The organism is Pseudomonas aestuarii (assembly GCF_027988105.1).
Lineage (GTDB): Bacteria > Pseudomonadota > Gammaproteobacteria > Pseudomonadales > Pseudomonadaceae > Aquipseudomonas > Aquipseudomonas aestuarii.
In genome coordinates, this window is record NZ_JAQJZJ010000001.1 from 112,178 (window position 1) to 226,216 (window position 114,039).

Consider the following 114,039-nt stretch of genomic DNA (forward strand, 5'->3'; position numbering starts at 1 on the left):
GCGGTAGGCGTTGATCGCGGTTGTAGGTGCTCAGGGTCAGCCAGCAGAACGCCGCCTCCAGCGCGCCGGCTGCGCCCAGGGTGTGGCCGCTCAGCGGCTTGGTCGAGGAACAGGGCACGCCTTGGGGGAACACGGCCTGCACCGCCAGGCTTTCCATCGCGTCGTTGTGCTGGGTGGCGGTGCCGTGCAGGTTCAGGTAGTCGATCTCCTCGGCGGCCAGGCCTGCGGCGGCCAGGGCTTTGCGCATCGCCTGCTGGGCGCCGAGGCCCTGGGGCTCGGGCGCGGAGATGTGGTAGGCATCCGAGCTGGCGCCGCCGCCGAGCAGGGCGATCGGCGCGCCTGCAGCTGCCGCCTCGCCGTGGCTCTGCGGCGCTCTGCTCATGACAAACAACGCCGCCGCTTCGCCGATATTGATGCCCCGGCGATTCACCGAGAACGGATTGCAACGTTCGCCAGCCACCGCTTCCAGCGCGCTGAAACCGTTCAGGGTCAGGCGACACAGGCTGTCCACCCCGCCGCAGAGCACGGCATCGCAGATACCCTGTTGCAGCAGGCGCTGGGCGCTGAGCAGGGCGCGGGCGCTGGAGGTGCAGGCGGTGGACAGGCAGTAGGCCGGGCCGCTCAGGCCGAGCCACTCGGCGAGAAAGATGGCCGGGGCGGCGATCTCCTGTTGGGCATAGCAGTAGTCCGCCGGCAGTGCGCCGTCGTGGACAAACTGGGCAATGCCCTGACTGGCCTCGTGAATGCCCGAGGTACTGGTGCCGAGCACCACGCCGACGCGTGCGGCCCCGTGCTCGGCGATGGCGGCGCGGATCTGCGGCTCGATCTGCAGCGCGGCGGCCAGCAGCAACTGATTGTTGCGGCTCAACGAGGCCTGCATGCCGTCCGGCATTGGCGGTAGCGCGCTACTCACCGCGCCGACCGTCAGGCTGCGGTCGCTGACCCAGCCGTCCTGCGCGCGCATGCCGCTGCTGTCGCCGGCGAACAAGGCATCGGCGACAGCCTGCTTGCCCTGGCCGAGGGCGCAGATCAGCCCGAGGGCGTTGAGGTAGCCGGGCATCAGGGAATCTCCTGGTCGGAGAGCACGTGGACCCGGTAACTCAGGTCGTGTGCGTGGTTCAGGGTGAAATCCAGGGGCGAACGGTAGCTGATTAGCCAGTCGGGGGTAAGCCGGCGCTGACCATCGGCAAGCGCTTGCCAGCTTGCGGGCGCGAAGCTGCTGGCCAAGGCCTCGGTGGGGGTCAGGGCAAACAGCAGGGCGGCGAACAGCTCGAGGGCTTCGCCATTTGGCGGCAGCAGGCCGTCGGCCCGCCAGGCGCCGTCCTGGAACCGTTGGCGCGCCAGGGGCACGCCGAGCGGATCGATCAGCGACCAGCGCAGGGCGGGTCCCTCGGCCTGCACCACCAACCACCAGAATTGTTGCTCGCCGGCCTGCTCGCGCTGGATTTGCAGGGTCGCCGGCAGTGGCGTGGCGAGTATTGGCGGGCCCAAGGGTAGCGGCGTGCGCGCCGCGCAGGCCGTCAGTAGCAGGCCGATACCGAGGAGTACTAGACGCTTCATGGCCGGGGTTGCTCCAGTGGCTTGCGGGCAGCCAGGTTGACCAGGGTTTCGTCACGCTGGCCGCGCGGTTTGGGCCGGCGCAGGCCCCAGCGCTCGAGCAGGCCGAAGTCGGTGGCGCGGCTCCACCACAGGTAGGGGTAAGAGACGTTGCGCTCGGCAAACACGAAGCCCTGATCGCGCAGCATATCGAGGTATTGCGCGGCGCTTTTTTGCACCTGCATCGGATGGCGGAACAGCCAGCGGATCACCCAGGTGTCGATATAGAACCTGGTCGACTCGGCGAACAGCAGCAGGCCGCCGGGCTTGAGCACGCGCCAGAATTCGGCGAGGGCTTGTTGCTGCTCGACCAGGTGGTGGAAGGTCTGGTGGCAAAAGAGCATATCCACGCTGGCATCGTCCAGCTGGATCGCCGCGCAGTCGCTGGCAAGCAGGTGCACGGACAGGCCCTGGCGCTCGGCTTCCTTGGCCGAGCAGGCGAGGCTGTGCGGATCGGCATCCAGGCCGATCAGCTGCGCAGGGGCGAACGCCTCCTGCAGCAGGCGGAAGGATTTGCCCTGGCCGCAACCGGCATCCAGCAGCACCGCGGCGCTGGGCAGTGGCGCGTCGATCAGACCCTTGAGGTCAGCGACCGCCACGCGCAGTACGTGCTGCTCCCAGACCCGGCTCTGCAGGAACCAGAAACCGAAGGCGGTTTCTTCAACGTAATGACTGGCGGGGTTGTTCATCGATGTCCTTATCAGTTGCTGGCACAGAGTTCGGCGAGTACGCGCAGGCGGCGTTTGGGCTCGGCGACATAGGGGTTCTTCTCGTCCCAGGCATAGCCGGCGAGGATCGAACAGATCATGCGGCGAATCTCCACTGACGCGTGCGGGAAATGAATCACGTCCTGGAAGGAGCCGTCGTACCAGCCCTCGACGTAGACCCGGAAGGTGTCGATGCCGCGTTTGAGCGGGACGGCAAAGTCTTCTTCCCAGTCCACCGCCTCGCCGCTCAACTGGCGGTGCAGCAGGCCAGCAGCCATGCTCGCCGAGCGCATGGCGATGGTCACCCCGGAGGAGAACACCGGATCGAGGAATTCCGCGGCGTTGCCGAGCAGGGCGAAGCCCGGCCCATGCAGGCGTTTGACGTTGGCCGAGTAGCCGCCGAGGGCGCGGACCGGGGTATCCCAGACGGCGTTGGCCAGTATGCGGTTGAGGCTGGGGGTTTCTGCCACGAATTGCTTGAGGCAGGCATCCAGGTCGTCTGGCCGGTCGGCATAGCGGCTGGCCGCGGCGACCACTCCGACCGAGCAGCGGCCGTTGCTGAAGGGGATGGTCCAGAACCACACATCCTGCATGGCGGGATGGGTGGTGATGAGGATCTTCTCGCGGTCGAAGCCGCTGTCGGCACTGCGGTCCTCGACATGGGTGAACAGCGCCCGACGTACCGGGAAGCTCGAGGGGATGTCGAGGTCGAGCAGGCGTGGCAGCACGCGGCCGTAACCGCTGGCGTCGAGGACGAAGGTGCACTCCACCTGATAGTCGTGGCCGTCGGCCAGGCGCCGTACCGACAGGCGCGGGCAGGCGCCGCTGAAGTCGGCGGCGACTATTTCTTCCTCGTAGCGGATCTCCACGCCCTGCAGCTCGGCCTGATCGGCCAGCAGCTTGTCGAAATCGGCGCGTTGCACCTGATAGGTCGAACTCTTGCCCGGGGTGAAGCCGTCGCGGAAGTCGAAGTCGTTGTAGCGCTCGCCCCAGGCGAAGGCTGCGCCATGCTTGGTCTGGAAGCCGGCCGCCTGCACCGCCTCGAGCATCCCGGCCTCCTCGAGGAAGTCCAGGCAGTGCGACAGCAGGCTCTCGCCGATCGAGAAGCGTGGGAAGCGCTGGCGCTCCAGCACCAGCACGTCATGGCCGTTGCGCCTGAGCAGGGCACTGGCGATGGCGCCAGAGGGACCGGCGCCGATAACCAGGATCTGGCGTTTTTCGACTTCAACTGACTTCATAGGGGGCTGCGTGCCTCGTTAGCGGCGGTGGTGTTGCGAGTGGGGGTGGCCCAAGGAGACAGCAGGAAGCAGAAGAACAGGCCGAGGCTGATGGCCAGGCCGAAGTTGGCGATGGCCGGGGTCTGGCTGAGCAACAGCAGGCCGAAGGACAGCCAGCTGGTCAGGCCCGCGAGCAGGGTGCCGAGCAGGCTCACCGCCTGGCCGCCGATGTTTTCGCGCATCAGGATCGCGTAGTCGACGCCGATGGCGCTGATCAACAACAGGCCGAACAGGCTGAACAGGGTCAGCGGTTGGCCCAGCCAGCCGAGGCAGGCCAGTGCCGTCAGGGCGGCCAGCAGGGGCAGGCAGACGATGCGCAGGGCGCCGCCGAAACCGAACGGCAGGCACAGCAACAGCACAATGGCCGCACAGGACAGCAGTTTGAGCTGCGCCGCGCTCAGTTGCGTGGCACTGAACAGGCTGTTCAGCTCGCCAAGCCGGTCCACCAGTTGCACGCCGTCGAGCCCGCTGGCGATGCCGTGCAGCGCCGCCGTATCGTTCAGGCCTTGCAGGCTCACAATGCCAGCCACACCAGCGGCACTGTGGCCGAGCCAGAGCGGTCGCCAGGCTTCGCCGAGCGGCCCGGCGAGGGCTTGTTCGAGACGCGGTTGGTCGCTGTTGAGCAGTTGCGCGAGTTCCGTGTTCAGGGCCGCCTCGGGGATGCCGGCGGCCAGCAGCGGCTGCCAGTGTTGCGGCAAGTCTTGCAGCGCCTCGCGCAGTGGCTGCAACTGGCTGGCCGGGGCGACCAGTTGACTGAGGGCGCGGTAACCGAGCAGGGTGCCGTCGGCCACGGCGCCATCCAGCTGCACGCTCAGGGCTGCCTGGCGCTGGAGGAGCTGCTGCTCATCGGCGGCGCGCACCAGAAAGAACTGGCTGGTGGGCTGTTGCCCGGTCAGCTCGGCGATCCGCTGGGCGTCATCGAGCAGTTGCGGTTCTGCGCCCAGCCACTGACGCAGATCGTTCTGCGTCTGCAGTTGCAGCAGGCCGGCGGCGCAGAACAGCAAGAGCACTGCCAGCAGTTTCCAGTTGCCGGTGCGGGCGAGCAGGCGCGCGCGCGCGGCGAGCAGCTTTTCGCTAAGGCGCAGCAGCCCGGGGGCGGGTTGCAGTTGCAGGCCGTCGAGCCAGGCCGGCAACAGGCACACCGCACACAGGTAGGCGGCGATCAGCCCGGCGGCGGAGAACACGGCGATTTGGGTCAGTACCGGGAACGGGGTGAAGCCCAGCGCCAGGTAGCCGATCAGGTTGGTGCCCAGGCTCAGGCTGAGGCCGGGCAGGGTGGCCGCCAGGACGGGCCAGCTGTGCCAGTTGCCCTGATCGCGCACACCGCCCCAGCTTTTACTCAGGTAATGCTGCGGATAGTCGGCGGCCACGCCGATCAGGCTGGCGCCGAGTACCAGGGTCAGTGCGTTGATCTGGCCGAACACCAGCACGCAGGCGGCGCAGCCGGCCAGCAGCGCCACGCCGATGGGCAACAGGCTGACCAGCACGCGCAGGCGGCGGTAGCTGAGCAGCAACAGCAGAAGGATGCCGAGGATCGCGGTGCCACCGATCCAGCTGATTTCGCGGCTCGCCTTGGCCTGGCCGGCGGCGGCATAGAGCAGGCCGCTGGCGGCGAGCAGCTGGCCGCCCTCGGCGGTCACCAGGGTACGCGCGCTGGCCACCTGCGCGGCGATCGCGGGCGGTGCCTGCAGGTCGAATGAGTCGCCCTGGATGCGCGCGCGCAGCAGCGCCCAGGTCAGGCCCTGGTCTTCGACCAGCAGCGCGCCGCTGGCGAGGTCGGTCTGGACCCGCTGATGCGGGTTGAGCGCCTGCTGCGCACGGGCGCCCAGGCCCAGCCAGTCTTGCTCGATGGGCAGCAGGCTGAAGCCGGCGAAGGTGTCGAACAGCTGGGCGGCGCGTTGCTGGATAAAGCTGTCGGGCTGCTCGATCAGCAGTTGCCGGTCTGCTCGTGGCATCAGGGCCAGGCGGCTGGCGCGCAACTGCTGGCGCAGCGCTGCGAGATCGGCCTGCAGGTTCCACTGCACCTGCTCGAAGCGTGCCGATTCAGCCCATTGCTGGCCGAGGCGCTGGACCAGGGCGATGGCCTGCTCGCGCTCGGCATGGCCGACCAGAATCAGCAACTCGCGATTCAGCGGTTCCTGCATGCGCTGCTCGGCCTGCTGCACCAGCTCGTCCCCCGCGCCCTGCGGCAGCAGGGCGAGCATGCTCGCCTGCAACGGTGGGCCGGCGCGCCACTGCCAGGCGCTCAGGGCGAGCAGCGCCAGCAGCAGGGCCAGGAACAGGCGCGGCAGGAGCCGCTGCATGGCCGGGCGTTCAAGGGCCAAAGGCATGGCGCTCCGCTTCGCTCAGCGCGGTGCCGGGCTGGCTCTGCGGCAGGCGCAGCAGGGTGCTGTCACCCTGGGTTTCCGCCAGCTCGATGCGTTCGACCAGGGCGCCGCCCTGGATGTGGATGACGTTGAAAATCTGCTGCAGCAGCCGCGAGCGCGGGGTCAGGTCGAGCTGCCAGGCTTCGGCGTCGCCGCTCAACTGCAGCTCGAAGTCTTCGGCCAGGCCGGCATGGTCGCCCTTGAGCACGGCGAGGAACAGCCGGCTCTGCTGCGCGGCCACGTCCTGCCCGGGTTGTTGCTGCCAGCCTTGGGCGGTGCGCCGGGCGATCCCGCGGTCGTCGATGCGGTAGTCCTGCTGCAGCGGACTGCGCAACTGCCAGAGCAGGCCGTGCTCGCGCGACAGAACGAATTGGCCACGGCTGGTCAGCGGCTGCGGCAGGGAACGCAGGTGTTTTTCCTGGATGAACGGGCCGCGCACCAGCGCCGGTTTGGCCAGTTGGGCGCTGAGCTGGGTGAGGTCGAAGGCCTGTGCCAGGCTGGCGCCGAACAGCGCGAGGGTGGCGGCGCTGGCCCAGAGGGCGCGCCTGGCGGTTCGTGTCCAGCGACTCATGCGAGGGCGTGCTCCACGGCGGCGACCAGAACCCTGGGCGAGGCCAGCTGCATTTCGCGGCTGGCGATGTCCACCGCGACCTGCACGCTGCTGCCGCGGGTCATGCGTTCGCCGGTCTCGGCGTCCGAGATCAGGTAGTGAAGCTTCAGGCGGTTCTCCCACTCGATCAGGTCGGCGCGCACGATGATCTTCTGGCCGAAGCGGGCGCCGCGGATATAGCGGACCTGCAGGTCGATAATCGGCCAGGCATAGCCCGCCGTGAGCATCTGCGTGTAGTTGTGGCCGAGTTTGTCGAGCAGGGCGCAGCGCGCCACTTCGAAATATTTGACGTAGTGGCCGTGCCAGACCACCTCCATCGAATCGACGTCGAAGAAGGGCACGACCATCTCGATCTCGGCCTGCAGTACGCCTTGGCTACGCATACAACCTCCAGTGCTGGCTGCGGATGCGTTGCAGGCACAGGCGCAGTTCGCCTTCCAGGGCGCGGTCTTCGATCACCGGTGGGAAGTCGGCGGCCAGTTGCTCGCGCATGGCCGCCACGGGGGGCGGGAGATCGTTCTTGCCGTCGCGCAGGCGCAGCCACACGCCCTGGTTGGCCGCCAGCAGGGCGGCGGCGGCGACCTGTTCGGTCAGCTCCAGGCTGCGCAGGGCGTCGCGCGCGGCGATGGTGCCCATGCTCACCTTGTCCTGGTTGTGGCACTCGGTGGAGCGCGAGAACACGCTGGCCGGCATGGTGTTCTTCAGTGCCTCGGCGGTCCAGGCGCTGGCACCGATCTGCACGGCCTTGAAGCCGTGGTTGATCATCGCGGTGACCGCTGGCGCGCCAGACAGGTTGCTCGGCAGGCCGTGGTTGTAGCGCGTGTCGACCAGCAGGGCGAGCTGCCGATCGAGCAGGTCGGCGACGTTGCCGACCAGGTTCTTCAGGCTGTCCATGGCGAAGGCGATATGGCCGCCGTAGAAGTGTCCGCCATGCAGTACGCGCTCGGCCTCGGCGTCGATCAGCGGGTTGTCGTTGGCGCTGTTCAGTTCGGTCTCGATGAACTGGCGCAGCAGGCCCAGGCTATCGGCCATGACCCCGAGCACATGCGGTGCGCAGCGCAGCGAGTAGCGGTCCTGCAGGCGGTGCAGGGGCGCGGTCGGCGCATCGATGGCCAGGTCCTGGCGCAGCCAGGCGGCGACTTGCATCTGTCCCGGGTGTGGCTTGGCGGCGAACAGGCGTTCGTCGAAGTGCTCCGGGTTGCCTTCCAGGGCCACCACGTTGAGTGCGGTGATGCGCGTGGCCAGCTTGAGCAGGTACTCGGCGCGGGAAAAGGCCAGGCATGCCAGGGCGGTCATCACCGCCGTGCCGTTCATCAGCGCCAGGGCTTCCTTGGGGCGCAATACCAGCGGCGTCCAGCCCAGTTCGGCGTGCACCTCGGCGGCGCTGCGGCGTTCACCCTGGAACAGCACCTCGCGCTCGCCGCTGAGGGTGGCGGCCACGTAGGACAGCGGGGTCAGGTCGCCGCTGGCACCGACCGAGCCTTCCTCGGGGATCAGCGGCAGCACGTCATGCTCGAGAAAGGCGCGCAGACGGTCCAGCAGCTCCACGCGCACCCCGGATACGCCCTGGCACAGCGACTGCAAGCGCGCGGCCAGGACCGCGCGGGTACTCGCTTCGTCGAGCAATTGGCCGAGGCCGCAGCCGTGGAAGGTGTAGAGGTGGCGCGGCAGCGCCTCGACCTGGTGCAGCGGCACGGCCACCACGCAGGAGTCGCCGTAGCCGGTGGTGACGCCGTAGATCACGCCTTCCTTGTCCAGCAGGGTGTCGAGGAAGCGCGGACCCTTGGCGATCATCTCGCGGTAGCCGGCATCGTCCTGCAACAGCGCCTGGGCGCGGCGCTGGGACAGGGCGTTGATGTTCTCGATACTCAGCGGTTGTTCGCCGAACACCACGGGTTCAGCCAGGTATGTCGTCATCTTGCTTCCAGAACGGGTAGAAGTTGAACCATTGGTGCGGGGCATCCAGGCAGAGTTGGCCGAGGCGCTGTGCGTAACGTTGGACCCAGGTGCGGATCACGGCGTCGCGTTCGCCGCGCTTCCACTGCACTCGGTCGGCGAGGGGCTCGAGCAGCACCTGGTAGCGACCGTCGATCTTCAGGCAGCTCATCAGGTTGAGTGGGCAGCGCAGCAAACCGGCGAGCAGCCAGGGCCCCTGGGGGAAGGCGGCGCTCTGGCCGAGAAAGTCCACCGTGACGCTGCGGGCGCCATGCAGCGGCACGCGGTCGCCGGCAATGGCCAGCCACTCGCCACGCTCCAGGCGTTCGGACAGTTGCAGCATGATTGCCGGGTCCAGTTCACTGACCTGAATCAGGCGCAGGTTACTGGCTCCGGCTTCACCGAGCAGGCGGTTGAACTGCTTGGCATGCTTGGTGTGCACCAGTACGTTCATGCGCACTTTATTGTTCAATTCGGCCAGTGCGCGACAGACTTCCAGGTTGCCCAGGTGGGCGCCGATCAGCATCTGTCCGCGGGCGTCCTGCATCTGCTGGTGCAGGTCATGGCGGTCAACCAGGTCGATGTCCTGCAGACTCAGCCTGTTGTTCCAGACGTCCAGTTTGTCCAGCAGGGAGTCGGCGAAGGCCATGAACTGGCGAAATACCGAGTGGCGGCTGGGCTGCAGTTCGCTGCGCCCGCTCCAGTTGGCCAGGTTGCGCTGGTAGTGCCAGATGCTCCGTCGGGCCTTGCCGCCGAGCAGGAAGAAGTACAGGACGATTGCATAGAGCAGCGGGCTGAGTGCGCGGCGACCGAGCAGGCGTGCGGCCAGGGCGATGAACTTCATCAGCAGGTAGCTGCCGCGCTCTTGCTGCGCGGCCCAGTGCTGGCTGTTTGGCTGCGCGCTCATGCACGCCACCGGCGCCAGAGCAATTGCGGGGCGCGCAGCAGCATGCCGCAGAACAGTTTGGCGTGCATCTTCGAGATCAGCGCGTTGTCGTGCCACAGGCGAAAGTGCGAGAGGCCGTCAGTCGGGTAGTTCACCCGCACCGGCAGCCAGCGCATGGGCTGGTCGCGCCAGAACAGGCGCACCAGGATCTCGGTGTCGAAGTCCATGCGCCGGCCGATGGCCACCGCGTCGAGCAGCGCCAGGGTGGCGGGCAACGGGTAGATGCGAAAGCCGCACATCGAGTCGCGAATGCTCAGCGACAGGCAGTTTATCCACACCCAGACATGGGTCAGGTAGCGCGCGTAGAGGCGGCCTTTCGGCACGCTGGCATCGTAGTGCGGGTAGCCACAGATCAGGGTCTGCGGCTCGGCCTGCGAGGCTTCGAGGAAGATCGCCAGTCCGCTCAGGTCGTGCTGGCCGTCGGCGTCCACCTGCAGAGCGTGGCTGAAGCCCCGTCGCGCCGCTTCGCGCAGGCCGGCGATCACGGCGCCGCCCTTGCCCTGGTTGACGGGCAGGCGCAGCAGGTAGACGTCTGCCTGCGCGGCCAGGCGATCGATGGCCGCGGCGCAGGCCGGGCTGGAGGCATCGTCGACCAGCACGCAGGGCAGCCCGGCGCCACGCAAGGCCTGCACTACCGCCGGCAGGGCGTGTTCGTGGTTGTATACCGGGATCACCGCGCAGGGCTTATGCATGGGCAGCGCCTGCATAGGATGGCTTGAGTGCGGCGCTAGCAGGCCGTTGAAGAACTACCTGCGTTGGCAATACTGCGTTAAAAACGGTCTCGGAATGCTCATTTACAGCCAGTAAACTCCGCTTCCTCGGCCGTTTTTGCCTTGTCTTGCCTGCCTCGCCTACATTTTTCAACGGCCTGCTAGCCATCGCCATTTTGTTGGGTATCGCTGCGCTCAACGCCAACCTACGGGAGCCGCTCATTGCTCAGGCCCCAGCAGAATGCGTCCGGACGAGCAGGCCTTGTCGCCATTGCGGAAGGTGAAGTAGAGCTTGCCGCGGCTGGCGTCGAAGCGTAGCGACAGCTGCAGGGCATCGCCGGGACGCACCAGTTGCTGGAATTTCAACACTTCCATGCCGACGAAGCGCGGCGGCAGTTGCTCGATCAGTTGCCGCGCCAGCTGTTGCGCCCAGTCGATCTGCACCACGCCGGGCAGCACCGGGGTCTGCGGGAAGTGGCCGCTGAAGTGGGCCAGATCCAGCGGCACCTCCAGCTCCAGCTGCCATTCGCCATCGTGCTCCACCGCGCTCAGCGGTTCGACCAGGGTCGGGCGCGGCGCTGCAAGCAGGGCCTCGACCCGGGCCTGGGCCAGCTTGCCCTGGCTGCTGTAGGGCAACTGGCTGAGCAGGCGCCAGCGTCGCGGCAGGGCGATGGCTTCGCAGTGCCCGGCCAGATGCTGGCGCAGGGTGTCGGTGACGCTACGCCGGCCCTGGTTGCGCAGCGCATGCACACCGGCCGGGCTCAAGGCCAGCAGGGCGCCGAGGAAGGCGCGGCCCTGCTGGATCACCCCGAGGCGGGCGTCGCCGACCCAGGCATGGGCCATCAGGGCCTGCTCCAGCATCGGCAGGGAGATGCGTTTTTCTTCCAGCTTGACGATGCGGTCCAGGCGTCCACGCAGGAGGAAACGGCCGTCGCCCAGAAGCTCGACGGCATCGGCAGTCTGCTCGCAGTGGCCGCTCGGCAGGTAGGGCGAGGTGAGCCTGAGCGCCCCCTCGGCGTCGACGCTCAGCTCAATGCCGGCGAACGGCTGCCAGGGCGTATCACCCTGGCGCCAGGCGATGCCGCCGGTTTCCGAGCTGCCGTAGATTTCCGTTGGCCACTGGCCGAGCTGGGCGTGCAACAGCTGCGCGGCCTCGACGGGCAGGGCACCGCCGGAGGAGAACACCCGGCGCAATGGCTGCAGGGCCGTCCAGTCGAGGTTGTCGCCCATGCGTTTCAACAGGGCCGGGCTGGCGACCCAGGCAAACCCGGGCTGCTCCAGGCTGGTGCGTTGCATGTCCTCGGGGAAGGGTTGCGCGCGGCGCAGGAAAGCGCGGCCGGCACACAGTGGCCAGAGCACGCGGAACAACAGGCCATAGATGTGCTGGGCGGCTACGCTGGCGACGATCACCGCGTCGCCCAGGGTCTCGCCCCACAGCTGTTCCAGCGCGGCGACTTCGTTGCTCAGTTGGCGCAGGTTCTTGTCGATCAGCTTGGCCTCGCCGCTGGAACCGGAGGTGCACAGGGTCAGACGGCACTGGTCGAGGTCCAGGGCGTGGGCCTGCAGGGGCGCGGCGGCGCCTGCGGGGTCGAGGGCATCGAGCCACAGGTCGATCCGGCTCGCCAGCTGCAGACGCGTCTGCGCCTGGGCATCGGCGGGGAGCAGCACCTGGACCCCGGCCTGCCAGGCGCCGAGCAGGGCGATTGCCAGGTCGGCGGCGTCTTCCAGGTAGAGCGCCACGCGCTGCACCTGCTGGCCGCGCAACTGTCCCCCCAGGTGCAGGGCACGCCGACACAGCTCGGCGTGGTCGAGGTCCGGGGTAACCTGGCGGCTGGCGTCGGGGGTCAGCAGCAAGCGATCGAGGCCGATCCAGCTCATGCCGCCCGCCTTACGCGCTGGCGCAGCAGCCATTCGCCGGCGAACAGCAGGCCGATCAGGCCGTAGGAAATCAGTCCGGTGTAGAGGGTCCACCAGAACAGCGGCGCCCACAGGGTCAGGGCGGCGCTGATCAGGCCGTTGCCGAGAAAGAACAGCGCCCAGACCTTGGTCACCTGGCGGGTGTAACGGACCGCCACGTCGGGCAGTTCCGGCTCGCGCAGGCGTGCCAGCCGTTCCACCAGTGGCGGGCCGACTTTCAGGCTGACGGCAAACAGGCCGAGCAGCAGCAGGTTGATCAATACCGGGTACCAGCGCAGCAGCGCCGGCTCGCCGGCCAGGCCCAGCAGCAGGCAGAACGCCAGCACCGCGGCGGCCATCCAGCGCCCGCCCGTGCCTTGCTTGCCCAGCAGCAGGCGTGCCAGCCAGAGCCCGCCCAGCAGGGCGGCAAAGAGGCGGGGCGACAGGTGTCCCATGCCGAAATACACGGCAAAGGGATAGGCCAGGCCGACCACGACCAGCAGCAGGCCGAGCAGGCGACTCATGGGCGACTCTTCATTAACTGAGCGGCCATCAGGTGACCGGGTTGACCAGGCGGTACACGGCGTCGACCACATCGCTCACGCTGCGCACCGACTTGAACTCTTCGGCGGCGATTTTCTTGCCGGTCTGCCGCTTGATATGGTCGATCAGGTCGACGGCATCGATGCTGTCGATTTCCAGGTCCTGATAGAGGTTGGCCGTCAGGGTCACGCGCTCGGCGTCCAGTTCGAACAGTTCGACCATCGCGTCGCGCAGGGTGGCGAAGATTTCATCACGGGTTTGCATGTGCTGAGTCCTCAGGCCGTTTGCCGTGCTGCAACGAAGGCCGTCAGGCTGGCCACGTTGGCAAAGTGCTGGCGAGTGTCCTTGGCTTCGGCGTCGATCTTGATGCCGAAGCGCTTCTGGATGGCCAGGCCCAGTTCCAGGGCGTCCACCGAATCCAGCCCCAGGCCTTCGCCGAACAGCGGCAGATCGGCGCCGATGTCGGCGGCTACCATGTCTTCCAGGCCAAGGGCCTCAATGATCAGGTGTTTGATTTCCAGCTGTAAATCGCTCATCTACGGCGAGCTCCTTAATGAAGTGGCGGTGCAAGAATTCGTTGAGTTTACGCGAGGCGATGGGGGCTGCGCCCTGCGCACTGAACAGTTGCGGGTCGATATCTTCGCCCACGCGCAGGCGAATATGGAAACGTCGCGATGGAATGCGGTACCAGGGCTCGGCCTTGGTCAAGGTGGTCGGGGTTACGCTGATCGCCACCGGGGTAACGATGCGCGCGCCGCGTAGCGCGATGGCCGCCGCGCCTCTATGGAATTCGGGTGGCTGCCCCGGTGTGGTGCGCGTGCCTTCGGGGAAGATCACCAGGGTCTGGCCTGCGTGCAGGGCGCCAGCCGCCTCGTCGAGCATGTCCATGCTGCCGCTGTTGCTGATGTACTGGGCGGCGCGAATCGGCCCGCGCATGCAGGGGTTGTCCCACAGGCTCTGCTTGACCACGCAGTTGGCGTCGCGAATGAAGGCGATCAGCACCACCACGTCGATCAGCGACGGGTGGTTGGCAAGCACCAACTGGCCCGGTCGGCCCAGGCGATCGGCGCCTTCCACCTCGTAGGTCAGCACCCCGCTGCGGAACATGAACTGGACGAAAGCCCTGAACACCCAGCTGATCACCCCGCGGGCGCGGTAGCGCTGCGTCGCGGCGTCGCCCGGCAGCAGCCCCAGCACGGGGAAGACCAGTACCCGCAGCAGCACGCCGCCGATGCCGAACAGGGCGAAGCTCAGTGCCGTGGCGATCAGGCGCCACCAGAGGGGCGCGCTGTAGGGGCTCAGGCCTTGTTGTGTGACCAGATCCATTGGCGGTTGTTCCAGTGATGGACGAGGGTCGGCTGCCCGCAGCAGAGCGCACGCAGCAGGTTGAGGGGGTGAGGCCATGCGGCTGTTTGGCCGGCACCGCTACCCAGTTGCAGGTGCCAGTCGTCGCCTGGGGTGAGCAGCAGGGCAACGGCGTAGGGAAAAGGCACGTCGTCGACGTAGGGTGCATACACCGCTGGCGGTGCTTCCTCGGCGATCACCAGCAGCACTGCCGGAGCGCCCTCGCCGAGCAGCATGCTGGCTTCCAGCATGGCGTGTTCGAGGCCATCGCCGGCAGCGGCCACGGCGGTCATCTCGCTGGTGTCGCCACGCAGGATCGACCACTGGCCGATGATGGCGTTGTGCACCGAAAGGCTGAACTGGGTCGGCGACAGGGGTTCGTCGCGCGCCAGGTCGTTGAGGATGGCCAGGGTGCGCGGCGTCTCGCCGTGGCGCGAGGCGAATATCAGGGGCAGGGCCGGGTATGCTTCGGCCAGCGGCCAGGCAACCTGGAACAGCATCCGCGCCAGGCGGCTAAGGCGTCGGCGTTGCATGGCCGGGAGGAAGCTGACATCCGGTTGCTGCTGGCCGTCAGCCACGCGCACCGGTGCCTCGCACCAAGTGCGCCAGTCATCCTTGCTCTCCAGGCCGGGGGCCCAGGCACGCCATTGCTCGATCCTGAAATCCATCACACCAAGCATTTTCCCGGCCCCTGGGGGCGTCCTTGTCAACTGCGGCTGTCCCGCGCGACAGGTTGAAGTGTCGGCGGTGCCATGGCGAAGTGCCCGCATTATCTAGGTCGCCGGCATTCTGCGCAAACGCTGTCGGAGCGCCACTGATGGATGGGCGGACGATTTCAGACGCCGACCTCGCCCTTGTCATGCGCTTTGCATAGAATCCAGGACCAACGAAATCAGGGAGGTTTGTCATGCGGCGTGTGGTATTCAATCAGAAAGGCGGAGTGGGCAAGTCCAGCATTGCCTGCAACCTGGCGGCGGTAAGCGCCTCGCAGGGTTACCGCACGCTGTTGGTCGATCTGGATTCCCAAGCCAATTCCACCCACTACCTCACCGGCCTGACGGGCGATGAGATCCCCATGGGCATCGCCGAATTCTTCAAGCTCAGCCTGACCAGCGGGCCTTTTTCCAAGAAGGGCCGGGTCGATATCTACGAGACACCGTTCGACAACCTGCATGTGATCACGGCTACGGCCGAACTGGCCGATCTGCAGCCCAAGCTGGAGTCGAAACACAAGATCAACAAGCTGCGCAAGTTACTCGATGAACTGGCCGAGGATTACGACCGGGTCTACCTGGATACGCCACCTGCGCTGAATTTCTATACGGTTTCCGCGTTGATCGCCGCTGATCGGGTGCTGATCCCCTTCGATTGTGACAGTTTTTCGCGTCACGCCCTGTACGGCCTGCTGCAGGAAATCGAGGAACTCAAGGAAGACCACAACGAAGGGCTGGAGGTCGAGGGCATCGTGGTCAACCAGTTCCAGCCCCGGGCGACCTTGCCGCAGCAGTTGCTCGATGAACTGATCGCCGAGGGCTTGCCGGTGTTGCCGGTGAACCTGATGAGTTCGGTGCGCATGCGCGAATCGCATCAGGCCTGCACGCCGCTGATCTATCTGGACGCCCGGCACAAGTTGACCCAGCAGTTCGTCGCGCTGCACGACCTGCTCAATGCGGCCGATTGAGCGGGCTGGGTAACCTGCCATCGAGCAAATCCCGGTCAGGTTCAACGGCTAACCCTTGCGGCCCTCAGCAGGGGCTGAGCCCACAAAAAAGGCGCCCGTGGCGCCTTTTTGGCTGTTGTGTTCGGGTGATGGCTATTTAGCGCACGACCAGAATGTCGCAGGGCGCCTTGTGCAGGAAATGCTGGGCCAGGCTGCCGAGCAGTGCCTGGGACAAGGCGCTGCGGCCATGGCTGCCGAGTACCAGCAGCTCGCTGCGGCGGGTTTTCAGCTGTTCCTGCAGTTTGCGCAGGATGCCGCCTTGTTGCACCGAATGGGTCAGGGTCGGGCCATTGGCGGGCAGGTTCTGCGCTTCGTCCAGCAGCAGCTGATCGATCAAGGCGCGCTGGATCTGCAGTTGCTCCTCGACCTGCTTGGCCGTGCCCTTGTCCGGCTCGAACACGTGCAGGGCATGCAGTTCGGCCTGTGCCGGCAGCAGGCGGTAGGCCTGTTCCAGGGCGCTGCAGGCGCAGAGGGAGAAGTCGATGGCGGCGAGGGCGCGCTGGTAGGGTTTGGAGTCGTTGCGCGCCACCAGCAGCAGCGGCACGCTGCAGTTCCGGGCAATGCGGTCCAGGCTGGTGCCAGAGAAGAAATCGTGGCGCTGATGGTGGGCGCCCAGCACCAGCAGGTCGCACGCCAGTTCCTGCACTTGCTGCAGCACCACCTCGGAAGGTTTGCCGGCGATCAGTCGCAGCTCGCTGCCCGCTGGGGCGAACCGGGTCAGGCTGCGATCCAGGGACTGATGGGCCTTGTCGTGCTCCTGGCTGCTCTGGGTGGGGTCGAGCACGTGCAATACCGTCAGCTTGGCTTTGTGCTGCTGCGCCAGTTGGGTGGCGCGGCACAGGGCCATATCGGCCGTGTCGCGCAAATCATGGGCAATGAGGATATTGGTAAACATGGGAAAAATCTCCGGCCGATGGATGTCGGCGATTTATTATCCATCAAGCAATAGACGATCTTTTGACCCAAGACAAGGGCAGACGTCAGCGTGCGCGCAATTGATAGAGGCCGCGACTCTCGGCCACTACCTCACCACTGGCGTCGGTCAACTGCAATTGCAGCAGGTAGTCGGCCTTGCCTTTGGATTGCGCCTCTTGCTGCAGCCGGTCGATCTGCTCGGCATCGAGTCGGGCCTCGACATGGATGTCGGCCACGGCCGGCCGGCGAAAGCGCAGATTCATTTCCTTGATCAGCGGGTAGAAGCGCTGGCTGTCGAAGCTGGTGAGAAACAGTGCGCCACCGGGGATCTCCGCCAGGGTGAAGAGTGCGCCGGCGTACATGCTGCCGATATGGTTCTGGTTACCGGCCAGTGGCATGCACAGGCGCACATACCCCGGCTCGAGCACTTCGGCCCTGAGGCCGCTGCGTTTGACGAAGGCAATCTGTTCTTCGGTGAGCTGACGGGCGATTGCGACGGGCAGGGGCATGGTGGTCGGCCTCAGGTGATTTGCTGATCAGCCTAATGCGTCGCTGGCGGTGCGCAACTGACCGTAACTGTCTCGGTGCTTGACCCTTTCGCTCAGAGTCCTTGGCTCTGCAGCCAGGCCAGTAGCTGTGGCAGGGGCAGGGCGCCGCTCTGGCGGGCGACTTCGCGGCCAGCCTTGAACAGGATCAGGCTGGGGATCGAGCGAATACCCAGCTGGCTGGACAGTTGCGGGTTGGCCTCGCTGTCCAGCTTGCCCAGGCGACAGCGCCCCTGCAGTTGGCTGGCCGCCTGGTAGAAGGTTGGCGCGAAGGCCTTGCAGGGCCCGCACCAGTCGGCCCAGACATCCACCAGCAAGGGTAAATCGCCCTTGAGCTGGCTGGCGAAGTTGGCCTGGGTCAGTTCGAAGGGTGTGCTCGCCACGACTTCATGCTTGCAGCGTCCGCAGCGCGGGGTGTCGCCCAGGCGCTCGGCGGGGATGCGGTTGAGGCCGTTGCAGCTTGGGCAGGGGATCAGCAGGGGGGTGGGCATGAGCGACTCCAGAGACGGGATAGCCCTTATCTGGAGTCGCCAGGTCCACTTATCAAGGCTGATTCCGCAGCCTGGCCTTCAGCTCCATGCAGCCTGCAGTGCCTGTTGCAGGTCGGCCACAATGTCGTCGCTGTGTTCGATGCCGATCGACAGGCGCACCATGTCGCGCGGCACCCCGGCCTTGGCCAGTTCCTCGTCGTTGAGCTGACGGTGGGTGGTGGAAGCCGGATGGCAGGCCAGCGACTTGGCGTCGCCGATGTTGACCAGGCGCACCACCAGTTTGAGCGCATCGATAAAGCGCGCGCCGGCCGCCTGGCCGCCGACGATGCCGAAGGAGAGGATCGAGGCCGGTTTGCCCTGGCAGTATTTTTGTGCCAGGTCATGCTCGGGGTGATCGCTCAGGCCGGCGTACTTGACCCAGGCCACCTGTGGCTGTGCCTTGAGGAATTCAGCCACCTTGAGCGCGTTCTCGCAGTGACGCTCCATGCGCAGGGCGAGGGTTTCCAAGCCTTGCAGGATCAGGAAGGAGTTGAAGGGGGAGATGGCCGCGCCCATGTTGCGCAGCGGCACCACCCGGCAGCGGCCGATGAAGGCGGCCGGGCCGAAGGCCTCGGTGTAGGTCACGCCGTGGTAGGAGGCGTCCGGGGTGTTGAGCAGGGCGAAACGCTCCTGGTGCTGGGCCCAGGGAAAATTGCCGGAGTCGACCACGATGCCGCCGATGCTGGTGCCGTGGCCGCCCATGTACTTGGTCAGCGAGTGCACGACGATGTCGGCGCCGTGTTCGAAGGGGCGGCAGAGTATTGGCGTGGCCACGGTGTTGTCGACGATCAGCGGCACGCCATGGCGGTGGGCCGCATCGGCCAGCGCTTGCAGGTCGATGATGTTGCCGGCCGGGTTGCCGATGGACTCGCAGAACACCGCCTTGGTCTTGTCGTCGATCAGCGCTTCCAGGGCGGCGATGTCGTCGTGGGCGGCGAAGCGCACTTGGATACCCTGGCGCGGCAGGGTGTGGGCGAACAGGTTGTAGGTGCCGCCATACAGCTTGGCCACCGAGACGATGTTGTCGCCGACTTCGGCGATGGTCTGGATGGCGTAGGTAATGGCTGCCATGCCGGAAGCCACGGCCAGTGCGCCGACCCCGTTTTCCAGGGCTGCCACGCGTTTTTCCAGTACGTCGGTGGTGGGGTTCATGATCCGCGTGTAGATGTTGCCGGCGACCTTGAGGTCGAACAGGTCGGCGCCGTGCTGGGTGTCATCGAAGGCGTAGGAGGTGGTCTGGTAGATCGGTACTGCCACGGCCTTGGTTGTCGGGTCGGGGCTGTAGCCGGCGTGGATGGTCAGGGTTTCCAGTTTCATGCGGGCGTTCCTTCAGGGGCGTTTGAAAGAGTCGCAGCATGGGGAAAACGGCCGATCCGGGTCAATCATCTGCAGCAATAAAACTGGCGCGACATCAGGTCAATGGGTGTTGACCTGATGTCGCGCCATCGCTCACACCGGCGTCAACGGCCAGAACCAGGGAATCACGAAGCTGGCCACCACCCAGAGCAGCAGGTTGAGTGGGATGCCGATCTTCATGAAGTCGGTGAAGCGGTAGCCGCCGGCGTTGTAGACGAAGGTGTTGGTCTGGTAGCCGATCGGGGTGGCGAAGCTGGCGCTGGCAGCAAACATCACCGCCACCACGAACGGCCGTGGATCGACGCCCAGGTGCTGGGCCAGGCCGATGGCGATGGGCGTGACCAGTACCGCCACGGCGTTGTTCGAAAGCATCTCGGTGAGGATCGAGGTGAACAGGTAGATGAACGACAGCATCAGCAGTGGCCCGGCCCAGGGCAGCAGGTTCATCATGTTCTGCACCATCAGCGTGACCAAACCGACCTTGTCCATGGCGATGCTGATCGCCAGCATGCCGAAGATCAGGCTGAGGATCTTCCAGTCCACCGCCTTGTAGGCGTCTTCCACGTCCAGGCAACGGGTCGCCAGCACGACCACCGCGCCGATGATCGCCAGGCCCTCGATGGCCATCACGCCGAAGGCGGCGAGGACCATCACCGCCAGCGTGGCAATGATCGCAATCGGTGCCTTGTCGCGGCGGAAGGCGCGCTCCTGCACGGCGTTGAGGCTGATCAGTTCGCCATTGTCGGCGAAGCGTTTGATTTGCGAAGGGGTGCCCTCGACCAGCATCACGTCGCCGAACTGCAATTCGAAGTCGTCCAGGTTGCCCTGGATGTTCTCGTCCTGGCGGTGCACGGCGAGCACGGCGATGCCGTAGCGCGCGGTCAGGTCGAGGTCGCGCATGGGCCGGTGGCTGTAGCGCGAATTGCGCCCGACGATGGCCTCGGCCAGCACCACGTCGTGGCTGCTGATGGTCTCGAAGGCGTCGCCGCGGTTGAACGACAGGTGACCACTCTCGCGCAGTTCCACCACGTTCTTGACCTGGCCGTGCAGCACCAGGCGATCACCGCTGGCGAGCAGGGTGGCGTGATCCGGCTCGGTCAGCTCCTGCTCCTCGCGGAACAGCTTGAGCACCTGCAGGCCGCTGCCGCCATTGAGGTTGGCCTCGGCCAGGGTCTTGCCGACCACCGGCGAGTCGTGCGGCACCAGCAGTTCGGTCATGAAGGTGCGGTCCAGGTCGGGGCGCAATTGCCTGGACAGGGTTTCCCGCTCCGGCAGCAAATGGCGGCCGATGGTCAGCAGGTAGAGCATGCCGACCGTGGCCAGGATCAGCCCAGCGCCGGTGATCTCGAAGATGCCGAAGGGTTCCAGGCCGGCCTTGCGCGCGACGCCGTCGACCAGAATGTTGGTCGAGGTGCCGATCATGGTCAGGGTGCCGCCGAGGATGGTGGCGTAGGACAGCGGGATCAACAGCTTCGACGGCAGGGTGCCGGCACGGCGGGCCAGGGCGATTGCCACCGGGGTGAGGATGGCCACCACCGGGGTGTTATTCAGGCAGGCGGAAATCACCAGGGCGACCAGGGTCAGGCCGGTGAGTACTTTTATCGGGCTGGTGCCGACCAGATCGCCCAGCCAGTTGCCCAGCGCGTCGATGCAGCCGGTGCGCTCCAGGGCCGCCGAGAGCACGAACATGCAGGCGATGGTCACCGGTGCCGAGTTGCTCAGCACGCTGAGCACTTCCTTGGGTTCCAGCAGCTGGGTGACCAGCAGCGCCGCCACGGCAATCGCCGCGACTATGTCCGGGCTCCACTTCTCGCGCACGAAGGCATACAACACCCAGACCAGCAGGGCGCCGACAAACAGCAAGGGCAGGGGTAGCGAATCCCAGAACATGAGCGTCCTTAGCGTGCGAATCGTGTATGAGGTGGCGGGCGCGCTCAAGGGCGGCTGCGCGAGGCGCTGAAGATAAGGGTTGCGGCTTAGAGAGTCTAAGAATGTTTGAGAAGGTTTATATGCCTTTTCGATTTAATAGATAAGGCTGTACCGCCACCCTGACCGCGCACTGTCCCTGTGCCCGCCTGCCATTGGCCGGTTAGGCTCTGGATTTCGAGAAGGGGATGATCGATGCGCCAGTTAGGTATTCTCGGTGGCATGAGCTGGGAGTCCACCGCGAGCTATTACCGCCTGCTCAATCAGGGCGTGCGTGAGCGTCTGGGCGGCCTGCACTCGGCGCCCTTGCTCGTGCATTCGCTGGACTTTGCCGGGATCGCCGCGCTGCAGCAACTGGGCGACTGGGATGCTGCCGGGCGGCAGTTGGCGCTGGCGGCCCAGGGGCTGGAGCGCGCCGGTGCGACGGCGCTGCTGCTGGCGACCAACACCATGCACAAGGTGGCGCCGGCCATCGAGGCGGCGCTGAACATCCCCCTGCTGCATATCGGCGATGCGCTCGGCCAGGCGCTGCAGCGCCAGGGCGTCACGCGCGCGGCCCTGCTCGGTACGCGCTTCACCATGCAGGAGGCGTTCTACCGCGAGCGCCTGGCCGAGCGCTTCGGCATCCAGGTGGTGGTTCCCGCGCCCGCGCAGATGGACGAAATCGATCGGGTCATTTTCGCCGAGCTCTGTCAGGGCCAGTTCCACGACGCTGCCCGTGCCTTCTACCTGGACTGCCTGGCCCAGCTGCATGAGCGGGGCGCCGAAGTGGCGATTCTCGGCTGTACCGAAATCGGCCTGCTGCTCGAGGGCACGTGCGCGGCGCTGCCGATGCTCGACAGCACCGAGCTGCATGTGGCGATGGGCCTGGAGTGGCTGCTGGACGGCGCGCCGGGTGGATGAAGAAGGCGTTATCCACCCGGCGTCGGGCCTTAGCGTGGTTTACGACGAGCAGCTGATGGCCAGGTGCTTGCCCCATTCCGGCGGGCGCTGGGCGTAGCGCTCGAAGCCGGGTTGCTCGTCGAATGGGCGGCTGAGTACGGCGTGCAGTTCGCGCACCGGGGCGTAGTCGCCTTGCTCGGCGGCCTCGATGACTTGCTGGGCCAGGTAATTGCGCAGGATGTACTTGGGGTTGGCCGCGTGCATGCGCGTGCGGCGCTGCTGCTGATCGTCACCATCCTGTCGGCTGCGGGCGCGGTAGTCGCTGGCCCAGGCATCGAAGCCCTGGAGGTCGGTGAAGTCCTCGCGCAGGCGGGCCAGCGACTGTTCGGGTGCGCTGTCGCCCAGTTCGCGGAAGAAGTTGCTGTAGTCCACCGCGCTGTCTTGCATCAGTTGCAGCAGGCGCTGGATCAAGGCGTCGTCGCCGGCGTCGCTACTGAGCCAGCCCAGGCGCCGGCGCATCAGGTCAAGGTAATGGCTCTGGTACAGCGGCAGGAACAGGCTCAGGGTCGCGCGCAGGGCATCGACCTCGACCAGCGGGGTCAATGCCTGGCCGAGGGCGGCGAGGTTCCACTGGGCAATCGGCACCTGGTTGCTGAAGCTGTAGCGGCCCGTGTCGTCGGAGTGGTTGCAGATGTGCTTGCTATCGAAGTCGTCGAGGAAGGCGTAGGGGCCGTAGTCGAAGGTGATGCCGAGGATCGACATGTTGTCGCTGTTCATCACCCCGTGGCAGAAACCATAGGCCTGCCAGTAGGCGATCAGCTCGGCGTTGCGCTCGACCACCTCGCGGAACATCGCCAGGTAGGGTTGCGGCTGCTCCTTGCAGCTGGGGAAGTGGCAGCTCAGCACATGCTCGCCCAGTTGTTTCAGCAGGTCGTGTTGCTGGGTGTAATAGAAGTACTCGAAGTGGCCGAAGCGCACATGGCTCTGCGCCAGGCGCAGGACCATGGCCGCGCTTTCCTGTTTCTCGCGCCAGACCGGGGTGCTCGAGGCGGTGACGCACAGCGCCCGTGAGCTGGGGATGCCGAGGGCATGCAGGTGTTCGCTGGCGAGGAACTCGCGAATCGATGAGCGCAGCACCGCACGGCCATCGCCCATGCGCGAGTAGGGCGTCTGCCCCGCACCCTTGAGGTGCAGGTCCCAGTATTCGCCGGCCTGGTTGACCACCTCGCCGAGGAGCAGGCCGCGGCCGTCGCCCAGGCGCGGGTTGTAGCCGCCGAACTGATGCCCGGAATAGACCATGGCCCGCGGCTCGGCATCGCTCCACAGTGTGTGGCCGGCGAAGAGCTGGGCGAATACCTCGCTCTCGGCTTCACTCGGGTCGAGGTCGAGCAGGGCCATGGCGGCCGGGCTCACCACCACCACGCGCGGCTCGGCAATAGGCTCGGGCAGCACCTGGGTGGAGAAGGCATCGCCCAGTCGGGCGAAGCGATTGTCGAAGGTCAGGTCGGTCAGGCTTTTCAAAGGCGGCTCCTGCAATTCCGAGTATTTTGCTAGGAATTGCAGGCTTGGGGAAGGGGCAGGTCGCTGTCGGGGGCTACAACGGATCGTCGCCGGCGTCGGCGGGCGGCTCCAGCTGGGCTTTGGGGATGGCGAGCTGCTGTTCCTGGCCGCTGAGGTTCTTCACATAGATGTCCAGCTGGCGGAAGGCGATCTCGATGCCATGCTCGCGGAACATGCGGTCAATGGCGCGGTTGATCTCGTCGGTGGCGGCATTGCGATCGCCGAGTTCGCGGACATGCACGCGCAGTTCGTGATCCAGTGTGCTTTCGCCGAACGTCAGGAAGAACACCAGGGGTATGGGGTCGCGCAGTACTCGCGGGTTTTCCTGGGCCGCCTGCAGCAGCAGCTTGTGCACCAGTTCCAGGTCCGAGCCGTAAGCCACGCCGATGGTCAGGGTGATGCGGGTAATGGTGTCATTCAGCGACCAGTTGACCAGTTGGTCGGTAACGAAGGTCTTATTCGGAACGATGATTTCCTTGCGGTCGAAGTCGGTAATGGTGGTGGCACGGATGCGGATCTTGCTGACCGTGCCCGAGAGATTGCCGATGGTCACCACGTCGCCGATGCGCACCGGGCGTTCGAACAGGATGATCAGGCCGGAGATGAAGTTGGCGAAGATTTCCTGCAGGCCGAAGCCGAGGCCGACCGAGAGCGCCGCCACCAGCCACTGCAGCTTGTCCCAACTGACCCCCAGGGTCGACAGGGTGACCACGAAGCCGATGGCGACAATCGCATAGGACAGCAGGGTGGTGGTGGCGTAGGCGCTACCTTGCGCCAGGTGCAGGCGCGACAGCACCAGGACTTCCAGCAGGCCCGGCAGGTTGCGTGCCAGCGCCGCGGTGATGCCGACGATGATCAGCGCGCTGATCAGGTCGCTGAGGCTGATCGGCACCAGGCTGGCGCTTTCGCCGCTGCCGCTGCTGTATTCGTAGAGGTTGATGTTGTCCAGGTAGGCGAATACTGAAATCAGGTCGGCCCAGACCCAGTACAACCCGGCAATGAAGATGCCCAGCAGGGCCAGGCGAATCAGCCGGAGCGACTGCTGGTTGACCTGCTCGATGTCCAGGGTTGGTTCTTCCGCCACCTCGGCACCCTCGCTGCCCTCCTTGGCCTGAGCCTGGCGTTTGACGGTGGCGCGGTGGTAGGCCAGACGCCTGGCGGCGACGCCGAGGCCGCGCACGAAGGCGGCTTCGACGAATAGCCAGATGACCAGCAGGTAAAGTGTGTCGATCAGCCGGTCGCTGAGTTTCAGCGCGGTGTAGTAGTAGCCGAAGCTGACCGCAATGATCAGCGCCAGTGGCAGCAGGCTGAACAGCAGGCCGAGGAATATCCGGAACGCCGAGGCATGCTCGCGGGCCGGGCCACTCAGCAGCAGCTTGTGCAGCATCCAGGCCATCAGGCCGTAACAGCCCAGGACCACGGCAATGCCGATGACATCATCGGCCAGGCTGGCGGGTTGGTGTTCGGCGACGGCGACCACGCCGGCCAGGGCTAGTACCACCATGCCCAGGTAACGAATCTGTCGGTGGAGGAAATTGACCTGTGCGCGCGGCCAGCGGAAATGCAGTTCGGCTACCCCGCCCGGGGAGAGGATTCGGTACACGGTATAGAACACCAGCCAGGCCTGAGCCATTTCAAACAGGGCAGCGCCGAGGTTGGCGTTCTGGCCACGGGCATCCATCTGCAAGGCAAAGCCACACAGCGCCAGGAACAGGGTGCCGGGCAGCGCCAGCAGCATGTTGAGCAGGATCGCCAGGGGCGTGTGCAACTGGCTGTCACGCTTGAAGTGGCCAATGTCCTGATGCAGTTGGTTGAGCTTGTGGTACAGGTAGCTGCGTTTCCACAGCAGTAGGCCGATCAGCAACAGCAGCGGCAGAAACAGCAGCGGCCGCTCGACCAATCCGGCACCCAGCTCGCGCAGGTTGGACCCCCAGGGCAGGTCGGCAATCTGCCGCTCCAGCAAGCGTGGCACGCTTTTGAACCATTCGAGATCCAGTGGCTTGTTGCTGGGGATCCAGAACATCTGCTCATCGAGGGTCGCGCGCAAGGCACCTGCTGTGCTTTGCAGTTGCTTCTGATTGAGCTGCAGGGTGATCGACTCGTTGAGCAGCGCATTGAGCTCACTGTTGATGCGGTTGAGCAGCTCGCGGCGGTTGCTCATCAGTTCGAACAGGGTCGCGCGCAATTGCGGTGTGACGTTTTCTGCGGGCTGCTCGGCGAGCAGTTTTTCGACATAAGCGCTGGGGTTGCTGAGTTGCTCGCGCTGCTGGGTCAGTTCGAACTGGTAGAGGCGAATATCGGCAATTTCGTCAGCCAGTCCTTTGTCCAGCGTCAGCTTGGGCAAGGCCTGCTTCTGCTGGTAGAGGATCTTCGACAGCAGCAGGCTGCCTTGCAGCACGCCAATCTGTTCATCCAGGGCCTGGTCGCTCTGGTTGAGGGCGTCCAGTTGCTGGCGGGTCTGCAGGTTCTGTTGGGTCAGCTGATTGAGGCGTTCGGTGGAGCGCAGCAGGTAGTCGGACAGCTTGAGGTTGCGCGTGCTGACACTGGCCAGGAGCTTGTCGGAGCCGGCTTTCTCTGCCTCCAGCGATTGCTCGGCAACGGTTTTCTCGGACTGAGCGCGGCGTTTCTGGTTGACCAGCGATTGCAGGTCGAGCAACTCCTGCTCCAGGCGCTTGATGCGTTCATCGAGCAAGTCGCGCTGGCTGCTGCCCAGATCCTGCAACAGGCTGTTGCCTGCCAGTTCTTCGCGGCGCAGCAGGGTCTGCGCATTGAGCGCGGCGAGTTCGGCATTGAGCAGGTCACGGCGTTCGGCGGTCAGTGACTTGCCGGCTTCTTTACCGTTTTTCAGGGCATTGTTGATCTCCTGAATCCGCGTCTGGTTGCTGCTGATCTCCCCCTGCGCCCGCTCGGGACGGGTCTGCGCGGTGATGATCAGGCTGTTGGCGTCGATGATTTGCTTCTGCCAGTCGTTCAACTGAACACTGCGTTCGCTGAGCAGTTGCTCCAGTTGCGGAACCGCCGCATTGGCATAGCGCTGGGTAACCGGGGTGGTTTGGCTGGCTTTGAGGCGGGTCAGTTCGTGCTGTGCTTCATTGATCAGTCGCGGCGCGTGCTCGAGTTGCTGTTTGAGAGCGGCCAGGCGTTTCTCGCTGTCGGCCTGCTGGTTCAGCAGCTCAAGGGTTTGCTCCAGGGTCTGCTTGAGCGCCAGCTGCTCGGCTTCCGGCAGTTTGCTCTCGGCCAGGTTTTCCAGGCTGCGCTGCACATCGGCGCGTTGCGGCGACTCGGCTGCGAGGCTCAGGGGCGTACTCAGGCAAAGCCCGAGCAGAAGTACGGCTAAACAGGTACGAAAAAGGGGCATGGTCGCGATCGTGCTGCTCGAAAAGAGGTTGAGTCTAACAGGCTGCTGAAAGGCGCGGCGCAGCAGGTTTGCAGCAGTCGGTCAGAGAAACAACCCCGGTCCTGGACGGCTACCTTCGGGGAATTTGACGCCGACTTTGCGGATCTTGTTCCCCTCCATTGCCGCCACCGTCCAGAGCAGGCCCTGCCACTCGACCTGATCGCCGATCACCGGTTCGCCGCCGATCTGCTGGGCGATAAAGCGACCGAGCGCCTGCTGGCCGTTGATGTCGGCCAGTTTCAGGCCGTATAAGGCGGCAACCGCGCCGAGCTCGGCGTCGCCTTCCAGGACGAAGTCACCGAAGAAACGCAGATCCTGGCCACGCGCGGGCGCCTGGCTGAACAGTTTGCCCAAGCCTGGCAGGTCGTGTTCGTGGCCAACCACGCAGAGCAGGTCGCCAGCTTCGAGGCGGGTGCTGCCCGAGGGGTGGAGCAGTTCCTTGCCGCGAAACAACGCGGCAATGCGCGTGCCCTCGGGCATCTTCAGTTCGCGCAGGGCGGCGCCGATGCACCATTTTTCCGCGCCCAGGCGGTAGATGAACAGCTCCCACTGGCTGGTCGGGTGCACGTCCAGGCCGGCGCGCGACACCGGCACCGGCGCCGATGGCACGGTGACGCGCATTAGCTTGGCCGCCCACGGCAGGCTGGTGCCCTGCAGTAGCAGGGAGACCAGGACGATGAAGAAGGCCACATTGAAGAACAGCTGGGCATTTTCCAGCCCGGCCATCAGCGGGAACACCGCGAGAATGATCGGCACCGCGCCACGCAAGCCCACCCAGGCGATGAAGGCGCGCTCGCGGTCATGGAAGCCTTTGAATGGCAGCAGGCCAATGAAAATCGACAGGGGCCGGGCGAACAGAATCATCCACAGGGCCAGGCCCAGCGCCGGCAGGGCAATCGGCAGCAGTTCATGGGGTGTGACCAGCAGACCGAGGACCAGAAACATGCCGATCTGCGCCAGCCAGGCCAGGCCGTCGAGCATGTGCAGGATACCGTGACGCGAGCGGATCGGCCGATAGCCGAGCAGCAGGCCGCACAGGTAGATGGCCAGAATGCCGCTGCCGCCGACGGCATTGGTGATGGCGAAAATGATCAACCCGCCGCTGACCACCAGCAAGGGATAGAGGCCGTTGGCCAGCTCCATGCGATTGACCAGGTTGAGCAGCAGCCAGCCGCCGCCCAGGCCAAACAGCGCGCCTATGCCGAATTGCTCGAGCAGTTGCAGGAGCAGCGACCAGCTCAAACCATCCTGGCCGCTGCCGAGCATGGCGATCAGGGTTACGGTGAGGAACACCGCCATCGGGTCGTTACTGCCCGATTCGATTTCCAGGGTAGCGCTGACCCGTTCGTTCAGACCCCGCCCGCCAAGCAGGCTGAATACCGCGGCGGCGTCGGTGGAACCGACAATGGCACCGATCAGCAGGCCCTCCATCCAGCTCAGGTTGAACAGCCAGGCGGCGGCCATGCCGGTCAGCCCGGCGGTGATCAGCACCCCCACCGTGGCCAGCGACAAGGAAGGCCACAGGGCTACGCGGAAACTGGAAACGCGGGTGCGCATGCCGCCATCGAGCAGGATGATCGCCAGGGCCAGGTTGCCCACCAGATAGGCCAGTGGGTAGTTGTCGAAGAGGATGCCGCCGGGACCGTCGGTGCCGGCTAACATGCCGACCGCGAGGAAAATCACCAGGATGGGAATGCCGAAGCGCGCGCCAAAGGCGCTGACCAGAATGCTCAAGGCCACCAGCAATGCACCGATCAAGAACAGATTATTGATGGTGCTGGCGTCCAAGGCGGTACTCCGGGCTAAAGGGCGACTGCATCCATATGCATGGTGCGTGCCATGGATTCTAACCGCTGCCCAGGTCTGCCGGTCAAAAAAAACGCCCCGCGACCGCGAGGCGTAGCTTGATTCAGCCGAGGCCGTTTTAGAACCAGGCGTCCTGCATGCCCAGGCAGGTGTCGTCGCGGGCTTCGAGGATCGCCAGGTCGTGGTGGCAGCTCGGCACTTCCCAGGTCAGGAAGTAGCGCGCGGCCTGCAGCTTGCCCTTGTAGAAGTCGGCATCCGCCGGATTGCCGGCCGCCAGGCCCTGCTCGGCCTTGATCGCCTGTTCCAGCCAGCGCCAGCCGATGACCATATGGCCGAAGACTTTCAGGTACAACGCCGAGTTGGCCAGAGCCTGATTGACCTTGCCGCTCATCAGGTCGCCCAGCAGCGCCAGGGTCACCGACGAGAGGCGCGCCAGCAGCTGCTCGAGCGGCTGGCGCAGGGCGTTCAGTGACTCGTATTCGCCGGCCTGCTGACAGGTACCCTGGATCAGCTTGACCAGTTGCTTGAGCGCCGCGCCGCCATTCATCGAGACCTTGCGCCCGAGCAGGTCGAGCGACTGGATGCCGTGGGTGCCTTCGTGGATCGGGTTGAGGCGGTTGTCGCGGTAATACTGCTCCACCGGGTAATCGCGGGTGTAGCCGTGGCCGCCGAGAATCTGAATCGCCAGCTCGTTGGCCTTGAGGCAGAACTCCGAGGGCCAGGATTTGACGATCGGGGTGAGCAGGTCGAGCAGCTCCAGGGCGATACGCCGCTCGTCTTCGGTGGCCAGGGTCTGGGTGTCGTCGAACAGGCGCGCGGCATACAGGCCGAGGTCGAAGGCGCCTTCGACGTAGGCCTTCTGGGTCAGCAGCATGCGTCGCACGTCGGCGTGTTCGACGATCGCGACTTGCGGGCTGCTCGGGTCCTTGCCGTCCGGTTGGCGGCCTTGCGGGCGTTGGCGAGCGTAGTCCAGCGAATACAGGTAGCCGGCATAGCCGAGCATCACCGCGCCCATGCCGACGCCGATCCGCGCCTCGTTCATCATCTGGAACATATAGGACAGGCCGGCGTGCGGCTTGCCCACCAGGTAGCCGACGCACTCGCCGTTATCGCCGAAGTTCAACGCCGTGGAAGTGGTGCCGCGCCAGCCCATCTTGTGGAACAAACCGGCCAGCACCACGTCGTTGCGCTGGCCCAGGCTGCCGTCGTCGCCCACCAGGAACTTCGGCACGATAAACAGCGAGATACCCTTCACCCCGGGCGGGGCGTCCGGCAGCTTGGCCAGCACCATGTGCACGATGTTCTCGCTCAATGGATGGTCGCCGCCGGAGATGAAGATCTTGTTGCCCTTGAGCCGGTAAGTGCCGTCGCCGGCCGGTTCGGCGCGGGTGCGGATATCCGACAGCGATGAGCCGGCGTGCGGCTCGGTCAAGGCCATGGTGCCGAAGAAACGGCCCTCGATCATCGGCTGCAGAAAGCGCTGCTTGTGCTCCTCGCTGCCAAAGGCTTCGATCAGGTTGGCCGCGCCCATGGTCAGGAACGGGTAGGAAGTGGTCGCCGCGTTGGCCGACTGGAAATGCGCGAAGCAGGCCTGGGACAGCAGGTTGGGCAGCTGCATGCCGCCAGCATCGAACTCGCGGGTGGCATTGAGGAAGCCCGCCTCGAGGAAGGCATCCACCGCCGGCTTGACCTCGGGGATCAGCACCGCGGCGCCGTCGACGTATTCCGGCTCGTGCTCGTCGTTCTTGCGGTTGTGCGGGGCGAACAGGTTCTCGGCGATGCTGCGCGCGGTGTCGATGGCCGCATCGAAGGTCTCGCGGCTGTGCTCGGCAAAGCGCTCGCGCTGGGTCAGGGCTTCGGCGTCGAGCACTTCGTAAAGTTCGAAGGCCAGGTTGCGGGAGCTGAGCAGGGACTCGGACATGGGTATACCTCCGGTTTGGATGCGCCGAGTCTAAGCAGCCGCGAGCGGTGCTCCCAGCACTATCAATAAGCGTGATAGCGGGCCGTAGGGCAGGGTTGCAGCGACTCCAGCCTGGATCAATGGCTAAAGCCTCCGGCTACCGGGCCACGAAGCCTTTAGCCAGTTCCGCAGTCAGTTCGGCGGCGCCGATGTGCTTGCAGCCGCTGGTATTCTGTCCGGCCCAGAGTGGCGAAAAATCACCGCTGCCCCGACTTTCCGCCTTGGCGCGCAGGGGCGCGATGGCCGCCGCGGCCAAGGGAAAGCCCGGGGCTGCCGGGCTGAACGGCCCCTGCTCACGGATTAAGCGGTTGACGATGCCCCGCGCCGGGCGGCCGCTGAACAGGTTGGTCAGGGCGGTATGCCGCGCCTGCGGACTGTGCAAGGCGGCGCGGTGGATGGCGCTGGTGCTCGCTTCCGGGCAACAGAGGTAGGCCGTGCCGATCTGCACCCCGGCCGCGCCCAGGGCCATGGCCGCGCGCACGCCTTGGGCATCGGCAATGCCGCCCGCGGCAATCACCGGTAGTCGCACCGCGTCGACCATCTGCGGCAGCAGGGCGAAGGTGCCGCACTGGCGACTCAGGTCCATATCGAGAAAGTGGCCGCGATGACCGCCGGCTTCCAGGCCCTGGGCGATGATCGCATCGACGCCATGCGCCTCTAGCCAGAGCGCTTCCTCGACGGTGGTCGCCGAGCTGAGCACCTTCGCCCCGCAGGCTTTGACGCGGGCCAGCAACTCGGCGCAGGGCAGGCCGAAATGGAAGCTGACCACGGCCGGGCGAAATTCATCCAGCAGATCCGCCATCTCGGCACTGAACGGCTGCCGGCCAGGGCCACTGGCGATACCTGTCGGGTCGATGGCCAGCTCGGCGTAGTAAGGCTGCAGCGCGCTGCGCCAGGCCGCTTCCCGCTGCGCATCGACTGGCGCCGGGGTGTGGCAGAAGAAGTTGAGGTTGAAGGGCTTGGCAGTCTTGGCCGTCAGCGCCGTCAGCTCTGCGCGCAACCCGGCGGCATCGAGCATGGCGCAGGGCAGCGAACCCAGGCCGCCGGCATTCGATATGGTCGCCGCCAGTGCATGATTCTGTGCCCCGGCCATGGGGGCCTGGATCAAGGGCACGTCGATACCCAGCAGGTGTTGCAGTGGCATAAGGTTGCGCTCCATGCGGTTTCGTGGCGTCAGGAGGGGTAACCATAGCCAGTTGCAGCCGGCAGTGGCCAGTGCAAATGCTGGCGGCCTGTTAAACTGTGCGGCCACAGGAGTCCGCCCATGAACTACCGTCACGCCTTCCATGCCGGCAACCATGCCGATGTGTTGAAACACGTTATCTTGAGTCGCCTGATTGCCCTGCTGTCACGCAAGGAGGCGCCCTTCGCCTACCTCGACAGCCACGCAGGCGTGGGCCTCTACGACCTCGCCGGGGACCAGGCCAACCGCACCGGCGAATGGCTGCAGGGCATCGCCCGGCTGTGGCGGGCCGAGGATGTCCCGGATCAACTGGTCGATTACCTGGAAGTGATTCGCGCCATGAACCCCGATGGTGTGCTGCGTCATTACCCCGGCTCGCCGGAACTGGCGCGCATGCTGACGCGCGAGCAGGATCGCCTGCACCTCAACGAAAAACACCCGGAAGACGGCCGCCTGCTCAAGGAAAACATGCACGGCGACCGCCGCGTCGCCGTGCACCTGGGTGAAGGCTGGCACGTGTCACGGGCCTTGCTGCCGACCCGCGAGAAGCGCGTGCTGCTGCTGATCGACCCACCGTTCGAGCAGGCCGATGAGCCGGAGCGCTGCGTGCAGGCGCTGAACGAAGCCATTGGCCGGATGCGCCAGGCGGTGGTGGCGATCTGGTACCCGATCAAGGAACTGGGTCAGCTGCGGCGCTTCTACCGCGACCTGGAGAAGAGCAATGCGCCCAAGCTGCTGCGCATCGAGCTCTATGTGCACCCCGCCGATGACGCGCAGCGCCTGAACGGCTCCGGCCTGGTGATCAGCAATCCGCCCTGGGGCCTGGAGGACGAACTCAAGCAGATCCTGCCCTGGCTGACCACCTTGCTCGGGCAAAGCCAGGCCGGCTGGCGCATGGACTGGCTGATCGAGGAGCAAGCGGCAGGCCCCAAGCCATAAGCTTCAAGTGAAAAGCTCGTAGAGCGGGTGCAAGCCGCCGTGCTTTCTTGAGTTGTGGCGGGTTGCACCCGCCCTACAAGGCTTGCAGCTGCCGGCTACGCCGGCAAGCACACCCCAGTGCCGCCCAGGCCGCAATAGCCGCCGGGGTTCTTGGCCAGGTATTGCTGGTGGTAGGCCTCGGCATAGTAGAAGGGCGGGGCTTCGGCAATTTCGGTGGTGATGGGGCCGAAGCCGGCCTGTTCCAGTTCGGCCTGGAACTGCGCCTGGCTGGCTTTGGCGGCGGCCAGCTGCTCAGGGCTATAGCAGTAGATGGCCGAGCGGTACTGGCTGCCGATGTCGTTGCCCTGGCGCATGCCCTGGGTCGGGTTGTGGGCTTCCCAGAACACCTTCAGCAGCGCCGCGTAACTGGTCTGTTGCGGGTCGAAGACCACCAGCACCGCTTCGGTGTGGCCGGTCAGGCCGGAGCAGGTTTCCTCGTAGGTCGGGTTTGGCGTATGGCCGCCGGCATAGCCGACGGCGGTGGTCCACACGCCCGGTTGCTGCCAAAAACGTCGCTCGGCACCCCAGAAACAGCCGAGGGCGAATACCGCCTGCTGCATGCCGGCCGGGAATGGCCCCTGCAGGGGGTGGCCGTTGACGTAATGGGCGTCCGGAACGGGCAGCGGCGTATCGCGGCCGGGCAGCGCCTGCTCGGCGCTGGGCAGTTCGAGTCGGTGGGCAAGAATTTGCGAACGCAGAACCATGAGCGAACTCCTCAACATAAGCGGGTGTATCGGTAGACCGCGCGCATGCCGCGGCGTTACAGGTCGTGGCCGGAGCCCCGTGAGCGGCTAGCGGCCGGGGTAGCGTTGCAGCCTTGCGATCAGCTCGCTTGCGGCAATCGGCCGGTCGAACAGGTAGCCCTGGCCGATGTCGCAGTGCTGGCGTCGCAGGAAGCTGAGTTGCGCGGCGGTTTCGATGCCTTCGGCGACAACCTTGAGTTTCAGTTTATGCGCCATGGCGATCACTGCCGAGGTGATCTCCATGTCGTCCTGATCATCCGGGATGTCCATGATGAAGCTGCGGTCGATCTTGATCACGTCGATGGGGTATTTCTTCAGGTAGCTGAGCGACGAATAACCGGTGCCGAAGTCGTCCATCGCCAGGCTCAGCCCCAGGCTCTTCAGGCGGCTGAGTTGGTGGCGGGTGTCCTCGGTGGCTTCCAGCAGCAGGCTTTCGGTCAACTCCAGCTCCAGCAAGCTTGGCGCCAGCTGTTCCTCGTGCAGGATCGCGGCGATCGAGCCAACCAGATCGGGGTCGGAGAACTGCTTGGGCGACAGGTTGATCGCTACCTGCAGGTTGCCCAGGCCGGCCGCGGTCAACTGCTTGCTCATGTGGCAGGCTTGGCGCACCACCCATTTGCCGATAGGGATGATCAGCCCGGTTTCCTCGGCCACGCCGATGAACTGGTCCGGCTGGATCATGCCCTTCTCCGGATGGTTCCAGCGCAGCAGCGCCTCCATGCCGGTCAGCTGGCCAGTCTTCAGGCACAGCTTGGGCTGATAGAACACTTGCAGTTCGTTCTGGGTCAGCGCGCGGCGCAGGTTGTTCTCGACGAACAGTATGTAGTCGGCCTCGGCGTTCAGTACCTCGGTGAAGACCTGCAGTTGGTGCTTGCCGTTGGCCTTGGCCTTGTGCAGCGCCAGGCCGGCATGCTTCATCAGGGTTTGTGGGTCCGCCCCGTGTTCAGGGGTACTGGCCACGCCCACCGAGCCGGTGACGCTGATCAATTGATTATCGACGAACAGTGGCTTGTCCAGGATGTGCAGCACCTGGTGGGCCAGCTGTTGCGCGCCCGGCAGGTCAGCGGCATCCAGCAGGATGGCGAATTCGTTGCTGGCGAAGCGCGCCAGCATGCCGCTCGGCGCGAGGCTGTTGCGCAGGCGCCGGGCCAGGCTGATGAGCAACTTGTCGCCGGTCTGATGGCCGAGGCTGTCGTTGATCCGCTTGAAATTGTCGATGTCCACCAGTAGCAGGCAGAACGGCTTGCCGTCGGCACTGGCAAAGCGCTGTTCCAGGGCGCGAATGAAGGCGTAGCGATTACCCAGGCCGGTGAGATTGTCGCTGTAGGCCAGCCGCTCGATGCGTTGCTGGGCCTGCTTGGTTTCGGTGATGTCTTCGTAGATGCCGATGTAGTGGGTCAGGGTGCCGTCATCGGCATGCACCTTGGAGATCGATAATTGACCCCAGTAGGGCGCGAGGTTCTTGCGCCGGCTTTTGAACTCGCCTTGCCAGCTGTTGTGTTCGGACAGGCTGGTGGGGGCATCGAACAGCAGTTCGCCGAGGTTCTCCAGGGCCGGCAGCTCCGACAGGCGACGGCCTTGCACCTCGTCGGAACTGTAGAGGGTGATGGCGGTGAAACTCGGGTTGACGTATTCCACCAGGCCGTCGCGGTCGACCAGGATAAAGGCGCTGGCGCTCTGCTCGACCGCACGCTTGAACAGGTGCAGCTCGCTGGTAGCGCTGCGCCGCTGCTGATGGCTCAGTACCTGGGCGTACTGATCGGCCAGTTCGCCGGCAAAGGCGATTTCGTCGGCCTGCCAGACGCGCCGAGAATCGGTGTGTTCCAGGCACAGTACGCCGACCACCTCACCGCCGACCCGGATACTGGCGTCGAGCATGGTCGTGATGCCCATGGGTTGCAGGTAGCTGTTGCACAGTTCACGGGTACGCGGGTCGTGTAACGCATCCTGGACATCGATCGCGCGGCCGCCTTGCAGTGCCTGCAGGTAGTCGGGGCAGTCGTCGATTGCGATCGGCAGGGCGGTTTCATGGCAGTCGCTGTCGTGGCGAAACAGGGCCGCGGGGACAAGACTGGTGCCATTCAGGTTCCAGATGCTCGCCCGCGCTACCTTATAGAGGCTGCAGGCCGTGCGGGTGATCAGTTCGGCGGCTTCACGCAGCGGATCACTGGTCGTGTAACGCTGGCGCGCCAGGTGCACAATCAGGTTTTGCTGGGCGTGCGAGCGCTGCTGGCGCTCCTGGGCTTCAGCAATTGCAGCGGGCGCAAGTGAATCACTGCTGGCAGCAGTGGCGATGAGGTAGCCACGCAGCAGATGCCGGCCGTGTTGCTTGAACGGCTCGCCCATTTCCATCAGGTAGGTAGGGCCGTGCGCGGTATGCAGGGTGTAATGCACCAGATAATGCGCTTGTTGTACCAGTTGCAGCTGAATGCTGTCATGCAGCCGATGGCGCGCCTCGGGCTCCATCAGGCTGGCATAGGGGGCGTCGAACAGTGCACAGAGTTCGCTGGCGGGAATGCCGAACTGGCGCTCGCAGGCCGGGTCGAGAAACAGCAAGGCCCAGCTGGACTCGTTCAAACGCTCGAAGCGCAGCATGCCCAGCCTCGAGGGTACTGGCAACTGTGTCACAACCTCGGATGCTAACCGGCTCATGGCATCGGGATGGCTTTTCATCAAGCGGCTGGCTTCCAGTATGCTGGCTGAGGCGAGGGTTAGGCCCACTTCACTATGGCGTCGAGTAAGGGTGCATCATGCATATGCGACTGACAAGAAAACTAATTCATACCGTGTGCTTGCTTGGCTGTCTGGTGGTACCGCCGGCGGTGGCCAGCGAACCGGCGGCGGGGCTGAGCAGCGCCGAACAAGCCGGTTATCTGGCCGGCTTGAAGCGCCTGTACCTGAGTCAGGACGAGCGCCAGGTATTGCTCTCGCACTGCAATGCGCTGCTGACCAGCTACGCCCTGCGCGCCGGCTATCAGGTGGGCCAAGCGCAACGTCAGGACCTGCTCTACCAGTTGCAGCTTGGCGCCCCCGGTGAGCTGATACTGCGCGAGGAGATTCGTGGGCAAGGCAGCGACATGGCTGTGCGCAACCAGCGCATTGCGCTGTTCGGAGTCGATCCGTTTATCCGTTACGACTGCCCGTCCAACGGCATCAGTTGCGTGCTGTTCAACCCGGTCGATGGCAGTCCGCTGCTGACCATCGTGCGCGATCACCAGGGCGCCGCCGAACTGGCCAAGGCGCTGAGCTTTCTGATCCGCAAGGTACAGAAGGGCTGAACTTTTGCCGCCGCTGTCAGCTTGAGGCGCTTTGCGCTCGGACATTTGGTCGAGCCGAAACTGGAAAATTCCACCGGTCAGGGCGATGCTTTAAACAGGCCCTTGCCGAGTGGAGTGCATGCCGATGCTGGACGTCAATCCCGACACAGTTTGCCGACTGATTGCCCTCGCCCAGGTGTTTCATGCCAAAGAGGCGGTGGTGATTCCTGAGGAGCCGACCAGCCCCAGCGACGACTGGGCAATGCAGGTGCTCGCCGACCATGCGGATGACGAGGTATTCATCGAGTTCAAGTCGATCATAGATGACCTGGAGCCTGACCAGCAGCAGCAGGTCGTGGCATTGCTCTGGTTGGGGCGCGGCGACGGGACGCTGGAGGACTGGCCGGACCTGCTCGAGCAGGCGCAGGACGACTGGAACCCAAACACCGCCGAGTACCTGATCGCTCATCCCTTCCTCGCCGAGCATCTGCGTGAAGCCCTGGATATGCAGGGTTACGCGTGCGAGTGAGTGATCCGCTTCAGCGCGACTGGCGCAGCAGCCGCAGTAACTGCGCCAGGCTGCGGCTATTGAGCGCGTCCCCAGCTTCCAGCCAGCCACGTCGGGCCTGGTCGATGCCGTAGCTGTGCAGGTCGAAATCGGCCGTGCGATGGGCGTCGGAGGCAATACTCAGGAGCACGCCTTGCGCCTTGGCCAGCCGGCAATAGTGGGCGTTCAGGTCGAGGCGTTGCGGCTGCGCATTCAACTCGAGAAAACAGCCGCGCTGTTGCGCATGCTCGATGATCGCCTCGATATCAAGCGGGTAGCCTTCGCGTTCCTGCAACAGGCGCCCAGTCGGGTGCGCGAGGATAGTGAAGTAGCGCGAGTCCATGGCGCGGCAGATGCGTTGTGTCTGCTTCTGTACGGGCAGCTTGAAGTGGCTGTGCACCGCGCCGACGACGATATCCAGGCGTGCCAGCAGGGCATCGGGCATGTCCAGCGTGCCGTCGGCGAGGATATCGACCTCGATGCCCTTGAGCAGCGTCAGGCTCTGCAGTTCGTCGTTGAGCCGGTCGATTTCGTCCAGTTGGCGACGCAGGCGATCGGCGTCCAGGCCGTGAGCGATGCTCAGGTGTCGCGAATGTTCGGTGATGGCCAGGTATTGCCAGCCGCGCTGCTGGGCCGCCATGGCCATTTCGCGCAGGCTGTTGTGGCCGTCGCTGGCGCGGGTATGGCAATGCAGGTCGCCGCGCAAGTCGTCGAGTTCGATCAGCCTGGGTAGGTCGCCGTGTTCGGCGGCGGCGATCTCGCCGGTGTCCTCGCGCAGTTCGGGGGGGATCCAGGGCAGGCCCAGGGCCTGGTAGATGTCTGCTTCTTGGCGCCCGGCCAGCTGCTTGCCGTTGCGGTACAGGCCGTACTCGTTGAGTTTGCAGCCTTGCGCCTGGGCTCGACGGCGCAGGGCGATGCCGTGGGCCTTGCTGCCGGTGAAGTACTGCAGGGCTGCACCAAAACTGGCGGCGGCGACGATACGCAGGTCAACCGGCATGCCGCCACGCAGGCGCAGGCTGGCGCGGGTCGTTCCGGCGGCCATGACCTTTTCGATGGCGGGGTAGCGCAGTGCGTCGGCCATTGGCCGAGAGTCTTGTGGGTCAGCCTGCAGCAGGATATCCAGGTCGCCGACGGTGTCGCGCCGGCGCCGGTAGCTGCCGGCGATGACGGCGGCCTCGACCGTTTTCAGGCCGCGCAGGTAGTCCAGCAGTGGTTCGGCCTGGGCGGTGGCCTGCGGCAACAGATAGCGTTGCTCGGCGCTGGTCTTGGCGCTCACGGCTTGCTGCAAACGGTCGGTCAGGCGCGGGCCGAAGCCGCTCAGCTGCCGCACCCGGTCGTCCGCCAGGGCCTGCTGCAGGCTTGTCAGTGAGTCGACGGCCAGTTCCTGATACAGCTGGCGCACCCGCTTGGGGCCAATGCCGGGCAGGTGCAGCAACTCGCCCAGCCCCGCCGGGACTTCGCGCTGCAGGCGTTGCAGCAGCGCGCAATCGCCCGTGCGGACGATTTCGTCGATTTTCTCCGACAGGTCGTGACCGATGCCCGCTAGCTTGGGCAGCGCGCTGCCGCTGGCGATCTGCTCGGCGAACGACAGGTTCTGGCTGCGTACCGTGCGCGCCGCATTGCGATAGGCGCGGATGCGAAACGGGTTGGCGGCCTCCATCTCCAGCAGGTCGGCAATCTCCTCGAAGATCTGCGCGATGCGCTGGTTGTCGACCGCCGTGGCAGGCGGCCGGACAGGGGCGGCGCGGTGGCGAGGCATGCTCGGGTTCCCTTGACCCAGGCGGCGCTATTACGGCTGCTGTTCGGCTTCCAGCCAACCCTGGCAGGTTGCCAGCCGAGCCAGGTCGTGCAGGCCGTCGGCCAGTACGCCGAGCAGGTCGTCGGCGGCGATGATGCCGACCAATACGCCCCGTTCATTGACCACCGGCAGGCGGCGCACGCCGCCGAGGCGCATCTTGGCGATGACGTCGAAGACATCCTCCTGTTCTTGTACCGTGATCAGCTCGCGCCGCTGGAAGTCGCCGACGGCCATGCGGCTCAGATCGCTCTCGTCGTTGGCGACCAGGTCGAGCACGATATCGCGGTCGGTGATGATGCCCACCGGAATGACATCGCCCTCGTCCGTGGGCTCGACCAGTACCAGGTCGCCGACATGGTAGTCGCGCATCAGCCGCGCGGCGGCGGCAACCGAGTCGGTGGGGGACACCGCGACTATTTCGCGGCAGCAGTATTGGCCAATGGCCATGGTGTCACCTCCTTGCATGCGTGCATGAACCTGTTGCTGGAGTTACCGCGGCTGCGATGCGTTCACCATGGGCTCGTGCTTGGCCGGAGATTTTGATCTGCATCAGTTTGCAGTGAATCGGATTGACCACCCCCGGTCTTGGCGGATGAAAGGAGGCGGGTGGCGATATTGCTATAGCGAGAGTCGTCGCTAAGCCAGAAGCTGCGTGCAACCCGAAACGGGGGCAGCGGTCAAAAAAAACCCCGCCAAACAGGGCGGGGTTGAGGTACGAGCGTGGCGTGCTCGAAAATTGTCGCGAATTGCCGCTCAGTCTTACAGCAGCATGGTGCGGATATCTGCCAGCACATCACCGAGGCGCTTGGTAAAGCGTGCGGCAGCTGCGCCGTTGATCACCCGGTGGTCGTAGGACAGCGACAGCGGCAGCATCAGCTTGGGCTGGAAGGCCTTGCCGTCCCAGACCGGCTGGATGGTGGCCTTGCTCACACCGAGAATCGCCACTTCCGGCGCATTGACGATCGGCGTGAAGCCGGTGCCGCCAATGTGGCCGAGGCTGGAGATGGTGAAGCAGGCGCCCTGCATGTCATCGGCGGCGAGCTTCTTGGTGCGGGCCTTTTCCGCCAGTGCGGCGGCTTCGGCGGCCAGTTGCAGCAGGCTCTTCTGGTCGACGTTCTTGATTACCGGCACCAGCAGGCCGTCCGGGGTGTCCACGGCGAAGCCGATGTTCACGTATTTCTTGCGGATGATTGCCTTGCCGCTCGGTGCCAACGAGCTGTTGAAGTCCGGCAGTTCCTTGAGCAGGAAGGCGCAGGCCTTGAGCAGCAGCGGCAGCACGGTGAGCTTGACTCCGGCCTTCTCGGCCACGGCTTTCTGCGCGACGCGGAAGGCCTCCAGCTCGGTGATGTCAGCCGAATCGAACTGGGTCACATGCGGCACATTGAGCCAGCTGCGGTGCAGGTTGGCGGCGCCGACCTGCATCAGCCGGGTCATGGCCACTTCTTCGATTTCGCCGAAGCGGCTGAAATCCACCACTGGGATCGGCGGGATGCCGGCGCCGCCGGTGGCGCCAGCGGGCGCCTCCTTGGCCTTCTGCATCATCGCCTTGACGTGAACTTGCACGTCTTCCTTGAGGATCCGGCCTTTAGGGCCGCTGCCGGGTACGGCAGACAGTTCGACGCCGAAGTCGCGTGCCAGCTGGCGTACGGCCGGACCGGCATGCACCCTGCTGCCTGGCGAGGCCACCGGGGCGGTCACCTGTGCTGCGGCCGCCGCCAGCTTGGCGATGGCGTTGACTTCGGCGACTACCGCCGGGTCGGCGCCGGCGGGGGTTTTATGCATCTCCGTCGATGGCGCTGGCGTTGGTGCTGGAGCAGCAGTAGCTGCTGTTCCCGCCACTTTCAGCTTGAGAATCAGGTCGCCGGTGCCAACGTCGGCGTCCAGCTTGACCACGACACTTTCCACCACACCGGCAACCGGCGAGGGGATTTCCATGCTGGCCTTGTCGGACTCCAGGGTGATCAGCGACTGGTCGGCTTCGACCGTGTCGCCGGCCTTGACCAGGATCTCGATGACCTTGGCCTTGCCAGCCGAGCCGATGTCCGGGACATAGATGTCCTGCACGGACGCCTCTGCCGGTGCTGCCGGTGCCGCTGCAGCTGGCGCCGGGGCGGCTGCCTTGGGGGCTTCGGCAGGTGCGGGGGCGGCTGCGGCCGGAGCCGCTGCGGCGTCGCTGGCGCCTTCGACTTCCAGCTCGAGCAACTCGTCGCCTTCTTTCAGGCGGTCGCCGAGTTTGACTTTCAGGCTCTTGATCACCCCGGCTTTCGGCGCCGGGATTTCCATGCTGGCCTTGTCCGATTCGAGGGTCAGCAGGCTCTGGTCGGCTTCGATGCGATCGCCAACCTTGACGAACAGCTCGATGACTTCGCCTTCACCACTGCCGATATCGGGTACGCGGATTAATTCGCTCACAGTGCGTCTCCTTAGCAGTTCAGTGGGTTGATTTTTTCCGGGTTGATGCCGAACTTGGCGATGGCCTCGGCCACCACTTTAGGTTCGATATCACCACGGTCGGCGAGGGCTTCGAGGGCGGCGAGGACCACCCAGTTGCGATCCACTTCGAAGAAGTGACGCAGTTTCTTGCGGCTGTCGCTACGGCCGAAACCGTCGGTGCCCAGGACCTTGTATTCCTTGCTCGGCACCCACTGGCGGATCTGGTCGGCGAACAGCTTCATGTAGTCGGTGCTGGCAATGATCGGGCCTTGGCGGCCAGTCAGGCACTGCTCGACATACGACAGCTTGGGCTTCTGCTCGGGATGCAGGCGGTTGTTGCGCTCCACGGCCAGGCCGTCGCGACGCAGTTCGTTGAAGCTGGTGACGCTCCACACATCGGAACCGACGTTGAACTCTTCACGGAGGATCTTCGCCGCCTCGCGCACTTCGCGCAGGATGGTGCCGGAGCCGAGCAGCTGCACGTGATGGGCGGCTTCCTTCTTGTCCTCTTCGAGCAGGTACATGCCCTTGACGATGCCTTCCTCGACACCTGCAGGCATGGCCGGCTGCTGATAGGACTCGTTCATCACGGTGATGTAGTAGAAGACGTCCTGCTGCTCTTCGGTCATCTTCTTCATGCCGTCCTGGATGATCACCGCCAGCTCATAGCCGTAGGTTGGATCAAAGGTTCGGCAGTTGGGAATGGTCGAGGCCATGATGTGGCTGTGACCATCTTCGTGCTGCAGGCCTTCGCCGTTGAGCGTGGTGCGCCCTGCGGTGCCGCCAATCAGGAAGCCACGGGTGCGGCTGTCGCCAGCGGCCCAGGCCAGGTCGCCGATACGCTGGAAGCCGAACATCGAATAGAAGATGTAGAACGGCAGCATCGGCTGGTTATGGCAGCTGTAACTGGTACCGGCGGCGATAAAGGAACTCATGGCACCGGCTTCGTTGATGCCTTCTTCGAGGATTTGACCCTTCTTGTCCTCGCGGTAGAACATCACCTGGTCTTTATCCACCGGCTCGTAGAGCTGGCCGACCGAGGAGTAGATGCCGAGCTGGCGGAACATGCCTTCCATGCCGAAGGTACGCGCTTCGTCCGGGATGATCGGCACGATACGCTGGCCGATGTCCTTGTCCTTGACCAGTTGCGCGAGGATGCGCACGAAGGCCATGGTGGTGGAGATTTCGCGGTCGCCCGAGCCGTCGAGGATGGCTTTGAGGGTCTCCAGCGGCGGTGTCGGGATGCTGAAGCTCTTGGCGCGGCGCTGTGGCACGAAACCGCCCAGCGCTGTACGGCGCTCGCTCAGGTAGCGCGCTTCTGCGCTGCCTTCTTCCGGCTTGATGAACGGCAGGCTTTCCAGTTCGCCATTTTTCACCGGAATGTCGAAGCGATCGCGGAACTGCTTGAGGCTGTCGACATCGACCTTCTTGGTGTTGTGCGCGGTGTTCTTCGCTTCACCCGCACCGGTGCCATAACCCTTGACGGTCTTGGCCAGGATCACGGTCGGCTGTTCTTTGTGGTTGACCGCCTGGTGGTAGGCCGCATAGACCTTGTAGGGGTCGTGACCGCCACGGTTGAGCTTCCAGATCTCGTCGTCGGAGAGGTCCTTGACCATCTCTTTCAGCTCGGGGCTGTTGAAGAAGTGCTCACGGACGAACGCGCCGTCCTTGGCCTTGTAGTTCTGGTACTCGCCGTCGATCACTTCGTCCATGCGGCGCTGCAGGATGCCGTCGACATCCTTGGCCAGCAGTGGGTCCCAGAAGCGACCCCAGACCACCTTGTTGACGTTCCAGCCACCACCACGGAACACGCCTTCGAGTTCCTGGATGATCTTGCCGTTGCCGCGTACCGGGCCATCAAGGCGCTGCAGGTTGCAGTTGATGACGAAGATCAGGTTGTCGAGTTTCTCGCGGCCAGCCAGCGAGATCGCGCCGAGGGATTCCGGTTCGTCGCATTCGCCGTCGCCGAGGAAGCACCAGACTTTCTGCTTGCCGGCCGGGATAAAGCCGCGCGCTTCCAGGTACTTCATGAAGCGTGCCTGGTAGATCGCCTGGATCGGACCCAGGCCCATGGACACGGTGGGGAACTGCCAGAAGTCCGGCATCAGCCAGGGGTGTGGGTAGGACGACAGGCCCTTGCCATCGACTTCCTGGCGGAAGTTGTTCATCTGGTCTTCAGTGATGCGGCCTTCCATGAAGGCGCGGGCGTAAACGCCAGGCGAGGCATGGCCCTGGAAGAAGACCAGGTCGCCGCCGTGCTCCTCGGTCGGGGCCTGGAAGAAGTAGTTGAAACCGATGTCATACAGCGTGGCCGAGGAGGCGAAGCTGGAGATATGACCACCTAGGTCGGAATCCTTCAGGTTGGTGCGCATCACCATGGCCAGGGCATTCCAGCGTACCAGCGAGCGAATGCGGCGTTCCATGAACAGGTCGCCAGGCATGCGTGCTTCGTGGGTTACCGGGATGGTGTTGCGGTACGGCGTGGTGATCGCATAGGGCAACTGGGAACCACTGCGGGTGGCCAGTTCGCCCAAGCGAGTCATCAGATAATGGGCGCGGTCTTCGCCTTCCTTGTCGAGAACAGACTCAAGGGCGTCCAGCCATTCCTGGGTTTCGACGGGATCGAGGTCTTGCATGGCTTGCTCCAGGGCGGAAAGGCTTCCAGAATCGGAGGCCAGGATTCGTGACCGGCTTTGTGGGCGGGCACGTGAATTCTTGGATGTACCGGGGATAGGACCGGCTCCGTGTAGTTTTACTACATATCGACGCCGATTTCAGCCCTTTGGATACAATCTTTCGTAGCAAAACTACAATTTATTTGTCTGTTTGTTGCGCGCGCCGCGTCAAGCGAGAGGGTTTCCGGCTTTGTGCGTGTCACTTGCAGTCCGCCAAAAAGGATAGACCATGAGCCTGCCCGCGTTGGCTTCTTTGCCTGCCACTCTTGCCCCCCTGGCCCTGCGTGCCGAACAGTCCTTGCAGGCGGCTTTCGCCGAGTGCTGCGCTGCTGCCGTAGCCGACTTTGCCGCCTGGCCGAGCGCGCGTCGTGAGGTGCTCCGGCGCGTGGCGGCGGCCAGCGATTTCGTCGTCGAGCAAGCCCAGCGTGACCCGCAGATGTTCCTCGGCTTGGCCGCCTGCGGCGAATTGGAACGCCCGCTGCAGGCCGGCGAGCTGCGTGGGCAGCTGGCGGCCGCGTTGCTCGATTGCGCCGATGAAGAGGATCTGGGCCGGCGCCTGCGGCGTTTTCGCAATCGCCAGCAGGTGCGCATCATCTGGCGCGACGTCAGTCGCCAGGCCGACTTGATCGAAACCTGCCGCGACCTTTCGGAGCTGGCCGACGCCTGCATCGATCTGGCCTATCACTGGCTCTATCCTCGGCATTGCACGCAGTTCGGCACGCCCATCGGCCGGCGCAGTGGTCAGGCGCAGCACATGGTGGTGCTCGGCATGGGCAAGCTGGGTGCCTTCGAGCTGAACCTGTCATCGGACATCGACTTGATCTTCGGCTACCCGGAGGGCGGCGAGACCGAAGGGGTCAAGCGTCCGCTGGACAACCAGGAGTTCTTCATTCGCCTCGGTCAGCGCCTGATCAAGGCGCTGGACGTGATCACCGTCGACGGTTTCGTCTTTCGCACCGACATGCGCCTGCGCCCCTATGGCTCCTCGGGTTCGCTGGTGTTCAGCTTCAACGCGCTGGAGCAGTACTACCAGGATCAGGGCCGCGACTGGGAGCGCTACGCCATGATCAAGGCGCGGGTGGTCGGCGGCGACCCGGTCGCCGGGGCGCAGTTGCTGGAGATGCTGCGGCCATTCGTCTATCGGCGTTACCTGGATTTTTCCGCGATCGAGGCGCTGCGCACTATGAAGCAGCTGATCCAGCAGGAAGTGCGGCGCAAGGGCATGGCCGAGAACATCAAGCTCGGTGCCGGCGGTATTCGTGAGGTGGAGTTCATCGCCCAGGCCTTCCAGTTGATCCATGGCGGTCGCGACCTGAGCCTGCAACAGCGGCCGTTGCTCAAGGTATTGACGACACTGGAGGGGCAGGGCTATCTGCCGGCCGCGGTAGTCGACGAATTGCGCCAGGGCTACGAGTTCCTGCGCTACACCGAGCATGCCCTGCAGGCGATCGGCGACCGGCAGACGCAGATGCTGCCCGATAACGATCAGGATCGCGCGCGCGTGGCCTTTATGCTTGGCTTCGATGACTGGCAGGCGTTTCACCAGCAATTGATGCACTGGCGTGGTCGGGTCGACTGGCATTTCCGCCAGGTGATCGCCGATCCGGATGAGGATGCCACAACCGCCGAGGATGAAGTGGTCGGCGGCGAGTGGCTGCCGCTGTGGGGCGATCTCCAGGACGAGGCAGCGGCCTGCCGGCAACTGGCCGAAGCGGGGTTCGCCGAGGCGCAGTCGGCCTGGCGACGCCTTGCCGGCTTGCGCAACGGCAATCAGGTGCGGGCCATGCAGCGTCTAGGCCGTGAGCGCCTGGATGCCTTCATGCCGCGGCTGCTGGCGCAGGCGGTGGAGCACGACAACCCGGATCTGGTCCTGGAGCGGGTGCTGCCGCTAATCGAGGCGGTGGCGCGGCGCTCGGCCTACCTGGTGCTGCTGACGGAAAATCCCGGCGCCTTGCAGCGCCTGCTGACCCTGTGCGCCGCCAGCCCCTGGATCGCCGAACAGATTACCCGTTTTCCTCTATTGCTCGACGAGTTGCTCAACGAGGGGCGGCTGTTCAAGCCGCCGCTGGCGCCGGAGCTGGCCGCCGAGCTGCGTGAGCGGCTGATGCGCATCCCCGAGGATGACCTCGAGCAGCAGATGGAGGCGCTGCGCCACTTCAAGCTGGCTCACCGCTTGCGCGTGGCCGCGTCGGAAATCGCCGGCAGCCTGCCGCTGATGAAGGTCAGCGATTACCTGACCTGGCTGGCCGAGGCGATCCTCGATCAGGTGCTGGCCCTGGCCTGGCGGCATACCACCAGTAAATACGGGGTGCCGCAGCGTGTCGATGGCAGTCCCTGCGATCCGGACTTCATCATCGTCGGTTACGGCAAGGTCGGCGGCATCGAGCTGGGGCATGGCTCGGACCTGGATCTGGTGTTCATCCACGATGGCGATCCTCAAGCCGAGACCCTTGGCGCCAAGCCGATCGACGGCGCGCAGTTCTTCAATCGCCTGGGCCAGCGCATCATCCACCTGCTGACCACCCAGACCAACTCCGGCCAGCTCTACGAGGTCGACATGCGCCTGCGCCCCTCGGGGGTGGCGGGTCTGCTGGTCAGCTCGCTGGGCGCCTTCCAGCGCTATCAGGAAAACGAAGCCTGGACCTGGGAGCACCAGGCCCTGGTCCGCGCCCGCGTGCTGGTCGGTTGCTCGCGGGTCGGCAAGGCGTTCGAGGCGGTGCGCGCGGCGGTACTCGGTCGTGAGCGTGACCTCGATCGGCTGCGCACCGAGGTCAGCGAGATGCGCGCGAAGATGCGTGACAACCTCGGCACCCGGGCTACGGCTGCCGGTACCGCGGCGAATGCCTTCGAGGCCGCGGTCTGCTTCGACCTCAAGCAGGATGCCGGTGGTATCGTCGATATTGAATTTATGGTGCAATACGCGGCCTTGGCTTGGTCGCGACAATATCCCGAGCTGTTGGAGTTCACCGATAACATCCGCATCCTGGAAGGTCTGGAGCGTCTTGGCTTGTTGACCGCCGAGCAGGCCCACCTGCTGCAAGAGGCCTACAAGGTCTACCGCGCGGCGGCCCATCGCCAGGCACTGCAAAAGCAGCCCGGGGTGGTAGGCGGCGATCAGTTCCAGGAGCAAAGACGCAGCGTGCTGCGCATCTGGCGGGAGCTGGGGTTGAACTGAATGGTGTATAGGCTGGCCGGCGCGCAGCGCACCGGCGACTAAGTACGAATCGAATTTGAGGAGCAGGCAACTATGTCGATGGCCGATCGTGATGGCGTGATTTGGTATGACGGCAAACTGGTGCCGTGGCGTGATGCGACCACCCATGTGCTGACCCACACCCTGCATTACGGCATGGGTGTATTCGAAGGCGTGCGTGCCTACGACACCCCGGACGGCGCGGCAATCTTCCGCCTGCAGGCGCACACCGATCGCCTGTTCGACTCGGCGCACATCATGAACATGCAGATCCCGTTCAGCAAAGACGAGATCAACGAGGCGACCCGCGCCGCGGTGCGCGAGAATAACCTGGAAAGCGCCTATATCCGCCCGATGGTGTTCTACGGATCGGAAGGCATGGGCCTGCGTGCCAGTGGCCTGAAGGTGCATGTCATAGTCGCGGCCTGGAACTGGGGCGCCTACATGGGCGACGAAGCCCTGCAGGTCGGCATCAAGGTGCGCACCAGCTCCTTCACTCGCCACCATGTCAACATCTCGATGACGCGGGCCAAGGCCAACGGCAACTACATCAACTCGATGCTGGCCCTGCAGGAAGCCATCTCCGGCGGCGCCGACGAGGCCATGCTGCTGGATACCGAAGGCTATGTGGCCGAAGGCTCGGGCGAGAATATCTTCCTGGTCAAGAACGGCGTGGTTTACACGCCGGAAGTGACTTCCTGTCTCAACGGCATCACCCGCAGCACCATCCTGACCCTGGCCGCCGAGCTGGGCATCCCGGTGATCGAGAAGCGCATCACCCGCGACGAGGTGTACATCGCCGACGAGGCCTTCTTCACCGGCACCGCCGCCGAAGTCACGCCGATCCGCAACGTCGATGACCGCCAGATCGGCGCCGGCCGCCGTGGCCCGGTGACCGAGAAACTGCAAAAAGCCTATTTCGACCTGGTGGCCGGCAAGACCAGCAACCATGCCGAATGGCGCACGCTGGTTAAATAAGCAGCAAGCCGCAAGTAGCAAGCTGCAAGCGCCCCGGCTGCTTTAGCTTGCAGCTTGCAGCTTGCGGCGTGAGGCTGCCCCTATGAATATTCTGATTGTCGGCCCCAGCTGGGTCGGTGACATGGTGATGGCGCAGACGCTGTTCCAGTGCCTGCAACAGCGTCATCCTGGCTGCGCGATCGACGTGCTGGCGCCCGAGTGGAGCCGGCCGATTCTCGAGCGCATGCCAGAAGTGCGTCGGGCCCTGAGCTTTCCGCTCGGCCACGGCGTGTTGCAACTGGCGACCCGGCGCAAGATCGGCAAATCCCTGGCAGGTCAATACGATCAGGCGATTCTGTTGCCCAATTCGCTGAAGTCGGCGCTGGTGCCGTTCTTCGCCGGTATTGCCACGCGCACCGGCTGGAAGGGCGAGATGCGCTATGGCCTGCTCAACGATGTGCGCATCCTGGATAAAGAACGCTACCCGCTGATGATCGAGCGCTTCATGGCGCTGGCTTATGAACCGGGTGTCGAGCTGACCAGGCCTTATCCGCGGCCGTCCCTGCATATCGACGCAAGCAGTCGCGCGGCGGCGCTGGCCAAGTTCGGCCTGAGCCTGGATCGGCCGGTGCTGGCGCTCTGTCCAGGCGCCGAGTTCGGCGAGGCCAAGCGCTGGCCGAGCGAGCATTACGCCCAGGTCGCCGAGGCGAAGATCCGCAGCGGCTGGCAGGTCTGGCTGTTTGGCTCGAAAAACGATCACCCGGTGGGGGAAGAAATCCGCTTGCGGCTGATCCCCGGGCTGCGCGAGGAAGCGGTCAATCTGGCTGGCGAGACCAGCCTGGCCGAAGCCATCGACCTGCTGTCCTGTGCCGGCGCCGTGGTCTCCAACGACTCGGGCTTGATGCATGTGGCCGCCGCGCTCAATCGTCCGCTGGTGGCGGTCTACGGCTCCACGTCGCCGCAGTTCACCCCGCCGCTGGCCGAACAGGTGGAGATCGTCCGGCTGGGCATCGAATGCAGTCCCTGCTTCGACCGCACCTGTCGCTTCGGTCATTACAACTGCCTGCGTGAGTTGCCAGCGCAGCCGGTGCTGCAGGCGCTGGACCGCCTGGTGGCCGATCCGGTCGAGGTCGAATAGTTTGCGTGTATTGCTGATCAAGACGTCTTCGCTGGGCGATGTCATTCACACCCTGCCGGCGCTCACCGACGCGGCGCGGGCGATTCCCGGTATCCAGTTCGACTGGGTGGTGGAAGAGGGCTTCGCCGAGATTCCGGCCTGGCACCCGGCGGTGGCCCAGGTCATCCCGGTGGCGATCCGCCGTTGGCGCCAGCACCTCTGGCAGACCCTGAAAAATGGCGAGTGGCGCCGCTTCAAGGCGCGCCTGGGTGAAACCCGTTACGACCTGGTGATCGACGCCCAGGGCCTGCTGAAAAGCGCCTGGCTGAGCCGTTACGTCAAGGCGCCGGTGGCTGGCTTGGCGGCGGACTCCGCGCGCGAGCCGATCGCCAGTCGCTTCTATGCCCGCCGTTACAGTGTGCCGCGCGAGCAGCACGCGCTGGAGCGGGTGCGTCAGTTGTTCGCCCAGGCGCTGGGCTACCCGCTGCCGACGGGTATTGGCGACTACGGACTGAATCGCGCGCGCCTGGCCGGTGCGGTGGAGCAGCCTTATCTGCTGTTCCTGCACGGCACCACGTGGGCGAGCAAGCATTGGCCGGAAGCCTGCTGGCGCGAACTGGCCGAACACATGAATGCGCTCGGCTGGGCGGTGCGCCTGCCGTGGGGTAATGCGGTCGAGAAGGCGCGCGCCGAGCGCATCGTCGCCGGCCTGGACAAGGCCGCATTGCTGCCCAAATTGAATCTGGCCGGTGTGGCCAAGGTCATCGCCGGTGCCCGCGCTTGCGTGGCGGTCGACACTGGGCTCGGTCACCTGGCTGCGGCCCTCGATGTCCCGACCATCTCGCTCTACGGGCCGACCTTGCCGGGGCGGGTAGGGGCCTATGGCCGCTCCCAGGTTCACCTGTGCGCCACGGGCCCGGGTGCCGGTTCGGGTGACCGCCACACGCCCTGCTTCGAGACGCTGTTGGCGGAGCGGGTGGTCGGCGAGTTGCAGGCGTTGCTGCTGGTCGAGGCAGCCGTCTGATGCGGGTCATTTTCCCCGGGTTGCAGCCGGGCTACGCAATTGAAGGGCACGCCTGATGCAATTGGCTTTTATCCTCTACAAGTATTTCCCCTATGGCGGCTTGCAGCGCGATTTCCTGCGCATCGCGCTGGAGTGCCAGCAGCGCGGTCATGCGATCCGCGTGTATACGCCGATCTGGGAAGGCGATGTGCCCGAAGGTTTCGAGGTGGTGGTGGTGCCGGTCAAGGCGCTGTTCAACCACAAGCGCAACGAGAAACTCACCGCCTGGGTCGAGGCCGACCTGGCCAGGCGTCCGGTCGACCGGGTAATCGGCTTCAACAAGATGCCCGGGCTGGATGTGTATTACGCCGCCGACGGTTGCTTCGAGGACAAGGCGCAGACCCTGCGCAACCCGATCTACCGCAAGTGGGGTCGCTACAAGCATTTCGCCGATTACGAGCGAGCGGTGTTCGCTCCTGAGTCGAAAACCGAAATCCTGATGATCTCCGAGGTGCAGCAGCCGTTGTTCATCAAGCACTACCAGACCCCGCTGCAGCGCTTTCACCTGCTGCCGCCGGGCATCGCCCCAGACCGTCGCGCGCCGGCCAATGCCGCCGAGATCCGCGCCGCCTTCCGCCGCGAATTCCAGTTGGCCGATGACGACCTGCTGCTGGTGCAGATCGGTTCCGGGTTCAAGACCAAGGGCCTTGATCGCAGCCTGAAAGCCGTCGCCGCCCTGCCACGCGAACTGCGCCAGCGTACCCGGCTGATCGTCATCGGCCAGGACGATCCCAAGGCGTTCCTGCTGCAGATCAAGACCCTGGGGATCTCCGAGCAGGTGCAGATCCTCAAGGGGCGCAGCGATATCCCGCGTTTCCTGCTCGGCGCCGACCTGCTGATCCATCCGGCCTACAACGAAAACACCGGCACCGTGCTGCTCGAAGCGCTGGTAGCCGGTCTGCCGGTACTGGTGACCGATGTCTGCGGTTACGCCCATTACATTCGCGATGCGGATGCCGGGCGCGTGTTGCCCAGCCCGTTCGAGCAGGAGCGGCTCAATCGCCTGCTGGCCGAGATGCTCGACGACGGGGTGCGCCGCGGCGAGTGGCGGCGCAACGGCCTAGCCTACGCCGACTGTGCCGACCTCTATTCCATGCCGCACAAGGCCGCCGATGTGATCCTGGCGGAGCACCCATGAAGTTGCTGCTCAGCGAACCATTCAAGACCCTGTGGGCCGGCAAGGACGCCTTTGCCGAAGTGGAGGCCTTGCAAGGCCAGGTCTACCGCGAGCTGGAGGGCCGCCGCACCCTGCGCACCGAGGTGGCCGGGCGTGGCTACTTCGTCAAGATCCATCGTGGCGTCGGCTGGCGCGAGATCGCCAAGAACCTGCTGACCGCCAAGCTGCCGGTGCTCGGCGCCGGTCAGGAGTGGCGGGCGATCCAGCGCTTGCAGGAAGCCGGCGTGGCGACCATGACCGCGGTGGCCTATGGCGAGCGCGGCAGCAACCCGGCACGGCAGCATTCCTTTATCGTCACCGAGGAGCTGGCGCCCACCGTCAGCCTGGAAGACTTCAGCCTCGACTGGCCGCAGAACCCGCCCGCGCCCGCGCTGAAGCGCACGCTGATTGCCGAAGTGGCGCGGATGACCGGCCGTATGCACCGCGCCGGGGTCAACCACCGCGACTGCTATATCTGCCACTTCCTGTTGCACACCGACAAGCCGGTTACTGCGAGCGATTTACGCCTGTCACTGATCGACCTGCACCGCGCGCAGATCCATGCCAGGCTGCCGCTGCGCTGGCGCAACAAGGACCTGGCGGGCCTGTACTTCTCGGCCCTGAATATCGGCCTGAGCCAGCGCGACAAGTTGCGCTTTCTCAAGGGTTATTTTTCCGCCCTGCAGGACCCGCAAAGCCAGAGCGCGCCGTCGCTGCGGCAGATTCTGCGCGACGAGGCGCCGTCGCTGGCCTGGCTGCAACGCAAGGCGGACAAGTTGCTGGCCCGCTATGCGCGCAAATATGCCCCAGGTGCCGCTCATGAGTGAGTGGCGACTGAGCGAGCAGGCGTCGCCGCGGGTGGCGGCGGCTTTTGCCGATCTGGAGGCGGTGTTCGCCCTGCAAGGCGAGCGCATCACCCATGACCCGCTGTCCGAGGTGCTGCGCGTCGAGTACGAGGGCGTGCGCTACTACGTCAAGCGCTATCACGGCGCCGGCAAGGGGCTACGCCGCTTCATCGGGCGGCCACGGGTCAAGGCCGAGTGGCAAAACCTCAAGTATTTTGCCAAATGGGGAATCGCCACCGCGCCCATCGTCGCCTACGGGCTGGAGCGCAAGGCAGGCGCCTTCGTTCGCGGCGCCCTGATTACCCGCGAGCTGCTCGCCACCGAGGACATGGCGCAGTTGGCACAACGCGATGCAGGCTGCCTGCGCGACCCTAGCTGGGTGGCGCGGGTCAGCCAGCAGCTGGCCGCAGCGACCCGAACCCTGCATGACCATCACTTCACCCATAACGACCTGAAGTGGCGCAACTTGCTGGTCAACGATCAGGCCGAACTGTTTCTCATCGACTGTCCGACGGGCGCCTTCTGGTGGGGGCCGTTGTTGCGCCATCGCATCGTCAAGGACCTGGCCTGTCTGGACAAGGTGGCCAAGTACAAGTTGTCGCGCACTCAGCGCCTGCGTTTTTATCTACAGTACCGCGGGCGGCAGCACCTGAACGCGGCGGACAAGCGCCGCGTGCGGCAGATCGTTCACTATTTCGAAGGTCGCGAATGAAGGATTTTATCGCTGGACAGGATCGTGCGCTGCTCGAGCGGCATGGCCTGGCCAGCTATGACGCGCTCTGGGCGCTCCAGCTGGAAGCGGTGGACGAACCGAACACCGAGCGCGGCGGCTGGAGCAGTGTCTATCGCCTGGACTTGGGCGAGGCCGCGTTCTACCTCAAGCGCCAGAGCAATCACTTGACCCGCCGGCTGACCTGTCCGCTGGGTGAGCCGACCTTTGCCCGTGAATTTCGCAATATCAAGCGTTACCAGCGCCTGGGGATTCCGGCGTTGCAGGCGGCGTTTTTCGCCGAGCGGCGGGTGGCCGGCGAGCGCCGGGCGATTTTGCTGACCCGCGCCCTGGATGGCTGGCAGGATCTGGAGGCGCTGCTGGAGGGTTGGCAGCAGCGCGCCGAAAGCGAGCGCGCGGGCATTCTGCGCAGCTGCGGGGCACTGGCGCGACGCCTGCACGACGCCGGGCAGATGCATGGCTGCTTCTACCCCAAGCATATATTTCTCAGGCAAAACGCCGACGCCTTCAGCGCGCAATTGATCGACCTGGAAAAGACCCGGCCGCTGCTGTTCGGCGAGCGGGATCGGATCAAGGACCTGGAGCCGCTGCTGCGCCGCGCCAGCCTCTGGAGCGAGAGCGAAGTGCGCCAGTTGCTGGCCGCCTACCTGGGCGCGGACGCCGATGTCGAACACTGGTGGCAACGCCTCGGCAGCCGCCGGCGCAACAAGGAGGCGCGCCGTTGACCCTCGCTGAACTGAGTCGCAGTGGCCGCAGCCCGCAGTTGCCGCTGTCTATCGAACTGGCGGACGCTGCCGGCCCGGCCAACCTGGTGCTGCAGCGCCTGCTGCGCGTGCTGCCCGGGCAGCGCTATGTCGGCGTGGCCGAATGGCGCGGGCGCAAGGTGCTGGCCAAGTTGCTGGTCGGCGGCAAGGCGGCGCGCGCCTTCCAGCGCGAACTGCACGGCGCCCGCCTGCTCGCCGGGCAGGGCCTGCCGACGCCGTTGCTGCTGGCCGATGGCCTACGCGAAGGCGAGGGCGGCTGGCTGCTGTTCGAATACCTCGATAACGCCGAGAGCCTGGGGGATGCCTGGCGCGCGGTCGAGGGGCAACCGTTGCTGTCCGCTGAGCAGCAGGCCGTGCTTGGCGAGGCCCTGGCGCTGGTGGCCCGACTGCACAGCCAGGGCCTGTGGCAGGACGACCTGCACCTGGACAATCTGCTGCGACATAACGGCCAGCTATTTATCATCGATGGTGGCGGCGTGCGCGGCGAAACGCCCGGCCAGCCGCTGTCGCGCGACAAGGTGTTGGAGAACCTCGGGGTGTTCTTCGCCCAGCTGCCGGTCGAGCTGGAGTCGTTCATCGAGGAGTTGCTGGTGCATTACCTGCTGGCCAACGGCGAACATGCCCTGCTGGTGGAGACCTTGCTCAAGGATATTGACAAGGTTCGCCGCTGGCGCCTGCGCGACTACCTGCGCAAGATCGGCCGCGACTGCAGCCTGTTCAGCGCGCGCCGCGGTGCCTCGGTCCTGCGGGTGGTGCGGCGCCGGGATGAGAGCCGCTTGGCGCCCTTGCTGGCCGATCCGGATGCAGCCATCGCCGCCGGTCAAGCGCTCAAGCTCGGTGGCACCTCCACGGTGGCGCGGGTCGAGCAGGCTGGCCGCCAGTTGGTGGTCAAGCGCTACAACATCAAGGGATTCGCCCATTGGCTCAAGCGTTTCTGGCGGCCGAGCCGGGCCTGGCACAGCTGGGTGGAGGGCAATCGCCTGGACTTTCTCGGTATCGCCACGCCCAAGCCCCTGGCCCTGCTGGAGCTGCGCAGCCTGTGGCTGCGGCGGCGGGCTTATCTGATTACCGAATACGCCGCCGGTGAGGATATAATCGCGCGCTTCAAACCCTGCCTGGACGCGCCGGGGCAGGCCGGTTCGCCGCCCGAAGCCGAGCTCCAGGCCCTGGATCTGCTGTTCGCGGCCCTGCTGCGCGAGCGCATCAGCCATGGCGATTTCAAGGGCAGCAACCTGCTCTGGCAGAACGGTCGCTGGGTTTTGATTGATCTGGATGCCATGCAGCAACACCTGAGTGCGCACAGTTTCGCCCGGGCCTATGCCCGCGACCGCGCCCGCTTTCTGCGCAACTGGCCGGCCGATTCAAGGCTGTTCCAGCTGCTCGACGAACGTTTACCGCAGGTGCCCGGCACCTGCCCCGAATAGAGGTTTTCACCTGTGGCACTGACGATTCTTGGCCTGTCCGGCGCTCTCAGTCACGATCCTTCCGCCGCCCTGTATATCGACGGCAAGTTGATCGCGGCCGCCGAAGAAGAGCGCTTCGTGCGCGACAAGCACGCGAAGAACCGCATGCCCTACGAGTCGGCCAAGTTCTGTTTGGAGCAGGCCGGGATCAAACCGAGCGACGTCGACGTGGTGGCGATTCCCTTCGCCCCCATCAGCCTGTTCGGCGAGGCGCGCTGGAAGTATGCCAAGCGCTATTGGTACGCCCCGGACCGTGCCCTCGATGCGATCCTGATGGGCAATCGCCGCTACAAGCGCTACCGCAACAAGATCGTCTGGTGCCTGGAGCAACTCGGCTTCGACCCGAAGCAGATCAAGATCGAGCCGGTCGAGCACCACCTGGCCCACGCCTCCAGCGCCTACCACTGCTCGGGCTTCAAGGAGAAGACCGCGATCCTCGGTATCGACGGCAAGGGTGAGTACGCCACCACCTTCTTCGGCTACGGCGAGAACGGCAAGATTCACAAGATCAAGGAGTTCTTCGACCCGGATTCGCTCGGCGGCCTGTATGGCGCGATCACCGAGTTCCTCGGCTTCGAGATGCTCGACGGCGAGTTCAAGGTCATGGGCATGGCGCCCTACGGCGACGCCAGCAAATACGATTTCTCGCGCCTGGCTACCTTCGACAATGGCGAGTTGATCATCAACACCGAATACGCCAACGTCATCGGCCTGCGCCGCTATAAAGAGAAGGGCAAGGGCTTCTACTTCTCGCCCAAGCTGATCGAGTGGCTGGGGCCCAAGCGCGAAGGCGACATCGCCGACGACCCCTACATCCATTACGCGGCCAGCATGCAGGCGCTGTTCGAGAAGCTGGCGCTGCAGATGATGGATTACTACCTCGGCGACATCCTCAAGGAAACCGGCAAGATCGCCTTCGCTGGCGGCTGTGCGCTGAACGTCAAGCTCAACCAGAAGATCATCGCCCGCGACGAGGTCAAGGAGCTGTTCGTCCAGCCGGCCTCCGGCGACGCCGGCACCGCCGTCGGCGCCGCGGCCTATGTGTCGCATGCCCGCGGCGTGCCGGTGGAGAAGATGGAGCACGTTTATCTCGGTCCGTCCTTCTCCAACGAAGAGGTGATCGCCGCCTGCGCCAAGCACCCGAGCAAACCGCTGTTCAAGCAGATCGACAACATGCCGCAGCGCATCGCCGAGATCATGGTCGCGGGCAACCCGGTGGCCTGGTTCCAGGGGCGCATGGAGTTCGGCCCGCGCGCCCTTGGCGGCCGTTCGATCGTCGGTTGCCCGAGCATTCCCGGGGTGGCCAACCGGATCAACGAGCAGATCAAGTTCCGCGAACGCTGGCGGCCCTTCTGCCCGTCGATGCTCGACACCGTCGGCCCGCAGATGCTCAAGGTCGACCACCCGAGCCCGTTCATGACCTTCACCTTCGAAGTCAACGAGGAGTGGAAGAGCCGCGTCAGCGAAGTGGTCCACGAAGACGGCACCTCGCGCGCCCAGGTGCTCAAGCGCGAATACAACCCGCGCTACTACGACATGATGCTCGAACTGGAAAAACTCACCGGCAACGGCGTGTCGCTGAACACCTCACTGAACCGCCGCGGCGAACCGATGATCTGCTCGCCCACCGACGCCTTGAACATGTTCTATGGCTCGGATCTGCAGTACCTGATCATGGAAGATATTCTGGTGGTGAAGGACGGCATGGATTGGCATGAGCAGGCCTGAGCCACGCGTCCTGCAACTCTGTCACGGCTATGACGGGCCTTTCCTCGACTGCGCCCGGCAGTATGCGGCGCTGTTCGCCGGCACTGAATACAAGGTGACGACCGTCTACCTGACCGGCGCGCCCAGTGCAGAGGTGGAGGCGGGTTCGGCTTCCGATGAAGTGATTTTTCTCGACTACTCGAGCCGCGAGGTTCGCGGCCTCAAGCTGAAAGCGATTCGCGATATCAGGCGAATCCTCGCAGGTCGCGATTTCAAATTCTGCATCGCTCACCGCTTCAAACCGATCTACATCAGTTTGCTCGCCTGCAAACTGCCGGTGATCGGCGTGCACCATGCCTTTGGTGTATATGGCCGCCTATCGCGTCGCCTGTTTATCAACTGCTTCAGGCAGCGCCTGTTGCTGCTCGCTGTATCCAACGCAGTGCGCGACGAGATGCGCGGTCACCTGCCTGGCTGGGCGCCCGAACGCATCGAAACCCTGTACAACCGCATCGATGTGGAGGCGGTACAAGCCGAACAAGTTAGTCGCGAGACTGCCCGTGAAGCCCTCGAGTTGCCGCAGGACGCCTGGGTCGTCGGCAATGTCGGTCGCCTGCATCCGGACAAGGACCAGGCCACCCTGATCCGCGGCTTCGCCCGAGCCTTGCCGCAGTTGCCAGCCGGCAGCCTGCTGGTGATCATGGGCAGCGGTCGCCTGGAGGCTGAGTTAAAGGCGCTGGCTGTGGAGCTGGGTGTGGTCGCGTCGGTGCGTTTTCTCGGCCAGGTGCCGCAGGGGCGACGCTACTTCAAGGCTTTCGATGCCTTCGTCCTGAGCTCCGATCATGAGCCCTTCGGTATGGTGCTGCTTGAGGCCATGGCCGCGGGCGTGCCGCTGGTCTGCAGCGATTGCGGCGGTGGGCGGGAAGTGGTGGAGGGAGTCGGGCGGTTGTTTCCGTGGGGCGATGCCGAGGCGCTTGCCTGCGAGTTGCAGTCCCTTGCCAAGGCCGAATCGCAGGTGCAGCCAGCGTTGCTGCGATTGCGCGAAACCTTCACCGATGAGGCTGTCAGATCCCGTTTCTGGGGTTTCTGTCGAGGACTATAGCTGTGCGTAACCCGCCGAGCATCATCTTGTTGATCCCTTATTTCGGCCGGTGGCCGTTCTGGATGCCTTTTTTCATCGAAAGCTGTCGATGCAATCCGGATATCGACTGGTTGTTGATCGGTGATTGCGCGGAACTCGATGATCTGCCGGACAATGTCCGTCAGCAGCGTATCGGCTTTGAGGACTACTGCCGTTTTGTCTCTTCGCGCTTGGGTTTTCTGTTCGCTCCGACAAATCCCTACAAGCTCTGCGACCTCAAGCCTGCTCTGGGGTTCATCCATTATTCTGAAATTCAGGGGTATGACTTCTGGGGGTTCAGTGATCTCGACCTGATCTATGGCGACTTACGGGCCTATTTCACCGCGGAGAAACTGCACCGCTTTAAGTTCTTTTCCACTCACGAACGCCGCGTCTCAGGCCATCTGTGTTTGCTGCGCAACGAGAAACCATTGCGCGAGTTGTTCTGGAGAATCCGCGATTTCCAACGGCGGCTTCAGGATCAGAGAAACCATGCCCTAGACGAGGGCGGCTTTACCCGACTGTTCCTGTGGCGCAAGAACTTCCCCAGGCCATTGTTCAAATTGGTAGGTTGGTTCAATCCTAGGAGGCGAGTGGCCGAGTTCAAGGAGGCGTTCAGTACGCCCAACACGCCACGACTGTGGCGGGACGGGACACGAGCGTTTCCTTCGTATTGGGTGTGGCGAAATGGTGTTTTGCGCAATGCCAAGGATGGGGCGATGACGTTCCCCTACCTGCATTTTTTGGGGTGGAAGAAGAGCGAATGGCATGCTCTGTCCGTGCCGCCAGATGAAAACTCGGCATCTTTGGCAGCATCACATTGCTGGCGGGTCGATGCCCAGGGTTTCCACGCGCTGGGTGCCGATAACATTGAACGCTGAAGCATCCTGGCAGGTGAAAGCCCGGCAGTTGGATCGCTATCGCTGGCGCTTGCTGCGTGAGCATCATGCGCTGCCGGGAGCGACCCTGCGCTTCGTTCGGGATGCATTGCACGACCTGCTGTTCGGTGTGCGAGCCCGCCTGCTCTTGCCCACGGCTGGGCCCACGGCTGAGCCCTGCGACATTCTCCTCTTGCAGGGGGCACCTAAGGTCATCGCCTTGAAACGCAAGAAACTGCTGATCGAGACCCTGCGCAATAAGGGCTATCAGCTGGTTGAAAGCGCTCAGGAAGAGCCGCGTGCGGTGATCGCCCTAGGCTTACTCACTCGTCCCCCGCAAGCGGTACCGCTGCGTTATTTCGGCTATGCCGCCTACGCCGAATGGTTGGTGGCCAAACATGAGCCCCGGCTGCTGCTCAACGATCGCAACGGCAGCCTGTTCAGCCCGTTCTTGCGCTTGTCGCTGAACCGGCGCGGAGTTCCTCTGGTGCATCTGGCCCATGCCTCGACGGTGGAGAGTTCGCGTCGATTGGGGATGAACGACTACGACTATTACTTCCTGTTCGGGCAAAGCTCGCTGGAGGCACTGCAGGCGCGCGCGTTGCGCTTCGGTAGCTCGCAGGCCGTGCTGTCCGGTTCGCATATGATCGATGCGGCGTACGACCTGCCGCCCGCTGATCCGGCGCTGCGTTGCCTGCTTATCCTCGGAGTGGGGCCAGACCGGGAAAAGGAACCGGGTTATCAGAAGACCTATGCCCTCTTGCGTGACTGGGCGGCCGACAATCCGCAATACCGTGTGCTGATCAAGGCGCACCCGCGTAGTGAGGTGCCTTACTGGCAGGACGCGGCCTCGAAGCTGGAAAACTTGCATGTATTGCCACGTGAATGCGGTCTCGCGGAGGCGCTCGAAATGGCCTCGCTGGTGGTTAATATCATGTCCAATGCCGTGATTGAGGCTGCCTTGGCCCGTCGGCCGGTTCTTTTCGTCAATGCAGGCGAAGATCGGGATATTTTTTCGCAGGAAGCCTACTTTGGTGCACGGATCAGAACCGGCGATGAGTTGGCCAGTCAGGTTGCTGCGATCAACGAAAACTATCCACAGCATGTTCGACAGTCGAAGGCTTTCGCCGAATACCACCTCGCTCATGGTGTGCATGGACTCGAGCGGACATGCGAACTCTTGGAACGTCTTGTGCTGAATAACCGGATTGAGGGTGTGCGGCTGTGTGGAACTACTGAACATGATTCATTCGATTAAGTTGGTGGGTGCAATGCAGATGTCATGCTTCGAGGGTGCCTTTGTCATCAACCTGGACAGCAGACCCGATCGCTGGGCCAGGATGGAGGCCAATCTCGCCGCGGTAGGCATCACGGCCGAGCGCTTTCCCGCCGTTGGCGTGGCAGACCTTGGGCCAGACCAACCACCGCTGGCGTTGCGGGCGTTTCTTCAACGGGTCGATGGGCCGCGTCCCACGGCAGAACACAAGTTGCTAACGACCTGGGCGTGCATGCACAGTCATTTGGCGATAATCAAACAGGCTCAGCAGCTTGGATTGTCTGCCGTGCTAATTCTGGAGGATGACTGCGAGTTCGAGCCCTACACATCGGTGGTGCTCAAGCGTGCCTGCGAGCAGTTGCAGCATCGATCTTGGGATGTTTGCTACTTGGGCGGGACACTAAAGAAGGGCGGGGTGCACAAGGCGGTGTCGGCAAACTTGCTGGCAGTGAGTCGGGTGCGGCTGGCCCATGCATACATCGTCAACAGCAGTGTCTACGACCGGATCCTGGATGAGGCCCCGGCGTCGGGACTGCCAATCGACTGGTACTACTCCGAAAGGCTATTGCCCAGTATCAACGCCTATATGGTCAGGCCGCTGCTGGCTCAACAACGGCTGATGGATGTCAGCGATATCGAGCAGGTCGAACGAAAACCGAAAATTAAAACACGTCAGGCTTTGCAGCGCTGGCTCGCCATATTGCGTTATGGCCGTCCTGATCTTTGATCACTGCTGGGAATTACGCCGTTTATTGCTGCCGGGTTGGGGTGTTTGAGGCAGCGCATTCTCATGATCCGGCCGGCTGTTGCCAAAGGAGAGCAGAATATGATCAAAGAAAAATATCCAGCCGGAAGCGACAATGTCGGTGTCGAACTCAATGCCTGGTTGTGGCCTGCAGGACTTGGCAGACGCAAGTGGCGAGCTCAGGCTCAGTTGTGTTTCAAGCTGGCAGTTCCCGCCGGCTATGCGGAAGCTGATTGCAGCCGGTCCGCAAGTTATTTCCAGAAAACTTGGTCAGTTGATATGTGGGGAGATTATTCAATCGCGGATGCGGAGTCCTTACGGTCGAATTAGTCAACTGAGGCAGGAGTTCGCGGGTGGCGGGCAGCGGTTGTTCAATGAAGGTTCGCAAGTCTTTGTTATTTATAAAGGATAATTCCCATGATTCCGCGGAAAATCCATTACTGCTGGTTCGGTGGTAAGCCTTTGCCCTTGCAGGCACGTCGTTGCCTGGCTTCGTGGTCCTATTTGTTGCCGGACTATGAGGTCGTGCGTTGGGATGAGCATAGCTTCGACCCATCCAGTCATCCGTTCACTGCGGCGGCTTATCAGGCTGGGCGCTACGCCTTTGTGTCCGATTATGTGCGCATGCTGGCCTTGCAGCAGGGCGGTATCTATATGGATGTGGACGTGGAAGTGTGTGGCCGGTTCGATGCACTTCTGGGGCTCGAGTTGTTCATAGGCTTGGAGGATTGTCAGCGATTTTCCACCTCAGTAATTGGTGTGCAGGCCGGGCATTGGCTGCCGCGCAGCATGCTGTCCTACTATGATGGAGCCGTGTTTGATTGCTCGCGCTTGTCTGCATTGGTCAATGTTAATGAGGTAAGCCGCTTGCTCTTGGCGTGCGGTTTTAGCGGTGAGGGGGGCAGTGAGCAGCTTGGGCTGGAGAGGACCTTGGCGATCGGGGTGTTCGCCGATGCGCAGAATCAGTCGTTGTCCGGAGTGCAGCCGATAGCCAGGCACTTGTATGCAGGTAGTTGGCGGGTGCGCGAGAAGAAAAGCAAACTAAGCAATGCGTGGTACAGGCTGCGCAAGTTGCCGGAGCAATTATCCGCGGTATTTTATCTCTGTGCTTTTCGGTTGGCTATATTGGTGCGCAGGTTGACTGGTTAACGTAATAAGAGGATGTGCCGCTTTGGGGCCGGGGCGGAGTTGCTCATTAGCCTGTGTGTTTGCAGTGGAAGCGTGATGCAAGGCTATTAAGTGACTGGGTGGTCTCTGGTGAGCGCCGAGTTTTTTAGGGTGGTAGCGTGTCGAAGTCAAATTCATGGTTAAAGATTATGAATCTTCTTTGCCGCTATAGTGGAGGGCTATAAGGTTTATGCCAGGCAGGGTGATGAGTATTCTGAAAGACCCATATTGGAAACGTTGGGTTAGGCGGCATGGTTGCAAGTTCAGGGTGGCGCTTAGTGCACTGCCTAGGGACGTATTGGTTAGCTTGGAGCCTGGAGTGTCTATCGCCGATGTTGAAATACAGGCGAAAAAGTTAATCGTTGGGCATAGTACGTATGTCAGGAGTGGCGGTGTGCTGGCTCAGGTCGACTCAATTGGTCGTTACTGCTCCATTGGGATAAACGTAACAGTTGGCCTGGCGCGAGACTTGCACCCCATTCACTGGGTGACTACCCATCCTATTGCTCAGTTTAGTGGGTGCGTGAAGCACCGGGCAGCATCAACGGTTGTGTCGATAGGTCATGATGTATGGGTGGGGCGCGACGCTCTCATCATGTCAGGGGTGAAGGTTGGAACAGGCGCGGTAGTTGCTGCAGGTGCTGTTGTTGTAAAGGATATTCCGCCTTACGCAATTGTCGGTGGCAATCCTGCGCAAATCATCAAGTATCGGTTTAGTGAGGAAATGATTGCCAAGTTGCTCGCGTCGCAATGGTGGGATATTCATTACGATATATTGATTTCGCTTTCGATGGATGACCCTGATAGGTTTCTTGAGTCGCTTAATGGGTTGAGTGGGCAGGGCTGTAACTATCCACGGATCGAGGTTAGTCGTGCGCAATGCCGTTACATTAGCGGATAGTTATGCTCGGTTTTTTGCTCGATTAAGGTGCGTTTCTAGTGTTTCTTGCTTGCAGTTTTCACGGCTTCTGGGTTGTTTGGCTGTATTGAATGTGGTGATGTGATTTTGGCCAGGGCTGGCAGTTCTGCTGCCATTGTGGTTCTCTAGAAATAATGAGTTAAATTTGCTGGATTTTATAATATCCAGATGCTCGTAGTGTCGCGTGTGTTCGATGATCCGGTTGGGGCTTGTTGCGTTAACTGTATATTTTGTAAAGTTTGAGAAGCTTTTTGAACGGGAAGTCAGTGAGCTTCTTCCTGTTAAGATAGCTTTCAAGGTGTTTCAGGTTGCGTTTTGTATGCCATGCACTGAGCGGCAAAACATTGCGCTTCAAGTCGAGGAAGTCTATCAGTCCAAAGCTGTCGTCAGGCAGAAGCAGGATATTTCCGAGATGCAGGGAGCGGAAGTAAATCTTTTTCCTGTGCAGGGTCCTTATAAAGATAGCGAGGCGCGGGAGTAAGTCGTTGAAGGCTTCGGGCGACGCGGTGTACAGGCTCTCCAGCGAAGTACCAGGTAAGGGCCTGTACAGGCAGCCACTCAGGCCCGACTTTGGGTCAAGCCAGAATGTCTCGGTAACGGTCGGCGTCGCTATACCCAAGGCGTTTAATAGATGTGCATTGCGAGCAAAATGCTTGGCAGCCGGCCGCAGGCGAGCTAATAGGGGATGGCGACGGGTGTGAAAAATTTTCAGAAAGTATCCATCGGGCAGCGCGAGCACCTTGGGGCCGCGCGCATCCTTTTCCAGTACCTCACCGCTGCTCAGCCAGCTTTCCAGTTCCTGCGCTGTTACAATCCGCATCTTGTCTCTCTAGCCAGTCGTACGAGGCTCGCCTAATGGCCAACTCCGCACAGCAATCCAGTTTGAAGGTCTACCTGCGATTGCTGAAGTATGTCGTCCCCTATTGGGGCGCTTTCGCCGTTAGCATCATCGGTTTTCTGCTATTTGCCTCAAGTCAGCCGATGCTGGCGCATATGCTCAAGCTGTTTTTGGACGGTTTGCAGAACCCTGAGCACGCTACCTTGCTCGGGGTGCCGATGATCTTTGGCGTGCCGCTGTTGATTGTACTCATTGCGCTCTATCAGGGCATAGGTTCATTTCTGGGCAATTATTACCTGGCCAAGGTGGCCCGCGGCGTGGTTCACGATCTGCGTTGCGCCTTGTTCGACAATCTGCTGACCCTGCCCAACCGCTATTTTGACAGTCACAATTCCGGCCACCTGATCTCGCGCATCACCTATAACGTGACCATGGTCACCGGCGCCGCGACCGATGCGATCAAGGTGGTGATTCGCGAGGGACTGACGGTCGTGTTTCTGTTCGGTTATCTGTTGTACATGAACTGGAAGTTGACCCTGGTGCTGCTCAGCATTCTGCCGGTGATCGGTCTGATGGTGGGGTCGGCAAGCAAGAAGTTCCGCAAGCAAAGCAAGAAGATCCAAGAGGCGATGGGGGATGTCACCCATGTCGCCTCCGAAACCATTCAGGGCTATCGGGTGGTACGCAGTTTCGGCGGTGAAGCCTACGAGCAGCAGCGCTTTCATCGCTCCAGCGCCGACAATATGAACAAGTCGCTGAAAATGACCCGCACTCAAGCGGTCTATACCCCGATGCTGCAGTTGGTGATTTTCAGCGCCATGGCGGTGTTGATGTATCTGGTGCTTTACATGCGCGGCGATGCGTCGGTCGGCGAGTTGGTTGCCTACATCACCGCCGCCGGCTTGCTGCCCAAGCCGATTCGCCAGCTTTCCGAGGTCAGTGCGACTATCCAGAAAGGCCTGGCTGCTGCCGACAGCATCTTCGAGCAGCTCGACGAAGCGCCCGAGGTCGACCACGGCACTGTCGAGCTTGAGCGGGTCAGTGGTCGTCTGGAAGTACGCAATCTTAGCTTCCAGTACCCGGGCGCCGAGAAGCAGGTGCTCAGCGATATTTCCTTCAGCGCCGAGCCCGGGCAGATGATCGCGCTGGTCGGTCGCTCCGGCAGTGGCAAGTCGACCCTGGCCAGCCTGATTCCGCGCTTCTATCACCATGAGAGCGGACAAATTCTGCTCGACGGCGTGGATGTCGAAGACTACAAGTTGCGCAATCTGCGCCGGCATATCGCCCTGGTGACTCAGCAGGTGACCCTGTTCAACGACAGTGTGGCCAATAACATTGCATACGGCGACTTGGTCGATGCGCCGCGTGAGGCAATTGAGCAGGCGGTCGAGGCGGCCTACGCCAAGGAATTCATCGACAAGCTGGCGCAGGGGCTGGACACCGAGGTCGGCGAGAATGGCGTGCTGCTCTCCGGCGGCCAGCGGCAGCGTCTGGCAATTGCCCGGGCACTGCTCAAGGACGCGCCGATTCTGGTGCTGGATGAGGCGACGTCGGCCCTCGATACCGAATCCGAGCGGCATATTCAGGCGGCCCTGGACAGGGTGATGAAGGGGCGTACCACGCTGGTCATTGCCCACCGCTTGTCGACTATCGAGAAAGCCGATCTGATTCTGGTGATGGACCAAGGGCGGATCGTCGAGCGTGGCACCCATACCAGTCTGCTCGAGCAGAATGGTTTCTATGCGCGCTTGCATGCGCTGGGGCTGGATGAAAGCGCGCCATTGGATATCGCCTGATAAACTACGCGCCCGCTACTTGAGGCCATCGGAGTTCACATGAAGTTGTCCATGCCCCGTTTTGACCAGGCCGCCGTATTGGTGGTTGGTGATGTCATGCTCGACCGCTACTGGCATGGCGGCACCTCGCGGATTTCGCCGGAGGCGCCGGTGCCGGTGGTCAAGGTCGAGCAGATCGAAGATCGTCCGGGCGGCGCCGCCAACGTGGCGTTGAACATTGCGGCCCTCGGAGCGCCGGCGCTGTTGGTCGGCGTGACCGGCAGCGACGAAGCCGCCGACAGTCTGGGCGCCAGCCTGGCAGCCGTGGGGGTGACAACCCGCTTTCAGCGCATCGCCAGCCAGCCAACCATCGTCAAATTGCGGGTCATGAGCCGGCATCAGCAGCTGCTGCGCATGGACTTCGAACAGCCTTTCAGTACCGATGCCGCGGCATTGGCGGTCGAGGTCGAGGCGTTGCTCGCCGGGGTCAGGGTGCTGGTGCTGTCCGACTACGGCAAGGGCGCGCTGAAGAATCATCAGGTCCTGATCCAGGCGGCGCTGGCCAAGGGCGTTGTGGTGCTGGCCGACCCCAAGGGCAAGGATTTCTCGATTTATCGAGGTGCTAGCCTGATCACGCCGAACCTCAACGAGTTCGAGACCATCGTCGGCCATTGCGTCGACGAGGCCGAACTGGTGGCCAAGGGCGCCCGAATGATGCGTGAACTGGAGCTGGGCGCGCTGCTGATTACCCGGGGCGAGCACGGCATGACCCTGCTGCGTCCCGAGCATGCGGCGCTGCACCTGCCGGCGCGCGCCCGTGAAGTCTTCGATGTCACCGGTGCCGGCGATACGGTGATCTCGACCCTGGCGGCGTCCCTGGCTGCCGGCGAGGAACTGCCCCAGGCCGTGGCCTTGGCCAACCTGGCCGCCGGTATCGTGGTCGGCAAGCTGGGTACTGCCGCCATCAGTGCGCCGGAACTGCGCCGGGCGATCCAGCGCGAGGCCGGTTCCGAGCGCGGCGTGCTGAGCCCGGATCAGCTGTTGCTGGCCATCGAGGACGCCCGCGCCCATGGCGAGAAGATCGTCTTCACCAACGGTTGTTTCGACATTCTGCATGCCGGCCATGTGGCTTATCTGGAGCAGGCCCGTGCCCAGGGTGACCGCCTGGTGCTGGCGGTCAACGACGACGCCTCGGTCAGTCGCCTGAAAGGCCCCGGTCGACCGATCAATTCGGTGGATCGGCGCATGGCCGTGCTCGCCGGCCTCGGCGCGGTGGATTGGGTGGTGAGCTTCAGCGAAGACACCCCGGAGAATCTGCTGCGCGAGGTCAAGCCGGACGTGCTGGTCAAGGGTGGCGACTACGGCATCGATCAGGTGGTCGGTGCCGACATCGTCAGCGCCTACGGTGGCGAAGTCCGCGTGCTGGGCCTGGTGGAAAACAGCTCGACCACCGCCATCGTCGAGAAAATCCGCAGGACCTGAGTCGAGTGCAGGCCGTTCAGCCCTGCTGGGCGGCATCCAGCTTGGCTGGCGCAGTCGGCGCTCGCGGCTTCGCCGCAGGTTTGGCCGGTGCGGCGCTGAGGCTTTGCTGGCTCAGCCAGTCCTTCCAGCGAATGCGTTCGTCGCGTACCAGCCAGCCATCCTGCGGCGCGAAGCTCTCTGCCAGCCACAGGCCACGGGTGCTGGCGGCCTTCAATACACCTTTTTTGAGTGTCAGCAGTTCGGCGGTTGGCCGTCCTTGATTCAGCGGTATCAGGTACAGGTCCGGTCGGCTGCGGTCGAGGCGGGCGACCAGCTTGCCGTCTTCCAGGCGTTCGTCGACGTGGAACAGGCTGAGCTGCCTGGCCTCTTTGGGTAGCTCCAGACGCAGGTCGTAGACCAGTTGCAATGAGGCCGTGGGCACATGCACATAGGCGCGCGGCCTTTCCAGCAGGGTCAGGTTGGCGGATTGCACCGGCCGCGCCGCGCCGGACAGTGGGCTGAGTTGAAAGTGCAGGGTCTCGCGGTAGCGCAAGGCACCCTGATAGGGCGAGGGTAGCCAGGTTTCGCCAAAGCGACCACTCAGCCAGCCTTCCGGGGTTTCCAGCAGGCACTCTTCGGCGACCTCCTGAATGGCGGTGAGCAGCGGCAGATGGAGTTCGTGGGCGGGCACGTAGCCGGAGATCAACTTGAGTACCACGTCGCCGCGGTCCAGACGCCGTTGGCGCACCAGTATCCAATACTCCCGACCTTGCCAGCTCAGGGTCAGGCGTACCGAAACGCCCAGGTTGGCCAGCTCAACGGCGAAGCGTTGGCTGTCGCTCACCTCGATCACGCGCCGGCGTTCAAGCATCTCGTTGAAGTTCAGGGGGCGGCCCAGGCTGCGGTAGGCGAGGCCATCCGCGCTGGCTTCGACGAACAGGGGCAGGGTCTTGAAGGTGCCGGGGTCTTGGCGGCTAAGCGTGCGCGACATCTCGGCTCCTCTAGGGTTCGGGGCGGGCAGCGCGTCAGGCCGATAGGGTCAGGCCTCGATCGAGCTGCCGGGCGTGGTCGCAGGGGGTGGTTACTTGCGGCTCAAGCTGTTCGAGCATTTACGCGCAGTGCGTCATGGGCGTCAGGCGATATCCTGAATGACCGCCGCCGCAGTCGCGACATTATGGGCCAGGTGTTGCGCGTTGATGGTGCCGACGATCGCGCAGCTCACCGCCGGGTGGGCGAAAATCAGCTCAAAGCTGGCCCGTACCGGATCTTCCCCCGGGGCCAGGCAGGCATGCCCGCTGGCCAGGGCTTTCTTGATCAGGATGCCTTTGCCGTGTTGCTCAGCGTAGTCCAGTACCGGCAGTTCGCCCTGTTCATTGAGGTTATAGGTGACCATCGCGCAGTCGCCTTGCTCGAGAGCCAGCAGGCCGCCCTCGACGGTTTTGCCGGACAGGCCGAAGCCGCAAATCTTGCCTTCACGCTTGAGCTCGGCGAGGGTCTCGTAGACCCCGCTGTCATGCAGGATGGAGAGATCATTGCCATCGGAATGTACCAGCACGAGATCGATGAAGTCGGTTTCCAGGCGCTTGAGGCTGCGTTCCACCGAGACGCGGGTATGGGCCGGGGAGAAGTCGAAACTGGAATGGCCGTTGACGAACTCTTCGCCGACCTTGCTGACGATCACCCACTGTTGGCGTTGGCCGCGCAGTAACGGGCCGAGGCGGCTTTCGCTGCTGCCGTAGGCCGGGGCGGTGTCGATCAGGTTGATCCCCAGGTCATGGGCCTGGGCGAGCAGCTCAAGTACCGCCGCGTCGTCCGGAATGGTGAAGCCGTTGGGGTACTTCACGCCCTGGTCGCGGCCGATCTTCACCGTGCCGAGGCCCAATGGCGAGACTAGCAGCCCGGTCGAACCGAGCGGGCGGTGCAGGTTGTGCAGGGTATGCAAGGCGTGCACTAGAACAATTCCTCCCAGGCTGGGCGCGCTATGGCCGGACGAGGCAGGGCCGGGAGCGGCGCATGGATGGCGGGTTGGATGCCGTCACGGTCGAGCGCCGCCAGTACGCGGTCAGCAAAGTCCGGGGCTAATGCCAGTTTAGTCGGCCAGCCGACCAGGAGCGGCCCTTGCTCGGCAAGAAAGGCGTTGTCCGGGCGCACCAAGCCGGACTGCGCGGGCTCGGCGCGGTCGACGCGCAGGGTTGCCCAGCGCGCGCTGGAGAGATCGACCCAGGGCAGCAGGGCGCCGATTTCCTGCTGCGCGGCCTGGATCTGCGCGGCGGCGTCGCGGGTCACGCCTTGCGCTTCGGCAATGTCGCCGCCGAGGTACCAGACCCACTCGCCATCGGCTGCCGGATGAGTGGTGACGGTGACCCGCGGCTTAGGTCCGCCGCCGAGGCAGTGGGCATACAGCGGTTTCAGGGTCGGCCCCTTGACCAGCACCATATGCAGCGGCCGCAGTTGCTGCGCCGGCTGACTGAGGCCCAGGGCGGCGAGCAGTTCGGCGTTGCCGCGACCGGCGCTGAGCACGATGCGTTGCGCGCGGATCTCGCGGCCGTCGACGATCAGGCCGACCAGCTGACCCTGCTCGTGCAGTGGTGCGATGGACTCGGCGGCCAACAGGCCGTCCGCGGCCAATTCGGCCAGGCGCGCGATCAGGCTGGGCACGTCGAGCACCAGTTCGGCCAGGCGGTAGACCTTGCCCTTGAATTTCGGGTGTTGCAGGGCGGGCGGCAGTTGCTCGCCCTTGACTTGGTCGACGCGGCCGCGCACCGCCTTGCTGGCGAAGAAGCTGGTGATGTTGCCGGCCAGGCTGCCGGGCGACCACAGGTAATGGGCATCGGACAGCAGGCGCACGCCGCTCAGATCCAGCTCGCCGCTGCCAGCCAGCGCTTCGCGCCAGCGTCGCGGCATGTCGGCGATGGCTTCCGAGGCACCGGTGAGGGCGCCGTGCAGGGCGTACTTGGCGCCGCCGTGGATGATGCCTTGCGATTTGACGCTCTGCCCGCCGCCCAGGCTGGCGGTTTCCACCAGCAGGGTGGCAAAACCCTGGCGGCGCAGGCGCGCATTCAGCCAGAGGCCGGCGATACCACCGCCGACGATCAGAATGTCAGTGCTCAGAGCCTGGGACATGCGAGGGCCTCATTGAAGATCAGGCCCGCAGTATAACGGCAAGTGCTGGTGCCGGGCTGCCAGGCACCAGCGCCAGCTCAATGGCCGACGCTGTGCGAGAACAATTGAATCACCACCACGCCGCAGATGATCAGGACCATGCCGAGCATGGCCGGCAGGTCGAGGCGCTGCTGGTAGAGGAGCGCGGCGGCAATGCTCACCAGCACGATGCCCAGGCCTGCCCAGACGGCGTAGGCAACGCCGACCGGAATGGTTTTGACCACCAGGCTGAGCATCCAGAAGGAAAGGGCGTAGCCGACCACCACCAACAGCAGGGGTAGCGGTTTGTTGAAGCCGTCCAGTGCCTTCATCGAGGTGGTCGCAATGACCTCGGCGGTGATGGCGACAGCGAGATAGAGATAGCCGCTCATGGTGTGCCTCCTGTTTGATCTGTCGGCCAGTCTAGTCATTGAGCTGATGGGGTAAAGTGATTACCTATCTGGTTTGGAGATTGGTTATGCAGTGGAGTCTGGAGCAAATCCGCCTGTTCGTCAGTGTGGCCGAGGGCCAGTCGTTTTCTGCCGTGGCCCGGCAGATGAATCGCGCGCAGTCGGCGGTGAGCAATGCCATCGCCCTGTTGGAAGCCGATCTCGGGGTACTGCTGTTCGAGCGCAGCAGTGGCCGCCAGCCACGCCTGACGGCCGCCGGTGGGTCGCTACTGGAAGAAGCGCGCGAGGTGCTGCGCCAGTGCGAACGCCTGCAAGGCCGGGCGCTGGGGCTGGTGCGCGGTGAGGAAGTGTGTCTGCGTCTGGCCCAGGACGAGGCCATGCCCTATCAGCCGGTACTCGACAGCCTCGAGGCCCTGGCCCAAGCCTTTCCGCTGCTGGAGGTGCAACTGGCCAGCGGCGCCCAGGGCGATGTCGCGCGCAAGCTGCTGGAGCGCCGCGCCGACCTCGGGCTGCTGTTTCACCACGAGCAGATGCCTGAAGCCCTGGAGCGCCAGCGACTGGGCACTATCGAGATGGTCACGGTGTGCGGTGCCGGGCATGCACTGGCTGGGACGGGGCATGTCGACCGACGCGAGTTGGCGCGCCACCGGCAATTGCTGATGGCGCCGCAGGACAGTCTCTATCCGGGCGGCGAGCAGATCAGCCCCTCGGTCTGGCGCACCGACAGCTTCTACGCCATGGCCGAGTTGTTGATGCGCAACCTCGGCTGGGCCTGGTTGCCGCGCCATGTGGTGCAGTACCCGACCTATCAGGGTCAATTGGTCGAATTGCGCAGCGACTGGACCCCGCCGCCGCTGGTGGTGGAGTTGGTCTGTCGCCGTGATGAAGCCCCGGGGCCGGCGGCGCTCTGGCTGGCCGACTGTTTTGCCGAGCGCCTGCAAGCCATCGGCTGATTGCCGGCGGCCGCTCTGCTAAGCTGCGCGCCCATGAATAGACACCTCTACACCCTGCTGCTGCATCTCGCTCTGCCCCTGGTCGCCGGGCGTCTGGCCTGGCGCGCGTGGCGCGCACCGGCGTATGCCAAACGCATTGGCGAGCGCTTCGCCCTCGGCTTGCCGCCCCTGCAAACCGGGGGCATCTGGCTGCATGCCGTGTCGGTGGGCGAGAGCATTGCCGCCGCGCCGCTGATTCGCCAGCTGCTGACGCGCTACCCGCAGCTGCCGATCACCATCACCTGCATGACGCCGACCGGCTCCGAGCGGATTCAGGCCATGTTCGCCGGGCCCGACTATGCCGGACGCGTGCAGCACTGCTACCTGCCCTATGACTTGCCGTGGGCTGCGGCGCGCTTTCTCGACCGCGCGCAGCCTCGGCTGGCGGTGGTCATGGAGACCGAGTTGTGGCCCAACCACATCCACCAATGTGCCCGCCGCGGCATTCCCGTGGCCCTGGCCAATGCGCGGCTGTCCGAGCGTTCGGCGCGCGGTTATGCGCGCTTCGCCAAGCTGACCGCGCCGATGCTGGCCGAGTTGAGCCTGATTGCGGTGCAGACCAGCGCCGAGGCCGAGCGCTTTCGCCGTCTGGGTGCCCGGCCCGAGTGCGTCGAGGTGACCGGCTCGATCAAGTTCGATCTGAGAATCGACCCCGCGTTGCTTGTGCGCGCCGCCGAGTTGCGCGAGCAGTGGGGCGCCGTGCAGCGGCCGGTGTGGATCGCCGCCAGCACCCACGCCGGTGAGGATGAGATCGTCCTGGCCGCGCACCGCGTGCTACTCGAGCGGTGGCCCGAGGCCCTGTTGATTCTGGTGCCGCGGCATCCGGAACGCTTCGACTCGGTCTACGAACTGTGCCAGCGCCAAGGCTTCGCCACGCGCCGACGCGCCAGTGGCGAGGTTGTGGCGACGAGCGATCAGGTGTTGCTCGGCGACACCATGGGCGAGTTGCTGTTTCTCTATGCCCTGGCCGATCTGGCTTTCGTCGGTGGCAGCCTGGTGGGCAATGGCGGGCATAACCTGCTGGAGCCGGCGGCGCTGGGCAAGCCGGTACTCAGCGGCCCGCACCTGTTCAATTTTCTCGAGATCGCCGCGCAGTTGCGTGAGGCCGGCGCGCTGCTCGAAGTGGCGGATGCCGGGGGCCTGGCGCACCGGGTCGATCAGCTGTGGCGCGAGCCTGCCCTGGCGCAGGCCATGCGCGAGGCGGGCCAGGCGGTCATGCAGGCCAACCAGGGCGCGCTGGCACGCTTGCTGGCGGGATTGGCGCGCTTGTTCCAGCCCGGAACCTGATGCGCATGGCGCAGCCTGCGCGGTAGGCGCATTTCAGCTGGCTCTGCGCGCCACCACTCAGCCGGCGGTACCCACAAAAAAGCCCGACTCGCGTCGGGCTTTTTGCTGAACAGGACGGCTCAATCCGAGCGACTCAATCCGTGCGACTCAACGTGAGCCGCTCAATAATCCAGAGTGCCGCGCAACTGCGCTTCGGCGGCCTCGGCCAGGTCGGGTGGCAGGAAGTCCTTGTCTGGGTCGTAGTCCGACTTGAGGTATTGCTCGAGGGCTTCCAGGTCGGCCGGGCTCAGGGTGCCAGCGGCCTGCTTGAGGCGCAGGTTGTTGAGAATGTAGTCGTAGCGCGCATCGTTATAGGTGCGCACCGAACTGTACAGTTGGCGCTGGGAATCGAGCACGTCGACGATGTTGCGGGTGCCGACCTGGTAGCCGATTTCCGTGGCCTCCAGGGCGCTCTGGTTGGAGATGATCGACTGTTTGCGCGCCTGCACGGTTTCCACGTCGGTGTTCACCGCGCGGTGCAGGTTGCGGGTGCTTTGCACCACCTGACGGCGCAGGCTTTCGCGCAGCTGCTCGCTCTGGGTCAGGCGCTGGTAGGCCTCGCGCACCTGGGAGCTGGTCAGGCCGCCGCTGTAGAGCGGGATATTCAGCTGCAGGCCGATCGAGCGCTGTTCGGCATCGCTGCTGAAGGTCGTGGGGCTGGCGCCACTATTGGTGAAACCGAGGCTGTCGTTATCGCCTCTCTGGTAGCTGGCTACCGCGTCCAGGGTCGGCGCATGCCCGGCCTTGCGCTGGCGCAGGGTTTCTTCGGCGGCGCTCACCGCATAATTGCTGGCTTGCAGGTTGAGATTTTGCGCGGCGGCGGTATCGACCCAGGCCTTGGCGTCGTTCGGCGTCGGCGCCAGGATCGGCAGGCTATGTTTGATTCCCTCGAGCGCGACATATTCGCGGTTGGTCAGGGTGATCAGTGCCTGGAAGGCATCCTCGACCTGGCGCTGGGCAATGATCCGGTTGGCCCGTGCCGTATCGAAGCCGGCCTGTGCCTCAAGCACGTCGGTCTTGTCCGACAGGCCGACGTCGAAACGTTCGTTGGCCTGATCGAGTTGGCGTTTGAAGGCCGCTTCTTCGGCCTTGGTCGAGGCCAGGGTGTCCTGGGCGCGCAGCACCGCGAAGTAGCTTTCCGCACTCTGCAGGATCAGGCTCTGTTCGATCGCGGACAGTTCCAGCGCGGCCTGCTCGCTACTGTCTTCGGCGGCCTGCAGTTGGAACCAGCGGTCTGCGCGGAACAGTGGCTGGCTGAGGCTGGCTTGGTACACCGTGCCGCTGCGGGAAATCGATTGCGATCCGTTCGAGGTATCCACATCTGTCCGGGTGTCGCTCATGTTGGCACCGGCCGAGAGGTTCGGCAGCAAGCCGGAACGTGCCTGTGGCACCACTTCGCGGCGGGCCTGGTAGTCGGCGCGGGCGGCCGCCAGGTCGGCGTTGTTGTTGGCGGCTTCCTGATAGACCGTGACGAGGTTCGTTTTGGTGGACAGCGGGGCCTGTTCAGCCCAGGCCATGCCAGCGGAAGCAGCAGCCACAGCAAGCGTCAGGGAGAGTCTGCGCAACATGAGGAGATCCTGAATTTGGCGGTAATGGGCAAGGCTAAGGGGCGCTGCCAAGAGGGTCAAGGCATGCTTAATGTGCCTGAGTGTAGTTTGCAACAAGCTATGTTGCCTGTGCGCAACAATCTGCTTGACTGGGAGGGCGTCGTCACTATCCGACGCGCGGGTCAGGCTTTTTTGACTCCCCGGTTGGTTTTATTGCGGTGTCTTGATTAGACTGGCCGGGTTCTTGTCGGGGTGCCCCATTTGCGGGGCTGAGATTGGCAGCTGCCGGATCCCGTTGAACCTGATCAGGTTAAGGCCTGCGTAGGGAACAAGATGGCCTCGCCAGCCCCTCGGCGAGTGCTCTCGGCACCACTGGCGGTGCACTCCGTACGCTCATCCGTCTCAGGTTCGCTCCGACATATCGTCCCAGGAGAGCACCAGCCGATGAGCACACAAGAAAAAAATCTCGACACCAGCAATCTGAGTGATTCTGCTCAGGTCGACCAGCAGTCGATCCAGCCGTTTCCGCGCTCGCAGAAGATCTACGTGCAAGGCTCGCGTGCGGACATCCGCGTGCCGATGCGCGAGATCAGCCTCGACATCACCCCGACCGAGTTCGGTGGCGAGATCAATGCGCCGGTGCTGGTCTATGACACCTCCGGCCCTTACACCGACCCGAACGTCACCATCGATGTGCGCCAGGGCCTGGGCGATGTGCGCTCGGCCTGGATCGACGACCGCGGCGATACTGAACTGCTCGACGGCCTGTCCTCGCACTTCGGCCAGGAGCGCCTGGTCAATCCCGAGCTGACCAAGATGCGCTTCGCCCATGTGCGCAACCCGCGCCGGGCCAAGGCCGGCAAGAACGTCAGCCAGATGCACTACGCGCGTCAGGGCATCATTACCCCGGAGATGGAATACGTCGCCATCCGCGAGAACCTCAAGCTGCAGGAAGCCCGCGCCGCCGGTCTGCTTGACCAGCAGCACGCCGGCCACAGCTTCGGCGCCTCAGTGCCGAAGGAGATCAGCGCCGAGTTCGTCCGCGAGGAAATCGCCCGCGGTCGCGCCATCATTCCCGCCAACATCAACCACACCGAGCTGGAGCCGATGATCATCGGCCGCAACTTCCTGGTGAAGATCAACGGCAACATCGGCAACTCGGCGCTGGGTTCCTCGATCGAGGAAGAAGTGGCCAAGCTGACCTGGGGTATCCGCTGGGGTTCGGACACCGTGATGGACCTGTCCACCGGCAAGCACATCCATGAAACCCGCGAGTGGATCATCCGCAACTCGCCGGTGCCGATCGGTACCGTGCCGATCTACCAGGCGCTGGAGAAGGTCAACGGGGTGGCCGAAGACCTGACCTGGGAGCTGTTCCGCGACACCCTGATCGAGCAGGCCGAGCAGGGCGTGGACTACTTCACCATCCACGCCGGCGTGCTGTTGCGCTACGTGCCGCTGACTGCCAAGCGCGTCACCGGTATCGTCAGCCGCGGCGGCTCGATCATGGCCAAGTGGTGCCTGGCGCATCACCAGGAGAATTTCCTCTACACCCACTTCGACGACATCTGCCAGATCATGAAGGCCTACGACGTCAGCTTCTCGCTGGGCGATGGCCTGCGTCCGGGTTCGATTGCCGACGCCAACGACGCGGCGCAGTTCGGCGAACTGGAAACCCTCGGCGAGCTGACCAAGATCGCCTGGAAGCACGACGTGCAGTGCATGATCGAAGGCCCCGGTCACGTGCCGATGCAGCTGATCAAGGAGAACATGGACAAGCAGCTGGAGTGCTGCGACGAGGCGCCGTTCTACACCCTCGGCCCGCTGACCACCGACATCGCGCCGGGCTACGACCACATCACCAGCGGCATCGGTGCGGCGATGATCGGCTGGTTCGGCTGCGCCATGCTCTGCTACGTCACGCCCAAGGAACACCTGGGCCTGCCGAACAAGGATGACGTCAAGACCGGGATCATCACCTACAAGATCGCCGCCCACGCCGCCGACCTGGCCAAGGGTCATCCGGGAGCGCAGATTCGTGACAACGCCTTGTCCAAGGCGCGTTTCGAGTTCCGCTGGGAAGACCAGTTCAACCTCGGCCTGGACCCGGATACCGCGCGCAGCTACCACGACGAGACCCTGCCCAAGGATTCGGCCAAGGTCGCGCACTTCTGCTCCATGTGCGGACCGAAGTTCTGCTCGATGAAGATCACCCAGGAAGTGCGCGACTACGCCAAGGTCAATGGCCTGACCGACGAGCAGAAGGCCATCGAGGCTGGCTTCAAGGAGCAGTCCGGGCGCTTCAAGGACGAAGGCTCGGTGATCTACAAGCAGGTCTGACCGCGTTGCCCGACGCCAGGAGCAAGCTTGCTCCTGGCGTTCCCTATTCAGCTCTTTGAGACCTTGCCCCTAGTGAACACCCCCAGTAGTTACTCACCGCATGTGCCGGTCTCGACCGCTCAGCGGGTGTTTGGCGCGCGCGACATGTTTTCCCTGTGGTTTTCCCTCGGGATCGGCCTGATGGTGCTGCAGCTTGGCGCCTTGCTGGCGCCGGGCCTGGGCCTGAGCGGCGCGTTGCTGGCAATCGCCTGTGGCACCGCCGTCGGTGTGCTGTTGTTGGGTGCGGTCGCGGTAATCGGCAGCGATACCGGGCTGTCGTCCATGGCGGCACTGAAGCTCAGCCTGGGCAGCAAGGGGGCCGTGGTGCCGGCGGTGCTCAACCTATTGCAGCTGGTCGGTTGGGGTGCATTCGAGATCATCGTCATGCGCGATGCTGCCAGCGTGTTGGCGGTGCGGGCCTTCGGCGAGGGCAGCCTGTGGAACAGTCCAGGCCTGTGGACCTTGTTGTTTGGCGCGCTGGCGACGCTGCTGGCGGTAGCCGGCCCGCTGACCTTCGTGCGCCGGATCCTGCGCAAATGGGGGATCTGGTTGCTGCTCGGTGCCTGCCTCTGGTTGACCTGGAACCTGTTCGACAAGGCCGATCTCGCGGTGTTGTGGGCGCGCCGCGGTGATGGTTCGATGCCGTTCGCCCTGGGCTTCGACATTGCGATTGCCATGCCGCTGTCCTGGCTGCCGCTGATTGCCGACTACTCGCGCTTCGGCAAGGCGGCCGGCCGGGTGTTCGGCGGCACCGCGCTGGGCTTCTTCGTCGGCAACTTCTGGCTGATGAGTCTGGGCGTGGCCTACACCCTGGCCTTTGCCGACAATGGCGAAGTCAACGCCTTGCTGTTGGCCCTGGCGGGCGCCGGTTTGGGTATTCCGTTGCTGCTGATCCTGCTCGACGAGTCGGAGAACGCCTTTGCCGACATCCATTCGGCAGCGGTATCCGTCGGTATTCTGTTGCCGTTCAAGGTCGAACTGCTGGCGTTGGCGATTGGTGCGCTGTGCACCCTGATCGCCTGGTTCGCACCGCTGGCCGAGTACCAGAACTTCCTGTTGCTGATTGGCTCGGTGTTCGCCCCGCTGTTCGGCGTGGTGCTGGTCGATCATTTCATCCTGCGCCGTCGCCGGGCAGAGCTGGCGCCGCGCCTGGCGTTGCGCTGGGATACGCTGCTGGCCTGGGCTTGCGGCGCGAGCATCTATCACGTGCTGGCGAATTTCTGGCCCGATATCGGGGCGACCCTGCCGGCGTTGTTGCTGGCCGGGGGGCTGCAGTTGCTCTTCGCTGCCTTCAGTCGCCGGCAGGAAAGTATTGCGGTTTGAGGATTCCCTGGAGCTGGCTGTAGGGAATCGTCAGCTGCGGATGGCCGCTGGAGTAGGGCGCAATGCTGTAGACGTTGTATTTCAGCAGCATTGCGGCCTGGCCAAGGGCAACGTTCTCGGTGTGCTCGAACGGCCAGTTGCGGCTGTACTCGGGGTCCTGGTCCAGTTGGTTGGCGGCCAGCCAGCGCTGGTGGGCCTGGCTGGCAAGGTTCCAGAATGCGGTTGTCTGCCCGGGCACTAGCATGTCCTGCAGGCTCAGGGCCTGTTGCCGGGTGCGGTCGTAGTTGATGAAGCCGCGCCCGGGCATGCCGTGTGCCCCGCCCGTGGACAGGTAGCTGGACAATTCGATGACCACCAGTTGGTCATGTTGTTCGCGCACCTTGGCTTGCAGGTAGGTATTCCAGCCGCGCTTGGCGCCGTGCAGAAAGTCCGATTCGTAGGATTGCAGCGAAGCGGGCAGGGGCGCGTCCGGCGAATCATTGGTCATCTGCAGCAGGCGCTGTTCGATCAATGCGCTGAGTGGCGGTTCGTCGGGAAAAATCAGGGTGTCAATGTTGACCAGCGGGCAGGCCTGGCCCTGGCAGTCGGGCTGAATGTGCTCCCAGGCGACACGCTGCACCGGCAGTGGGTCAGTGCCTGGCAGCAGGCTCTGACAGGCGCTTAGCAGGAGGCAAAGACTGAGGGTGACGAGTTTTTTTCGTGCAAACATTGAGTTCTGCGCCAGACGGAGAGAGGGTAGGGTCGCGGGGTTGGACTGCCGGTTGTCCCAGTGGTTCGCCAGGGTAACCCGTCGCGGAGCGCTGCATGATCCCAGCCAGCGCCTAATCTGCAAAGAGGCTGCGCAAGGCTGGATGCAGGGGTAGGATGCGCGAAAGCCCAGATTATCGGATTGAGTGAGACGTGGATGACCGACACCTTTAAACCCGGCCCGGATGCGGTGCAGATTATCGAGCGAGAAGCCTGTTTCCGCGGGTTTTACAGCCTCGATCGCCTGCGTCTGCGCCATCTGCAGTTTTCTGGCGAAATGGGGCCGCCCCTCAGTCGTGAGCTGTTTATCCGCCACGATGCCGTATGCGTGTTGCCCTATGACCCGCAGCGCGATGAGGTGGTGCTGATCGAACAGTTCCGTGTCGGCGCCATGGGCAAATCCGCCAGCCCCTGGCTGCTGGAATTGGTCGCGGGGCTGATCGATACTGATGAGCAGCCGGAAGAAGTGGCGCTGCGCGAGGCGGTGGAGGAGGCCGACCTGGCCCTGACCTCGCTGTGGCCGATTAGCGAATACTTTCCTTCGCCCGGTGGTTCGGACGAGCGTGTCTACCTCTACCTCGGGCGTTGCACTAGCGTGGGGGCCGGGGGCGTGCATGGTCTGGCCGAGGAGGGTGAGGACATTCGGGTGCATGTCCTGCCACTGGAAGATGCCCTGGACGCGGTCAAGGATGGGCGAATCAACAATGCGGCGAGCATCATCGCCTTGCAGTGGCTGGCGCTAAACCGCGCCGAAGTTAGGGGGTTATGGTCGTGAACCTGCTGCGTGAGCGCTACCGGGTCGATTTGATCGAGCTGCAGGCGAGCTGTGAAGCCAACTACGCACGCTTGATGCGCCTGCTGCCGGACATGCGCGTGGCATCCTGTGCGCGGCGGGTCGCCCTGAGTCAGGGCGAGCACCTGCTCGGCGTGCTGACCCTGGAAGTGCTGGAAACCTGCCCCTATACCTCGACCGTACGGGTGCGCCAGGAGCACAGCCTGCCCTGGTTGCCGGTGCCGCAACTGGAAGTGCGGGTGTACCACGATGCGCGCATGGCCGAGGTGATTGGCGCCCAGAACGCCCGGCGTTTTCGCAGCATCTACCCCTATCCGAATGCCGCCATGCATCAGCCGGATGAAAAGTCCCAGCTCAACCTGTTTCTCGGTGAGTGGCTGAGTCATTGCCTAGCCTGTGGCCATGAGCTGGAACCGGTGTTTTAACGCTGCGGCAAGCACTAACAGACCGTTGAAAAATGTAGGCGAGGCGGGCAAGACCAGAACCAGGTGTCCCCGCAAAAAAAGCCGAGTCCGTCTTTAACCCAGTATTGCCAGCGCAGTTAGCTTTACAGCGGCCTGCTCAGGCACAAGCTTAATCAACAACCTGATTGCGACCTCCCCCCTGTCTGGCTTCGCCTTGCAGCTGCTTTTATGTGATCCATGCCCACTTCACGGGTTTACCGCTGGCCGGACTAGCCACCATAATCCACTCTATTCCGCTCAAGGAGACGGCCTTGCCGAGCGAGCTCAATTCCGCTGCTGATTCCTCGGTCCTGCTGGTGCAGCTGTCCGACAGCCATCTATTTGCCGAAGCGGCCGGCAAGCTACTGGGCCTGGATACCCAGGACAGCCTGCAGCAGGTAATCGAGCGGGTGCTGCAAGAGCAGCCGCAGATCGACCTGATGCTCGCCAGTGGCGATCTGTCGCAAGACGGTAGCCTGGCGTCCTACCAGCGCTTTCGGCAGATGACCGCGGCGCTGGCGGCGCCGGCCCGCTGGTTTCCCGGTAACCATGACGACGTCCAGGCCATGCAGCTGGCCTGCGTCAATAGCGATCTGCTGGAGCCGGTGATCGACCTGGGTAATTGGCGCATCATCCTGCTCGACTCGTCGATTCCCGGCGCCGTGCCGGGCTATCTGGGCGAGCAACAGTTGGCCCTGCTGGAGCGTGCGCTGAGCGAGGCGCCGGAGCGGCATCACCTGATTTGTCTGCACCATCATCCGGTGTCCATTGGCTGTCGCTGGATGGAGCCCATCGGCTTGCGCAATCCCAAGGCGCTCTTCGCCGTGCTGGAGCGCTTCAGTCAGGTGCGTGCAGTGCTCTGGGGGCACATCCATCAGGAGTTCGATCAAGTGCACAAAGGCCTGCGCCTGCTGGCGTCGCCCTCCACCTGTGTGCAGTTCGCCCCGGGCAGCGAAGAATTCCAGGTCGACACCACGGCGCCCGGCTACCGCTGGCTGCGTCTGCATGCCGACGGCCGGCTGGATACCGGCGTGTCGCGGGTAACCGGGATCGACTTCGAGGTGGATTACACGGTGAAAGGCTATTAGCCGCAGGCTGCAAGCAAGCGCTGGCAGGGCATGCGCACGTACTTGCAGCTTGCAGCCTGATGCTTGGCACTAGTAGCCTCCCGCTCCATGACCACATCTATTCTCTATCTCCACGGCCTCAACAGCTCGCCGGCCTCGCTCAAGGCCAGCCAGCTGGCGCGCGCCATGACGCGCCTGGGTTTGGCCGCGCAACTGCAGGTGCCGGCGCTGGAGCATCATCCGCGCCGGGCGATTGCCCAGCTCGAGGCACTGATCGCCGAACTCGGCCGGCCCGTGCTGGTCGGCAGCTCCCTGGGCGGCTACTATGCGACCCACTTGGCCGAGCGCCATGGCTTGCGCGCGCTGTTGATCAATCCGGCAGTGCGTCCGCATCTGCGCTTCGATGGCTACCTGGGTCCGCAGCACAACTATTACAGCGGTGAAACCTGGGAACTGACGGCCGATCATGTGCTGGCCCTGGCCGAACTGGACGTGCCTCCGCCGCAAGACCCCGCGCGTTACCAGGTGTGGCTGCAGACTGCCGACGAAACCCTCGACTACCGGGATGCCCAAGCCTATTACCGCGCCTGCGCGCTGCGCATCCAGGCCGGTGGCGATCATGGCTTTCAGGGGTTTGCCGCGCGCTTGCCCGCGCTCTTTGCCTTCGCCGGCATTGCGCCCCAATTGTGGCGCGATACCGACTTTTCCGACCTTTAATCACGACCAGAGAGCCCATGGCCAGTTACAACGCAGACGCCATCGAAGTCCTTTCCGGCCTGGATCCGGTGCGCAAGCGCCCGGGCATGTACACCGACACCAGCCGACCCAACCATCTGGCCCAGGAAGTCATCGACAACAGCGTCGACGAGGCCCTGGCCGGGCATGCTACTTCGATCCAGGTGATCCTCCATGAGGACAATTCCCTGGAAGTGCTGGACGACGGTCGCGGCATGCCGGTGGATATTCACCCCGAGGAGGGCGTCTCGGGGGTCGAGCTGATCCTCACCAAACTGCACGCCGGCGGCAAGTTCTCCAACAAGAACTACCAGTTCTCCGGCGGCTTGCACGGCGTCGGCATATCCGTGGTCAACGCCCTGTCGACCCGCGTCGAAGTGCGGGTCAAACGCGATGGCAACGAATACCGCATGACCTTTGCCGATGGCTTCAAGGCCAGCGATCTGGCGGTGATCGGTACGGTCGGCAAGCGCAACACCGGCACCAGTGTGCATTTCTGGGCGGACACCAAGTATTTCGACTCCCCCAAGTACTCGGTCAGCCGCCTCAAGCATGTGCTCAAGGCCAAGGCCGTGCTCTGTCCGGGGCTGCACGTCAGCTTCGAGGACAAGGCCAGTGGCGAGCGGGTGGAATGGCTGTACGAGGAGGGGCTGCGCTCCTATCTGGTGGATGCGGTCAGCGAGTTCGAGCGTCTGCCGCTCGAGCCGTTCTGCGGCAGCCTCAGCGGCAATAAAGAGGCGGTCGACTGGGCGCTGCTGTGGCTGCCAGAAGGCGGCGATACGGTGCAGGAAAGCTACGTCAACCTGATCCCCACGGCCCAGGGCGGCACCCATGTCAACGGCCTGCGCCAGGGCCTGCTGGACGCCATGCGCGAGTTCTGCGAGTTCCGCAGCCTGCTGCCGCGCGGGGTCAAGCTGGCACCGGAAGACATCTGGGAGCGCATCGCCTTCGTCCTGTCGACCAAGATGCAGGATGCGCAGTTCTCCGGCCAGACCAAGGAGCGCCTGTCCTCACGCGAGGCCGCGGCCTTCGTCTCCGGGGTGGTCAAGGACGCCTTCAGCCTGTGGCTCAATGCCCACCCGGAACTCGGTCAGCAGCTTGCCGAACTGGCGATCAACAACGCCAACCGCCGCCTCAAGGCCGGCAAGAAGGTCGAGCGCAAGCGCATCACCCAGGGTCCGGCGCTGCCCGGCAAGCTGGCTGACTGCGCCGGTCAGGACCCGATGCGCTCCGAACTGTTCCTGGTCGAGGGCGATTCCGCCGGCGGCAGCGCCAAGCAGGCGCGCGACAAGGAGTTCCAGGCGATCCTGCCGTTGCGCGGCAAGATCCTCAATACCTGGGAGGTGGATGTCGGCGAAGTGCTGGCCTCCCAGGAAGTGCACAACATCGCCGTGGCCATCGGCATCGACCCCGGTTCCAACGACCTGACTCAGTTGCGCTACGGCAAGATCTGCATCCTCGCCGACGCCGACTCCGACGGTCTGCACATTGCCACCCTGCTGTGCGCGCTGTTCGTCCAGCATTTTCGTCCGCTGGTGGATGCCGGACACATCTACGTGGCCATGCCGCCGCTGTACCGCATCGACCTGGGCAAGGAGATCTTCTATGCCCTGGACGACGCCGAGCGCGACGGCATCCTCGACCGTCTGGTCGCCGAGAAACGCCGCGGCAAACCGCAGGTCACCCGCTTCAAGGGCCTCGGCGAGATGAACCCACCGCAGCTGCGCGAAACCACCATGGACCCCAATACCCGGCGCCTGGTGCAGCTGACCCTGGCGGATTTCCCAGGCACCCAGGAACTCATGGACATGCTGCTGGCGAAGAAGCGTGCCGGCGACCGCAAGTCCTGGCTGGAGTCGAAGGGCAACCTGGCCGAGGTGCTGCTTTGATGCGGCAACTGGCGGCCGCCCTGTTGCTGGTCGCCGCCCCGGTATGGGCCCAGACCCAGGCCCTGGAAGAGCTGGCCCTGGTCAGCGAGCACCCGATCAATGGCATCGCCGCCGGCAACCTGTCGGGGCTGGCTTGGTGTGGCGAGGCGCTCTGGGCCGTTTCCGATCGCGAGGATGACCGGCTCTATCGCCTGGCTGGCGGTGACGCCGACTGGCAGGCCGAGGCCGAACGCTTTGTCGCGCCGCCCCCGCCCTCGACCGCGTTGCCCTGGGGCCTGCGCATGCGCACCCTGGTCGCCGGTCTGCTGCGTGGCGGCAACCTGGATTTCGAAGGCCTGTCCTGCGATGCCGTCGGCAATCGCTACCTGGTCAGCGAGGCGCGCGCCGCCGTATTGCAGATCCCTCCCGCAGGGTCGCCACAGTGGCTGGCGCTGCCCGAGGGCATGGTGCGCCAGGCGCGTGCCAGCAGCATGCTCTGGCACTTCAATGCGCTGCTCGAGGGAGTGGCGATCGATTCCGCCGGCGAGCGCCTGTGGTTGGCGGCCGAACGCCAGCGCCGCGGCCTGCTGGCGCTGCACAAGCGCGGTTCGAGCTGGCACTGCAGCGCTGGTTGCGTGCTGATGAGCGAAGGCGGGAGTGAGCCAGCACCAGCGCAGTTGGGCGGTGAGCTGCAACCCCGGGACTTTTCCGCCGTGGTGCTGCACAAGGAGAAACTCTTCACCCTCGAGCGTCAGGCCCATCGCATCTGTCGGCGCAATCTGAACGATGGCGCTGTCGAGCGCTGCTGGTCGTTCGCCGCCGAAGCCTTGACCGATGCGCGGCGTTATCCGCCGCCCTATGGCTTGGCCGAGGCGCTGTGGATCGACGAGCAGGGGGCCTGGGTCGGCAGCGACAACGGTCGGCACACCCGGGCCGATGGCGAGCAGCGCCCGGTCGTCTGGCGCTTCGCCGCACCCAAGGGCGGCTGGGGTCGTCGTCGGTGAGCACGCAAGCGGCGGGTCGGCGAGTCGGCCGGGTGATGCTGGTGCTGGCCTGGGGTGCCGCGCTGCTGCTGGCCACGCACTTCTTCGGCAAATGGGAGGAGCGGCGCAACAATCCCAACCAGGCGCCGCAGTCGGTGCATGGCGATGGCTATATCGAGGTGCGCCTGCTGAGCAGTCGCGGTGGTCATTATCTGCTGGCTGGCCAGATCAACGGCAACGGTGTGACCCTGCTGCTCGATACCGGCGCCACAGCCGTCGCGGTGCCAGCGGCCCTGGCCGAGCGCCTCGCTCTTGCGCGTGGTGCGCCGGTGCAGATTCGTACTGCCAATGGCACCGTCACCGGCTACCGGACCCGGTTGGCCAGTCTGCAGCTCGGCGAGATCCAGTTGCGCGACGTTGCCGCCCTGATCACTCCGGGCTTGGACGGCGACGAGGTGCTGCTGGGCATGAGTGCCCTGAAACAACTCGATTTTACCCAGCGCGACGGCACCCTGGTGCTGCGCCAGTCGACTTCGCAACAATCCACTTTGCAATGAGGCACGCATGAGCGAACCCCTCGATTTGAGCCTGGACGGTGTTGAACGCCGCTCCCTTGCCGACTTCACCGAGCAGGCTTATCTCAATTATTCGATGTACGTGATCATGGATCGCGCCCTGCCGCATATCGGCGACGGCCTCAAGCCGGTGCAGCGGCGGATCATCTACGCCATGAGCGAACTGGGCCTGGACGCCGACTCCAAGCACAAGAAGTCGGCGCGTACCGTCGGCGACGTGCTCGGCAAGTTCCACCCCCATGGCGACAGCGCCTGCTACGAAGCCATGGTGCTGATGGCCCAGTCGTTCAGCTATCGCTATACCCTGGTCGACGGCCAGGGCAACTGGGGTGCGCCGGATGATCCCAAGTCCTTCGCCGCCATGCGTTACACCGAGGCGCGCCTGTCACGCTACGCCGAGGTGCTGCTGACCGAGCTGGGCCAGGGCACCGTGGATTGGGTGCCGAATTTCGACGGCACCCTCAACGAGCCGGCGACCCTGCCGGCACGCCTGCCCAATATCCTGTTGAACGGCACCACCGGCATCGCCGTGGGCATGGCCACCGACGTGCCGCCGCACAACCTGCGCGAAGTGGCCACGGCCTGCATCCGTCTGCTCGATCAGCCGGACGCCACGGTCGAGCAGCTCTGCGAGCATGTGCTGGGTCCGGATTACCCGACCGAGGCGGAAATCATCACCCCGCGCGCAGACTTGCTGAAACTCTACGAAACCGGCAAGGGCTCGGTGCGCATGCGCGCCGTCTATCGTGTCGAGGATGGCGATATCGTGGTCACCGCGCTGCCGCATCAGGTCTCCGGGGCCAAGGTGCTGGAGCAGATCGCCGGGCAGATGCAGGCGAAGAAGCTGCCGATGGTCGCCGATCTGCGCGACGAGTCGGACCACGAACACCCGTGCCGCATCGTCATCATCCCGCGCTCCAATCGGGTCGATGCCGATGAGCTGATGCAGCACCTGTTCGCCACCACCGAGCTGGAATCGAGCTACCGGGTCAATACCAACGTCATCGGCCTGGATGGCAAGCCGCAGGTGAAGAACCTGCGCAGCCTACTGACCGAGTGGCTGCAGTACCGGGTGGGCACGGTGCGCCGGCGCCTGCAGTTCCGTCTGGACAAGGTCGAGCATCGCCTGCACCTGCTGGAAGGTCGCCTGATCGCCTTCCTCAACCTGGATGAAGTGATTCATATCATCCGCACCGAGGATCAGCCCAAGCCGGTGCTGATGGAGCGCTTCGGTCTTACCGACGTGCAGGCCGAATATATCCTGGAAACCCGCCTGCGCCAGTTGGCGCGGCTGGAAGAGATGCAGATTCGCGGCGAGCAGGACGCCCTGGCCAAGGAGCGCGCCAAGTTGCTGGCCCTGCTTGGCAGCGAAGCCAAGCTGAAGAAGCTGGTGCGCGATGAAATCATCAAGGACGCGGAAACCTACGGCGACGACCGCCGTTCGCCGATCGTCGCCCGCGCCGAAGCCAAGGCGCTGTCGGAAACCGAGCTGATGCCGACCGAACCGGTCACCGTGGTGATCTCGGAGAAAGGCTGGGTGCGTTGCGGCAAGGGCCATGACATCGATGCCACGGGCCTGTCGTACAAGGCCGGCGACGGCTTCAAGACCGCCGCGCCGGGACGCTCGAACCAGTACGCGGTGTTTATCGATTCGACCGGCAGGAGTTATTCGCTGGCGGCGCATTCGCTGCCGTCGGCGCGCGGCCAGGGCGAGCCACTGACCGGGCGCCTGACGCCGCCACCGGGGGCGACCTTCGAGTGCGTGTTGCTGCCGGACGACAGCGCCCTCTATGTGGTCGCCTCGGATGCCGGCTACGGCTTCGTGGTCAAGGGCGAGGACCTGCAAGCCAAGAATAAGGCCGGCAAGGCGTTGCTCAGTCTGCCTGCAGGCGCCAAGGTGCTGGCGCCCAAGCCGCTGTCCAGTCGCGAACAGGACTGGCTGGCCGCCGTGACCACCGAGGGCCGGCTGCTGCTGTTTCCGGTGCGCGATTTGCCGCAACTGGGCAAGGGCAAGGGCAACAAGATCATCGGCATCCCCGGCGAGCGGGTTGCCAGTCGCGAGGAATACCTCACCGACCTGGCCGTGTTGCCGAGCGGCGCGACCTTGGTGTTGCAGGCTGGCAAGCGTACCTTATCGCTCAAGGCAGATGACCTAGAGCACTACAAGGGTGAACGGGGTCGCCGTGGCAACAAGCTGCCGCGTGGCTTTCAGCGGGTCGATGCGCTGCTGGTGGAACAGCAAGGTTAACGGGCGGAGGGCTGGATGGAAGGGGGCGCACGGGGCGCAGGCTTGCACTGGACGGTAGCGGATGGCCTGCCGGCGCACCTGTGCGTGGACGGTGCCTGGCTGCTGCAGGCGCCCAAGCCTGACCTTGAGGCCGTCTGGTACAGCCAGCGGCAACTGCCAGCGCAGGTGCAGGTGCAGGTCGCCGTGGCCGCCTGGGACAGCAGCCTGCTGGCGCTGCTGCGTCGCCTGCAGCGCCTGGCCGTGGCGCGGGACGTGGAGCTGCGCTGGCAAGGCCTGCCGGACGGTGTCGAGCGGCTGTTGCAGATGGCCGCTCAGCCGTCGACCCAGGCCCAGGAGCCGCCGGCCCCCGCTTATGGTCCGGTGACCCGCCTGGGGTTGCTGTTGCTCGGCGTGCTGGCCAGTGTCGGTCAGGCCTGCCGCTTCCTCGGTGAGGTGCTGCTGGCCCTCGGGCGTCAGCTGCGCGGCCGCGGACGCATGCGCCGGGGTGATTTCTGGCTGGCCCTGCAGCAGTGCGGGCCGGGCGCGCTGCCGATAGTGGCGCTGATCGCCATTCTGGTCGGCCTGATTCTGGCCTTTGTCGGCGCTGCCCAGTTGCAGGCCTTCGGTGCCCAGTTGTACATCGCCAATATGGTGGCCATCGGCATGACCCGCGAGATGGGCGCGCTGATGACCGCGGTGATCATGGCCGGGCGCACCGGGGCGGCCTACGCGGCGGAGCTGGGCAGCATGCAGGCCAACGAGGAGATCGACGCACTGAAGACCTTCGGCTTCCCGCCGCTGGAATTCCTGGTTCTGCCGCGGTTGCTGGCGCTGGTGCTGAGCATGCCGCTGCTCTGCGTGTTCGCCGATGCGCTGGGCATTCTCGGCGGTTTCGTCATCGGCTCCGGTCTGTTCGATATTTCCGCACAGCTCTACCTCAAGCAGAGCCTGGAGATGCTCAGCCTCGGCGATTTCCTGGTGGGCATCGGCAAGAGCCTGGTGTTCGCCGTCCTGATCGGCCTGATCGGCTGCCACTACGGCCTGGCCTGCGGGCGCAATGCGCAAGCGGTGGGGCAGGCGACGACCCGGGCGGTGGTCAGCATCATCGTCGCGCTGGTGGTCAGTGACGCCCTGATTACCCTGATCTGCACCCGGCTGGGGGTCTGAAATGAGCGATGCGCTGTTGGTCGCCGAGGATCTGAGTGCCGGCTACGGCAGCCTGGTGATCCAGCACGACCTGAATTTCGCCATCCGCCGTGGCGAGGTGTTTGTCATCATGGGTGCCAGCGGTTGTGGCAAAAGCACGCTGTTGCGTCACCTGATCGGCCTGCAGGCGCCACTGGCCGGGCGGGTGCTGTTCGATGGCGAGGATTTCTGGGCGGGCGACGAGGACAGGCGCGCCGCCTTGCAGCAGCACTTCGGCGTGCTCTACCAGAATGGCGCCTTGTGGGGTTCAATGACCCTGCGGGAAAATATCTGCCTGCCGCTGGCCGCCTACCGACAGCATCTGCAGCCGGCCGAACTGGCCGAGCTGGCGGCGTTGAAGCTGGCTTTGGTCGGGCTGGCCGGCTGCGACGAGCTGTATCCGTCGCAACTGTCCGGGGGCATGCGCAAGCGCGCTGCTCTGGCCAGGGCACTGGCGCTGGATCCGCAGGTGTTGTTCTTTGATGAGCCGTCGGCCGGTCTCGATCCGATCAGTTCGCAGTCCCTCGACGCCTTGATCCTGCAGTTGCGCGATAGCCTGGGTTCGAGCATCGTGCTGGTGACCCATGAGCTGCCGAGCATCCAGGCGGTGGCCGACCGTTGTCTGTTCCTCGATAATCAGAGCCACACCCAGATTGCCCTGGGCACCCTGCAGGAATTGCTGGCCGACGGGCCGGAGCAGGTGCAGTGCTTTCTGCGTCGGAGTGACCCGGCTCACAGCATGGAGACGGCATGAGCGAAGCGCGCAAACCCTTTTTGATTGGCGCCTTCCTGCTCGGCGGCCTGGCCCTGCTGGCCGCGGGTCTGCTGCTGCTGTCGCGCGACAGCTGGTTCAGTCAACCCAACGAATACGCGGTGTATTTTACCGGTGCGCTGGACGGCCTGGATGTCGGTGCCGATGTCACCTACCGCGGGGTCAAGGTCGGCACGGTGCGCGAGATCCGCCTGTCCTACGACGCCGAGCTCAAGGATGTGGTGATGCCGGTGGTGCTGCGCATCAATACGCCGGAGCGGCAGCAGACCAGCGCCCGAGGTTTCGACCAGTTCATCGATCAACTGGTCGAACGTGGTCTGCGTGCCCAGCTGCAGACGCCCAGTCTGCTGACCGGCAAGGCGATAGTCGCGCTGGACATGTTTCCGGACCAGGCCGGCTATGTGCGCACACCGCACGAGCTGGATCTGCCGACCATTCCCAGTGTGCCCTCGCGTATCGATGAAATTGCCGATGTGCTGCGCGAGTTGGCGGGCAGCCTGCGCGAATTGCCGTTGCAGGAGATGGTTGTCTCGGCCACGCGGACCCTGCAATCGCTGGAGAAACTGACCAGCTCCCCGGAATTGCAACAGGGCCTGGTGAGCATGAGTCAGATGCTGGTTAAGCTCGATCGTCTGAGTGGTCGCCTGGAGCAGCAACTGCCGCCGATCATGGACAATGTTCAGCAGGGCAGCGTGGCCCTGCGTGATGCCGTGGGCGAAATCCGTCGCGCGGCGCAGAATGCCGCGCAGGCGTTACAGCAGATCAATGACCTGGCGGCTGACAGTCGCCGCAGTCTCGGTCCGGAATCCGAGGTACAGTACGAGGCATTGCGCGCCCTGCAGGAGCTCAGTCGGGCAGGAAAAGCCCTGCAACGCACCCTGGAAGGGCTCGATCAGCAGCCCCAATCGCTCATATTTGGCAAATCAAGGTAATGTTTTCATGAGATTGTTGCGTTTCTCGCCGCCGTTATTGCTTCTCGCGGCTTTGACCCTGTCAGGCTGTGCTGCACTGCAATCGCCGACCCAGTTCTATCGGCTCGAACAGGGCAATCCAGCGCTGCCGCACAACGATAAAGGGCCGGCGCTACTGCTCGGCCCGCTCAAGCTTGCGGATTATCTGCAGCGCGAGAATCTGGTACAGCGCGAGCTGGATGACAGCCTCACGCTCACTCAGAAGATCCGCTGGGCCGGTAGTCTGCAGGACGATGTCGGCCAATTGCTGCTGCGTCAACTGGCCGGACAGCTCGATACCAGCCGTGTTGCGCTGTATCCGGATCGCGTCGGTTTCTCCAGTGAGGTACAGGTTGTACTGAGCATCAGCCGTCTGGACTCGGGCGTGCAGCAGCCGGCGGTACTTGAAGCGCAGTGGCGCCTGCTCGATGCCGCCGGGGTGCAACGTAGCAGTCGGGTTGTGCGCCTGCAGGCCAAGCACACGGGGGCGGTGATCGATCAGGTGCGCGCACAGAGTGCCCTGCTGCAGCAGCTGGCTGGGGAGTTGGCGAGTGCGATCAGGTCCATGCCGGTCGCCCAGGCAGTTGCCCCGCGCAAGCCGGTGGTCGCTGCGCCGGCGAAGCGACCGGAGAAAAAACCACTGACCCCGCTGCTCGAGCCGGCCAAGCAAGTGGAAGTCTTTCGTTTCTAAGCCTGCGCTGCGGGTCGGGAGCTGTGACGAGACTCGACCGGTGGCGATACTCAGAGGCTGTGAACATATCGATCGCCGTAGCGAGACCATCTCCAGGCGGCCGCAGTAGGCGAGAGTTTTTTCACAGCCTCTCAGTGCTGGTGGTGTTCGTGCATATGCGCCAGCTGCCGCTCCAGCAGTGACGGATAGGGTTCCAGCAGGCGCTCCACGCAGCAGGCACCCTCCGGGCTGGCGATAGTGCGGATGCGCGCGCGCTGACGTACCAGCGCATCATCACCCACGCGTCGCTCAAGCAGCAGCAGGTTACGGCTGTGCTGGGACAGGGCCAGGGCATCCTGGGCCGTCTCGCTGAGCAGCAGCTCGCCCTGGCTCAGGTCGAGCAGGTCTTCACCCCGGGTCAGGCCCAATTGCAGCTGCAGGGTGATGCCGCTGTCGGCAACCTCGATTTGCAAGGCGTGGCCGAGTGCGCGCATCAGTTCGCCGCAGCAGATGGCATGAGTCAGGTAATCCTCGCCACTGTCCTGGCGATGGAACAGCATCAGGCTGCTGCCGTCGCTGAGGGTGTGCAATTCGCCTTGATAGAGTGCCGAGGCCTGGTTCAGGCAGTCACGATAGCGCTGCAGCAGATCCAGCAGGCGCGCACGTGGCAAGCGGCGGAGCTGCTCCTGGGCGCCCAGTTGAATGGCCAGCACGGCGCTCTGTTGTGGAACACTGGCGGTCAGCGTGGGAATCGCGGCCGACTCATCGCCGTGGTCACGCAGGTCGGCGAAGGGGTCATCATCGTGCGGCTGGCCGAGTGCGCTGTCATCGTTATCCTGGTTGGCGTCGTCAAAGCGCTCGTCGTGCAGGTCGCGTACCTCGAAGGTCGGCTCATCGTCATCGTCATCGCCGAAGTCGTGCTCATCGTCTTCGTCGTCGAGGTCCTCGGGCGCTGGTTCAGGCTCTGGTTTCTCTGGCACCAGGCGCTTTTGCAGTTGGCGCGCCAGATCGCCGATCTCGTCCTGGCGGCCGGCACCGGGCGCCGGGTCATCCGGGTCGCGCAACCAGATGCGCAGCTGCAGCAGCGGGGTGGAAATATGGCGGCCCAGGCGCATGCTCAGGGACAAGGCCAGTGCCAGCAGAATCAGGCTGAGGATGCCCATGCTCTGCAAGCTGATGGTCATCGGTTGCTGGAATTGACGCATATCCAGGCTGATGAGCAATTGGCCGGCGATCACCTCCTGAAAGGTGATCGGGGTCGAGTACAGGCCCTCGGTCTCGCCGAGCATAGTCTTGCTTGGGCGCGAACCCGCTTCGGCGAGTACGCGGTTATCCACGCTGTAAATCGCGGCGTGAGCCACCAGCGGGTTTTTCACCAGGTTGTTCAGCAGCACGCTGAGGCTGAGGATGTCATTGGACACCAGCAGTTCGGTGGCTGAAGTGGCCGTCTGGGTGATCAGGCTGGTGCCCAGGGCTTCGGCCTGCTGCTCCATCGCATACTTGAACTGCATGCCGATCACCCAGGCGTAGATCACCAGCGCCAGGGCCACGAGCAGCAGGCTATGGCTGGCGATGCGCAGGGCCAGGGGCACGCGGCGTTGGCGCAGGGCCTGGAACAGCAGCAGGAAGAAATTATCGGGTTTGACGGGGGCGGGCCGGTTCACAGAGCTCGGCTCTTATCGACTGTAGGTGCGGCGCAGTATAGCGAGCGCTATGCATAGGGCAAAGCGCCGTGCGTGTCCGTATGGTCACGAAAATGGGTAGAATGTGCGGCTTTTCAGCAGGCTTGCTCTGCTGTTGACCATTAACCGAGCCCCGGAGGGTGCGCCTTGCGCGAAATCGTCCTGATTAATATTACCGGCGAAGACCGTCCCGGTCTGACTGCCGCCATCACCGGTGTGCTGGCCCAAGGCGGGGTGAATATCCTCGATATCGGCCAGGCGGTGATCCACGACACCCTGTCTTTCGGCATTCTGGTTGAGATTCCGCCTACCGAACAGGGCTCCTCGGTACTCAAGGACCTGCTGTTCGCCGCCTACAAACTCGAGCAACAGGTGCGCTTCACGCCGGTGTCCGAGGCGGATTACCAGCAGTGGGTCGGTGGTCAGGGCAAGGCGCGGCATATCGTCACCCTGTTGACCCGCAAGGTCACCGCCGAGCAATTGCAGCGGGTCAGCGCCATTACCGCCAAGTACGACTTGAACATCGACCATATCGATCGTCTGTCCGGGCGCATGCCGCTGGATATGCCGGACGAGCAGGGCAAGGGCTGCATCGAGTTTTCCGTACGTGGCGAACCGGCCGACCCGGCGGGGCTGCGCGCCGAGTTCCTCAGCGTGGCCCAGGAATTGAATGTCGACATCGCCTTCCAGCGCGATTCGCTGTTCCGGCGTAATCGCCGGCTGGCGGTATTCGACATGGACTCGACGCTGATCGAAGCCGAGGTGATAGACGAGTTGGCCAAGGCCGCGGGAGTCGGCGAGCAGGTGTCGGCCATCACCGAGCGGGCGATGCGCGGCGAGCTGGATTTCGCCGCCAGCTTCCGCGAGCGCCTGGCCCTGCTCAAGGGGCTGCCGGAAACCGTGCTGGCCGATATCGGCGCCTCGCTGCGCCTGACCGAGGGCGCCGAGACCCTGTTCGGCGAATTGCGCCGCCTGGGCTACAAGACCGCGATCCTGTCCGGCGGCTTCAGCTATTTTGCCAAGCAGCTGCAGGCCAAACTGGGCATCGACTACGTGTTCGCCAACGAGCTGCAGATCGTCGATGGCCTGGTCACCGGGGTGGCGGTCGAGCCGATCGTCGACGCCCAGCGCAAGGCCGACCTGCTGCGCGAACTGGCGGAAAAACAGGGGCTGCGCCTGGAGCAGACCATCGCCGTTGGTGATGGCGCCAACGACCTGCCGATGCTGGCCATCGCCGGCCTGGGTGTGGCCTTTCGGGCCAAGCCGCTGGTCAAGCAGTCGGCCAAGCAGGCCATCTCGACCCTGGGCCTGGATGGCATCCTCTATCTGCTTGGCTTCCGCGATCGCGACGGCTTGGAGTGATAAGCCGATAAGGCGCGTTGGATCGGCTAGGGCTTGAGAGAAGTGGCGGATGAGGACTGAGGTTGTGCCGGCCTCGATGGCGGGGCACGATCCCTCATCCCTCATCCCTCATCCCTCATCCCTCATCCCTCATCCCTCACTCCCCGCTATTCGTCGCCCGCCGAGAAGTCGTAATCCATCGACTGGCTGGGGCCTTGCAGGTAGTAACCCTGAATGTAATTGACCCCGGCCTGCCAGAGCGTGGCCAGCACACTGGCGCTCTCGATAAAGGGCACTATGGTCAGCTTGGCCTGGGCGTGCAGGCTGGCCAGCAGGGTTTTCAGCGCTTCCTGGCTTTCTGGGGTCGACAGGTCCTGGGAGAAGGAGCCGTCGATCTTGACGAAATCGATGTGCAGGTGCTTGAGGGTGTTGAAGGGGTTGATCGCACAGCCGAACTGACTGAGCGCCACCTTGCAGTGCAGTTCGTTCAAGCCCAGGGTCAGTGCCTTGGCCTGCTTGAGGTAGGCGATGGCATCCGGTTCGCTGAACTGGAAGACCAGTGCGTCCGAGGGCAGGCGCGCGGCTTTCAGGGCCACGCTGAGCCATGCCAGCAGGGTCTGATCCTGCAGGCTGGCGCTCGACAGGTGGACGAACAGGTGGGTGTTGTGGCCCTTGTTGCGGTGGTCGGCGAGCAACTTGATCGAGTTGAGAATCACCCAACGGTCGATTTTCTCGCCCAGACCAGCCTGTTTCGCCGCGTTGAGAAACTCGTGCGGCGGCACTTCTTCGCCTTGTGGGCTAAGCATGCGCAGCAAGACTTCATAGTATTCATGGCTGTCGCCGCGCAGGCTGATGATCGGCTGGAACAGCAGGCGGAAGCTGTTGTGCTCCAATGCCTGTTGGACCATGGCGACTATGTTGCCGCGGCTGGCCGCCGCGGCCAGTTCATCGCCAGGGTTGAACAGCTTGAGGGCGTTACCCGGGTCCAGTTCGTCGGCGCAGCGCTGGGCGCGGTCGACCACTTGCTGGGCTTTCGGGGTTTTCTCGTTGAGACCGGCGACGCCTATCGACAGGGTGCTCTGTGCCGTGCGGCCGTTGACATCGAACAGGGTGCTTTCGACCTTTTTCAGCAGGCTCGCCAGGCCGGCTTCGGCTTGCTCCGGGGTCTTGCCGGGCTGCAGGACGGTGAATACATCATCGCCAAAGCGCGCCAGTTGCGCTTCGTGGGTAAAGTGATCGCGCAGCAGGTTGGCCAGGTCGGTGAGCAGCAAGTCGATGCCCGCCAGGCCAACTTCTGCCAGCAGGCTGGCATAACGGTCGATGCGGATATAGGCCAGGCTGGCCGGCTGGCCGGCATTCACCGCGCGCTCGGCGGCGCTGTCCATCAGGCCGAGGAAATGGTTGCGGTTGTACAGGCCGGTGACCAGATCCTGGCTGCTGATTTCGCGGAGTTTTTCTTCCAGCTCGGCGTTGCCGCTTTCTACCTGGATTACCACCTGAATACAGGGTTCGCCATCGTAGGTGGCCGGCGAGAAACTCATGCGCACCGGGAAGGTCTGGCCGCAGGCCTGCACACCGGTACAGGCCAGCTCGGCGTCGCCTTCGGCGCTCTGGTAGTTCTTCAGGAAATCCTTGAAGTTGCTTTGCTCGGCACTGGCAATCAGGTCGATCATCGGCATGCCTTCCAGCTCATCGCCATCCTGATAAGCAAAAAGCTCGAGGTAGGCGCGGTTGGCATAGATATGCATGCCGTCATGCACGTAGGCGATGGCATCGACCGAGCTGTCGAGCAGCAACTGGCAGCGTTTCTCCGCCTCGCGCAGGGCCACTTCGGCGGCGCGCCGGGCACGGCGCTCTTCGAGGTTGGCCAGTTCGCGTTTGGCCACCAGCACCAGGCGCTCGTCTTCGCCTTGCGGCAGCGCATCCTGGGCGCCCAGGGTCAGGGCTTGGGTGATGCTGTCGGAGTCGTTGTCGGCGAGCAGCTGGATGACGGGGATATCTTTTGCCTGGCGGCGAATGGCGTTGATCGCTTCGCCCGGATCGAGGGATTCGCTACTGGGCGCACAGATCAACAGATCCCAGCTCTGCTGCAAGGCCTCGGCCAAGTCATCGCTGGAAGTCAGGCGATGCACGCGCGTAGCACGGCCGGCGTTGCGGAACAGGCTGACGAGACGCTCGGCCTCGTTCTGCGAGTCTTCAAGAATCAGCAGTCGAATGGTTTTTTTTTCGATGGCCATATCAGGAGTCAAATATGTGGCGAACGGGGGCGAAAAGGCGACAAATTTTGATGTGCCGGCAATCTACAGCGACTTCCATAGTGAGTCAAAGTCTTCCTCCCCCCCTGCGCCGTGGCTGCCATGGGCTGTGACGGGCTTCCCGGTCTCGCTGGGGTTCTCTTCGACACTGCGGTATTCGAACTGATTGAAACTGCCGGTGCTGGTTTTTCGCTGGCTGAGCACGGCGCGACGTTCGGTGCCATTGAGGTTGATCATCACCTTGTTGCCTTCCTGGAAGGGCAGGCGTGGGGTGATCAGGGTCGCCGGTCGGGAGATCGCGCTGATTGCCGGCAGTAGCAGCGTGCGCAGGTAAAGGCTGTTGTGTTCGGCCTTGCGCAGTAACTGCAAACCGCAAGGTTGTGCATGCGGGGCGATCAGTTCGATGCCCATCTGCGTGCCGCCACCGCGTACCTGGCGGATCCAGCGCACCACCGCGATACTCCAACCCTGCTCTGGCGAATCCTGCACGCCGAGCAGTTCACCGGCTTGCAGTTGGCTCGGCACCTCTTTGGGCCAGGACAGGCAGTAGCCGCCCGGGCTGTGGTTGACGATCGGCAGGGCGAAGGTCGGGTAGCTCTCTACCTCGGCGGACTCTGCGTGCGCCTCTTGATGAGTGGGTTTGCCGTACTCGATTTCCTCCATGGGCAATCGAGTGTCCCAGTTGCCGTTCTTCTCGGTGTCAAAGGCTGTCCCCCAGACATCTGGAGCGCCAGCCGTTGCACCACTGGCAGGGTTGAATAGCGCTGTTTTGGTTGCGCTCGGCTGTTGCAGGATCTCGTTGAAGGGGCGCTCATTCGCCAGGAAAAAATGCAGTGCGCTCATGCCAATGCACAGGGTCAAGGTGCCCTGGCCATGGGTGCGATTGAAGGTCCGCTCGGAGATGTCGCCCCAGGCGGCGCTCAGGTGTTGCAGCATATCCAGGCTGAACCCTTCGGGTACCAGCAGGCGCGACTGGCCAGCGTTTTCAGCAGGCAGCAGCAGGTACTCCTCGATCGCATCGACCAGTGGATGTGGGTCGATACCGAGCGCGCTATGCAGTTCTTTATCCTGAAACAGCGAGGTATAGCGCGGCGGGCCATCCACTTGCGGGGCCACCGCAAACAGGCTCGAGGGCGCATCGCCGGCTTGCAGGCTGACCAGCGCGCTCCAGGGCTCGAGTACTTCGGCGAGGCGTGCAATGCCGTTCTGGCGCATCTGGTTACAGCGGGCGCAGCCGAGCAGCAAGGCGACCACATAGCTCTGCTCGGTGCTCAAGCCTTGAGTGTGGCGGGCCAGTGGATCGCGGATCGCGAGTTTGTGCAGGCGCCGCTCACGGGCGATCTGGTAGATCTGGTGCAACTCCAGCCAGAGCCCTTCAGGCACGGGGCAATACAATTGGCTGGCGCGAATCAAGGGGCCGCAGAGGCTGTGGGTGGCACGCTGCAGGGCGATGCTCAGCAGTTGGTTGCGTTCGTTGGCGTTTTGCGAAGCCAGGCTCGCGATGATCAGTTTGTAACCGACGGCCAGGTGGTTTTGCAGGGCCTGGCAGAGGTTGGCGACTTTGCGTGGGCGTTCATCGAGGACAATCGCCTGGTTGAGGAAATGCCGCTCCAGGTGTTTGCAGACGAAGTAAACCTCCGGGCGCAGCAGCTCCAGGAGTTGCAAGCGATTATCCGAGGCGGTGCGCAACTGGTTGAGCTCGACCAGGGCCTGGTATAGCTGACGCGCGGTTTCGCCGATATTGGCTTTCGGCAGGTTGGCAATCCAGCGCTTGAGGTCGCGCGGGCTGGCATCGCAGAAAGACAGGCTTGGCTTTTGCGGTATGGGGACGCGGAGCAGTAGGTGGGAAGTCTGTTTATCCATCTAGCTTGGATACTCCAACGCCCTGAGCTCAGGCGAGTCATTCTCTTGATGATCAATGTTGCGAACATTAGCAGTATCTGGCGGTGACCGCAGCCTTGCAAACCCAGGGTTGCTGGAGTGGCATGCCGCTGCCCGCCCGGTCGGCGGCACAACCGACAGCGCCTTGCCCGCGACCGGGCAAGGTACGGATCAGCCGGCCTGGCTATTGCCGATGCGTTGGCCCATCTGCACGCTGCTGTTGGCGCCCAGCGCTTCTGCCCAGCGCACCTGGTCGGGGCCGAACAAGACGACAGCCGTCGAGCCCAGCTTGAAGCGACCCAGTTCCGCACCCTTGTCCAGGACAATAGGCGCGCGCGCCGCTTCGTCATAGCGGACGGTTTTCAGGTGGCGCTTGGGTGGCGTGACCAAGCCGGCCCAGACGGTTTCGATCGAGGCGACTATCATCGCGCCGACCAGTACCACGGCCATGGGCCCGCGCTCGGTGTCGAACAGGCAGACGACCCGCTCGTTGCGGGCGAACAGCTCTGGAACATTTTCCGCGGTGTTCTGGTTGACCGAGAACAGGCGGCCGGGCACGTAGACCATTTCCCGCAGGGTGCCGGCCAGCGGCATGTGCACACGGTGGTAGTCCTTGGGGGACAGGTAAATGGTCGCGAATTCTCCGCCCATGAACGGGCTGGCGAGTTCGCTGTCGCCACCAAGCAATTCGAGCACGCTGAAGCTGTGGCCCTTGGCCTGGAATATCCGGCCGTGCTCGATCTTGCCCAGTTGGCTGACGGCGCCGTCGGCCGGGCAGAGGATCGCGCCAGGGGTGGCGTCGAGTGGACGCGCGCCTTCTTTCAGGGCACGGGTGAAGAACGCGTTGAAGTGTTCGAAGGCGGTTGCGTCTTCGACCTGGGCCTCGCTCATGTCGACCTGGTAGCGCTTGACGAACCAGGTGATCAGGCGGTTCTTGAACCAGCCCGTGCGGCATTCGGCAGCGCAGCCGATCAGGCGCGACAGCAGGTGGTGCGGCAGCAGGTACTGGCTGAGGATGAACAGGCGATCTTTCATGGGTGTTCCTTGAGGATTCGACGGCATGCGGATGGCAGCGACTCGCTGGCTCAGCGTTCGACTGGGGTGTCAGGATGGTTGCCCCACTCGCCCCAGGAGCCGGCGTAGGCCTTGACCCGCGGATAGCCGAGCGCCTTGGCCACCAGGTAGGTGAAGCCGGAGCGGTGGTGGGTCTGGCAGTGGGTGATGATTTCCTTGTCCGGGCTGATGCCGAGGCTGGCGAGTAGCGCGGGCATGTCCTGGCGGATGCGCAAGGCGCGGGCGGGATCCATGCCGGCCGTCCACTCGAAGTTGACTGCGCCAGGGATGTGCCCGGCCTTGGCGGCAAAGGCTTTTTCGCCGCGATACTCGGCGGGCGAGCGGGCATCCCAGATCGCCAGGTCGGCGGCGCCGAGGCGGCTTTGCAGGTATTCGCGGCTGGCGGTCGGACGGTCATCGAGCGTTAGCTTGAGCGTGCCGGTGCACGCGGCGGGTTGCTCGCTGCTCAGCGGGCGATCCTCGGCCAGCCAGGCCTGCAGGCCGCCGTCGAGGTAGTGGTAGTGGCTGTGGCCGATCACATCCAGCAACCAGATGAAGCGCCCGGCCCAGCCACCGCCTTCATCGTCATAGACCACATAGACGGCGCCCGGATGATGGCCCAGTTCGGCGAAGAGCTGTTCGAGTTGCGCGAGTTCTGGAAGCAGGCCGGGAGCCGGAGGCTGGCCCAGCTGGGTGCGTTTGGGATCGACGAAGCGCGCGCCGGGGATATGGCCGGCGGCATAGCGCGCCGCGCTGGTCAGGTCGACCAGAATCAGGTCGGGCGCATCCAGGCGTTCGGCCAGTTCGGCCGGTTCGATAACCAATGGCATCGCAGCGAAGGCAGTCATGCGGGGCCTCTTCATTCATGGGGAAAGGGGCGGATTGTAACGGAAAGCTTAACGCTCACGTTTGGCAAAACTGTCCAGGGCTCGTTGAATACATTGCGCGGTTTTACCGAAGGCTTGCACGCTGGTATCGCTGAGCGCGGCGCCGGCCTGGTCGGCGACGATGACCATCACCACGCGATCGTTACTGGCCAGCGAGCGGATCAGCAGGTGCTCGCTGGGGAATAGCGCCTTCAGCGAGCCTGGCAGCAGGGCCGAAAACTGCGCGATATTGGCCGGCGTCAGGCGCAGCTGTGCCGGAGCCTTGAGCAGGCGCCGCAGCACCTGGCTCTGCTGTGGGTCGATGGTGAGGGTGCTGGCCGACTTGTCCAGGCCGCTCTGTTGCTGCGCTCGCAGGCGGCCGTTGCTAGGGTCGGGCAGAAGCAGTAGTACCCGCGACATGCCGCAGGCCTGCAGGGCTTGAGTGGCGCCGGTGGTGAGTTGGTCGAGGTTTTGGAATGCACTCGGCTGGACAAGCAATTGTGCGCAGTGTTGGCGCCATCCATTGTCTGCAGGCTTCGGCATCGCCACTGGGGCGCGGGTGTTGCCATGCAAGCGCCGCGCATCCCAGGGCCAGAGCAGGGCTTGGGCGGGGTGCCAGAGTTCTGCCGTGGTCTGCTGGCGCGCACTCTGCGCCGCGTACTGGTGGATGTGTTGCTGCACATCGCTCAGCGGCAGCTGCAGGTAGAGCCCGCTGAGGAGCTGCCAGCGCAGGCTGTGTGGGCTGTTCCACGCCTGGTGGGCGGACAGCGCCAGGCCGTTGGCCAGCAGGATGCTGTTGGCTGGCTGGGTCAGCCAGCGCCGCAGAGGGGTATCGGCATCGAGCATGTGCTGTTGGTGCAGAGGGTGCTGATTGTCGCGCGCGATGTGCAGGGCCTTGACCAGTTGGCGGCGATCTTCCACCAGCAGGCGGTAGCCTTGGATCACCCAGTCGGGCAGGCGCCAGCGCTCGGCCAATGCCTGGCACAGGGCGAGCAGGGGCACGCCGAGAAGATCCTGTTCGACCTTGGTCGCCGGCTCGGCGTGGGCCAGTACGCGTTGTTCCCATTGCTCGAACAGCTCGGGATAGGCCGCCAATAGCGACCAGATCGGCGCGAGAAACAATAGGCTGCCCCAGTGGATTTCCTGCCAGAGGCGCGCCAGGCGTGCGCTGAACAAACCACTGGCCTGCTGCGCCGCGTGCTGGCTGATCAGCTGGATCTGCCGCAGCGCCAGGGGGATTTCGGCGAGAGGGCGAGCGGGTTGGCGTTTCACCAGCTCAAGGGCGCGCTGCAGTCCGAGTCGACTGAGAGCGCTTTCCAGGCTTTCGGCGGGGGCGCTGAAGCTACCGCCTTGTCGATTGGCCTCGCGTAGAACGCATAATGCCAAAGCTGGGCTGGCCTGCATTAATTCTGCTATGTCACGCAGCGAGCGACGGCTGTCGGACAGGGCGCGACAGGCATTCAGGTGGTGGTCGGCAGGCACCGGCAACAATTGCTTGTCCAGCCGATCGAGCCAGTCTTCGAGGGTGCGCGGTAGGGGTTTCGAGGTGGGCATCTGTGCTTAGCCATGCTGGCTTTTAGACTTGACTGGCTATAGTCTCGCGCATTAGTTCCGATAAATAGAAGGGTTGTTTTGCATAACCCTCACTACAGGCTCGCGCAAGTTTCCTCTTTATGGCAAAAATCATTGGCATCATCGTTGTAATTGCTAGCGTGCTCGGCGGCTTTATTCTGTCCGGCGGCCAGTTCATGGCGCTGGTGCATCCATTTGAAGTCTTGATCATTGGCGGCGCCGCGCTGGGGGCTTTTCTGCAGGCCAATCCGGGCAGCATGTTCATGCGCGTGTTCAAGAAGTCCTTGAGTATGTTCAGCTCGCGTTTCAGTCACGCCTACTACCTGGAAGTGCTGAAACTGATATACGAAATCCTCAACAAGAGCCGCCGCGAGGGCATGATGGCGATCGAGGCCGACATCGAGGAGCCTTCGGCCAGTCCGATTTTCAGCAAGTATCCGGGCATCCTCAAAGACGAGCGGATGACGGCCTATATCTGCGATTACCTGCGCATCATGTCCTCCGGCAATATGGCGCCGCATGAGCTGGAAGGCTTGTTCGATATGGAAATCGCCAGCCTCAAGGAAGAGCTCGAGCATCCCGCGCATGCCGTGGCCAAGGTCGCCGACGCCATGCCGGCCATGGGTATCGTGGCGGCTGTGCTGGGGATCGTGATCACCATGTCGGTACTCGCCGAGGCCGACAACGCGGCCATCGGTGAGAAGGTCGGCACTGCGCTGGTCGGTACCTTCCTGGGTATTCTCGCGTCCTATGGCTTCTTCGGGCCGTTGTCCGGGGCGCTGGAGCATGACGCCAAGGAAGAGATCAATGTATTCGAGGCGATCAAGGCCGGTCTGGTCGCTTCGGCCTCCGGCATGCCACCCTCGCTGGCCGTCGAATTCGCGCGCAAGGTGCTCTACCCGGCCCATCGCCCGAGTTTTGCCGAGCTCGAGCAGGCGATGCGCGGAAACTAACGGAAAATGGACAACAATCAGCCGATCATCGTCAAGCGGGTCAAGAAGACCGCTGCTGGCCACCATGGCGGGGCCTGGAAAATCGCCTTTGCCGACTTCGCCACGGCGATGATGGCGTTCTTTCTGGTGATGTGGCTGATGTCCGTGGCTACCCCCGAGCAAAAGAAGCTGATTTCCGGTTATTTCAAGGATCCGATCGGCTTTTCCGAAAGCGCCAGTCCCTTCGTCATCGACCTCGGCGGCTCGCCGACGCCGGCACCGGACCGCACCCTCAACCAGCCGATCGATGACCAGACCGAAGGCGAACAGCGCGAGATCGAACCGGCCCAGCCAGCCCCTGCCCCTGATGAGGCCGACGCCAAGGCCGAGGAGCTGGAGCAAGAGCGACTCGAGTTGCTGCTGCAGGAGTTGCAGAGCAAGGTCGAGGAAAATCCGCAGTTGCAGCGCTTCAAGGATCAGATCCTGTTCGAGATCACCCAGGATGGCTTGCGCATCCAGATCATGGACGCCGAGAACCGGCCGATGTTCGATAGCGGCAGTGCGCGCCTGCAGCCACAATTCGAGGACATCCTGCTGGCCCTGGCTGACACCATCAAGGCGGTACCGAACAAAATCAGCATCAGTGGTCATACCGATGCCAAGCCGTTTGCCACTGATGGCGAGTTCGGCAATTGGGAGCTCTCCGCGAATCGGGCCAATGCCGCTCGACGCGCCTTGATCGCCGGCGGTTATGACGAGGCGCAGGTGGCTCGGGTAGTGGGGTATGCGTCGTCGGCGTTGTACGATCGAGACGATCCATTGAATCCGGTCAACCGGCGTATCGATATCGTCGTGTTGACGAAAAAGGCCCAGCGCGAGATCGAAGGCGAGCAGGATGGCGCCGTCGAGGTCGCGCCTGAAGTGCCAGGCGGCGCGGCGGTACCTGATGTGCCGCCACTCATCCCGGATCCGGCTGGCCCGGATGAATTGCGTGAACGCTTGAATATTTTCGAAGACGGGGTGTTGCAGCTCGATCAGCCGAACGAATGATTTGCTACTGGTACGCTTCAGGCCGCGAATGATCGCGGCCTGGTCGTATCAGTAATCGGCTTCGGGCAGGCTGGCCAGGATTTGCCGGTAGCTGGCCATCCGTTGCGGCTGGATGCGGCCGTCTTCCAGTGCCTTGAGCAGGGCGCAACCCGGTTCGCGGTCATGCTTGCAATCGCGGAAACGGCATTGCCCGATCAGCTCACCGAATTCGATAAAGCCGGCCTCGACGTCATCGCGGCTCACGTGCACCAGGCCAAACTCACGAATCCCTGGGGAGTCGATCAACTCGCCGCCGCCTGGGAAGTGGAACAGGCGTGCCGTGGTGGTGGTGTGAGTACCTAGGCCGGAAAGCTCCGAAAGCGGACCTACGCGGGTGTCGACATCCGGTAGCAGGGTGTTGACCAGCGATGACTTGCCGACCCCCGACTGGCCGACGAAGACGCTGACGTTGCCATCGAGCTGTTGCTTGAGCTGCTCCATGCCATCGCCCTGATGCGCCGATACTTCCAGTAGCGGGTAACCCAGCTGGCGGTAAACGTCGAGCATGGCGTTTAGCGCGATGCCATTTTGCTCGTCGATCAGATCGGCCTTGTTCAGCAGCAGCAGCGGTCGGATGCCGGCGTGCTCGGCGGCCACCAGGTAGCGGTCGATCAGGTTGGCATGGGGTTCGGGCAGCGGGGCGAAGACGATCACGATCAGGTCAACGTTGGCCGCCACCGGTTTCAACTGGCCGCGGGTGTCCGGGCGGCAGAGTTCAGTGCTGCGTGGCAGCTGCGCAACAATGACCCCAATGCCCTGATTGCCGGCACGCCAGACCACGCGATCGCCGGTGACCATGGCTGGCAGGTTGGCGCGCAGGTGGCAGCGAAACACCTGGCCGGCCAGTTCGCCGTCTGTGGCTTCGACTTCGACCTGGACGCCAAAGTGGGCGATGACCAGGCCGAGCTGTTCCGGCCCGAGGTCGCCACCCTCCAGGATTTGCACGGCCTGCGACTCGCGCTTGGCCGCACGGGCGGCTCGCTCGCCCTGAATTTTGTCGATGCGCCAGCTTTGCCGGCGGTTGAGTTGGCGTTTGGCCATGAAGGTTCCGAGGTTGACTTGCGGTGAAATCCGCCAGCGAGTCTAGCACGTGGCACATGCAGACTCGCGCTGCGGGTTAGACTGCGGTGCAGTGGCGATAGGCAGACAGAGGCGATAAATGGTTGCGCGTGTACGGATGATGGGGCGAGTGGCCGGCCGCTATCCGGCCCTGCTGGCGTTGTTGGCGCAGCTATGCGCGGCGCTGGTGGTGGGCGGGGTGATCGTTGTGGCGCAGCAGTACTCGAGCTGGCGCCCCAGCGGCCTGGCCGCCGGTTTGATCCTGGGGTTGTTGGCGGCGAGTGTTGGTCGCGGGTTCGGTTTGTCGTCTTGGTGGTGGTGGCTGAACTTGGCGTTCGTCCCGGCGTTGCTGCTGTTCAGCGGTGCGGCGCTGCCGTCCTGGGTGTTTCTTGCCGGCTTCCTGCTGCTATTGCTGTGCAACTGGAACAGCGTCGGTGAGCGGGTGCCGCTGTATCTGACCGGGGCGCGCAGTCGTCAGCAGCTGGCCGAGTTACTCGTCCGGCAAGCCGTCGATTTCCGTTTCGTCGATCTCGGCTGTGGCCCGGCAGGAGCCTTGCTTTGGCTGGCGCGGCGCTTTCCCCAGGCGCAGTTTGTCGGAGTGGAGACCGCGCCCTTGCCGTTTGCCATTGCCTGGCTGCGCGCATTGCCGCAGCACAACTGCCGGATTCGCTATGAGAATCTCTGGCGCACCGAGCTGGGGCAATTCGATGTGGTCTATTGCTTTCTCTCGCCCGCGCCGATGGCGGCGCTCTGGGCCAGGGCCGTGGCGCAAATGGCCGTCGGTGCCTGGCTGATCAGCAACAGCTTCGAGGTGCCCGGGGTGCCGGCCGATCAGCAAGTCGAACTGCATGACTGGCGCGACTCGCGCCTGCTGTTATGGCAGATGCCGGGCGTTGGTCGGAGCTGATTGGCCGTGGCCAGGGCAAGTCGCCAGGTTTGCATGCGGGTTTATTCGCTAAACTGCCGGTATCAGCCGAGGAGTACAGCATGCAAAACCCGCAGAATCTGATCTGGATCGACCTGGAAATGACCGGGCTCGATCCAGAAAAGGACGTGATCATTGAAATGGCCACGATCATTACCGATAGCGACCTCAATATCCTGGCCGAGGGCCCGGTGATTGCCGTGCATCAGAGTGACGAGGCGCTAGCCGGCATGGATGAATGGAACACCCGCACCCATGGCGAAAGCGGCCTGGTCAAGCGCGTGCGCGAGAGCAGGATCAGCCAGGCCGAGGCCGAGGCGCAGACCATTGCCTTTCTCGAGCAGTGGGTGGCCAAGGGCCAGTCGCCGATCTGCGGTAACAGCATCGGTCAGGATCGGCGTTTTCTCTATCGTTACATGCCGGATCTGGAAGCGTATTTCCACTACCGCTACCTGGATGTCTCGACCCTGAAGATCCTCGCCGAGCGCTGGGCGCCGAAACTCAAGGAGGGCTTCCAGAAGAAAGCCAGCCACCAGGCGCTTGACGATATTCGCGAGTCCATCGCCGAGCTCAAGTACTACCGCGAGCACTTCATCAAGGCTTGAGCCTTGGGTTTAGGGGGCGCGCCGTTCGGCGTGGCGCGCCAGCGCCCATTCGACATGCTCGCGCACCAGCGCCGAGGGGTGGTCGCGGCGCGCCTCGAGCGCCTCGAGCACCGGGATACTCGAGGGGGCATTGCCCAGGCCGACCGCCAGGTTACGTAGCCAGCGCTCGTAGCCGGCGCGGCGCAACGGCGAGCCTTCGGTGCGACTGAGAAATTCTTCTTCGCTCCAACGGAACAGCGCGGCCAGCTCGGCGTTGTCCAGTTGATGGCGCGGCTGGAAGTCGCCCTGCTCGGTGGGGCGGGCAAAGCGGTTCCACGGGCAGACCAGCTGACAGTCGTCGCAGCCGAACACGCGGTTGCCGATCGGTGCGCGCAGCTCCACGGGGATCGAGCCTTTCAGTTCGATGGTCAGGTAGGAAATGCAGCGCCGTGCATCCAGCAGGTAAGGGCCGACAAAGGCCCCGGTCGGGCAGATGTCCAGGCACGCGCTGCAGCGCCCGCAATGTTCGCTGGCGTGCGGCGCGTCGACCGGCAGGGGCAGGTCGACGAACAGCTCACCCAGGAAGAAATAGCTGCCGGCCTTGCGGTTGAGCACCAGGGTGTTCTTGCCGATCCAGCCGAGCCCGGCCTGTTCGGCGATGGCTTTTTCCAGTACCGGGGCACTGTCGACAAAGGCGCGATAACCGAAGGGACCGACCTGTTGCTGGATGCGCTCGGCCAGCTGCTGCAGGCGCTTGCGAATCAGCTTGTGGTAATCGCGCCCCAGGGCGTAGCGCGAGACATAGGCCTTCTCCGGCTCGCCCAGGCGCTGGGCCATTTGCGTGTCGCCGGGCAGGTAATCCATGCGCAGCGACACCACCCGCAAGGTGCCGGGTACCAGCTGGTCGGGATGCGAGCGTTTGCTGCCGTGGGCGGCCATGTAGTCCATCTCGCCCTGGTAGCCGGCGTCCAGCCAGCGTTGCAGGTGCGCCTCGTGCTCGCCCAGCTCCAGCCCGGCGATGCCGACCTGTTGAAAGCCCAGCTCGCGGCCCCAGTCCTTGATCGATTGGGCGAGGGCGGCGAGGTCGAGTGCGGCAGTTGTCATATGGGGCGGGTAACCGGGGCGGAGGTGAGTATAATTCTGCCAGACATCGGAGCCGACGCATGCCGCAATCGCCAGACAATCTTCCCCTCGCCCTGTATAGCGCCGCTCAGGTGCGCGAACTGGATGCCCGCCTGATCGCCGCCGGTACCCCCGGTTTCGAGCTGATGAGCCGCGCTGCTCATGCCATCTGGCGGGCGCTGCGTCGCCGTTGGCCGGACGCCGGGGCGCTGTCGGTCCTGGCCGGCTGCGGCAACAATGCCGGTGACGGTTACCTGGTGGCCGCTCTGGCGTTGCGTGCCGGCTGGCGCGTGCAACTGTTGGCGGTGGGCGATCCGGCGCAGCTGCGGGGCGATGCAGCGCTGGCGCGCGATGAGGCGCAGGCCGCTGGCGTGACGATCCAGCCCTGGAGCGAGTGCGCCGCGCTGAGTGGCGTTGTGCTCGATGCGCTGCTTGGCACCGGTCTGAACGGCGCGGTGCGTGAACCCTATGCCCGGGCGATCCGCCTGCTCAACGCCAGTGGCCTGCCGGTTCTGGCGGTGGATATTCCCTCGGGCCTGTGCGCCGATCGTGGTCAGGTGCTGGGCGTGGCGGTGCGTGCGCAGCTGACAGTGACCCTGATCGGCCTGAAGCTGGGGCTGTTCACCGGGGTGGCGCCCGATTGGGTGGGCGAGCTGGTATTCGATGACCTGCAGGCCGACCCGGCGCTGGTTGCTCGGCAGGCGTGCGTGGCGCAACGCCTGGCCGGGGCGAATGTGCCGCGCTTGCCGGCGCGACCGCGCGGCGTGCACAAGGGCCAGCTGGGTCATGTGCTGGTGGTTGGCGGTGATCGCGGCTTGGCCGGCGCCGCCCTGTTGGCGGCGCAGAGCGCGTTGCGCAGCGGCGCCGGGATGGTGTCCCTGGCCACCCGAGGCGAACATCTGGCCGCGGCGCAGGCGCGCATCCCCGAGGTGATGGGCTTTGCCGTGGCCTCGGCCAATCAGTTGCGGTCGCTCGGCGCTGCGGCCAGTGTCTGGGTGGTCGGGCCGGGCCTGGGCCAGGGGGCCTGGGGTCGCAGCCTGTTGTCGCTGGCGGCAATCACCGACGCGCCACAGGTGTGGGATGCCGATGCCCTGAACCTGATGGCCGCTGGTGTGGTCAAGATGCCGGGCGGTGGTGTGATCACCCCGCATCCAGGCGAAGCCGCGCGCTTGCTGGGTATCAGTAGCGCCGCTGTGCAGGCAGATCGTCCGGCAGCGGCGCTGGCCTTGGCCCGGCGCTATCAGGCGGTGTGTGTGCTCAAGGGCGCGGGCACACTGCTGGCCGATCCAGCTGGGCAGCTGTTGCTCTGTGATCGCGGCCATCCGGCAATGGCCGGCGCCGGCCTGGGCGATGTGCTGGCGGGCCTGATTGGTGCGCTGCTGGCGCAGGGCTTGCCGGTGCTGGCGGCGGCCAGTCTGGCCGTCTGGCTGCATGCGAGCGCGGGTGAACGTCTGGCCGAACAGGGCTGTGGGTTGGCGGCGAGCGATCTGTGCGCCGTCATTCGTCAATTGTTGCTGGAGCAGTCAGCTTGACCGAACTAGAGCTGTATGCCGCCGATGAAGCGGCGATGTTGAACCTGGGCGCGCGCATCGCCCGGGTGACTGGCGGGCGTGGGGTGATCTATCTGCATGGCGACCTGGGTGCCGGAAAAACCACCCTGTCGCGCGGGATCATTCGCGGTCTTGGCCATGTCGGGGCGGTCAAGAGTCCGACCTTCACCCTGGTCGAGCCTTACGAAATCGATGCGGTGCGCGTGTTCCATTTCGACCTGTATCGCCTGGTCGATCCGGAGGAACTGGAGTACCTGGGGATACGCGACTACTTCGAGGGTGATGCCTTGTGCCTGGTCGAGTGGCCAGAGCGCGGTGCAGGCGTTTTGCCAAAGGCCGACATGGACATTACCATTACCGCGCAAGCGCCCGGTCGCGCCCTGCATCTGCAGGCGCAAGGCGTACGCGGCAAAACCTGGTGTGCCGCTTTGGCCGCTGGAGCATGATCAAAACAAAATGGGGTCGGGTATGCGCATAGGCGCGCGTTTCATCGCGGTTGGAGTGGTACTGGCGGCGCTGGCTGTCGAGGTGTTTGCCGCTTCGGATGTGCGCAGCGTCAGGCTGTGGCGTGCGCCGGACAACACGCGGCTGGTATTCGACCTGTCCGGTCCGGTGCAGCACAGTGTCTTTACCCTCACGGCACCGAATCGCATCGTCATCGATGTCAGCGGCGCCAAGCTGGTGACTGGCTTCGATAACCTGGCGCTGACTAATACCCCCATTACCGGGGTGCGTTCGGCGCAACGCACGCCAGAAGATCTGCGCGTGGTGATCGATTTGTCGGCGCAGGTCACACCGAAGAGTTTTGTCCTGGCGCCCAACCAGCAATACGGCCATCGCCTGGTGGTTGATCTGTTCGATCAGGAGTCGGGTGCGGCCCCCAGCCTGCCCGTGACGCAGGTTGCCAGTGCGCCGCCGCTACCGGTCACGCCGACCCAGACGCCGTCCAAGTGGACGCCGTTGCCCAGTGGCAAGCGCGATATCGTCATCGCCATCGATGCCGGTCACGGCGGCGAAGATCCAGGCGCGTTGTCTCCGGTCAAGGGTTTGTTCGAGAAGCACGTGACCCTGGCAATTGCCAAGGAGCTGCTGCGCCAGGTCAATGCCGAGAAAGGCTATCGCGGTGAGTTGGTGCGTACCGGCGACTATTTCATCCCATTGCGCAAGCGCACCGACATCGCGCGCAAGAAAGGTGCCGATCTGTTCGTTTCGATTCATGCCGATGCGGCGCCGCGGGCGGCGGCCTTTGGCGCGTCGGTGTATGCCCTGTCGGATCGCGGCGCCACCTCGGAGACGGCGCGCTGGCTGGCCGACTCGGAGAACCAGTCGGACCTGATCGGCGGCGCCGGCAATGTCAGTCTGGACGATAAGGACCGTATGCTGGCCGGGGTATTGCTGGATCTGTCGATGACCGCCTCGCTGTCGTCCAGCCTGAATGTCGGCAACAAGGTCCTGAACAATATGGGGCGGATCACCCCGCTGCATAAGCGTCGGGTCGAGCAGGCGGGTTTCATGGTACTCAAATCGCCGGATATGCCGTCTATCCTGGTCGAAACCGGTTTCATCTCCAACCCTAATGAGGGGCGCAAGCTGGCCAGTGTCGGCCATCAGCAGGCGCTGGCACGCTCTATCGTGACCGGCGTGCGGCAGTTCTTTCAGCAAAACCCGCCGCCCGGCAGCTACGTCGCCTGGCAGCGTGATAACGGCAAGATCGCCCAGGGACCGCGCGAGCACGTGGTCAGCTCCGGTGAGAGCCTGGCGTTGATTGCGCTACGTTATCAGGTCAGCTTGGGCGCTCTGCGCAGTGCCAACTCGCTGCGCTCCGACGTGATCAAGGTCGGCCAGACCCTGCAGATTCCAAGCACCGCACTGGCGGCTCAACCATGAGTAACGAAGCGCGTATCCAGTTGCTGAGTCCGCGGCTGGCCAACCAGATCGCCGCCGGCGAGGTGGTCGAGCGGCCCGCTTCGGTGATCAAGGAGCTGCTCGAGAACAGCCTGGACTCCGGCGCCCGCCGCATCGACGTGGATGTCGAGCAGGGTGGGGTCAAGCTGCTACGGGTGCGTGACGACGGTGGTGGCATCGCCCCGGACGATCTGCCGTTGGCGTTGGCCCGGCATGCCACCAGCAAGATCCGTGAGCTTGAAGACCTCGAGCAGGTGATGAGCCTGGGCTTTCGTGGCGAGGCGCTGGCTTCGATCAGTTCGGTCGCACGCCTGACCCTGACTTCGCGCACGGCGGACGCCGAGCAGGCCTGGCAGGTGGAAACCGAAGGCCGCGATATGCAGCCACGCGTGCAGCCGGCCGCGCATCCGGTTGGCACCTCGGTGGAGGTGCGCGACCTGTTCTTCAATACCCCGGCGCGGCGCAAGTTTCTCAAGACCGAGAAGACCGAATTCGATCACCTGCAGGAAGTCATCAAGCGCTTGGCGCTGGCGCGTTTCGATGTGGCTTTCCATTTGCGCCATAACGGCAAGACCCTGCTGGGGTTGCATGAGGCGCATGACGATGTCAGTCGTGCGCGGCGGGTGGCTTCAGTCTGTGGGGCGGCCTTCCTCGAGCAGGCGCTGCCCATCGAGGTCGAGCGCAATGGCCTGCGTCTGTGGGGCTGGGTTGGCTTGCCGACCTTCTCGCGCAGCCAGGCAGACCTGCAGTATTTCTACGTCAACGGCCGCACGGTGCGCGACAAGCTGGTCGCCCATGCGGTGCGTCAGGCCTATCGCGATGTGCTGTTCAATGGCCGTCATCCGACCTTTGTGCTGTTCCTGGAGATCGACCCCTCAGTGGTCGATGTCAACGTACACCCGACCAAGCACGAAGTGCGCTTTCGCGACGGACGCATGGTCCATGACTTTCTTTACGGCACCCTGCATCGCGCCTTGGGCGATGTGCGTCCGGAAGACCAGCTGGCGGCACCGGCCGCTGTGAGCGGCATGCTGGCCCCGGTTGGGCAGGCGGCCGGTGAATTCGGTGCCCAGGGCGAGATCGGTTTGGCGGCCAGTTTGCTCGAGCCGGCGCCGGGCGAGTCGATCTGGCGCTCGCCGGGAGCTGGCTATCAGGGGCAGCGACCGCAGGCCGGAGTGCCGGCTGCCGAGGTGCAGGGGGCCTACCGCGAGTATTTCGCGCCGCTGAGCGTGACGCCGGCAAGCCTGCCCGAGGCGCAGGGCGATGTGCCGCCGCTCGGTTATGCCATCGCCCAGCTCAAGGGGGTGTATATCCTCGCCGAGAACGTGCAGGGGCTGGTGCTGGTCGACATGCATGCGGCGCACGAGCGGATCACCTATGAGCGGCTAAAGGTCGCCATGGCCAGCGAGGGGCTGCGCGGGCAGCCATTGCTGGTGCCCGAATCCCTTGCCGTCAGTCAGCGTGAGGCGGATTGCGCCGAGGAACATGCGGCCTGGTTCCAGCGTCTGGGTTTCGAGTTGCAGCGTCTGGGGCCGGAAAGTCTGGCTATCCGGCAGATTCCTGCGCTGCTCAAGCAGGCCGAGGCCAATCGATTGGTGGCGGATGTGTTGTCCGACCTGCTCGAGTACGGCACCAGTGACCGGATTCAGGCCCACCTCAACGAGCTGCTTGGCACCATGGCCTGTCATGGCGCGGTGCGTGCCAATCGACGCCTGAGCCTGCCGGAAATGAACGCCCTGCTGCGCGACATGGAGCAGACGGAGCGCAGCGGTCAGTGTAATCATGGTCGACCGACCTGGACCCAGCTGGCTATGGACGACCTGGATAAGCTGTTCCTGCGTGGTCGCTGACCTGGCTGCGGGCGATTGGCGCTCGCGCCATACCGAGAAGCATTGACGATGTCCGAACGCCTGCCGCCGGCAATTTTCCTGATGGGGCCTACCGCCGCCGGCAAGACCGATCTGGCCCTCGAGCTGACGCGGGTGCTGCCGTGTGAACTGATCAGTGTCGATTCGGCCTTGATCTATCGCGGCATGGACATCGGCACCGCCAAGCCCGACAAGGCCACTCTTGCCGAGTTTCCCCATCGTCTGATCGACATCCGCGACCCGGCCGAAAGCTACTCGGCGGCGGAGTTTCGTGCCGACGCCCTGGCGGCGATGGCCGAGATCAGCGCGCGTGGGCGCATCCCGCTGCTGGTCGGCGGCACCATGCTGTATTACAAGGCGTTGCTCGAAGGTTTGGCCGATATGCCAAGTGCCGACCCGCAGGTGCGTGCCGAGTTGGCGGCGCGTGCCCAGGTCGAAGGCTGGGATGCCCTGCATCGCGAGCTGCAAGCGGTCGATCCGGAGTCTGCAGCGCGCATCCATCCCAATGACCCGCAACGGCTGGTTCGGGCGCTGGAAGTGCACCGAGTCAGCGGTTTGAGCATGACCGCGCATCGCCAGCGCCAGGCTGAGCAAAATCATGTATTGGGCGCCTCAGGTGCGGGACAATTCCCCTATACTGTCGCGCACTTGGCTATCGCTCCGGCGCAGCGCCAGCTGTTGCATGCGCGAATTGCACAACGATTTCAGTTGATGTTGGAACAGGGCTTTGTCGGCGAGGTCGAACGCCTGCGTCAGAGAAGTGACCTGCACCTGGGATTACCGTCTATACGAGCGGTGGGTTATCGCCAGGTGTGGGATTTTCTGGACGGTAACCTGAGCGAGGCGCAGATGCGCGAGCGCGGCATCATCGCCACGCGTCAGCTGGCCAAGAGGCAGTTTACCTGGT

97 protein-coding genes and 1 riboswitch (2 of these 98 only partly in view) are annotated in these 114,039 nt (G+C 64.1%); of the genes, 50 read left to right on the forward strand and 47 right to left on the reverse strand.

Features of this window, described 5'->3' with window-relative positions; translation table 11 throughout:
- From PH586_RS00525 to PH586_RS00600, 16 genes are all read right to left on the reverse strand, one after another.
- Positions 1–1,060, reverse strand: the 5' portion of a protein-coding gene (locus PH586_RS00525; protein ID WP_271345817.1) for a beta-ketoacyl-[acyl-carrier-protein] synthase family protein. Its footprint begins 155 nt before the window's first position; 1,060 of the gene's 1,215 nt are visible here — the first part of the coding sequence; the start codon lies at positions 1,058–1,060; its stop codon lies off the left edge, out of view.
- Positions 1,060–1,560, reverse strand: a complete 501-nt coding sequence (locus PH586_RS00530) for a hypothetical protein (RefSeq protein ID WP_271345818.1) — start codon at positions 1,558–1,560, stop codon at positions 1,060–1,062. The genes PH586_RS00525 and PH586_RS00530 overlap by 1 nt, the downstream gene beginning before the upstream one ends.
- Entirely contained in the window at positions 1,557–2,285 is a 729-nt protein-coding gene (locus PH586_RS00535; RefSeq protein ID WP_271345819.1) for a class I SAM-dependent methyltransferase, read from the reverse strand. The genes PH586_RS00530 and PH586_RS00535 overlap by 4 nt, the downstream gene beginning before the upstream one ends.
- Positions 2,286–2,296: 11 nt before the next feature.
- Entirely contained in the window at positions 2,297–3,541 is a 1,245-nt protein-coding gene (locus PH586_RS00540) for an NAD(P)/FAD-dependent oxidoreductase (protein WP_271345820.1), read from the reverse strand.
- A complete protein-coding gene (locus PH586_RS00545) occupies positions 3,538–5,910 on the reverse strand; it encodes an MMPL family transporter (RefSeq protein WP_271345821.1) in 2,373 nt (790 codons plus the stop codon). The genes PH586_RS00540 and PH586_RS00545 overlap by 4 nt, the downstream gene beginning before the upstream one ends.
- Positions 5,894–6,517: an outer membrane lipoprotein carrier protein LolA gene (locus tag PH586_RS00550; RefSeq protein ID WP_271345822.1), complete on the reverse strand. Its 624-nt coding sequence runs from the start codon at positions 6,515–6,517 to the stop codon at positions 5,894–5,896. Before PH586_RS00550 ends, PH586_RS00545 begins: the two co-directional genes overlap by 17 nt.
- A complete protein-coding gene (locus PH586_RS00555) occupies positions 6,514–6,939 on the reverse strand; it encodes an acyl-CoA thioesterase (protein ID WP_271345823.1) in 426 nt (141 codons plus the stop codon). The genes PH586_RS00550 and PH586_RS00555 overlap by 4 nt, the downstream gene beginning before the upstream one ends.
- Positions 6,932–8,473 (reverse strand): HAL/PAL/TAL family ammonia-lyase, encoded by a 1,542-nt coding sequence (locus tag PH586_RS00560; protein ID WP_271345824.1) that lies wholly within the window; start codon positions 8,471–8,473, stop codon positions 6,932–6,934. The genes PH586_RS00555 and PH586_RS00560 overlap by 8 nt, the downstream gene beginning before the upstream one ends.
- A complete protein-coding gene (locus PH586_RS00565; RefSeq protein ID WP_271345825.1) occupies positions 8,454–9,398 on the reverse strand; it encodes an LpxL/LpxP family acyltransferase in 945 nt (314 codons plus the stop codon). The genes PH586_RS00560 and PH586_RS00565 overlap by 20 nt, the downstream gene beginning before the upstream one ends.
- Positions 9,395–10,129, reverse strand: a complete 735-nt coding sequence (locus PH586_RS00570; RefSeq protein WP_271345826.1) for a glycosyltransferase family 2 protein — start codon at positions 10,127–10,129, stop codon at positions 9,395–9,397. Before PH586_RS00570 ends, PH586_RS00565 begins: the two co-directional genes overlap by 4 nt.
- 237 nt (positions 10,130–10,366) lie before the next feature.
- On the reverse strand, positions 10,367–12,025 hold the full coding sequence (locus tag PH586_RS00575; RefSeq protein WP_271345827.1) for an acyl-CoA synthetase family protein: 1,659 nt from the start codon (positions 12,023–12,025) through the stop codon (positions 10,367–10,369).
- Positions 12,022–12,567: a COG4648 family protein gene (locus tag PH586_RS00580; protein ID WP_271345828.1), complete on the reverse strand. Its 546-nt coding sequence runs from the start codon at positions 12,565–12,567 to the stop codon at positions 12,022–12,024. The genes PH586_RS00575 and PH586_RS00580 overlap by 4 nt, the downstream gene beginning before the upstream one ends.
- 28 nt (positions 12,568–12,595) lie before the next feature.
- A complete protein-coding gene (locus PH586_RS00585; RefSeq protein ID WP_271345829.1) occupies positions 12,596–12,850 on the reverse strand; it encodes an acyl carrier protein in 255 nt (84 codons plus the stop codon).
- Between the two features lie 11 nt (positions 12,851–12,861).
- A complete protein-coding gene (locus tag PH586_RS00590; protein ID WP_238040343.1) occupies positions 12,862–13,122 on the reverse strand; it encodes a phosphopantetheine-binding protein in 261 nt (86 codons plus the stop codon).
- A complete protein-coding gene (locus tag PH586_RS00595) occupies positions 13,082–13,912 on the reverse strand; it encodes a lysophospholipid acyltransferase family protein (protein ID WP_271345830.1) in 831 nt (276 codons plus the stop codon). Before PH586_RS00595 ends, PH586_RS00590 begins: the two co-directional genes overlap by 41 nt.
- Entirely contained in the window at positions 13,885–14,598 is a 714-nt protein-coding gene (locus PH586_RS00600) for a beta-ketoacyl synthase chain length factor (protein ID WP_408636746.1), read from the reverse strand. The genes PH586_RS00595 and PH586_RS00600 overlap by 28 nt, the downstream gene beginning before the upstream one ends.
- Before the next feature lie 239 nt (positions 14,599–14,837).
- Here PH586_RS00600 and PH586_RS00605 point away from each other — a divergent pair, with 239 nt between their 5' ends.
- On the forward strand, positions 14,838–15,611 hold the full coding sequence (locus tag PH586_RS00605; protein ID WP_271345832.1) for a ParA family protein: 774 nt from the start codon (positions 14,838–14,840) through the stop codon (positions 15,609–15,611).
- A 136-nt stretch (positions 15,612–15,747) separates the two neighbouring features.
- Here PH586_RS00605 and PH586_RS00610 read toward each other — a convergent pair whose 3' ends face one another.
- The 5 genes from PH586_RS00610 to PH586_RS00630 all read right to left on the reverse strand — a co-directional run bounded on the left by PH586_RS00610 (position 15,748) and on the right by PH586_RS00630 (position 20,886).
- Positions 15,748–16,545, reverse strand: coding sequence for a universal stress protein (locus PH586_RS00610; RefSeq protein WP_271345833.1), 798 nt, complete (start codon positions 16,543–16,545; stop codon positions 15,748–15,750).
- A gap of 85 nt (positions 16,546–16,630) precedes the next feature.
- Entirely contained in the window at positions 16,631–17,074 is a 444-nt protein-coding gene (locus PH586_RS00615) for a YiiD C-terminal domain-containing protein (protein WP_271345834.1), read from the reverse strand.
- 92 nt (positions 17,075–17,166) lie between these two features.
- Positions 17,167–17,601: a thioredoxin TrxC gene (gene trxC, locus PH586_RS00620; RefSeq protein WP_271345835.1), complete on the reverse strand. Its 435-nt coding sequence runs from the start codon at positions 17,599–17,601 to the stop codon at positions 17,167–17,169.
- Between the two features lie 78 nt (positions 17,602–17,679).
- Positions 17,680–18,957 (reverse strand): bifunctional O-acetylhomoserine aminocarboxypropyltransferase/cysteine synthase, encoded by a 1,278-nt coding sequence (locus tag PH586_RS00625; protein WP_271345836.1) that lies wholly within the window; start codon positions 18,955–18,957, stop codon positions 17,680–17,682.
- A gap of 132 nt (positions 18,958–19,089) precedes the next feature.
- On the reverse strand, positions 19,090–20,886 hold the full coding sequence (locus PH586_RS00630) for an SLC13 family permease (RefSeq protein ID WP_271345837.1): 1,797 nt from the start codon (positions 20,884–20,886) through the stop codon (positions 19,090–19,092).
- Between the two features lie 231 nt (positions 20,887–21,117).
- Between PH586_RS00630 and PH586_RS00635 the strand changes: the two genes are divergently transcribed.
- The gene (locus PH586_RS00635) at positions 21,118–21,825 is read left to right on the forward strand and encodes an aspartate/glutamate racemase family protein (RefSeq protein WP_271345838.1); all 708 of its coding nucleotides are present in this window, start codon (positions 21,118–21,120) and stop codon (positions 21,823–21,825) included.
- A 39-nt stretch (positions 21,826–21,864) separates the two neighbouring features.
- Here the strand turns inward: PH586_RS00635 and selO are convergent, their stop codons facing one another.
- From selO to PH586_RS00660, 5 genes are all read right to left on the reverse strand, one after another.
- Complete coding sequence (gene selO, locus PH586_RS00640; protein ID WP_271345839.1) at positions 21,865–23,325, reverse strand: protein adenylyltransferase SelO; 1,461 nt, start codon at positions 23,323–23,325, stop codon at positions 21,865–21,867.
- Positions 23,326–23,398: 73 nt separating this feature from the next.
- On the reverse strand, positions 23,399–26,722 hold the full coding sequence (mscK, locus tag PH586_RS00645) for a mechanosensitive channel MscK (RefSeq protein ID WP_271345840.1): 3,324 nt from the start codon (positions 26,720–26,722) through the stop codon (positions 23,399–23,401).
- Positions 26,723–26,803: 81 nt separating this feature from the next.
- On the reverse strand, positions 26,804–28,549 hold the full coding sequence (locus PH586_RS00650; protein ID WP_271345841.1) for a potassium/proton antiporter: 1,746 nt from the start codon (positions 28,547–28,549) through the stop codon (positions 26,804–26,806).
- 136 nt (positions 28,550–28,685) lie between these two features.
- The gene (locus tag PH586_RS00655) at positions 28,686–30,488 is read right to left on the reverse strand and encodes an acyl-CoA dehydrogenase (protein ID WP_271345842.1); all 1,803 of its coding nucleotides are present in this window, start codon (positions 30,486–30,488) and stop codon (positions 28,686–28,688) included.
- A 136-nt stretch (positions 30,489–30,624) separates the two neighbouring features.
- Entirely contained in the window at positions 30,625–31,671 is a 1,047-nt protein-coding gene (locus PH586_RS00660) for an NAD(P)H-dependent flavin oxidoreductase (RefSeq protein ID WP_271345843.1), read from the reverse strand.
- A gap of 120 nt (positions 31,672–31,791) precedes the next feature.
- On the opposite strand from PH586_RS00660, the gene PH586_RS00665 reads away from it, so the two are divergent.
- Positions 31,792–32,649 (forward strand): 23S rRNA (adenine(2030)-N(6))-methyltransferase RlmJ, encoded by an 858-nt coding sequence (locus tag PH586_RS00665; RefSeq protein WP_271345844.1) that lies wholly within the window; start codon positions 31,792–31,794, stop codon positions 32,647–32,649.
- A 95-nt stretch (positions 32,650–32,744) separates the two neighbouring features.
- Here the strand turns inward: PH586_RS00665 and msrA are convergent, their stop codons facing one another.
- Together msrA and PH586_RS00675 are read right to left on the reverse strand one after the other, a co-directional pair.
- Complete coding sequence (msrA, locus tag PH586_RS00670) at positions 32,745–33,392, reverse strand: peptide-methionine (S)-S-oxide reductase MsrA (RefSeq protein ID WP_271345845.1); 648 nt, start codon at positions 33,390–33,392, stop codon at positions 32,745–32,747.
- Positions 33,393–33,479: 87 nt separating this feature from the next.
- Positions 33,480–36,104, reverse strand: coding sequence for a putative bifunctional diguanylate cyclase/phosphodiesterase (locus tag PH586_RS00675; RefSeq protein WP_271345846.1), 2,625 nt, complete (start codon positions 36,102–36,104; stop codon positions 33,480–33,482).
- A gap of 77 nt (positions 36,105–36,181) precedes the next feature.
- On the opposite strand from PH586_RS00675, the gene PH586_RS00680 reads away from it, so the two are divergent.
- Together PH586_RS00680 and PH586_RS00685 are read left to right on the forward strand one after the other, a co-directional pair.
- A complete protein-coding gene (locus tag PH586_RS00680; RefSeq protein ID WP_271345847.1) occupies positions 36,182–36,709 on the forward strand; it encodes a hypothetical protein in 528 nt (175 codons plus the stop codon).
- 124 nt (positions 36,710–36,833) lie between these two features.
- Entirely contained in the window at positions 36,834–37,217 is a 384-nt protein-coding gene (locus PH586_RS00685) for a DUF3775 domain-containing protein (protein ID WP_271345848.1), read from the forward strand.
- A 10-nt stretch (positions 37,218–37,227) separates the two neighbouring features.
- Here PH586_RS00685 and polX read toward each other — a convergent pair whose 3' ends face one another.
- The 4 genes from polX to aceE form a co-directional block, all read right to left on the reverse strand.
- Positions 37,228–38,994 carry a DNA polymerase/3'-5' exonuclease PolX gene (gene polX, locus PH586_RS00690; RefSeq protein ID WP_271345849.1) on the reverse strand — a complete coding sequence of 589 codons (1,767 nt, stop codon included), beginning with the start codon at positions 38,992–38,994 and terminating at the stop codon, positions 37,228–37,230.
- A gap of 30 nt (positions 38,995–39,024) precedes the next feature.
- Positions 39,025–39,480: a CBS domain-containing protein gene (locus PH586_RS00695; protein ID WP_271345850.1), complete on the reverse strand. Its 456-nt coding sequence runs from the start codon at positions 39,478–39,480 to the stop codon at positions 39,025–39,027.
- Positions 39,481–39,792: 312 nt separating this feature from the next.
- Entirely contained in the window at positions 39,793–41,445 is a 1,653-nt protein-coding gene (aceF, locus tag PH586_RS00700; protein WP_271345851.1) for a dihydrolipoyllysine-residue acetyltransferase, read from the reverse strand.
- Between the two features lie 11 nt (positions 41,446–41,456).
- Positions 41,457–44,102 carry a pyruvate dehydrogenase (acetyl-transferring), homodimeric type gene (gene aceE / locus PH586_RS00705; protein WP_271345852.1) on the reverse strand — a complete coding sequence of 882 codons (2,646 nt, stop codon included), beginning with the start codon at positions 44,100–44,102 and terminating at the stop codon, positions 41,457–41,459.
- A 268-nt stretch (positions 44,103–44,370) separates the two neighbouring features.
- Between aceE and glnE the strand changes: the two genes are divergently transcribed.
- The 17 genes from glnE to PH586_RS00790 all read left to right on the forward strand — a co-directional run bounded on the left by glnE (position 44,371) and on the right by PH586_RS00790 (position 63,223).
- Positions 44,371–47,316 (forward strand): bifunctional [glutamate--ammonia ligase]-adenylyl-L-tyrosine phosphorylase/[glutamate--ammonia-ligase] adenylyltransferase, encoded by a 2,946-nt coding sequence (gene glnE / locus PH586_RS00710; RefSeq protein WP_271345853.1) that lies wholly within the window; start codon positions 44,371–44,373, stop codon positions 47,314–47,316.
- A 72-nt stretch (positions 47,317–47,388) separates the two neighbouring features.
- A complete protein-coding gene (locus PH586_RS00715; protein WP_271345854.1) occupies positions 47,389–48,312 on the forward strand; it encodes a branched-chain amino acid transaminase in 924 nt (307 codons plus the stop codon).
- 82 nt (positions 48,313–48,394) lie between these two features.
- Positions 48,395–49,429 (forward strand): lipopolysaccharide heptosyltransferase II, encoded by a 1,035-nt coding sequence (gene waaF / locus PH586_RS00720; protein WP_271345855.1) that lies wholly within the window; start codon positions 48,395–48,397, stop codon positions 49,427–49,429.
- Between the two features lies 1 nt (position 49,430).
- Positions 49,431–50,432 carry a lipopolysaccharide heptosyltransferase I gene (gene waaC / locus PH586_RS00725; protein WP_271345856.1) on the forward strand — a complete coding sequence of 334 codons (1,002 nt, stop codon included), beginning with the start codon at positions 49,431–49,433 and terminating at the stop codon, positions 50,430–50,432.
- Between the two features lie 55 nt (positions 50,433–50,487).
- Positions 50,488–51,609 (forward strand): glycosyltransferase family 4 protein, encoded by a 1,122-nt coding sequence (locus PH586_RS00730; protein ID WP_271345857.1) that lies wholly within the window; start codon positions 50,488–50,490, stop codon positions 51,607–51,609.
- The gene (gene rfaP / locus PH586_RS00735; RefSeq protein WP_271345858.1) at positions 51,606–52,454 is read left to right on the forward strand and encodes a lipopolysaccharide core heptose(I) kinase RfaP; all 849 of its coding nucleotides are present in this window, start codon (positions 51,606–51,608) and stop codon (positions 52,452–52,454) included. Before PH586_RS00730 ends, rfaP begins: the two co-directional genes overlap by 4 nt.
- Positions 52,447–53,184 carry a lipopolysaccharide kinase InaA family protein gene (locus tag PH586_RS00740; RefSeq protein ID WP_271345859.1) on the forward strand — a complete coding sequence of 246 codons (738 nt, stop codon included), beginning with the start codon at positions 52,447–52,449 and terminating at the stop codon, positions 53,182–53,184. Before rfaP ends, PH586_RS00740 begins: the two co-directional genes overlap by 8 nt.
- Positions 53,181–53,927, forward strand: coding sequence for a lipopolysaccharide kinase InaA family protein (locus tag PH586_RS00745; protein WP_271345860.1), 747 nt, complete (start codon positions 53,181–53,183; stop codon positions 53,925–53,927). The genes PH586_RS00740 and PH586_RS00745 overlap by 4 nt, the downstream gene beginning before the upstream one ends.
- Positions 53,924–55,390: a lipopolysaccharide kinase InaA family protein gene (locus PH586_RS00750; RefSeq protein ID WP_271345861.1), complete on the forward strand. Its 1,467-nt coding sequence runs from the start codon at positions 53,924–53,926 to the stop codon at positions 55,388–55,390. Before PH586_RS00745 ends, PH586_RS00750 begins: the two co-directional genes overlap by 4 nt.
- Before the next feature lie 12 nt (positions 55,391–55,402).
- Complete coding sequence (locus PH586_RS00755) at positions 55,403–57,157, forward strand: carbamoyltransferase family protein (RefSeq protein ID WP_271345862.1); 1,755 nt, start codon at positions 55,403–55,405, stop codon at positions 57,155–57,157.
- A complete protein-coding gene (locus PH586_RS00760; protein WP_271345864.1) occupies positions 57,144–58,238 on the forward strand; it encodes a glycosyltransferase in 1,095 nt (364 codons plus the stop codon). Before PH586_RS00755 ends, PH586_RS00760 begins: the two co-directional genes overlap by 14 nt.
- A gap of 2 nt (positions 58,239–58,240) precedes the next feature.
- Complete coding sequence (locus PH586_RS00765) at positions 58,241–59,137, forward strand: DUF6625 family protein (RefSeq protein WP_271345865.1); 897 nt, start codon at positions 58,241–58,243, stop codon at positions 59,135–59,137.
- On the forward strand, positions 59,127–60,392 hold the full coding sequence (locus PH586_RS00770; protein WP_271345866.1) for a capsule biosynthesis protein: 1,266 nt from the start codon (positions 59,127–59,129) through the stop codon (positions 60,390–60,392). Before PH586_RS00765 ends, PH586_RS00770 begins: the two co-directional genes overlap by 11 nt.
- A complete protein-coding gene (locus tag PH586_RS00775; protein ID WP_271345867.1) occupies positions 60,376–61,137 on the forward strand; it encodes a glycosyltransferase family 25 protein in 762 nt (253 codons plus the stop codon). The genes PH586_RS00770 and PH586_RS00775 overlap by 17 nt, the downstream gene beginning before the upstream one ends.
- 99 nt (positions 61,138–61,236) lie before the next feature.
- The gene (locus PH586_RS00780) at positions 61,237–61,485 is read left to right on the forward strand and encodes a hypothetical protein (RefSeq protein ID WP_271345868.1); all 249 of its coding nucleotides are present in this window, start codon (positions 61,237–61,239) and stop codon (positions 61,483–61,485) included.
- Between the two features lie 87 nt (positions 61,486–61,572).
- Positions 61,573–62,304, forward strand: coding sequence for a glycosyltransferase family 32 protein (locus PH586_RS00785; protein ID WP_271345869.1), 732 nt, complete (start codon positions 61,573–61,575; stop codon positions 62,302–62,304).
- Between the two features lie 337 nt (positions 62,305–62,641).
- Complete coding sequence (locus PH586_RS00790) at positions 62,642–63,223, forward strand: CatB-related O-acetyltransferase (RefSeq protein WP_271345870.1); 582 nt, start codon at positions 62,642–62,644, stop codon at positions 63,221–63,223.
- A 235-nt stretch (positions 63,224–63,458) separates the two neighbouring features.
- On the opposite strand, the gene PH586_RS00795 is transcribed toward PH586_RS00790, so the two are convergent.
- Positions 63,459–64,061 carry a lipopolysaccharide kinase InaA family protein gene (locus PH586_RS00795; RefSeq protein WP_271345871.1) on the reverse strand — a complete coding sequence of 201 codons (603 nt, stop codon included), beginning with the start codon at positions 64,059–64,061 and terminating at the stop codon, positions 63,459–63,461.
- 35 nt (positions 64,062–64,096) lie between these two features.
- On the opposite strand from PH586_RS00795, the gene msbA reads away from it, so the two are divergent.
- Complete coding sequence (msbA, locus tag PH586_RS00800; protein ID WP_271345872.1) at positions 64,097–65,875, forward strand: lipid A export permease/ATP-binding protein MsbA; 1,779 nt, start codon at positions 64,097–64,099, stop codon at positions 65,873–65,875.
- Between the two features lie 39 nt (positions 65,876–65,914).
- On the forward strand, positions 65,915–67,336 hold the full coding sequence (gene hldE, locus PH586_RS00805) for a bifunctional D-glycero-beta-D-manno-heptose-7-phosphate kinase/D-glycero-beta-D-manno-heptose 1-phosphate adenylyltransferase HldE (protein ID WP_271345873.1): 1,422 nt from the start codon (positions 65,915–65,917) through the stop codon (positions 67,334–67,336).
- A gap of 16 nt (positions 67,337–67,352) precedes the next feature.
- Here hldE and PH586_RS00810 read toward each other — a convergent pair whose 3' ends face one another.
- The 4 genes from PH586_RS00810 to PH586_RS00825 all read right to left on the reverse strand — a co-directional run bounded on the left by PH586_RS00810 (position 67,353) and on the right by PH586_RS00825 (position 70,848).
- Positions 67,353–68,306 (reverse strand): metal ABC transporter ATPase, encoded by a 954-nt coding sequence (locus PH586_RS00810; RefSeq protein WP_271345874.1) that lies wholly within the window; start codon positions 68,304–68,306, stop codon positions 67,353–67,355.
- Positions 68,307–68,447: 141 nt separating this feature from the next.
- A complete protein-coding gene (locus tag PH586_RS00815) occupies positions 68,448–69,257 on the reverse strand; it encodes an aldo/keto reductase (protein WP_271346436.1) in 810 nt (269 codons plus the stop codon).
- An 8-nt stretch (positions 69,258–69,265) separates the two neighbouring features.
- Positions 69,266–70,438, reverse strand: coding sequence for an FAD-dependent oxidoreductase (locus PH586_RS00820; RefSeq protein ID WP_271345875.1), 1,173 nt, complete (start codon positions 70,436–70,438; stop codon positions 69,266–69,268).
- Positions 70,439–70,515: 77 nt separating this feature from the next.
- Positions 70,516–70,848, reverse strand: coding sequence for a DMT family transporter (locus PH586_RS00825; RefSeq protein ID WP_271345876.1), 333 nt, complete (start codon positions 70,846–70,848; stop codon positions 70,516–70,518).
- 86 nt (positions 70,849–70,934) lie between these two features.
- Here PH586_RS00825 and PH586_RS00830 point away from each other — a divergent pair, with 86 nt between their 5' ends.
- Both PH586_RS00830 and waaA read left to right on the forward strand, forming a co-directional pair.
- A complete protein-coding gene (locus tag PH586_RS00830) occupies positions 70,935–71,819 on the forward strand; it encodes a LysR family transcriptional regulator (RefSeq protein ID WP_271345877.1) in 885 nt (294 codons plus the stop codon).
- Between the two features lie 33 nt (positions 71,820–71,852).
- Entirely contained in the window at positions 71,853–73,145 is a 1,293-nt protein-coding gene (gene waaA / locus PH586_RS00835) for a lipid IV(A) 3-deoxy-D-manno-octulosonic acid transferase (protein WP_271345878.1), read from the forward strand.
- A 161-nt stretch (positions 73,146–73,306) separates the two neighbouring features.
- On the opposite strand, the gene PH586_RS00840 is transcribed toward waaA, so the two are convergent.
- Positions 73,307–74,752 carry a TolC family outer membrane protein gene (locus PH586_RS00840; RefSeq protein ID WP_271345879.1) on the reverse strand — a complete coding sequence of 482 codons (1,446 nt, stop codon included), beginning with the start codon at positions 74,750–74,752 and terminating at the stop codon, positions 73,307–73,309.
- Between the two features lie 217 nt (positions 74,753–74,969).
- Positions 74,970–75,076, forward strand: a riboswitch (TPP riboswitch).
- Positions 75,077–75,175: 99 nt separating this feature from the next.
- Here PH586_RS00840 and thiC point away from each other — a divergent pair.
- Both thiC and cytX read left to right on the forward strand, forming a co-directional pair.
- Positions 75,176–77,071: a phosphomethylpyrimidine synthase ThiC gene (gene thiC, locus PH586_RS00845; RefSeq protein ID WP_271345881.1), complete on the forward strand. Its 1,896-nt coding sequence runs from the start codon at positions 75,176–75,178 to the stop codon at positions 77,069–77,071.
- A 72-nt stretch (positions 77,072–77,143) separates the two neighbouring features.
- Positions 77,144–78,433: a putative hydroxymethylpyrimidine transporter CytX gene (gene cytX / locus PH586_RS00850; protein ID WP_271345882.1), complete on the forward strand. Its 1,290-nt coding sequence runs from the start codon at positions 77,144–77,146 to the stop codon at positions 78,431–78,433.
- Here cytX and PH586_RS00855 read toward each other — a convergent pair.
- A complete protein-coding gene (locus PH586_RS00855; RefSeq protein ID WP_271345883.1) occupies positions 78,402–79,142 on the reverse strand; it encodes an RsiV family protein in 741 nt (246 codons plus the stop codon). The genes cytX and PH586_RS00855 overlap by 32 nt on opposite strands.
- Positions 79,143–79,337: 195 nt before the next feature.
- On the opposite strand from PH586_RS00855, the gene PH586_RS00860 reads away from it, so the two are divergent.
- From PH586_RS00860 to PH586_RS00915, 12 genes are all read left to right on the forward strand, one after another.
- Positions 79,338–79,955: an NUDIX domain-containing protein gene (locus PH586_RS00860; protein ID WP_271345884.1), complete on the forward strand. Its 618-nt coding sequence runs from the start codon at positions 79,338–79,340 to the stop codon at positions 79,953–79,955.
- Entirely contained in the window at positions 79,946–80,398 is a 453-nt protein-coding gene (locus tag PH586_RS00865) for a DUF1249 domain-containing protein (protein WP_271345885.1), read from the forward strand. The genes PH586_RS00860 and PH586_RS00865 overlap by 10 nt, the downstream gene beginning before the upstream one ends.
- 290 nt (positions 80,399–80,688) lie before the next feature.
- Complete coding sequence (gene cpdA, locus PH586_RS00870; protein ID WP_271345886.1) at positions 80,689–81,504, forward strand: 3',5'-cyclic-AMP phosphodiesterase; 816 nt, start codon at positions 80,689–80,691, stop codon at positions 81,502–81,504.
- A gap of 87 nt (positions 81,505–81,591) precedes the next feature.
- On the forward strand, positions 81,592–82,200 hold the full coding sequence (locus tag PH586_RS00875) for a YqiA/YcfP family alpha/beta fold hydrolase (protein ID WP_271345887.1): 609 nt from the start codon (positions 81,592–81,594) through the stop codon (positions 82,198–82,200).
- Between the two features lie 17 nt (positions 82,201–82,217).
- Positions 82,218–84,107 (forward strand): DNA topoisomerase IV subunit B, encoded by a 1,890-nt coding sequence (gene parE / locus PH586_RS00880; protein ID WP_271345888.1) that lies wholly within the window; start codon positions 82,218–82,220, stop codon positions 84,105–84,107.
- A complete protein-coding gene (locus PH586_RS00885; protein ID WP_271345889.1) occupies positions 84,107–85,090 on the forward strand; it encodes an esterase-like activity of phytase family protein in 984 nt (327 codons plus the stop codon). The genes parE and PH586_RS00885 overlap by 1 nt, the downstream gene beginning before the upstream one ends.
- Positions 85,091–85,125: 35 nt before the next feature.
- Positions 85,126–85,626, forward strand: a complete 501-nt coding sequence (locus PH586_RS00890) for a retropepsin-like aspartic protease family protein (RefSeq protein ID WP_408636747.1) — start codon at positions 85,126–85,128, stop codon at positions 85,624–85,626.
- Positions 85,627–85,633: 7 nt separating this feature from the next.
- Positions 85,634–87,892 carry a DNA topoisomerase IV subunit A gene (gene parC, locus PH586_RS00895; RefSeq protein WP_271345891.1) on the forward strand — a complete coding sequence of 753 codons (2,259 nt, stop codon included), beginning with the start codon at positions 85,634–85,636 and terminating at the stop codon, positions 87,890–87,892.
- A 15-nt stretch (positions 87,893–87,907) separates the two neighbouring features.
- Complete coding sequence (locus PH586_RS00900; protein ID WP_271345892.1) at positions 87,908–89,038, forward strand: MlaE family ABC transporter permease; 1,131 nt, start codon at positions 87,908–87,910, stop codon at positions 89,036–89,038.
- A 1-nt stretch (position 89,039) separates the two neighbouring features.
- Positions 89,040–89,810 carry an ABC transporter ATP-binding protein gene (locus PH586_RS00905; RefSeq protein WP_271345893.1) on the forward strand — a complete coding sequence of 257 codons (771 nt, stop codon included), beginning with the start codon at positions 89,040–89,042 and terminating at the stop codon, positions 89,808–89,810.
- Entirely contained in the window at positions 89,807–90,760 is a 954-nt protein-coding gene (locus PH586_RS00910) for an MlaD family protein (RefSeq protein ID WP_271345894.1), read from the forward strand. Before PH586_RS00905 ends, PH586_RS00910 begins: the two co-directional genes overlap by 4 nt.
- Positions 90,761–90,767: 7 nt before the next feature.
- On the forward strand, positions 90,768–91,469 hold the full coding sequence (locus PH586_RS00915; RefSeq protein ID WP_271345895.1) for a PqiC family protein: 702 nt from the start codon (positions 90,768–90,770) through the stop codon (positions 91,467–91,469).
- Positions 91,470–91,600: 131 nt separating this feature from the next.
- On the opposite strand, the gene PH586_RS00920 is transcribed toward PH586_RS00915, so the two are convergent.
- Entirely contained in the window at positions 91,601–93,112 is a 1,512-nt protein-coding gene (locus PH586_RS00920) for a histidine kinase (protein ID WP_271345896.1), read from the reverse strand.
- A 165-nt stretch (positions 93,113–93,277) separates the two neighbouring features.
- Between PH586_RS00920 and serB the strand changes: the two genes are divergently transcribed.
- The gene (serB, locus tag PH586_RS00925; protein WP_271345897.1) at positions 93,278–94,492 is read left to right on the forward strand and encodes a phosphoserine phosphatase SerB; all 1,215 of its coding nucleotides are present in this window, start codon (positions 93,278–93,280) and stop codon (positions 94,490–94,492) included.
- A 146-nt stretch (positions 94,493–94,638) separates the two neighbouring features.
- Here serB and PH586_RS00930 read toward each other — a convergent pair whose 3' ends face one another.
- The 5 genes from PH586_RS00930 to PH586_RS00950 all read right to left on the reverse strand — a co-directional run bounded on the left by PH586_RS00930 (position 94,639) and on the right by PH586_RS00950 (position 102,080).
- Positions 94,639–96,708, reverse strand: a complete 2,070-nt coding sequence (locus PH586_RS00930; protein WP_271345898.1) for a GGDEF/EAL domain-containing response regulator — start codon at positions 96,706–96,708, stop codon at positions 94,639–94,641.
- A 63-nt stretch (positions 96,709–96,771) separates the two neighbouring features.
- Complete coding sequence (locus PH586_RS00935; RefSeq protein WP_271345899.1) at positions 96,772–98,589, reverse strand: molecular chaperone; 1,818 nt, start codon at positions 98,587–98,589, stop codon at positions 96,772–96,774.
- A gap of 189 nt (positions 98,590–98,778) precedes the next feature.
- Positions 98,779–99,642 carry an archaetidylserine decarboxylase gene (asd, locus tag PH586_RS00940; protein ID WP_271345900.1) on the reverse strand — a complete coding sequence of 288 codons (864 nt, stop codon included), beginning with the start codon at positions 99,640–99,642 and terminating at the stop codon, positions 98,779–98,781.
- Positions 99,643–99,692: 50 nt separating this feature from the next.
- Positions 99,693–100,508, reverse strand: a complete 816-nt coding sequence (locus PH586_RS00945; protein ID WP_271345901.1) for a rhodanese-like domain-containing protein — start codon at positions 100,506–100,508, stop codon at positions 99,693–99,695.
- Positions 100,509–100,556: 48 nt separating this feature from the next.
- Entirely contained in the window at positions 100,557–102,080 is a 1,524-nt protein-coding gene (locus PH586_RS00950; protein WP_271345902.1) for an HDOD domain-containing protein, read from the reverse strand.
- Positions 102,081–102,199: 119 nt separating this feature from the next.
- Between PH586_RS00950 and motA the strand changes: the two genes are divergently transcribed.
- Both motA and motB read left to right on the forward strand, forming a co-directional pair.
- Positions 102,200–103,051, forward strand: coding sequence for a flagellar motor stator protein MotA (motA, locus tag PH586_RS00955; RefSeq protein ID WP_271345903.1), 852 nt, complete (start codon positions 102,200–102,202; stop codon positions 103,049–103,051).
- A 6-nt stretch (positions 103,052–103,057) separates the two neighbouring features.
- Entirely contained in the window at positions 103,058–104,080 is a 1,023-nt protein-coding gene (gene motB / locus PH586_RS00960; RefSeq protein WP_271345904.1) for a flagellar motor protein MotB, read from the forward strand.
- A 48-nt stretch (positions 104,081–104,128) separates the two neighbouring features.
- On the opposite strand, the gene rsgA is transcribed toward motB, so the two are convergent.
- Entirely contained in the window at positions 104,129–105,160 is a 1,032-nt protein-coding gene (rsgA, locus tag PH586_RS00965; protein WP_271345905.1) for a small ribosomal subunit biogenesis GTPase RsgA, read from the reverse strand.
- Positions 105,161–105,278: 118 nt separating this feature from the next.
- Here rsgA and PH586_RS00970 point away from each other — a divergent pair, with 118 nt between their 5' ends.
- Both PH586_RS00970 and orn read left to right on the forward strand, forming a co-directional pair.
- Entirely contained in the window at positions 105,279–106,085 is an 807-nt protein-coding gene (locus tag PH586_RS00970) for a class I SAM-dependent methyltransferase (RefSeq protein WP_271345906.1), read from the forward strand.
- An 80-nt stretch (positions 106,086–106,165) separates the two neighbouring features.
- On the forward strand, positions 106,166–106,708 hold the full coding sequence (orn, locus tag PH586_RS00975) for an oligoribonuclease (protein ID WP_238040247.1): 543 nt from the start codon (positions 106,166–106,168) through the stop codon (positions 106,706–106,708).
- 9 nt (positions 106,709–106,717) lie between these two features.
- Here the strand turns inward: orn and queG are convergent, their stop codons facing one another.
- Entirely contained in the window at positions 106,718–107,791 is a 1,074-nt protein-coding gene (gene queG, locus PH586_RS00980) for a tRNA epoxyqueuosine(34) reductase QueG (RefSeq protein WP_271345907.1), read from the reverse strand.
- 59 nt (positions 107,792–107,850) lie between these two features.
- On the opposite strand from queG, the gene PH586_RS00985 reads away from it, so the two are divergent.
- The 5 genes in view from PH586_RS00985 to miaA are tightly spaced (at most 48 nt apart) and all read left to right on the forward strand, a layout consistent with a single transcriptional unit that may run on beyond the window.
- Entirely contained in the window at positions 107,851–109,341 is a 1,491-nt protein-coding gene (locus PH586_RS00985; protein ID WP_271345908.1) for an NAD(P)H-hydrate dehydratase, read from the forward strand.
- Positions 109,338–109,805, forward strand: coding sequence for a tRNA (adenosine(37)-N6)-threonylcarbamoyltransferase complex ATPase subunit type 1 TsaE (tsaE, locus tag PH586_RS00990; protein ID WP_271345909.1), 468 nt, complete (start codon positions 109,338–109,340; stop codon positions 109,803–109,805). The genes PH586_RS00985 and tsaE overlap by 4 nt, the downstream gene beginning before the upstream one ends.
- A 10-nt stretch (positions 109,806–109,815) precedes the next feature.
- Positions 109,816–111,246 (forward strand): N-acetylmuramoyl-L-alanine amidase, encoded by a 1,431-nt coding sequence (locus PH586_RS00995; protein WP_271345910.1) that lies wholly within the window; start codon positions 109,816–109,818, stop codon positions 111,244–111,246.
- Positions 111,243–113,114: a DNA mismatch repair endonuclease MutL gene (gene mutL / locus PH586_RS01000; RefSeq protein ID WP_271345911.1), complete on the forward strand. Its 1,872-nt coding sequence runs from the start codon at positions 111,243–111,245 to the stop codon at positions 113,112–113,114. Before PH586_RS00995 ends, mutL begins: the two co-directional genes overlap by 4 nt.
- Positions 113,115–113,162: 48 nt before the next feature.
- On the forward strand, positions 113,163–114,039 hold the 5' portion of the coding sequence (miaA, locus tag PH586_RS01005; RefSeq protein WP_271345912.1) for a tRNA (adenosine(37)-N6)-dimethylallyltransferase MiaA. Its footprint extends 98 nt past the window's final position; the window shows 877 of its 975 coding nt (coding positions 1–877); its start codon is at positions 113,163–113,165; its stop codon lies off the right edge, out of view.

Excerpts from the sequence above, each read along its gene's own strand:
- PH586_RS00780 (WP_271345868.1), top strand. The coding sequence starts at position 61,237 with ATGATCAAAGAAAAATATCCAGCCGGAAGCGACAATGTCGGTGTCGAA.
- PH586_RS00585 (WP_271345829.1), bottom strand. The coding sequence starts at position 12,850 with ATGCAAACCCGTGATGAAATCTTCGCCACCCTGCGCGACGCGATGGTC.
- PH586_RS00785 (WP_271345869.1), top strand. The coding sequence starts at position 61,573 with ATGATTCCGCGGAAAATCCATTACTGCTGGTTCGGTGGTAAGCCTTTG.
- PH586_RS00580 (WP_271345828.1), bottom strand. The coding sequence starts at position 12,567 with ATGAGTCGCCTGCTCGGCCTGCTGCTGGTCGTGGTCGGCCTGGCCTAT.
- PH586_RS00550 (WP_271345822.1), bottom strand. The coding sequence starts at position 6,517 with ATGAGTCGCTGGACACGAACCGCCAGGCGCGCCCTCTGGGCCAGCGCC.
- motA (WP_271345903.1), top strand. The coding sequence starts at position 102,200 with ATGGCAAAAATCATTGGCATCATCGTTGTAATTGCTAGCGTGCTCGGC.
- msrA (WP_271345845.1), bottom strand. The coding sequence starts at position 33,392 with ATGGTTCTGCGTTCGCAAATTCTTGCCCACCGACTCGAACTGCCCAGC.
- PH586_RS00625 (WP_271345836.1), bottom strand. The coding sequence starts at position 18,957 with ATGAAACTGGAAACCCTGACCATCCACGCCGGCTACAGCCCCGACCCG.
- PH586_RS00890 (WP_408636747.1), top strand. The coding sequence starts at position 85,126 with ATGCTGGTGCTGGCCTGGGGTGCCGCGCTGCTGCTGGCCACGCACTTC.
- asd (WP_271345900.1), bottom strand. The coding sequence starts at position 99,642 with ATGAAAGATCGCCTGTTCATCCTCAGCCAGTACCTGCTGCCGCACCAC.
- PH586_RS00535 (WP_271345819.1), bottom strand. The coding sequence starts at position 2,285 with ATGAACAACCCCGCCAGTCATTACGTTGAAGAAACCGCCTTCGGTTTC.
- PH586_RS00730 (WP_271345857.1), top strand. The coding sequence starts at position 50,488 with ATGCAATTGGCTTTTATCCTCTACAAGTATTTCCCCTATGGCGGCTTG.
- PH586_RS00860 (WP_271345884.1), top strand. The coding sequence starts at position 79,338 with ATGACCGACACCTTTAAACCCGGCCCGGATGCGGTGCAGATTATCGAG.
- mscK (WP_271345840.1), bottom strand. The coding sequence starts at position 26,722 with ATGCCCCTTTTTCGTACCTGTTTAGCCGTACTTCTGCTCGGGCTTTGC.
- PH586_RS00665 (WP_271345844.1), top strand. The coding sequence starts at position 31,792 with ATGAACTACCGTCACGCCTTCCATGCCGGCAACCATGCCGATGTGTTG.
- PH586_RS00875 (WP_271345887.1), top strand. The coding sequence starts at position 81,592 with ATGACCACATCTATTCTCTATCTCCACGGCCTCAACAGCTCGCCGGCC.
- PH586_RS00810 (WP_271345874.1), bottom strand. The coding sequence starts at position 68,306 with ATGTCGCGCACGCTTAGCCGCCAAGACCCCGGCACCTTCAAGACCCTG.
- PH586_RS00600 (WP_408636746.1), bottom strand. The coding sequence starts at position 14,598 with ATGGATTTCAGGATCGAGCAATGGCGTGCCTGGGCCCCCGGCCTGGAG.
- trxC (WP_271345835.1), bottom strand. The coding sequence starts at position 17,601 with ATGCCCACCCCCCTGCTGATCCCCTGCCCAAGCTGCAACGGCCTCAAC.
- PH586_RS00985 (WP_271345908.1), top strand. The coding sequence starts at position 107,851 with ATGCCGCAATCGCCAGACAATCTTCCCCTCGCCCTGTATAGCGCCGCT.
- PH586_RS00745 (WP_271345860.1), top strand. The coding sequence starts at position 53,181 with ATGAAGGATTTTATCGCTGGACAGGATCGTGCGCTGCTCGAGCGGCAT.
- PH586_RS00695 (WP_271345850.1), bottom strand. The coding sequence starts at position 39,480 with ATGGCCATTGGCCAATACTGCTGCCGCGAAATAGTCGCGGTGTCCCCC.
- PH586_RS00540 (WP_271345820.1), bottom strand. The coding sequence starts at position 3,541 with ATGAAGTCAGTTGAAGTCGAAAAACGCCAGATCCTGGTTATCGGCGCC.
- PH586_RS00575 (WP_271345827.1), bottom strand. The coding sequence starts at position 12,025 with ATGAGCTGGATCGGCCTCGATCGCTTGCTGCTGACCCCCGACGCCAGC.
- PH586_RS00530 (WP_271345818.1), bottom strand. The coding sequence starts at position 1,560 with ATGAAGCGTCTAGTACTCCTCGGTATCGGCCTGCTACTGACGGCCTGC.
- PH586_RS00915 (WP_271345895.1), top strand. The coding sequence starts at position 90,768 with ATGAGATTGTTGCGTTTCTCGCCGCCGTTATTGCTTCTCGCGGCTTTG.
- PH586_RS00995 (WP_271345910.1), top strand. The coding sequence starts at position 109,816 with ATGGGGTCGGGTATGCGCATAGGCGCGCGTTTCATCGCGGTTGGAGTG.
- aceE (WP_271345852.1), bottom strand. The coding sequence starts at position 44,102 with ATGCAAGACCTCGATCCCGTCGAAACCCAGGAATGGCTGGACGCCCTT.
- PH586_RS00905 (WP_271345893.1), top strand. The coding sequence starts at position 89,040 with ATGAGCGATGCGCTGTTGGTCGCCGAGGATCTGAGTGCCGGCTACGGC.
- PH586_RS00795 (WP_271345871.1), bottom strand. The coding sequence starts at position 64,061 with ATGCGGATTGTAACAGCGCAGGAACTGGAAAGCTGGCTGAGCAGCGGT.
- PH586_RS00655 (WP_271345842.1), bottom strand. The coding sequence starts at position 30,488 with ATGTCCGAGTCCCTGCTCAGCTCCCGCAACCTGGCCTTCGAACTTTAC.
- PH586_RS00740 (WP_271345859.1), top strand. The coding sequence starts at position 52,447 with ATGAGTGAGTGGCGACTGAGCGAGCAGGCGTCGCCGCGGGTGGCGGCG.
- PH586_RS00565 (WP_271345825.1), bottom strand. The coding sequence starts at position 9,398 with ATGAGCGCGCAGCCAAACAGCCAGCACTGGGCCGCGCAGCAAGAGCGC.
- PH586_RS00545 (WP_271345821.1), bottom strand. The coding sequence starts at position 5,910 with ATGCCTTTGGCCCTTGAACGCCCGGCCATGCAGCGGCTCCTGCCGCGC.
- PH586_RS00970 (WP_271345906.1), top strand. The coding sequence starts at position 105,279 with ATGGTTGCGCGTGTACGGATGATGGGGCGAGTGGCCGGCCGCTATCCG.
- PH586_RS00910 (WP_271345894.1), top strand. The coding sequence starts at position 89,807 with ATGAGCGAAGCGCGCAAACCCTTTTTGATTGGCGCCTTCCTGCTCGGC.
- orn (WP_238040247.1), top strand. The coding sequence starts at position 106,166 with ATGCAAAACCCGCAGAATCTGATCTGGATCGACCTGGAAATGACCGGG.
- PH586_RS00855 (WP_271345883.1), bottom strand. The coding sequence starts at position 79,142 with ATGTTTGCACGAAAAAAACTCGTCACCCTCAGTCTTTGCCTCCTGCTA.
- parE (WP_271345888.1), top strand. The coding sequence starts at position 82,218 with ATGGCCAGTTACAACGCAGACGCCATCGAAGTCCTTTCCGGCCTGGAT.
- PH586_RS00615 (WP_271345834.1), bottom strand. The coding sequence starts at position 17,074 with ATGCCCCTGCCCGTCGCAATCGCCCGTCAGCTCACCGAAGAACAGATT.
- mutL (WP_271345911.1), top strand. The coding sequence starts at position 111,243 with ATGAGTAACGAAGCGCGTATCCAGTTGCTGAGTCCGCGGCTGGCCAAC.
- PH586_RS00930 (WP_271345898.1), bottom strand. The coding sequence starts at position 96,708 with ATGGCCATCGAAAAAAAAACCATTCGACTGCTGATTCTTGAAGACTCG.
- PH586_RS00630 (WP_271345837.1), bottom strand. The coding sequence starts at position 20,886 with ATGTTCTGGGATTCGCTACCCCTGCCCTTGCTGTTTGTCGGCGCCCTG.
- thiC (WP_271345881.1), top strand. The coding sequence starts at position 75,176 with ATGAGCACACAAGAAAAAAATCTCGACACCAGCAATCTGAGTGATTCT.
- PH586_RS00595 (WP_271345830.1), bottom strand. The coding sequence starts at position 13,912 with ATGGATCTGGTCACACAACAAGGCCTGAGCCCCTACAGCGCGCCCCTC.
- PH586_RS00715 (WP_271345854.1), top strand. The coding sequence starts at position 47,389 with ATGTCGATGGCCGATCGTGATGGCGTGATTTGGTATGACGGCAAACTG.
- PH586_RS00680 (WP_271345847.1), top strand. The coding sequence starts at position 36,182 with ATGCATATGCGACTGACAAGAAAACTAATTCATACCGTGTGCTTGCTT.
- rfaP (WP_271345858.1), top strand. The coding sequence starts at position 51,606 with ATGAAGTTGCTGCTCAGCGAACCATTCAAGACCCTGTGGGCCGGCAAG.
- PH586_RS00555 (WP_271345823.1), bottom strand. The coding sequence starts at position 6,939 with ATGCGTAGCCAAGGCGTACTGCAGGCCGAGATCGAGATGGTCGTGCCC.
- PH586_RS00950 (WP_271345902.1), bottom strand. The coding sequence starts at position 102,080 with ATGCCCACCTCGAAACCCCTACCGCGCACCCTCGAAGACTGGCTCGAT.
- waaF (WP_271345855.1), top strand. The coding sequence starts at position 48,395 with ATGAATATTCTGATTGTCGGCCCCAGCTGGGTCGGTGACATGGTGATG.
- PH586_RS00900 (WP_271345892.1), top strand. The coding sequence starts at position 87,908 with ATGGAAGGGGGCGCACGGGGCGCAGGCTTGCACTGGACGGTAGCGGAT.
- polX (WP_271345849.1), bottom strand. The coding sequence starts at position 38,994 with ATGCCTCGCCACCGCGCCGCCCCTGTCCGGCCGCCTGCCACGGCGGTC.
- PH586_RS00885 (WP_271345889.1), top strand. The coding sequence starts at position 84,107 with ATGCGGCAACTGGCGGCCGCCCTGTTGCTGGTCGCCGCCCCGGTATGG.
- parC (WP_271345891.1), top strand. The coding sequence starts at position 85,634 with ATGAGCGAACCCCTCGATTTGAGCCTGGACGGTGTTGAACGCCGCTCC.
- rsgA (WP_271345905.1), bottom strand. The coding sequence starts at position 105,160 with ATGGCCAAACGCCAACTCAACCGCCGGCAAAGCTGGCGCATCGACAAA.
- PH586_RS00590 (WP_238040343.1), bottom strand. The coding sequence starts at position 13,122 with ATGAGCGATTTACAGCTGGAAATCAAACACCTGATCATTGAGGCCCTT.
- waaA (WP_271345878.1), top strand. The coding sequence starts at position 71,853 with ATGAATAGACACCTCTACACCCTGCTGCTGCATCTCGCTCTGCCCCTG.
- PH586_RS00675 (WP_271345846.1), bottom strand. The coding sequence starts at position 36,104 with ATGAAAAGCCATCCCGATGCCATGAGCCGGTTAGCATCCGAGGTTGTG.
- glnE (WP_271345853.1), top strand. The coding sequence starts at position 44,371 with ATGAGCCTGCCCGCGTTGGCTTCTTTGCCTGCCACTCTTGCCCCCCTG.
- PH586_RS00635 (WP_271345838.1), top strand. The coding sequence starts at position 21,118 with ATGCGCCAGTTAGGTATTCTCGGTGGCATGAGCTGGGAGTCCACCGCG.
- hldE (WP_271345873.1), top strand. The coding sequence starts at position 65,915 with ATGAAGTTGTCCATGCCCCGTTTTGACCAGGCCGCCGTATTGGTGGTT.
- PH586_RS00865 (WP_271345885.1), top strand. The coding sequence starts at position 79,946 with ATGGTCGTGAACCTGCTGCGTGAGCGCTACCGGGTCGATTTGATCGAG.
- PH586_RS00560 (WP_271345824.1), bottom strand. The coding sequence starts at position 8,473 with ATGACGACATACCTGGCTGAACCCGTGGTGTTCGGCGAACAACCGCTG.
- msbA (WP_271345872.1), top strand. The coding sequence starts at position 64,097 with ATGGCCAACTCCGCACAGCAATCCAGTTTGAAGGTCTACCTGCGATTG.
- PH586_RS00820 (WP_271345875.1), bottom strand. The coding sequence starts at position 70,438 with ATGTCCCAGGCTCTGAGCACTGACATTCTGATCGTCGGCGGTGGTATC.
- motB (WP_271345904.1), top strand. The coding sequence starts at position 103,058 with ATGGACAACAATCAGCCGATCATCGTCAAGCGGGTCAAGAAGACCGCT.
- PH586_RS00570 (WP_271345826.1), bottom strand. The coding sequence starts at position 10,129 with ATGCATAAGCCCTGCGCGGTGATCCCGGTATACAACCACGAACACGCC.
- PH586_RS00685 (WP_271345848.1), top strand. The coding sequence starts at position 36,834 with ATGCTGGACGTCAATCCCGACACAGTTTGCCGACTGATTGCCCTCGCC.
- PH586_RS00840 (WP_271345879.1), bottom strand. The coding sequence starts at position 74,752 with ATGTTGCGCAGACTCTCCCTGACGCTTGCTGTGGCTGCTGCTTCCGCT.
- PH586_RS00605 (WP_271345832.1), top strand. The coding sequence starts at position 14,838 with ATGCGGCGTGTGGTATTCAATCAGAAAGGCGGAGTGGGCAAGTCCAGC.
- PH586_RS00760 (WP_271345864.1), top strand. The coding sequence starts at position 57,144 with ATGAGCAGGCCTGAGCCACGCGTCCTGCAACTCTGTCACGGCTATGAC.
- PH586_RS00825 (WP_271345876.1), bottom strand. The coding sequence starts at position 70,848 with ATGAGCGGCTATCTCTATCTCGCTGTCGCCATCACCGCCGAGGTCATT.
- queG (WP_271345907.1), bottom strand. The coding sequence starts at position 107,791 with ATGACAACTGCCGCACTCGACCTCGCCGCCCTCGCCCAATCGATCAAG.
- PH586_RS00775 (WP_271345867.1), top strand. The coding sequence starts at position 60,376 with ATGATTCATTCGATTAAGTTGGTGGGTGCAATGCAGATGTCATGCTTC.
- PH586_RS00830 (WP_271345877.1), top strand. The coding sequence starts at position 70,935 with ATGCAGTGGAGTCTGGAGCAAATCCGCCTGTTCGTCAGTGTGGCCGAG.
- PH586_RS00935 (WP_271345899.1), bottom strand. The coding sequence starts at position 98,589 with ATGGATAAACAGACTTCCCACCTACTGCTCCGCGTCCCCATACCGCAA.
- PH586_RS00660 (WP_271345843.1), bottom strand. The coding sequence starts at position 31,671 with ATGCCACTGCAACACCTGCTGGGTATCGACGTGCCCTTGATCCAGGCC.
- PH586_RS00945 (WP_271345901.1), bottom strand. The coding sequence starts at position 100,508 with ATGACTGCCTTCGCTGCGATGCCATTGGTTATCGAACCGGCCGAACTG.
- PH586_RS00610 (WP_271345833.1), bottom strand. The coding sequence starts at position 16,545 with ATGTTTACCAATATCCTCATTGCCCATGATTTGCGCGACACGGCCGAT.